The sequence below is a fragment of the Halovibrio salipaludis genome (assembly GCF_002286965.1).
GTDB lineage: Bacteria > Pseudomonadota > Gammaproteobacteria > Pseudomonadales > Oleiphilaceae > Halospina > Halospina salipaludis.
The window spans coordinates 402,764-514,461 of the sequence record NZ_NSKD01000002.1 but is presented as its reverse complement, the minus strand read 5'-3'; the positions used below and the strand labels follow the sequence as shown (position 1 = coordinate 514,461).

107 protein-coding genes and 5 tRNA genes (2 of these 112 running past the window's edge) are annotated in these 111,698 nt (G+C 63.0%); 65 read left to right on the top strand and 47 right to left on the bottom strand.

The genetic code is table 11. The annotated features are described in order from the left end of the window. Both CK501_RS07135 and CK501_RS07130 read right to left on the bottom strand, forming a co-directional pair. Window positions 1-432 carry the 5' portion of a TIGR04211 family SH3 domain-containing protein gene (locus CK501_RS07135; RefSeq protein ID WP_198949424.1) on the bottom strand. The gene continues 258 nt to the left of window position 1, outside the view, so 432 of the gene's 690 nt are visible here — the first part of the coding sequence; it begins with the start codon at window positions 430-432; the stop codon falls past the left edge of the window. A gap of 65 nt (window positions 433-497) precedes the next feature. After that, window positions 498-797 carry a YciI family protein gene (locus CK501_RS07130; protein WP_095617035.1) on the bottom strand — a complete coding sequence of 100 codons (300 nt, stop codon included), beginning with the start codon at window positions 795-797 and terminating at the stop codon, window positions 498-500. Window positions 798-916: 119 nt separating this feature from the next. Here CK501_RS07130 and CK501_RS07125 point away from each other — a divergent pair, with 119 nt between their 5' ends. Further along, on the top strand, window positions 917-1,795 hold the full coding sequence (locus CK501_RS07125; RefSeq protein ID WP_095617034.1) for a PHP domain-containing protein: 879 nt from the start codon (window positions 917-919) through the stop codon (window positions 1,793-1,795). On the opposite strand, the gene CK501_RS07120 is transcribed toward CK501_RS07125, so the two are convergent. Both CK501_RS07120 and rne read right to left on the bottom strand, forming a co-directional pair. After that, on the bottom strand, window positions 1,783-2,322 hold the full coding sequence (locus tag CK501_RS07120; RefSeq protein WP_095617033.1) for a YecA/YgfB family protein: 540 nt from the start codon (window positions 2,320-2,322) through the stop codon (window positions 1,783-1,785). The genes CK501_RS07125 and CK501_RS07120 overlap by 13 nt on opposite strands. 9 nt (window positions 2,323-2,331) lie before the next feature. After that, window positions 2,332-5,409, bottom strand: a complete 3,078-nt coding sequence (gene rne / locus CK501_RS07115) for a ribonuclease E (RefSeq protein ID WP_095617032.1) — start codon at window positions 5,407-5,409, stop codon at window positions 2,332-2,334. Between the two features lie 649 nt (window positions 5,410-6,058). Between rne and CK501_RS07110 the strand changes: the two genes are divergently transcribed. The 15 genes from CK501_RS07110 to miaE all read left to right on the top strand — a co-directional run bounded on the left by CK501_RS07110 (window position 6,059) and on the right by miaE (window position 20,776). Further along, window positions 6,059-7,036 (top strand): RluA family pseudouridine synthase, encoded by a 978-nt coding sequence (locus CK501_RS07110; RefSeq protein WP_095617031.1) that lies wholly within the window; start codon window positions 6,059-6,061, stop codon window positions 7,034-7,036. Continuing rightward, window positions 7,033-7,692, top strand: coding sequence for an HAD family hydrolase (locus CK501_RS07105; RefSeq protein ID WP_095617030.1), 660 nt, complete (start codon window positions 7,033-7,035; stop codon window positions 7,690-7,692). Before CK501_RS07110 ends, CK501_RS07105 begins: the two co-directional genes overlap by 4 nt. Before the next feature lie 15 nt (window positions 7,693-7,707). Continuing rightward, a complete protein-coding gene (locus CK501_RS07100) occupies window positions 7,708-8,742 on the top strand; it encodes a S49 family peptidase (protein WP_095617029.1) in 1,035 nt (344 codons plus the stop codon). Between the two features lie 41 nt (window positions 8,743-8,783). Continuing rightward, window positions 8,784-9,350 carry a YceD family protein gene (locus CK501_RS07095; protein WP_095617028.1) on the top strand — a complete coding sequence of 189 codons (567 nt, stop codon included), beginning with the start codon at window positions 8,784-8,786 and terminating at the stop codon, window positions 9,348-9,350. A 35-nt stretch (window positions 9,351-9,385) separates the two neighbouring features. Then, window positions 9,386-9,565 carry a 50S ribosomal protein L32 gene (gene rpmF, locus CK501_RS07090; RefSeq protein ID WP_095617027.1) on the top strand — a complete coding sequence of 60 codons (180 nt, stop codon included), beginning with the start codon at window positions 9,386-9,388 and terminating at the stop codon, window positions 9,563-9,565. A gap of 7 nt (window positions 9,566-9,572) precedes the next feature. Continuing rightward, window positions 9,573-10,577, top strand: coding sequence for a phosphate acyltransferase PlsX (gene plsX / locus CK501_RS07085; RefSeq protein ID WP_233128857.1), 1,005 nt, complete (start codon window positions 9,573-9,575; stop codon window positions 10,575-10,577). A gap of 19 nt (window positions 10,578-10,596) precedes the next feature. Then, the gene (gene fabD / locus CK501_RS07080; protein ID WP_095617026.1) at window positions 10,597-11,538 is read left to right on the top strand and encodes an ACP S-malonyltransferase; all 942 of its coding nucleotides are present in this window, start codon (window positions 10,597-10,599) and stop codon (window positions 11,536-11,538) included. 22 nt (window positions 11,539-11,560) lie between these two features. Continuing rightward, window positions 11,561-12,304: a 3-oxoacyl-ACP reductase FabG gene (fabG, locus tag CK501_RS07075; RefSeq protein WP_095617025.1), complete on the top strand. Its 744-nt coding sequence runs from the start codon at window positions 11,561-11,563 to the stop codon at window positions 12,302-12,304. A gap of 128 nt (window positions 12,305-12,432) precedes the next feature. Continuing rightward, window positions 12,433-12,669: an acyl carrier protein gene (gene acpP, locus CK501_RS07070; RefSeq protein WP_077531530.1), complete on the top strand. Its 237-nt coding sequence runs from the start codon at window positions 12,433-12,435 to the stop codon at window positions 12,667-12,669. 92 nt (window positions 12,670-12,761) lie between these two features. After that, a complete protein-coding gene (locus CK501_RS07065) occupies window positions 12,762-13,580 on the top strand; it encodes an aminotransferase class IV (protein ID WP_095617024.1) in 819 nt (272 codons plus the stop codon). After that, window positions 13,580-14,635 (top strand): endolytic transglycosylase MltG, encoded by a 1,056-nt coding sequence (mltG, locus tag CK501_RS07060; protein WP_095617023.1) that lies wholly within the window; start codon window positions 13,580-13,582, stop codon window positions 14,633-14,635. The genes CK501_RS07065 and mltG overlap by 1 nt, the downstream gene beginning before the upstream one ends. Further along, window positions 14,635-15,282, top strand: coding sequence for a dTMP kinase (tmk, locus tag CK501_RS07055; protein ID WP_095617022.1), 648 nt, complete (start codon window positions 14,635-14,637; stop codon window positions 15,280-15,282). The genes mltG and tmk overlap by 1 nt, the downstream gene beginning before the upstream one ends. Before the next feature lie 93 nt (window positions 15,283-15,375). Continuing rightward, window positions 15,376-18,561, top strand: a complete 3,186-nt coding sequence (gene putA, locus CK501_RS07050) for a bifunctional proline dehydrogenase/L-glutamate gamma-semialdehyde dehydrogenase PutA (protein ID WP_095617021.1) — start codon at window positions 15,376-15,378, stop codon at window positions 18,559-18,561. A gap of 37 nt (window positions 18,562-18,598) precedes the next feature. Beyond that, window positions 18,599-20,080, top strand: coding sequence for a sodium/proline symporter PutP (gene putP / locus CK501_RS07045; protein WP_198949423.1), 1,482 nt, complete (start codon window positions 18,599-18,601; stop codon window positions 20,078-20,080). 81 nt (window positions 20,081-20,161) lie between these two features. Then, window positions 20,162-20,776: a tRNA-(ms[2]io[6]A)-hydroxylase gene (miaE, locus tag CK501_RS07040; protein ID WP_095617019.1), complete on the top strand. Its 615-nt coding sequence runs from the start codon at window positions 20,162-20,164 to the stop codon at window positions 20,774-20,776. Here miaE and CK501_RS07035 read toward each other — a convergent pair whose 3' ends face one another. Together CK501_RS07035 and CK501_RS07030 are read right to left on the bottom strand one after the other, a co-directional pair. Then, window positions 20,777-21,517 carry a UDP-2,3-diacylglucosamine diphosphatase gene (locus CK501_RS07035; protein ID WP_095617018.1) on the bottom strand — a complete coding sequence of 247 codons (741 nt, stop codon included), beginning with the start codon at window positions 21,515-21,517 and terminating at the stop codon, window positions 20,777-20,779. Continuing rightward, window positions 21,514-22,023, bottom strand: coding sequence for a peptidylprolyl isomerase (locus CK501_RS07030; protein WP_095617017.1), 510 nt, complete (start codon window positions 22,021-22,023; stop codon window positions 21,514-21,516). Before CK501_RS07030 ends, CK501_RS07035 begins: the two co-directional genes overlap by 4 nt. A gap of 127 nt (window positions 22,024-22,150) precedes the next feature. Between CK501_RS07030 and CK501_RS07025 the strand changes: the two genes are divergently transcribed. The 3 genes from CK501_RS07025 to CK501_RS07015 all read left to right on the top strand — a co-directional run bounded on the left by CK501_RS07025 (window position 22,151) and on the right by CK501_RS07015 (window position 27,549). After that, window positions 22,151-23,830, top strand: a complete 1,680-nt coding sequence (locus tag CK501_RS07025) for a glutamine--tRNA ligase/YqeY domain fusion protein (RefSeq protein WP_095617016.1) — start codon at window positions 22,151-22,153, stop codon at window positions 23,828-23,830. Between the two features lie 30 nt (window positions 23,831-23,860). Continuing rightward, window positions 23,861-25,237, top strand: coding sequence for a cysteine--tRNA ligase (cysS, locus tag CK501_RS07020; RefSeq protein ID WP_198949432.1), 1,377 nt, complete (start codon window positions 23,861-23,863; stop codon window positions 25,235-25,237). Window positions 25,238-25,368: 131 nt separating this feature from the next. Then, a complete protein-coding gene (locus CK501_RS07015) occupies window positions 25,369-27,549 on the top strand; it encodes a malate synthase G (protein WP_095617014.1) in 2,181 nt (726 codons plus the stop codon). Window positions 27,550-27,636: 87 nt separating this feature from the next. Here CK501_RS07015 and folD read toward each other — a convergent pair whose 3' ends face one another. Then, on the bottom strand, window positions 27,637-28,488 hold the full coding sequence (gene folD / locus CK501_RS07010; protein ID WP_095617013.1) for a bifunctional methylenetetrahydrofolate dehydrogenase/methenyltetrahydrofolate cyclohydrolase FolD: 852 nt from the start codon (window positions 28,486-28,488) through the stop codon (window positions 27,637-27,639). A 139-nt stretch (window positions 28,489-28,627) separates the two neighbouring features. Between folD and CK501_RS07005 the strand changes: the two genes are divergently transcribed. The 15 genes from CK501_RS07005 (at window position 28,628) to CK501_RS06935 (ending at window position 42,487) form a co-directional block, all read left to right on the top strand. Then, a tRNA-Pro gene (locus tag CK501_RS07005) sits at window positions 28,628-28,704 on the top strand. Between the two features lie 44 nt (window positions 28,705-28,748). Further along, window positions 28,749-28,825, top strand: a tRNA-Arg gene (locus CK501_RS07000). 61 nt (window positions 28,826-28,886) lie between these two features. Further along, window positions 28,887-28,962, top strand: a tRNA-His gene (locus CK501_RS06995). Between the two features lie 43 nt (window positions 28,963-29,005). Continuing rightward, window positions 29,006-29,090: transfer RNA gene (locus CK501_RS06990), tRNA-Leu, on the top strand. A 156-nt stretch (window positions 29,091-29,246) separates the two neighbouring features. Continuing rightward, window positions 29,247-30,551 (top strand): trigger factor, encoded by a 1,305-nt coding sequence (gene tig / locus CK501_RS06985; RefSeq protein WP_095617012.1) that lies wholly within the window; start codon window positions 29,247-29,249, stop codon window positions 30,549-30,551. Window positions 30,552-30,640: 89 nt separating this feature from the next. Beyond that, window positions 30,641-31,276 (top strand): ATP-dependent Clp endopeptidase proteolytic subunit ClpP, encoded by a 636-nt coding sequence (clpP, locus tag CK501_RS06980; RefSeq protein WP_095617011.1) that lies wholly within the window; start codon window positions 30,641-30,643, stop codon window positions 31,274-31,276. Window positions 31,277-31,360: 84 nt separating this feature from the next. Continuing rightward, window positions 31,361-32,644, top strand: a complete 1,284-nt coding sequence (clpX, locus tag CK501_RS06975; protein WP_077531515.1) for an ATP-dependent Clp protease ATP-binding subunit ClpX — start codon at window positions 31,361-31,363, stop codon at window positions 32,642-32,644. A gap of 160 nt (window positions 32,645-32,804) precedes the next feature. Next, window positions 32,805-35,222: an endopeptidase La gene (gene lon / locus CK501_RS06970; protein ID WP_095617010.1), complete on the top strand. Its 2,418-nt coding sequence runs from the start codon at window positions 32,805-32,807 to the stop codon at window positions 35,220-35,222. 208 nt (window positions 35,223-35,430) lie between these two features. After that, window positions 35,431-35,703, top strand: coding sequence for a nucleoid-associated protein HU-beta (gene hupB, locus CK501_RS06965; protein ID WP_095617009.1), 273 nt, complete (start codon window positions 35,431-35,433; stop codon window positions 35,701-35,703). Between the two features lie 27 nt (window positions 35,704-35,730). Next, a tRNA-Asp gene (locus CK501_RS06960) sits at window positions 35,731-35,807 on the top strand. 87 nt (window positions 35,808-35,894) lie between these two features. After that, on the top strand, window positions 35,895-37,763 hold the full coding sequence (locus CK501_RS06955; RefSeq protein ID WP_158223073.1) for a SurA N-terminal domain-containing protein: 1,869 nt from the start codon (window positions 35,895-35,897) through the stop codon (window positions 37,761-37,763). A gap of 206 nt (window positions 37,764-37,969) precedes the next feature. Next, window positions 37,970-38,770 carry a C39 family peptidase gene (locus CK501_RS06950; RefSeq protein ID WP_095617007.1) on the top strand — a complete coding sequence of 267 codons (801 nt, stop codon included), beginning with the start codon at window positions 37,970-37,972 and terminating at the stop codon, window positions 38,768-38,770. Between the two features lie 61 nt (window positions 38,771-38,831). Beyond that, on the top strand, window positions 38,832-39,863 hold the full coding sequence (locus tag CK501_RS06945) for a flagellar protein FilC (protein WP_095617006.1): 1,032 nt from the start codon (window positions 38,832-38,834) through the stop codon (window positions 39,861-39,863). A 34-nt stretch (window positions 39,864-39,897) separates the two neighbouring features. Next, the gene (locus CK501_RS06940) at window positions 39,898-41,502 is read left to right on the top strand and encodes an OmpP1/FadL family transporter (protein WP_095617005.1); all 1,605 of its coding nucleotides are present in this window, start codon (window positions 39,898-39,900) and stop codon (window positions 41,500-41,502) included. 7 nt (window positions 41,503-41,509) lie between these two features. Beyond that, the gene (locus CK501_RS06935) at window positions 41,510-42,487 is read left to right on the top strand and encodes a MalM family protein (RefSeq protein WP_158223072.1); all 978 of its coding nucleotides are present in this window, start codon (window positions 41,510-41,512) and stop codon (window positions 42,485-42,487) included. Between the two features lie 2 nt (window positions 42,488-42,489). Here CK501_RS06935 and CK501_RS06930 read toward each other — a convergent pair whose 3' ends face one another. Together CK501_RS06930 and CK501_RS06925 are read right to left on the bottom strand one after the other, a co-directional pair. Then, window positions 42,490-43,545: a polysaccharide deacetylase family protein gene (locus CK501_RS06930; protein WP_095617003.1), complete on the bottom strand. Its 1,056-nt coding sequence runs from the start codon at window positions 43,543-43,545 to the stop codon at window positions 42,490-42,492. Continuing rightward, the gene (locus CK501_RS06925) at window positions 43,542-44,192 is read right to left on the bottom strand and encodes a DNA-J related domain-containing protein (protein WP_095617002.1); all 651 of its coding nucleotides are present in this window, start codon (window positions 44,190-44,192) and stop codon (window positions 43,542-43,544) included. The genes CK501_RS06930 and CK501_RS06925 overlap by 4 nt, the downstream gene beginning before the upstream one ends. A 105-nt stretch (window positions 44,193-44,297) precedes the next feature. On the opposite strand from CK501_RS06925, the gene ttcA reads away from it, so the two are divergent. Continuing rightward, window positions 44,298-45,170, top strand: a complete 873-nt coding sequence (ttcA, locus tag CK501_RS06920; protein WP_095617001.1) for a tRNA 2-thiocytidine(32) synthetase TtcA — start codon at window positions 44,298-44,300, stop codon at window positions 45,168-45,170. A gap of 8 nt (window positions 45,171-45,178) precedes the next feature. Here ttcA and hemN read toward each other — a convergent pair whose 3' ends face one another. The 10 genes from hemN to ccoN form a co-directional block, all read right to left on the bottom strand. After that, window positions 45,179-46,573 (bottom strand): oxygen-independent coproporphyrinogen III oxidase, encoded by a 1,395-nt coding sequence (gene hemN / locus CK501_RS06915; RefSeq protein ID WP_095617000.1) that lies wholly within the window; start codon window positions 46,571-46,573, stop codon window positions 45,179-45,181. Between the two features lie 84 nt (window positions 46,574-46,657). Beyond that, window positions 46,658-47,353: a sulfite exporter TauE/SafE family protein gene (locus CK501_RS06910; RefSeq protein ID WP_095616999.1), complete on the bottom strand. Its 696-nt coding sequence runs from the start codon at window positions 47,351-47,353 to the stop codon at window positions 46,658-46,660. Then, window positions 47,350-47,565 (bottom strand): cbb3-type cytochrome oxidase assembly protein CcoS, encoded by a 216-nt coding sequence (gene ccoS / locus CK501_RS06905; RefSeq protein ID WP_095617170.1) that lies wholly within the window; start codon window positions 47,563-47,565, stop codon window positions 47,350-47,352. The genes CK501_RS06910 and ccoS overlap by 4 nt, the downstream gene beginning before the upstream one ends. Beyond that, window positions 47,468-49,978, bottom strand: coding sequence for a heavy metal translocating P-type ATPase (locus CK501_RS06900; RefSeq protein ID WP_095616998.1), 2,511 nt, complete (start codon window positions 49,976-49,978; stop codon window positions 47,468-47,470). Before CK501_RS06900 ends, ccoS begins: the two co-directional genes overlap by 98 nt. Further along, entirely contained in the window at window positions 49,975-50,493 is a 519-nt protein-coding gene (locus tag CK501_RS06895; protein ID WP_095616997.1) for a FixH family protein, read from the bottom strand. Before CK501_RS06895 ends, CK501_RS06900 begins: the two co-directional genes overlap by 4 nt. Window positions 50,494-50,507: 14 nt before the next feature. Continuing rightward, complete coding sequence (gene ccoG / locus CK501_RS06890) at window positions 50,508-51,887, bottom strand: cytochrome c oxidase accessory protein CcoG (protein ID WP_095616996.1); 1,380 nt, start codon at window positions 51,885-51,887, stop codon at window positions 50,508-50,510. After that, window positions 51,884-52,801 (bottom strand): cytochrome-c oxidase, cbb3-type subunit III, encoded by a 918-nt coding sequence (ccoP, locus tag CK501_RS06885; RefSeq protein WP_095616995.1) that lies wholly within the window; start codon window positions 52,799-52,801, stop codon window positions 51,884-51,886. The genes ccoG and ccoP overlap by 4 nt, the downstream gene beginning before the upstream one ends. Continuing rightward, complete coding sequence (locus CK501_RS06880) at window positions 52,794-52,994, bottom strand: cbb3-type cytochrome oxidase subunit 3 (protein WP_095616994.1); 201 nt, start codon at window positions 52,992-52,994, stop codon at window positions 52,794-52,796. Before CK501_RS06880 ends, ccoP begins: the two co-directional genes overlap by 8 nt. A gap of 4 nt (window positions 52,995-52,998) precedes the next feature. Next, entirely contained in the window at window positions 52,999-53,607 is a 609-nt protein-coding gene (gene ccoO / locus CK501_RS06875; protein WP_095616993.1) for a cytochrome-c oxidase, cbb3-type subunit II, read from the bottom strand. Continuing rightward, entirely contained in the window at window positions 53,604-55,046 is a 1,443-nt protein-coding gene (gene ccoN, locus CK501_RS06870; RefSeq protein ID WP_095617169.1) for a cytochrome-c oxidase, cbb3-type subunit I, read from the bottom strand. Before ccoN ends, ccoO begins: the two co-directional genes overlap by 4 nt. A 99-nt stretch (window positions 55,047-55,145) precedes the next feature. Here ccoN and CK501_RS06865 point away from each other — a divergent pair, with 99 nt between their 5' ends. Beyond that, a complete protein-coding gene (locus tag CK501_RS06865) occupies window positions 55,146-55,793 on the top strand; it encodes an alpha/beta family hydrolase (RefSeq protein ID WP_143421401.1) in 648 nt (215 codons plus the stop codon). Further along, complete coding sequence (rlmM, locus tag CK501_RS06860) at window positions 55,793-56,884, top strand: 23S rRNA (cytidine(2498)-2'-O)-methyltransferase RlmM (protein WP_095616991.1); 1,092 nt, start codon at window positions 55,793-55,795, stop codon at window positions 56,882-56,884. The genes CK501_RS06865 and rlmM overlap by 1 nt, the downstream gene beginning before the upstream one ends. On the opposite strand, the gene CK501_RS06855 is transcribed toward rlmM, so the two are convergent. Then, entirely contained in the window at window positions 56,868-57,170 is a 303-nt protein-coding gene (locus CK501_RS06855; protein ID WP_095616990.1) for an antibiotic biosynthesis monooxygenase family protein, read from the bottom strand. The two genes, rlmM and CK501_RS06855, sit on opposite strands and share 17 nt — an antisense overlap. A gap of 113 nt (window positions 57,171-57,283) precedes the next feature. Here CK501_RS06855 and tusA point away from each other — a divergent pair, with 113 nt between their 5' ends. After that, window positions 57,284-57,520 (top strand): sulfurtransferase TusA, encoded by a 237-nt coding sequence (tusA, locus tag CK501_RS06850; RefSeq protein WP_095616989.1) that lies wholly within the window; start codon window positions 57,284-57,286, stop codon window positions 57,518-57,520. A 6-nt stretch (window positions 57,521-57,526) separates the two neighbouring features. Here tusA and CK501_RS06845 read toward each other — a convergent pair whose 3' ends face one another. Then, window positions 57,527-58,390, bottom strand: coding sequence for a DMT family transporter (locus CK501_RS06845; protein WP_198949422.1), 864 nt, complete (start codon window positions 58,388-58,390; stop codon window positions 57,527-57,529). A 2-nt stretch (window positions 58,391-58,392) separates the two neighbouring features. Then, complete coding sequence (gene dsbD / locus CK501_RS06840) at window positions 58,393-60,225, bottom strand: protein-disulfide reductase DsbD (RefSeq protein WP_269844186.1); 1,833 nt, start codon at window positions 60,223-60,225, stop codon at window positions 58,393-58,395. Between the two features lie 107 nt (window positions 60,226-60,332). Between dsbD and CK501_RS06835 the strand changes: the two genes are divergently transcribed. From CK501_RS06835 to CK501_RS06825, 3 genes are read left to right on the top strand one after another with little or no spacing between them, the layout of a single operon-like run. Further along, complete coding sequence (locus tag CK501_RS06835) at window positions 60,333-60,911, top strand: elongation factor P hydroxylase (protein WP_233128856.1); 579 nt, start codon at window positions 60,333-60,335, stop codon at window positions 60,909-60,911. Then, the gene (locus CK501_RS06830; protein ID WP_095616987.1) at window positions 60,908-62,281 is read left to right on the top strand and encodes a DEAD/DEAH box helicase; all 1,374 of its coding nucleotides are present in this window, start codon (window positions 60,908-60,910) and stop codon (window positions 62,279-62,281) included. Before CK501_RS06835 ends, CK501_RS06830 begins: the two co-directional genes overlap by 4 nt. Further along, window positions 62,278-63,408, top strand: coding sequence for a 4-phosphoerythronate dehydrogenase (locus CK501_RS06825; protein ID WP_198949421.1), 1,131 nt, complete (start codon window positions 62,278-62,280; stop codon window positions 63,406-63,408). The genes CK501_RS06830 and CK501_RS06825 overlap by 4 nt, the downstream gene beginning before the upstream one ends. Here CK501_RS06825 and htpX read toward each other — a convergent pair. The 3 genes from htpX to CK501_RS06810 all read right to left on the bottom strand — a co-directional run bounded on the left by htpX (window position 63,402) and on the right by CK501_RS06810 (window position 66,048). Continuing rightward, a complete protein-coding gene (htpX, locus tag CK501_RS06820; protein ID WP_095616986.1) occupies window positions 63,402-64,286 on the bottom strand; it encodes a protease HtpX in 885 nt (294 codons plus the stop codon). The two genes, CK501_RS06825 and htpX, sit on opposite strands and share 7 nt — an antisense overlap. 97 nt (window positions 64,287-64,383) lie before the next feature. Beyond that, window positions 64,384-64,818, bottom strand: a complete 435-nt coding sequence (locus CK501_RS06815) for a hypothetical protein (protein WP_095616985.1) — start codon at window positions 64,816-64,818, stop codon at window positions 64,384-64,386. A 12-nt stretch (window positions 64,819-64,830) separates the two neighbouring features. Continuing rightward, window positions 64,831-66,048 carry a pyridoxal phosphate-dependent aminotransferase gene (locus CK501_RS06810; protein ID WP_095616984.1) on the bottom strand — a complete coding sequence of 406 codons (1,218 nt, stop codon included), beginning with the start codon at window positions 66,046-66,048 and terminating at the stop codon, window positions 64,831-64,833. A 54-nt stretch (window positions 66,049-66,102) separates the two neighbouring features. Between CK501_RS06810 and msrB the strand changes: the two genes are divergently transcribed. Next, window positions 66,103-66,501, top strand: coding sequence for a peptide-methionine (R)-S-oxide reductase MsrB (gene msrB, locus CK501_RS06805; protein WP_095616983.1), 399 nt, complete (start codon window positions 66,103-66,105; stop codon window positions 66,499-66,501). Here msrB and CK501_RS06800 read toward each other — a convergent pair. Further along, on the bottom strand, window positions 66,483-68,855 hold the full coding sequence (locus tag CK501_RS06800) for an ATP-binding protein (RefSeq protein ID WP_198949420.1): 2,373 nt from the start codon (window positions 68,853-68,855) through the stop codon (window positions 66,483-66,485). The two genes, msrB and CK501_RS06800, sit on opposite strands and share 19 nt — an antisense overlap. A gap of 37 nt (window positions 68,856-68,892) precedes the next feature. Then, a complete protein-coding gene (locus tag CK501_RS06795; RefSeq protein ID WP_095616982.1) occupies window positions 68,893-69,681 on the bottom strand; it encodes a hypothetical protein in 789 nt (262 codons plus the stop codon). 146 nt (window positions 69,682-69,827) lie between these two features. Here CK501_RS06795 and CK501_RS06790 point away from each other — a divergent pair, with 146 nt between their 5' ends. After that, on the top strand, window positions 69,828-70,838 hold the full coding sequence (locus CK501_RS06790) for a LysR family transcriptional regulator (protein WP_095616981.1): 1,011 nt from the start codon (window positions 69,828-69,830) through the stop codon (window positions 70,836-70,838). A gap of 3 nt (window positions 70,839-70,841) precedes the next feature. Here the strand turns inward: CK501_RS06790 and CK501_RS06785 are convergent, their stop codons facing one another. From CK501_RS06785 to CK501_RS17070, 7 genes are all read right to left on the bottom strand, one after another. Next, complete coding sequence (locus CK501_RS06785; protein ID WP_095616980.1) at window positions 70,842-71,801, bottom strand: GNAT family N-acetyltransferase; 960 nt, start codon at window positions 71,799-71,801, stop codon at window positions 70,842-70,844. Beyond that, window positions 71,798-72,985 carry a cupin domain-containing protein gene (locus tag CK501_RS06780; protein ID WP_095616979.1) on the bottom strand — a complete coding sequence of 396 codons (1,188 nt, stop codon included), beginning with the start codon at window positions 72,983-72,985 and terminating at the stop codon, window positions 71,798-71,800. The genes CK501_RS06785 and CK501_RS06780 overlap by 4 nt, the downstream gene beginning before the upstream one ends. Before the next feature lie 28 nt (window positions 72,986-73,013). Continuing rightward, window positions 73,014-74,411, bottom strand: a complete 1,398-nt coding sequence (gene purB / locus CK501_RS06775) for an adenylosuccinate lyase (protein ID WP_095616978.1) — start codon at window positions 74,409-74,411, stop codon at window positions 73,014-73,016. A gap of 69 nt (window positions 74,412-74,480) precedes the next feature. Further along, entirely contained in the window at window positions 74,481-75,107 is a 627-nt protein-coding gene (gene hflD / locus CK501_RS06770; RefSeq protein WP_095616977.1) for a high frequency lysogenization protein HflD, read from the bottom strand. After that, entirely contained in the window at window positions 75,104-76,270 is a 1,167-nt protein-coding gene (gene mnmA / locus CK501_RS06765) for a tRNA 2-thiouridine(34) synthase MnmA (RefSeq protein WP_143421400.1), read from the bottom strand. Before mnmA ends, hflD begins: the two co-directional genes overlap by 4 nt. A gap of 34 nt (window positions 76,271-76,304) precedes the next feature. Then, window positions 76,305-76,754, bottom strand: a complete 450-nt coding sequence (locus CK501_RS06760) for an NUDIX hydrolase (protein WP_095616976.1) — start codon at window positions 76,752-76,754, stop codon at window positions 76,305-76,307. Between the two features lie 124 nt (window positions 76,755-76,878). Beyond that, the gene (locus CK501_RS17070; RefSeq protein WP_095616975.1) at window positions 76,879-77,196 is read right to left on the bottom strand and encodes a cold shock domain-containing protein; all 318 of its coding nucleotides are present in this window, start codon (window positions 77,194-77,196) and stop codon (window positions 76,879-76,881) included. 309 nt (window positions 77,197-77,505) lie between these two features. On the opposite strand from CK501_RS17070, the gene clpS reads away from it, so the two are divergent. Both clpS and clpA read left to right on the top strand, forming a co-directional pair. Then, window positions 77,506-77,859 (top strand): ATP-dependent Clp protease adapter ClpS, encoded by a 354-nt coding sequence (gene clpS, locus CK501_RS06750; protein WP_077531808.1) that lies wholly within the window; start codon window positions 77,506-77,508, stop codon window positions 77,857-77,859. 14 nt (window positions 77,860-77,873) lie between these two features. Continuing rightward, window positions 77,874-80,159, top strand: a complete 2,286-nt coding sequence (gene clpA, locus CK501_RS06745; protein ID WP_095616974.1) for an ATP-dependent Clp protease ATP-binding subunit ClpA — start codon at window positions 77,874-77,876, stop codon at window positions 80,157-80,159. Window positions 80,160-80,226: 67 nt separating this feature from the next. On the opposite strand, the gene infA is transcribed toward clpA, so the two are convergent. The 9 genes from infA to CK501_RS06700 form a co-directional block, all read right to left on the bottom strand. Beyond that, window positions 80,227-80,445 carry a translation initiation factor IF-1 gene (gene infA, locus CK501_RS06740; RefSeq protein ID WP_077531475.1) on the bottom strand — a complete coding sequence of 73 codons (219 nt, stop codon included), beginning with the start codon at window positions 80,443-80,445 and terminating at the stop codon, window positions 80,227-80,229. Between the two features lie 120 nt (window positions 80,446-80,565). After that, window positions 80,566-81,306, bottom strand: a complete 741-nt coding sequence (locus CK501_RS06735; protein WP_095616973.1) for an arginyltransferase — start codon at window positions 81,304-81,306, stop codon at window positions 80,566-80,568. Further along, window positions 81,303-82,016: a leucyl/phenylalanyl-tRNA--protein transferase gene (gene aat / locus CK501_RS06730; protein ID WP_095616972.1), complete on the bottom strand. Its 714-nt coding sequence runs from the start codon at window positions 82,014-82,016 to the stop codon at window positions 81,303-81,305. The genes CK501_RS06735 and aat overlap by 4 nt, the downstream gene beginning before the upstream one ends. Window positions 82,017-82,025: 9 nt before the next feature. Beyond that, window positions 82,026-82,970, bottom strand: a complete 945-nt coding sequence (gene trxB / locus CK501_RS06725) for a thioredoxin-disulfide reductase (RefSeq protein ID WP_095616971.1) — start codon at window positions 82,968-82,970, stop codon at window positions 82,026-82,028. Window positions 82,971-83,039: 69 nt separating this feature from the next. Beyond that, a complete protein-coding gene (locus tag CK501_RS06720; RefSeq protein ID WP_095616970.1) occupies window positions 83,040-83,957 on the bottom strand; it encodes an AAA family ATPase in 918 nt (305 codons plus the stop codon). Beyond that, entirely contained in the window at window positions 83,957-84,859 is a 903-nt protein-coding gene (locus CK501_RS06715; RefSeq protein WP_095616969.1) for a carbon-nitrogen hydrolase, read from the bottom strand. Before CK501_RS06715 ends, CK501_RS06720 begins: the two co-directional genes overlap by 1 nt. Further along, complete coding sequence (locus tag CK501_RS06710) at window positions 84,852-85,895, bottom strand: agmatine deiminase family protein (protein WP_095616968.1); 1,044 nt, start codon at window positions 85,893-85,895, stop codon at window positions 84,852-84,854. Before CK501_RS06710 ends, CK501_RS06715 begins: the two co-directional genes overlap by 8 nt. A 49-nt stretch (window positions 85,896-85,944) precedes the next feature. Beyond that, the gene (locus CK501_RS16930; protein ID WP_095616967.1) at window positions 85,945-86,322 is read right to left on the bottom strand and encodes a hypothetical protein; all 378 of its coding nucleotides are present in this window, start codon (window positions 86,320-86,322) and stop codon (window positions 85,945-85,947) included. Window positions 86,323-86,396: 74 nt separating this feature from the next. After that, a complete protein-coding gene (locus tag CK501_RS06700; protein WP_095617163.1) occupies window positions 86,397-86,993 on the bottom strand; it encodes a PilZ domain-containing protein in 597 nt (198 codons plus the stop codon). A gap of 92 nt (window positions 86,994-87,085) precedes the next feature. On the opposite strand from CK501_RS06700, the gene CK501_RS06695 reads away from it, so the two are divergent. Together CK501_RS06695 and CK501_RS06690 are read left to right on the top strand one after the other, a co-directional pair. Beyond that, window positions 87,086-88,327 carry a lipoprotein-releasing ABC transporter permease subunit gene (locus CK501_RS06695; RefSeq protein WP_095616966.1) on the top strand — a complete coding sequence of 414 codons (1,242 nt, stop codon included), beginning with the start codon at window positions 87,086-87,088 and terminating at the stop codon, window positions 88,325-88,327. Further along, window positions 88,320-89,009, top strand: a complete 690-nt coding sequence (locus CK501_RS06690; RefSeq protein ID WP_095616965.1) for an ABC transporter ATP-binding protein — start codon at window positions 88,320-88,322, stop codon at window positions 89,007-89,009. The genes CK501_RS06695 and CK501_RS06690 overlap by 8 nt, the downstream gene beginning before the upstream one ends. Here the strand turns inward: CK501_RS06690 and CK501_RS06685 are convergent. Further along, a complete protein-coding gene (locus tag CK501_RS06685; RefSeq protein ID WP_095616964.1) occupies window positions 88,990-89,523 on the bottom strand; it encodes a DUF2062 domain-containing protein in 534 nt (177 codons plus the stop codon). The two genes, CK501_RS06690 and CK501_RS06685, sit on opposite strands and share 20 nt — an antisense overlap. 53 nt (window positions 89,524-89,576) lie before the next feature. On the opposite strand from CK501_RS06685, the gene CK501_RS06680 reads away from it, so the two are divergent. The 12 genes from CK501_RS06680 to prpD all read left to right on the top strand — a co-directional run bounded on the left by CK501_RS06680 (window position 89,577) and on the right by prpD (window position 101,842). Further along, the gene (locus CK501_RS06680; RefSeq protein WP_158223071.1) at window positions 89,577-91,646 is read left to right on the top strand and encodes a ComEC/Rec2 family competence protein; all 2,070 of its coding nucleotides are present in this window, start codon (window positions 89,577-89,579) and stop codon (window positions 91,644-91,646) included. 36 nt (window positions 91,647-91,682) lie between these two features. After that, window positions 91,683-92,318 carry a MotA/TolQ/ExbB proton channel family protein gene (locus CK501_RS06675; protein WP_077531465.1) on the top strand — a complete coding sequence of 212 codons (636 nt, stop codon included), beginning with the start codon at window positions 91,683-91,685 and terminating at the stop codon, window positions 92,316-92,318. Then, window positions 92,315-92,743: an ExbD/TolR family protein gene (locus tag CK501_RS06670; RefSeq protein ID WP_095616962.1), complete on the top strand. Its 429-nt coding sequence runs from the start codon at window positions 92,315-92,317 to the stop codon at window positions 92,741-92,743. Before CK501_RS06675 ends, CK501_RS06670 begins: the two co-directional genes overlap by 4 nt. Beyond that, window positions 92,733-94,493, top strand: coding sequence for a lipid A export permease/ATP-binding protein MsbA (gene msbA / locus CK501_RS06665; RefSeq protein ID WP_095616961.1), 1,761 nt, complete (start codon window positions 92,733-92,735; stop codon window positions 94,491-94,493). Before CK501_RS06670 ends, msbA begins: the two co-directional genes overlap by 11 nt. 17 nt (window positions 94,494-94,510) lie before the next feature. Then, complete coding sequence (gene lpxK / locus CK501_RS06660; protein ID WP_095616960.1) at window positions 94,511-95,536, top strand: tetraacyldisaccharide 4'-kinase; 1,026 nt, start codon at window positions 94,511-94,513, stop codon at window positions 95,534-95,536. Next, the gene (locus tag CK501_RS06655) at window positions 95,529-95,720 is read left to right on the top strand and encodes a Trm112 family protein (RefSeq protein ID WP_077531461.1); all 192 of its coding nucleotides are present in this window, start codon (window positions 95,529-95,531) and stop codon (window positions 95,718-95,720) included. Before lpxK ends, CK501_RS06655 begins: the two co-directional genes overlap by 8 nt. A gap of 11 nt (window positions 95,721-95,731) precedes the next feature. After that, window positions 95,732-96,514, top strand: coding sequence for a 3-deoxy-manno-octulosonate cytidylyltransferase (kdsB, locus tag CK501_RS06650; RefSeq protein WP_095616959.1), 783 nt, complete (start codon window positions 95,732-95,734; stop codon window positions 96,512-96,514). 6 nt (window positions 96,515-96,520) lie between these two features. Beyond that, complete coding sequence (locus tag CK501_RS06645) at window positions 96,521-97,006, top strand: low molecular weight protein-tyrosine-phosphatase (protein WP_095616958.1); 486 nt, start codon at window positions 96,521-96,523, stop codon at window positions 97,004-97,006. Next, entirely contained in the window at window positions 97,003-98,040 is a 1,038-nt protein-coding gene (murB, locus tag CK501_RS06640) for a UDP-N-acetylmuramate dehydrogenase (protein WP_095616957.1), read from the top strand. Before CK501_RS06645 ends, murB begins: the two co-directional genes overlap by 4 nt. A gap of 78 nt (window positions 98,041-98,118) precedes the next feature. After that, window positions 98,119-99,000 (top strand): methylisocitrate lyase, encoded by an 882-nt coding sequence (gene prpB, locus CK501_RS06635; protein ID WP_095616956.1) that lies wholly within the window; start codon window positions 98,119-98,121, stop codon window positions 98,998-99,000. Between the two features lie 37 nt (window positions 99,001-99,037). Next, a complete protein-coding gene (gene prpC, locus CK501_RS06630; RefSeq protein ID WP_095616955.1) occupies window positions 99,038-100,162 on the top strand; it encodes a bifunctional 2-methylcitrate synthase/citrate synthase in 1,125 nt (374 codons plus the stop codon). Between the two features lie 192 nt (window positions 100,163-100,354). Further along, complete coding sequence (gene prpD / locus CK501_RS06625; protein WP_095616954.1) at window positions 100,355-101,842, top strand: 2-methylcitrate dehydratase; 1,488 nt, start codon at window positions 100,355-100,357, stop codon at window positions 101,840-101,842. A gap of 81 nt (window positions 101,843-101,923) precedes the next feature. On the opposite strand, the gene CK501_RS06620 is transcribed toward prpD, so the two are convergent. From CK501_RS06620 to tviB, 3 genes are all read right to left on the bottom strand, one after another. After that, complete coding sequence (locus CK501_RS06620; protein WP_198949418.1) at window positions 101,924-102,616, bottom strand: PEP-CTERM sorting domain-containing protein; 693 nt, start codon at window positions 102,614-102,616, stop codon at window positions 101,924-101,926. A gap of 232 nt (window positions 102,617-102,848) precedes the next feature. Next, window positions 102,849-103,502: a PEP-CTERM sorting domain-containing protein gene (locus tag CK501_RS16870; protein WP_095616952.1), complete on the bottom strand. Its 654-nt coding sequence runs from the start codon at window positions 103,500-103,502 to the stop codon at window positions 102,849-102,851. 162 nt (window positions 103,503-103,664) lie between these two features. Next, complete coding sequence (tviB, locus tag CK501_RS06610) at window positions 103,665-104,945, bottom strand: Vi polysaccharide biosynthesis UDP-N-acetylglucosamine C-6 dehydrogenase TviB (protein ID WP_095616951.1); 1,281 nt, start codon at window positions 104,943-104,945, stop codon at window positions 103,665-103,667. A gap of 216 nt (window positions 104,946-105,161) precedes the next feature. Here tviB and CK501_RS06605 point away from each other — a divergent pair, with 216 nt between their 5' ends. From CK501_RS06605 to CK501_RS06580, 6 genes are all read left to right on the top strand, one after another. After that, window positions 105,162-106,583: a TIGR03013 family XrtA/PEP-CTERM system glycosyltransferase gene (locus CK501_RS06605; RefSeq protein WP_095616950.1), complete on the top strand. Its 1,422-nt coding sequence runs from the start codon at window positions 105,162-105,164 to the stop codon at window positions 106,581-106,583. Between the two features lie 104 nt (window positions 106,584-106,687). Then, window positions 106,688-107,317 (top strand): XrtA/PEP-CTERM system exopolysaccharide export protein, encoded by a 630-nt coding sequence (locus CK501_RS06600; protein ID WP_233128855.1) that lies wholly within the window; start codon window positions 106,688-106,690, stop codon window positions 107,315-107,317. 23 nt (window positions 107,318-107,340) lie between these two features. Further along, on the top strand, window positions 107,341-108,876 hold the full coding sequence (locus CK501_RS06595; protein WP_095616949.1) for an XrtA system polysaccharide chain length determinant: 1,536 nt from the start codon (window positions 107,341-107,343) through the stop codon (window positions 108,874-108,876). Then, window positions 108,873-109,769, top strand: coding sequence for a P-loop NTPase family protein (locus CK501_RS06590; protein WP_198949417.1), 897 nt, complete (start codon window positions 108,873-108,875; stop codon window positions 109,767-109,769). Before CK501_RS06595 ends, CK501_RS06590 begins: the two co-directional genes overlap by 4 nt. A gap of 79 nt (window positions 109,770-109,848) precedes the next feature. Further along, window positions 109,849-111,075, top strand: coding sequence for an outer membrane beta-barrel protein (locus CK501_RS06585; protein WP_158223070.1), 1,227 nt, complete (start codon window positions 109,849-109,851; stop codon window positions 111,073-111,075). 3 nt (window positions 111,076-111,078) lie between these two features. Then, window positions 111,079-111,698: the 5' portion of an XrtA system polysaccharide deacetylase gene (locus CK501_RS06580; RefSeq protein ID WP_095616947.1), read on the top strand. 262 nt of this gene lie beyond the right edge of the window; only the first 620 of its 882 coding nucleotides appear in the window; its start codon is at window positions 111,079-111,081; its stop codon lies beyond the right edge, outside the window.

Sequence of the window (111,698 nt, the reverse complement as noted above, 5' to 3'; positions counted from 1 at the left end):
TTTGCTGAGTTCCGACTCCAGTGACTGTTTCTCCTGCCGCACCTGTTCGAGTTCGGAGCGGGTCTCCTCCAGCTGCGAGCGGGCTCCGGAGAGCTCCTCTTCAGTGCTGGCGAGTTGCTGCTTTACGTCCTCGAGCCGTTCTTCCGCAATGCGCTCGGAACTCAGGAACCGGCTTGCGATGAAACCTTCCTCGCCGTCACCAAAGCGGACACGCGAATAACCGGTCTCCTCGTCCTGCTCCAGCACCTCCACGGGGGTACCGCTGCGCAGGGCGGACTCAATGATCCGGTACTCGTTGCCCGGGCCCGACCGGACGGGGACGTAGATTACATCGTCCACATACTGGGTTTGAGCCTGTGCCGCGGAGGCCAGCACAAGCAGCAGCGGCACGATGCAACGTAATGCTCTGTTCATGCCTTTCTGTGGGGTCATGATGTCATTCCCTGTTAAACGGAGTCCGGATTCTGCCACAGCGTATTCGCCTTGCCCAGTGAGGCTCAGGGGAGTACCGGTTTGAATGGTCTGACTGTAACCTTTTCGTAAACTCCGGCTTCCACATAGGGGTCCGCATCGGCCCATGCCTGTGCCGCCGCCAGGGACTCAAACTCCGCTACCACCAGACTGCCGGTGAATCCAGCCTCTCCCGGCTCGCTGGTATCCTCGGCGGGAAAGGGGCCGGCCATGAGCAGGCGCCCTTCGCTCTTGAGGGCTTCAAGGCGTTCAAGGTGCGCAGCGCGGGCCTGTCTGCGGTGCTCAAGACTGTCTGCGACATCCTCGGCGATGATGGCGTAGTACATACGGATCTCCTGCCCGGATCAACGGGTGCGTATGAGTGGCAACAGCTGCTTATGATAAGCTGCCCCCGCCTTTACGCCAATCCCGGCACGGCGTGTTATTCGTTATTTCCCGGAGCATTATGCACACTGACGGACCCACTCCGCTGCTTGCGGACCTGCACTGCCACAGCACCGCATCCGACGGCGGCCTTTCGCCGGCCTCCGTGGTGGCCCGTGCCGCCGGGAATGGCGTGGGCGTTCTGGCGCTGACCGATCATGACACCATTGCCGGTATGGGCGAGGCCCGGGAGGCGGCGGTGGCTGAAGGTATGCACCTGGTGAGTGGCGTGGAGTTGTCCTGTCTCTGGCGTGACCAGACCATCCATGTGGTGGCCCTGGATTTCGATCCGGAGGCGGCGGGATTTCTGGCGGTGCTGGAAGGGCAGGAAAGTGTCCGGCATGAGCGCGCGGGCACCATTGACGAGCGCCTCCGGAAACAGGGCCTGCCGTCGGTGCTGGAGCGGGCACGGGCCCTGGCGGCCGGTGTTCCGGGGCGCCCCCACTTTGCCCGGGCGCTGGTTGATGCGGGCGTGATCCCCGGGGAACGGCAGGCGTTCCAGCGTTATCTGGGAACCGGGAAGGTGGGGGACGTGGCGACCTGCTGGCCGGAACTGGCGCTGGTTGTTGGCTGGATCCGTGAGGCGGGCGGTATTCCGGTACTGGCGCACCCCCGCCGTTATGGGCTGACCAACAACAAGCTCAGGAAGCTGGTGCACGCGTTCCAGAATGCCGGCGGTCAGGCTCTGGAGGTGCTCAGTGCCGGCCATTCGCCCCAGGACAGCGGCTATCTCACGCGCCTGTGCCTGGATGGCGGCCTCTGGGCCTCCGGGGGCAGTGACTTCCACTGGCCGGAACGGCCCTGGTCGGAACTGGGCCGACTCCCGGAACTGCCCGCCGGGCCGGAGCCGGTCTGGTGGCACTTCCGGAGGGAAACCCGGGCCCGCCTTCAGGGCGAATGATAGTGCAGGTAGAGATCCGTCAGGAGCTCCGGTATGGCGTCGGCATAGTCCGCCAGGCGCTTGGGGTCCTTGCGGGCCTGCTGGAAGGCTTCATCATCGAACAGGTTTGAAAGGGTCAGGATAGGGGGCATCAGCTGTCCCACGGTTTCTTCATCCTCGCCCAGCCACTGATCCTCATCCAGCAGGAAAGTGTCTGTGAAACCGGCACACCAGTTCTCAAGCGCCTCCTCGGCGGTCTCGTCATCCTCAGGTTCGGGCAGTTCCAGCGTCTGACCCTGTTCCAGTTCCTGCTGGATGGTCCGGGCAAGCCGCGACACCAGTGTCCCGAACTCTTCGGGCATGGCATTGCCGCCGGCCTCGGGCTGGCCGGTGGCAATCGCGTGGATGCGCTCCACCGACACGGGGATCGGCCCCACGACTGAGGCCGTGACCACGCCGTGCAGACCAAACACATCCAGTGCCTCGTCGCTCTGTCCCGGGGCGAACAGGATTGATTCCAGGGTTTCCACGTCCTGATCGGTCAGCATAACCTGGTGTCACTCCTGTTCGTTGGCTTGTGCCTGGTTGCGGGCCCTGCGGAATTCCTCCTGACGCCGGCGGATCTCCCGCGGGTCGTTGTAGGCCCGGCCCTTGATCGGGTCCAGGTGAACCTCATCCTCGGCCGGGCTGTTCTCCGCCTCAGTGGTTCCGGTTTCCGTTGCGGCTGCCTGCGCAGGCGCGGCGGATGCCGGTTCAGCCTGGGGCGCGGTCTCTGCCTGGGGCTCCGCTTGAGACGGGGCGCCGGACTCCTTCGTGGAGGGCGTTGTTTCATCCGCCTGGGCGCTCGCTGGTTCATCAGCGCCACTGGCGGGCTCGTCACTGCCCTTGGCCTCCGGCTGTTTCCGGGGTTCGGTCCCGGCAGAAGGCGCCTCATCGGTTGAGGATTCCTGTTGTGCGCTTTCAGCGGTGCTTTCCTTTCCGGAACCGGCATCCTTTTCGGCAGCCGGGGTTTCCTTGGCTTTTGCGGCGCTTTGCTTCGCCTTGGGGGCTTCGGCTTGCCCTTCAGCGCTGGATTCCGCTTCCGCCTTGGCGTTCCCGGTTTCCGTTTTCATGCCCTCGGCGGATTCCTGATCAGCAGGCTTGCCGTTTTTCTGCCGGGGCCGGCGAGGACGCTGGAATTCCGGGTTCGGTGTTTCGTCCTCGGCGCTTTCCTGCTGGTTCCGGTTGCTGCCACCGGAGCCGCCACGACCCTGGTTCTTTCTGCGGTTGTCCGAGCGGCCCTGGTCGTCGCCACTGCTTTCAGGGGCTTTATTGCCGCCGCCCTGGGGCTGTTTGTCAGAGGATTCCTCCTTCTGCGGCTCGTCACGGTCCGAATCACGATTGCGACGGTTACCTCCCCCCTTGGATTTCTGGGGGCTGCCGTCGTTACTGCCGCCTTTGTTTCCGCCACCGGCATTCGGGTCGGTATCGGATTTGCGGTCGGAACCGGATTTCTGCTCGCCCTTCGGCTTCTGGTCGGCCTTGGGTTTCTGGTCGGCATTGGACTTCTGGTCGCCACCGGATTTCTGTCCGCCGCCGCCTTTACCGGGCTGGCGGGACTGATTGCCGCCGCCTTTGCCGCCCTGGCCGGAACCTTCCTGCTTGCCGCCGTCCTGCTTGCCACCGGACTTCTGCTGGTTATCCGACTCCTGCTGGCCCTGACCCCGGTTGCGGTTCTGACCGCCACGGCGGCGCCTGTTCTGGCCGCCGCGCTGGTTGTTGCCATCCTGGCCCTGGCGCCCACTCTGCTGCTGGCCGCCACCCTGCTGACGCTGCTGGCTGTCACCGCTCTGACCCTGTTTCCGGTCGGAGGAACCGGAACCACTGCCCTGGCGCTGGGTGCCTGAACCGGTATCCGGCTGGGTGCTGCCGGATTCTGCCGGTGGCGCGAACATGGTCTGGAGCTTGCGCCCGACCCGCTGCCAGAATCCAAGGGTTTCACCGGCCGCCGGGGTTTCGGCTTTGGCTTCCGGGGCAGGGGTGCGATTGGCGGGGGTAACCGCCTTCACCGCAGCTTCTTCCCGCTCGCCGGTGCTCTGACCAATGGACCAAGCGTCTTCGGGTTCGTCTTCGTGCCTTGCAGCGATCTCGAAGCTTGCTTCGCCCACCGTGACTTCGGTGTCATCGCTGCGCAGCCGCTGCACCTCAAAATGCGGCGTCTCCAGATTCTGGGAGGGGATGACCCGTACCCGTACATTCTCGCGCCGCTCAATGGCGTTGATCTCGTCGCGCTTCTCGTTGAGAAGGAAGGCCGCGACCGTGACCGGCACCAGAGCCCGTACTTCCGCGGTCTTGTCCTTGGAGGATTCCTCGTACATCAGGCGCATGATGCTCAGCGCCTGGGATTCCATGCTGCGGATGGATCCCTGGCCGTTACAGCGGGGGCAGACCTCGCTGCGTGTCTCGCCCAGCGAGGGCCGCAGCCGCTGACGCGACATTTCCAGCAGGCCGAAGCGGGAGATGCGGCCAAGCTGGACCCGCGCGCGATCCAGCTCCAGTGCCTCCCGGATGCGCTGCTCGACTTCACGCTGGTGGCGATTGGGGGACATGTCGATGAAATCGATGACAATGAGGCCGCCGATGTCACGCAGACGCAGCTGGCGTGCGATCTCGTCCGCGGCCTCCAGGTTGGTCTGGAAGGCGGTTTCCTCGATGTCACCGCCGCGCGTGGCGCGCGAGGAGTTGATGTCGATGGACACCAGTGCCTCGGTGGGGTCGATCACCAGCGAGCCGCCGGAAGGCAGGGATACCTCCCGCTGGAAGGCGGTCTCGATCTGCGCCTCGATCTGGTACCGGCTGAGCAGCGGAATGTCATCCGTGTAGAGCTTGATCCGGTTCTCGAAAGAGGGCATGACCGCGCGTACGAAATTGAGGACATCCTCGTACACACTGGGGGAGTCGATCATCACCTCGGTGATGTCCTGGCGCAGGTAATCGCGCACGGCACGGATGATCACGTTGCTTTCCTGATAGATCAGGAAGGGGGCCTTGCGCGCTTCCGCGGCCTGGGTGATGGCGTCCCAGAACTGCAGCAGGTAATCCAGGTCCCACTGGAGTTCCTCGGTTTCACGGCCTATCCCGGCTGTGCGGACGATCACGCCCATGGCCTTGGGCACCTTCAGCCCGGACATGGCGTCCTTGAGCTGGCTGCGCTCATCCCCCTGGATGCGGCGTGAAATGCCGCCGGCACGGGGGTTGTTGGGCATCAGTACCAGGTAGCGCCCGGCGAGGGTGATGAAGGTGGTCAGCGCCGCGCCCTTGTTGCCGCGCTCTTCCTTGTCGACCTGGACGATCAGTTCCTGGCCCTCGTTGAGCACGTCCTTGATGTTGATCTTGCCATCAATATCGGACGGGGCCTTGCTGAAGTACTCGCGGGCGATTTCCTTCAGGGGCAGGAAGCCATGGCGTTCGGAACCGTAATCAATGAAGGCTGCTTCAAGGCTGGGCTCGATGCGGGTGATGCGGCCCTTGTAGATGTTGGACTTCTTCTGTTCACGGGTGCTGGATTCGATATCAAGATCGACCAGACGCTGGCCATCGACCAGAGCGACACGCAACTCCTCTTCGTGAGTTGCATTGATCAGCATTCTTTTCATGTGGAACAAACTTCCATCGTTCTGCGACGGAAGCGGTGCGGGGCGCAATGACGAGACAGCGGGCGTACATCGGCCCGCTTCAGCAAAGCCGGAGGGGCCTCCTGTGGCCAGCCCCGTGCTTGAGGTATGCGGCTCTGTGCCCGCACACCACCGAATTCTGTCCCGTACCGGCTACGAGGTCTTATGTCATATTCATGAGCAGGACAGCCCGAACCGGTGCTTCTGTGTTTTCAAACCGTTGCGATGACCCTGCCGCGCGCTTCCGCCCGGATTGACATCAGTTCCTCCGGCCTTGACTCCAGCCGGGCGGAACACCCATCACGACGCGCGTTGTTCTCAGTTTCCGTGACCGTCCACCGGGGGAGCCTTCTGGGCTCCGGCCAGCGGGTGAAAGGACTCAGCCGCACGCCTGTGTGATTCTGTTGGCTCTCGCTGTTTTCCTGCCAGGTGGAACCGGTGCGTCCGCTGCTCGTTTCATACCGAGCCCGAAGGCTCTATAATTGCGGCTTCAATCGCTGACCGTGTTCCGCCAGTCCTGCCGGCCAAGATCGTCGGCCGAGCGGAGTGGGAAAACAGCGTCAATATAGCAGTAATCCCCTGCCTCATCAACGAGCTGCGGAATGGCTCCGCATCCCAGGAGAAACGCATAATGCCAGGGCACCCGGGCAGCCACGACAGCGCCGAATCCAGACCCAGTGTCCAGTGGCTGGAAGTGGCGCCGGAGTGGGCCGGACAGCGTCTCGACAACTTCCTCATGGGGCGTTTCCGGGGCGTTCCTAAAAGCGTCATCTATCGCGTGATCCGTAAGGGAGCCGTGCGGGCCAACCGCAAGCGGGTCAAGCCTGACTATCGTATCGCTGCCGGTGACTCGATCCGTGTGCCGCCACTGCATGAACCCGAGCAGAAGCCGGATCGTGCCCAGCCGGGCCGTCGGGTGCAGCGGCGCATGCAGGCGGCGGTTCTGCATGAGGCGCCGGATTTCCTGGTGGTGAACAAGCCCGCGGGCATCGCGGTGCACGGTGGCAGTGGTGTGGATTTCGGGCTGATCGAGACGCTGCGTGCCGGGCGCGATGATCGTTACCTCGAGCTGGTGCACCGGCTGGACCGTGATACGTCCGGGCTGATCCTGGTAGCCCGGCGCCGTTCAGCCCTCAAGGCGCTGCAGGATCAGTTCCGGCAGAAGAGTACGCACAAGGTCTACCGGGTGCTGGTGGTCGGGGAGTGGCCGCAGGCGGTGAATCGCGTGGAGGCGCCCCTGCAGCGGGTCACCGGTGGGACCGGCGAGCGGCTGGTGCGTGTCAGCGCCGAGCAGGGCAAGGCGGCGCGGACGGATTTCCGGGTTCTGGAACGTTTTCCAGGCTACACCCTCCTGGAGGCCAGGCCGCTGACCGGGCGCACGCACCAGATCCGGGTGCACGCGGCCTGCCAGGGATGCCCGGTGGCGGGGGATGCCAAGTATCTCGACGGGGCTTCCCAGGCGGCCTGGCAGCGTGGCGGTGGCGACCGGCTGATGCTGCACGCCCAGCAACTGACGTTCGAGACGCCCGCGGGCGAAAGAGTGACTTTCGAAGCGCCGGTTCCGGATGATTTCGAAGCGCAGATTCAGCGACTGGGAAAGCACCAATGAGCTTTGACGTAGTGATCTTTGACTGGGATGGCACCCTGATTGATTCCGTGGACCATATCGCGGACAGTCTTGAGCTGGCCGCCCGGGAGCTGGGGTATCCGGTGCGCGAGCGCCAGGCGCTGCGCCATATTGTGGGGCTGGGCATGGAGGAGGCGCTGAGCCAGCTCTGGCCGGGCATCACCCGTGAAGAGATGACGCAGCTGCGAGAGGTCTATGCCCGTTATTTCTTTCAGCGTGATACCACGCCTGCGGATCTGTTCAAGGGGGTGGATGAGCTGCTCGAAACGCTGCATGGTGGCCCCATGCTGGCGGTGGCTACTGGCAAGAGCCGGCCGGGGCTGGACCGGGCGCTGGGCTCGAGCGGGTTGGGCCGGTTTTTCCCTCTGACACGCTGTGCCAATGAGACCGCCTCCAAGCCCGACCCCCTGATGCTGCGCCAGATTGTGTCCGAAACCGGCGCCTCCGTGGAGCGCATGGTGATGGTCGGTGATACCATCTACGACATGGAAATGGCGAGCCGCATCGGAATGCCGGCGATTGGCGTGACCTGGGGCGTGCATTCAGAGGAGCAGCTTGCGGCGCACAACCCGATGGCCATTGCCTCTGATATCTCAATGCTGCGGGAGCTGATGGCTTCCGGCGGCACCCGTGACTGACTGCAAGGAGACACCATGTCCGAGTGGGATTCGGAAAATGCGGAATGGGGCGTGACGCGGGAAGAATCCGCGCAGCGACCGGAAGGGCGCACCCAGGAGGCCCGGGAGGACTCCAAGGAGTGGCGTCTGATCCAGAAGACCATGATGTCGATGCAGGCGGAGCAGCGCCGCAGCCGGCGCTGGGGCATACTGTTCAAGACGCTGGGGCTGCTCTACCTGTTCGCGCTTCTGTTCACGTTCGGGTCACCCTTCGGCTCCGGTGATCTCACACCTGGCGCAGGCGGGCCCCATACCGCGCTGGTGGATGTGGAAGGGGCGATCGTCCAGGGCCAGGATGCCAGCGCCGACAATCTGGTGACCGCGCTGGAAAACGCCTTCTCGGCGGAGCAGTCCAAAGGGGTGATCCTGCGCATCAACAGCCCGGGTGGCAGCCCTGTGCAGGCGGATTACGTCTATCAGGCCATCAACCGGCTGCGTGACGAGTACCCCGACAAGAAGGTGCACGCGGTGATCTCGGACATCGGAGCGTCCGGCGCCTATTACATTGCCGCCGCCGCCGACCGGATCCATGCCAATCCCTCCAGCCTGGTTGGGTCCATTGGCGTGCGTGGCGGTGGCTTTGGATTCACCGGCGTGATGGAGAAGCTGGGCATCGAGCGCCGGCTGTATACGGCGGGCGAGAACAAGGCCTTCCTGGACCCCTTCCTTCCGGAGGATCCGGAACAGGTTGCGTTCTGGGAGAGTGTGCTGGACCGCACCCATGACCAGTTCATTGAGCGTGTGCGCGAAGGACGGGGTGATAAGCTGAAGGAGTCCGAGGCGGAGCTGTTCTCGGGGCTCATCTGGACTGGCCAGAGGGCACGTGAGCTGGGGCTGGTCGACAGTTTCAACTCGCCGGGGCAGGTGGCCCGGAATGTGGTCGGTGCCGAGGAAATCGTGGACTACAGCTATGAGCCCTCGCCGTTCCAGCGGATCATGCGGGACCTGGGCAGCTCGGTCGGGCAGGGTGTTACGGAAACGCTCATCAACCGCGGTCCTGTGCTGCGCTGAGCTTTGACAATCACCGGCGGGAACCCTAGAATCGCGGCCTTATGTCGAACCCGGAGATACCCCTGTCGGTCGATGCGCTGAAGCCGTTCGAACAGGGGACCGTAAAAGAGGGCAGTCTGGCCCTTGCCGGTATGAACCGGCTGGAGCCGCTGATTCTGGAAACAGAAGGCGAGGCGGCGGTCAGGCTGGCGTTCTTTTTTGATGACGAGCGGCGTCGCGTCATTGAAGGCTGGGTCCGGGCGGAGCTGGAAGTACTGTGCCAGCGATGCCTTGAGGCCATGCGCCTGCCGGTGGAGTCAACCTTCCGGGTGGGTGTGGTGGATACAGAGGTGATGGCGGAGCAGCTGCCAGCCACTCTTGAGCCCATGGTGTCGGGGCAGCGGGATCTGCCGATCCATGAGCTTCTGGAGGATGAGCTCATCATGAGTCTGCCGGATTATCCGGTGCATGAGGAAGCAGGCTGTAAAGCATCCGCCACGCTGGAGCGCATCAACCGGGATGCCGACGACGCTGTTGCTCAGGCGCGCGAGCATGATACAGACAACCCGTTCCGTGTACTGGCCGGCCTTGGCACTGGGGGGCAGGACCAGGGCGGAACGGATTCGTAATTCAAGAAAAGGCAAGACTCCAGGAGTAATCTGCTATGGCCGTTCAGAAGAATCGCAAGACCCGTTCAAAGCGCGGCATGCGTCGCTCCCACGACGGGCTCAGCAAGCCCGCGCTTTCCATGGACCCGACTACCGGGGAAGTGCATCGTCGGCATCACATCTCCCCCGATGGCTTCTATCGGGGCAAGAAGGTGATCGAAACACCGGAAGACTGAGTGACCGGTGGCGGCTGAGACCACCATCGCCGTTGACGCCATGAGTGGCGACCGCGGCTGTGAGCCGGTGGTCCGCGCCGCGGAAATCGCTGTTTCGAACAACAGGGCCTTGAGGGTCGTGCTGCTGGGCAGGCGTACGGCACTCGAGGCCTTTCTGTCTGCGGGCCACGACCGCATCGAGATCCAGGATGCCCCCGACGTGGTCACCATGGAGGAACGTCCCTCCCATGCCCTGCGCCACGGCCAGCAGTCCTCGATGGCACGTGCGCTTTCGCTGGTCCGCAGCGGCGGCGCCGATGCCTGCGTCAGTGCCGGCAACACCGGTGCCCTCATGGCCCTGGGCCGCAACACCCTCCAGACCTGGCCGGGCATTGAACGGCCCGCCATCATCAAACGCATCCCCTTCCATGACGGCCACTGTTATGTGCTGGATCTGGGCGCCAATGTGGACGCCAGCGCCGAGCATCTCGTGCAGTTCGCCCTGATGGGGCGCCTCATGGCGCAGGCCGTGGATGGTATTCAGGAGCCCCGCGTGGCCCTGCTCAACGTGGGGCAGGAGGCCGTCAAGGGCAATGAACAGGTGCGGCTGGCCGGCCACATGCTGCAGACGCGGGAGCAATCCGGGTACATTGGCTATATTGAAGGCAGCGACCTTTTCCGGGGCGTGGCCGATGTGGTGGTCTGTGACGGTTTTGTCGGCAACGTGGCACTGAAAACCGGAGAGGGCGTGGCGGAACTGATCGGTGATCTGATCCGGCGTGCTTTCGCGGACAGCTGGTATTCCCGCTTTGTCGCGGCACTGGCCGCACCGGTGTTACGCAGGATCAAGCGGCGCCTGGATCCCGCGCGGCATAATGGCGCGAGTTTCATCGGCCTGCGTGGCGTGGTGATCAAAAGCCACGGCAATGCGGACGTGACCGGACTGGTGGCGGCTATTGAACAGGCGGCCCGTGAGGTCGAGCATGAACTGCCGCGCAGGCTCGGAGACTTGCTGGAACAGGTTGAATTCTAGAGACGAACAGGAAGGACAGATGACGACAGCACTGGTGTTTCCCGGTCAGGGCTCCCAGTCCGTTGGAATGCTGGACGAAGCAGCTGCTGAGTGGCCGCTGGTCGGGCAGACCTTTGAGCAGGCCTCCGGCGTGCTGGGTTACGACCTGGCCGAACTCTGCCGGAAGGGCCCGGCGGAAGAGCTCAACCGTACCGATGTAACCCAGCCCGCCCTTCTTACCGCCAGTGTTGCGCTCTGGCGTGTGTGGCAGGATCTGGGCGGTCCGAAGCCGGATTATCTGGCGGGCCACAGTCTCGGGGAATATTCCGCGCTGGTGGCATCGGGCTGCCTGGATTTTGCCGAAGCCGTTGAGCTGGTGCGTATCCGCGGCGACGCCATGCGGCATGCCGTGCCGGAAGGCGCGGGGCGCATGGCCGCGATCCTGGGGCTGGATGACGAGGCTGTGATCAGTCTCTGCCAGGAGCATGTCGCCGAGGGCGTGGTTGAGGCGGTCAATTTCAATGCCCCGGGGCAGGTGGTCATCGCCGGCTCCACCGCAGCGGTGGACCGGGTGGTGGAACGCGCCCGGGAAGAGGGCGCGAAGAAGGTCATGCCCCTGGATGTGAGCGTGCCGTCCCACTGTGCCCTGATGCAGCCTGCGGCGGACCGCATGGCGGGAGCGCTGGCAGGGGTCAGTGTTCAGGACGCGGCCATTCCCGTGGTCCAGAACGTGACCGCGGGGGCGGTGACCGACGCGGCCGCCATCCGTGAGAATCTCTACTGGCAGCTGATTTCGCCGGTGCGGTGGACCGAATCCATACGCTACCTGGGTGAACAGGGTGTCAGTGTCATGGCCGAATGCGGGCCCGGCAAGGTACTTTCCGGGCTGGCACGGCGCATTGACCGCAGCATGGGGTGCCATCCCACGGAAACCCCCGAACAGATGACAAAGGCGCTGGAAGCGGTTCGCGAAGGCGCCTGACAGCGACGCTCAACGGGAGAAAATGATGCTGGAAGGACAGGTGGTTCTGGTAACCGGCGCGAGCCGTGGCATCGGCAGCGCGATTCTGGAACGCTTTGCCCGCGCCGGTGCCACGGTGATCGGAACAGCAACATCGGAATCCGGCGCTGCCGCCATCGCCGGCCGGATCAGTGAGCAGGGCTGGCAGGGTGACGGTGTGGTCATGAACGTGGGTGATGCGGCGAGTGTCACCGAGGGCATCAAGGCGATTGGCCAGAATTTCGGTGCACCAACAGTGCTGGTCAATAATGCCGGTGTGACCCGGGATGGTCTGGCCATGCGCATGAAGCCCGAGGACTGGGATGAGGTGATCAATACCAATCTCTCGGCGGTGTACCGCACCAGTCAGGCCGTGCTCAAGGGCATGATGAAAGCGCGTACCGGGCGCATCATCAACCTGAGTTCGGTGGTCGCCCGCATGGGGAACGCCGGGCAGATGAACTATGCCGCCAGCAAGGCGGGCATCGAGGGCATGACCCGTTCCCTGGCACGGGAAGTGGCAAGCCGTGGTATCACGGTCAATGCCATTGCGCCGGGGTTCATTGAAACGGACATGACGCGGGAGCTTGACGAAAGCCAGCGTGATGCCATGCTGTCAGCCATTCCGGCGGGTCGCCTCGGCGAGGCCGGGGAAGTGGCCGACCTGGCTGTGTTCCTCGCCTCCGAAGGGGCGGCCTATATCAATGGCGAAACGATTCATGTCAACGGTGGCATGTATATGAACTGAAGGAGGTCGTTCCCGCTGTTACAGGGCGGGGAGGGCTTCCAGTCAGCCCCTTCCGGGTTGGTTGTCCGGCCCGGGGGATTCAACTAAACTGGCACGCCAGCACTGCTGGACGCACAAATGAGGACATTATGAGTACAGTTGAAGAGCGCGTTAAGAAGATTGTCTGTGAACAGCTGGGGGTAAAGGAGTCCGAAGTACAGAGCACTTCCTCCTTTGTTGAGGATCTGGGTGCCGATTCCCTGGACACGGTTGAGCTGGTCATGGCGCTTGAGGAAGAGTTCGAGACCGAGATCCCGGACGAGGAAGCCGAAAAGCTGACCACGGTCAAGGACGCGGTGGACTACATCGAATCCCACAGCAGCTGAACGGACCAACGCGGTTCGATCGGTACCAAAGCCGCCCTGGTAAGGGGCGGCTTTTTTGATCGTGACTGGTTCAGGCAGCGGGAGCGGAGCTGATGCCCGAATGGATCTGGCCGGGGAGTGACCCGGTGGTTCCGTCTGATGATCGGGGGCTGGCCTATGGGCAGGGGGTTTTCGAGACCCTCAGGGTGACCCCGGCCGGTCCGGTCCTGCTGGAGGCGCACCGGGAGCGGCTTCTGGCCGGTTGCCGCGCGCTCGGGATCCCGTTTGATGCGGGCGCGCTGGATGCCTGGCAGCAGCAGGCCGCTGAACGCGGGCTGCTCGCGCCGCAGGCGCCGGCCGTGCTCAAGATCACGGTCACGGCGGGCTCGGGTGGCAGGGGGTATCGGCCACCCGAGCCCGTAACCCCCAGGGTGATCTCGGTGCTGGTGCCGGCTCCGCCGGTGCCGCGTGACGGCGCGCGGGTCCGTTTCTGCCAGCAGCCGCTGTCTGCCGTGGCAGCGGGCCGTGGTCACAAGAGCCTGGCACGACTGGAACAGGTGCTTGCCAGTGCGGAACTCTCGGACGATGAGTTCGAGGGGCTGATGGCGGTGGACGGTGGCTCCGGCTGGGTCGAGGGAACCCGTACCTGCCTGTTTTCCGTGGTCGATGGAACGCTGGTAACGCCGCCCCGGGACCAGCTTGCTGTCCTCGGAACTCTGCGGGAGTGGCTCGTGCGCAACGCGGATCACTTTGGGCTGGCGGTGCAGGAGCGGGCGCTGACGGAGGCCGACCTCCGGACCCACGGGCTGCTGCTGGGTAACAGTGTAATGGGCCTGGTTCCGGTCAGCGAGTGCGGTGACAGTCCCGTGCCGGTAAACGCCGGGGCCACGCGGTTGGTTGAGGATGTGAACAGGGAGCTTGGATTCGGGTGATGCGGTCAGTTAAGCGGATTCTTGGTTTCACGGTCCTTCTGGCCGCCGTAACGGCGATTGCAGGCTGGCTGTTCATCGAGCAGCATTTCCAGCGCATGGAAGAGCCGCTGGCTCTTGAGCAACCCGTGACCATGGAGATTGAACGCGGGACCACCCTGCAGGGGCTGGCGCGTGAGCTTGAGGCGCAGGGGCATCTCCCCAGTGCTTTCTGGCTGCTGGTGCGGGCACGCCTGGAGCCAGAACTGGCGCAGCTGCAGTCCGGTGTGTATCAGCTGGAAGACGGTATGTCTCCCCTGGGCTTTGTGCGCCGTGTGGTGGCAGGTGATGCCCAGACCTGGACCGTGCGCATACCGGAAGGCTGGACGTTTGAGCGGGTCCGCGCACGTCTGGCTGAGGCGGATCCTTTGCGTAATGAGCTGGAGGGAATGAGCGGCGAAGCGGTGATGGAGCATCTCGGGCAGCCAGGCATGCACCCGGAGGGCTGGTTCTTCCCTGCGGTGTATGAATACGGGCACGGCGCTTCGGACCTGGATGTGCTGGAAAGGGCGCATGACCGCATGCAGCGGACCCTCTCCCGGCTCTGGCGGGATCGCCGGGAAAACCTGCCTCTGGAACGCCCCTATGAAGCCCTGATCCTGGCCTCGATTGTCGAGCTTGAGACGCCGCTCAGCGAGGAGAAACCCCGGGTCGCCGGCGTCTTCACGCGGCGGCTGGAGCGGGGAATGCGCCTGCAGACCGATCCCACCGTGATCTATGGCATGGGCGATGGTTACCAGGGCCGTATCGGCCACGCCGATCTGAGGGAATACACGCCCTACAACACCTACCGGATCGATGGCCTGCCGCCCACCCCCATTGGGATGCCGGGAGAGGCGTCGCTGCGGGCGGTGGTGAATCCGGCGGAAGGCGAGGCCCTCTATTTTGTCGCCAAGGGCAATGGGTCCCATCATTTTTCCGCGACGCTTGAAGAGCATAATGAGGCCGTACGCCGGTATCAGCTCAATCGCGGGGAGGATTACCGGTCCTTTCCGGCACCGGAAGGCGGGACAGACTGATGACACGCGGGCTTTTCATTACGTTTGAGGGGACCGAGGGCGTGGGGAAATCCACCGCCATCCGCGGTGCCAGTGACTGGCTTACGCAACAGGGGGTGGCGCACCGTGTGACCCGTGAACCGGGCGGGACCCCCATGGCGGAGGAAATCCGTGAAGTGCTCCTGCGGTCCCGGGAGGAACCGGTCGATCCCACCTGCGAGCTGCTGCTGATGTTCTCGGCTCGGGCGCAGCACCTGGCACGGGTCATACGGCCGGCACTGGAGGCCGGGGAATGGGTGCTCTGTGACCGCTTTACGGATGCCACCTACGCCTACCAGGGGGGTGGGCGAGAGCTGGATTCAGCACCGGTGGCGCAGCTTGAATCCCTGGTCCAGGGGGAAACGCTGCGCCCTGATGCCGTACTCTGGCTCGATGCGCCAGTGGAAACGGGTATGGCCCGGGTTGCCGGGCGTGGTGGGGAGCCGGACCGTTTTGAGCACGAACGGGTCCGGTTCTTCGAGCGCGTGCGCCAGGTTTACGAGGCGCGCGCCGGCAATCCCGCCAACCGTTACCGGCGTATTGATGCAGAAGTGACTGCGGATGAGGTCGCGGACGCTGTTCGAAAGACGATGGAGGAACTCCACAGGGAGTGGACGTCCCTGCAATGATTGTTGTGCAGGGTTTCACAACCTCTGCTTTAATGAATGGATAGACCATGCGGGCAGAGGTATCACGCCCAGAGCTGCTGGAGGCCGAACGCTATGTTTGATGCCAGTCGGGTGCTTGACCCGTCGTTCCCCCACGATGATACCGATTTTCTCTGGCAGGGTATCGTTGACAACCATTACACCGATGAAACGGCCTACCTTGAGTCACTGCTGGCGCTGGCGGAGCCCGACGCGCGCGAGCGCCAGGCCATTGCGGACCGCGCCACGGGGCTGATCCGCAAGGTCCGGGAGCAGGATGATTCGGTCCATATGGTGGACGCGCTTCTGCAGGAATACAGCCTGGATACGGAAGAGGGCATCCTGCTGATGTGCCTGGCTGAGGCACTGATCCGGATTCCGGATGCGCATACCGCTGATGAGCTGATCCGCGACAAGATGGGTGATGCGGACTGGCGCAAGCACCTGGGGCGGAGCGAATCCGTCATGGTCAACGCCTCCACCTGGGGCATGCTGCTTACGGGCCGTGTGGTCAAGATGGACCCGGGGCTGGACGGCCATCCCAAATCCATCTGGCACAAGCTGGTGAACCGTGCCGGTGAGCCGGTGATCCGCAAGGCCATGTACCAGGCCATGGCAATCATGGGCCGCCAGTTTGTACTTGGCCGCGATATTGATGAAGCCCTGCAGGAAGGTCGCCAGTACAGGGATCAGGGCTACAGCTACTCCTTCGACATGCTGGGGGAAGCGGCCCTCAATGAATCCGATTCCTCGCGCTATTTCAATGATTACTGGACGGCGATTGAAGCGGTGGGCAATGACCGTTATCCCCGTGGTGAACGCCCGGTACCATCGGTCTCCATCAAGCTTTCCGCGCTTTACCCGCGCTATGAGCGTGCCCAGGAGGACAGGGCAAAGGCGGAACTGGTCCGGCGTCTGACCCGGCTGGTGACCTTTGCCCGGGAGAAACAGGTGCCCCTGACGGTCGACGCGGAGGAGATGGATCGCCTCGAGCTCTCACTGGAGATCTTCCGCAGCGTTTACGAGTCCGAAGCCGCGAAGGGCTGGGGGGAGCTGGGTCTCGCGGTGCAGGCCTACTCCAAGCCGGCACTGCCGGTGCTGTGCTGGATTGCCGCTCTGGCGCGCCGCCAGGGGGATCGTATCCCCGTTCGGCTGGTCAAGGGCGCCTACTGGGATACCGAGATCAAGCACGCCCAGATGATGGGTGTAGAGACCTATCCGGTCTACACGCGCAAGGAAGGCACGGATGTGTGCTACCTGGCCTGTGCCCGGTTCCTGCTCAGTGACTACGCCCAGGGCTATATCTTCCCGCAGTTCGCCAGCCACAACGCGCACACTGTGGCCTCGGTGCTGAACATGGCCGATGAGAACGGCGCGGAATACGAATTCCAGCGGCTTCACGGCATGGGCGATGCCCTCTATTCCGTGGTGATGGGTGAGGTTCCCAGGGTGCCGGTTCGGATCTACGCGCCGGTGGGTGCCCACAAGGACCTGCTGCCGTACCTGGTGCGGCGGCTGCTGGAGAATGGCGCCAATTCCTCCTTTGTTCACCGTCTGGTGGACGCCGAGACGCCGATTGAGGACCTCATCGGTCACCCCGCGGATGCACTGCGGGCACACAACAGCCTGCCGGATCTGCGGATTCCAAGGCCCCCGGAGATCTACGGCAGTGAACGGCGCAATTCCCGTGGCCACAACCTGGCGGTGCTGTCCCATCTCAGGCCCTTCCAGCAGGGTCTGGAGCGGTGGGCGGAACACCAGTGGAAGGCCACCCCGATTGTGAACGGTGAGCGTTGCGACTCGAACAGCAGGACCCGGGTGACCAACCCCCACAACCGTGACCGGGTGGCCGGCGAAATTGCCTGGAGCCGGCAGGACATTGTCGAGAATGCCCTGAGTACGGCTCACCAGGCCTTCGAGTCCTGGAACCGGACGCCGGCAGAGGAGCGGGCGAAGTACCTTGAGGCCTATGCGGATCTGCTGGAGGCCAATGAGCACGAGCTGATTGCCCTGTGCAGCCGTGAGGCGGGCAAATCCCTGCCGGACGGTATTGCCGAGGTACGCGAGGCCGTGGATTTCTGCCGCTACTACGCCATGCAGGCGCGCCGGCAGTTCGCCGAGCCCATGGAGATGCCAGGGCCGACCGGGGAATCCAACGAGTACTATCTGGAAGGCCGCGGGGTATTCCTGTGCATCAGTCCCTGGAACTTCCCGGTCGCCATCTTCACTGGCCAGATCATGGCAGCGCTGGCGGCGGGCAATACGGTGCTGGCCAAGCCGGCGGAACAGACCAGCCTGATCGGTGGCCGCTGCGCGGAACTGATGCTGCAGGCCGGCTTCCCGCCGGGCGTGATCCAGTACCTGCCCGGTGACGGTGCCGGCATCGGCGGCCAGGTGCTTTCCGATCAGCGCCTTGCGGGTGTCACCTTCACCGGCTCCACCGGCGTTGCCCATCACATCAGCCGGACACTGGCCGCCCGGGAAGGGCCGATCATTCCGCTGATTGCGGAAACCGGCGGCCAGAACGCCATGATCGTGGACAGCAGTGCGCTGCCGGAACAGGTGGTCAAGGATGTGATCATGTCCGCCTTCGGCAGTGCCGGCCAGCGCTGCTCGGCGCTCCGTGTACTGTACGTACAGGAGGATGTGGCCGACATCATCGAGGAAACGCTTGCCGGTGCCATGCGGGACCTGCGCCTGGGGGATCCCATCCGGGTTGAAACGGATGTCGGGCCGGTGATCGACCAGGAGGCCTATGATGATCTCATGAAGCATGTGGCCGAACTGCGTGAGCGTAACCGCCTGGTCGGTGAGGCTCCGCTGCCCGACAATGCGGAGAAGGGCTACTTCGTGCCCCCAGTGGCCTATGAGATCAACGGCATGAAGGACCTGGACCGTGAATTCTTCGGGCCCATCCTGCACGTGGTCCGCTACGAGGCGCGCGAGCTGGATTCCGTGATCGACGAGATCAACGGGGCGGGCTATGGCCTGACTCTGGGCATTCACAGCCGCAGTGAGTCCTCTGCCGCCTATATTGAGCGGCGGGTCAAAGTCGGCAATACCTATATCAACCGCAACCAGGTTGGTGCTGTGGTCGGCGTCCAGCCCTTTGGTGGACGTGGACTCTCCGGGACCGGCCCCAAGGCCGGTGGCCCCAACTACCTGCCACGTTTCGCCACGGAGCGCGTCAGGACCAACAACACCACGGCGGCGGGTGGCAATGCGACCCTCCTGTCTCTGGGTGTAGAGGAAATCGGATGAAAAACAACAAACGGGCACTTCCCTATGGAGCCGGATCATGATTGAAAACACAGTTGCGGTCACCTGGACCTTTATTCTCTACCTTGCGGTCATGCTGGCGCTGGGCGTCATTGCGTACATGAGGACCCAGAACCTGTCGGACTACATCCTGGGCGGACGGAACCTGGGGCCGATTCCCTCGGCCCTGAGTGCCGGTGCCTCGGACATGAGCGGCTGGCTGCTGCTGGGGCTGCCAGGGGCGGCCTTTGCCAATGGTGTCGGCGCGAGCTGGATCGCCATCGGGCTGCTGGTGGGCACCTATCTTAACTGGCTGTTTGTGGCCAGGCGGCTGCGGAACTATTCGCAGGCGGCCAAGGACTCACTCACGATCCCGTCCTTCCTGGAGAACCGTTTCCGGGATGACACACGGGCGCTGCGTGTTATCGCCGCCTTCTTCATTCTGCTGTTCTTCCTGTTCTATACCAGTTCAGGGCTGGTTGCCGGCGGCAAGCTCTTCGAGACCGTCTTCGGTCTGGAATACCAGTGGGCGGTGATTGTGGGCACACTCGCGGTGGTGTCCTACACGCTGTTCGGTGGTTTCCTGGCGGTGTCCTGGACGGATGTGGTCCAGGGGCTGCTCATGCTGGCGGCTCTTATGCTGGTGCCGGTTCTGGCGATCAACAGTGGTGAGGTTGGCGGCTGGTCCGGTATGGAAGCGTCTCTGCTTGAGAAAGGGCAGGGCACCCTGTCGCTGTTCTCGGACGCCAATGGTGAATCCCTGGGAGTGATCGCGATCATCTCGTCGCTGGCCTGGGGTCTGGGCTATTTCGGGCAGCCCCATGTGCTTGCCCGTTTCAAGGCCATCAGCGATGAGTCGCTCGTACCCTATGCCCGGCGTGTCGCCGTCTCCTGGACGGCCATCACGCTGATCGGCTCCGTGTTCGTGGGGCTGGCAGCCGTGGGTTATTTCGGGCCCGAGGGCCTGGAAGACCGCGAGACAGCCTTCATGATGCTGGTGGACGCACTCTTCCATCCGGTGATCGCGGGCATTCTGCTGGCTGCCATCCTTGCGGCCATCATGAGCACGGCCGACTCGCAGCTGCTGGTGTCATCGTCCGCGCTGGCCGAGGACTTCTACAAGGGGTTCTTCCGCCCCAATGCGGATGCCGCGGAGCTGGTCCGCATCGGCCGGGTTGCCGTGATTGTGATCGCGGTGATCGCCGGTGTGGTCGCGCTGGATGACGACAGCATGGTGCTGGATCTGGTCTCCTATGCATGGGCCGGCTTCGGTGCCGCTTTCGGCCCGGTGATCCTGCTGTCACTGTACTGGTCCAGGATGAACAAGGTTGGCGCACTCGCGGGTGTGGTTGTCGGCGGCCTGACCGTGGTGGTCTGGAAGCAGCTCTCCGGCGGTCTGTTCGACATGTACGAGATCGTTCCCGGGTTCCTGTTCGCCGCCATTGCCGTCGTTATCGGTTCCATGGCCACCGGCGAGCCGGAGAAGGAGATAGCTGACGAGTTCGCCAAGGTCAACGGCTGACTCCATGGGCTGCCCTCAGGGGCGGCCTTGCACCCCGGATCAGCCCGGGTCTATGCTTGCGCTTTTTGACGGAGCGCTGGCATGGCCCGGGTTGATCTTTCCCCCATTCATGACTTTCTTCCCTGCGCAACACCACAGGCCTGGATCGACGCCGCACTGGCGAACCAGGAGCTGCTGCTCATTGATCATGCCCACTGCGAGAAAAAGGCTGCCTCAACGGCATTGGGCCTGATGTATCGCTATATGGAGGATCCGGATCTGCTGCATCGGATGTCCCGGCTCGCGCGCGAGGAGCTGCGGCACTTCGAGCAGGTGCTGTCGATCCTGCAGAAACGCGGCATCCAGTATCGGCACCTCACTCCGGCCCGCTACGCCCAGGGGCTGCACCAGCATGCCCGCAAGGAGGAGCCGGGGCGGCTCGTGGATACCCTGATCATCGGCGGCATCATCGAGGCCCGTTCCTGTGAGCGGTTTGCGGTGGTGGCACCGCTTCTCGACGCGGAACTGGCGGAGTTCTACGACTCTCTGCTGAAGTCCGAGGCCCGCCACTATCAGGATTACCTCAGGCTGGCGGAGAAAGCGGCGGGTGACGAAGTGAAAGAACGGGTGGAGACGCTGCTGGCGGTGGAGGCGGAGCTGATCCAGTCACCGGACGACAGCTTCCGCTTCCACAGTGGTGTGCCGGACTGGCTGTGATCAGCCAGTCAGCTCCGCGAAGGGCACGCTGAGCAGTTCGGGCGTGGCCCCTTCCCGGGCTTCGATGTACCAGGCCTTTTCGTGCCAGTCGCCGGTCACATAACGCCTGGCGGTAGCGCCATTGGCTTCCAGCTCATGCACTGCCGGCCTGTGGGTATGGCCGTGAATGAGCTGCTGCACCCCGTGGCGTTCCATGTCCGCCACCACCTCTTCCGGGGTGACATCCATGATGGTCTGTTCCTTGCCCTGGTTCTTCGCCTGGCTGATTTCGCGCATCTGGCGGGCCACGGTCTGGCGGTCCGCCAGGGGGCGCTGGAGGAATGCCTTCTGCCACTGCGGGTTGCGCATGGTTGCCCGGAACTTCTGGTATTCCTCGTCCGCGGTACAGAGGCTGTCGCCATGCATCAGCAGGGTGGGTTCACCATGGAGGTCGATGACTGTGGGATCATCCAGCAGTGTGGCGCCCACCCGATCACAGAAGTCCTGACCGATGAGGAAATCCCGGTTGCCGTGCATCAGGTACAGGGCGGTGCCGGTGGCCGTCACCGCCTGCAGTGCCTCGGCAACCGTTTCCTGCAGGGGCGTGTGTTCGTCATCCCCGATCCAGGCCTCGAAGAAGTCCCCGAGAATGTAGAGCGCGTCAATGTTGTGGGCGTAGGCCGGGAGGAATCCCAGGAAAGCGTCGGTAATGTCCGGGCGGCTTTCCTCCAGGTGCAGGTCGGCAATGAAACGCGTGGTCATGCGTCCGCTCCCTCATTGGTGCGATAGGCCCGGTGGATGATGACATCCTCCACCGGCACATCGCGGTGCCCGGCGCGGCCTGTGGTGGGTTTCTCACGGATCCGGTCGACCACGTCCATGCCTTCCACCACCTTACCGAAGACGCAGTAGCCCCAGCCGTCCTGGGTCTTGGCGGTGTGATCCAGGAAGCCGTTATCGTTGACATTGATGAAGAACTGGGAAGAGGCGGTATGCGGACTCATGGTGCGCGCCATGGCGATGGTGCCGCGCCGGTTGCTGAGGCCATTGTCCGCCTCGTTGGGAATCGGCTCACCGGGTTTGCGGGGCTCCATGTCCGGGCCGAAGCCGCCGGTCTGGATCATGAAGTTGCTGATGACCCTGTGGAAAATAAGGCCGTCGTAGAAACCGGAATCGATGTAGGCGAGAAAATTCCTGGTGGTAACGGGGGCGTTCTCCGCGTCGGTGGCCAGCAGGATGCGGCCTTCGCTGGTTTCCAGAACGACCATGAGATTATATCCTTTCGCGTCCAAATGGGCCGTATTGTAAGGCATCGTCTTCCGCCATGCATGAGATCGTGGCGGTGAGCAGGTACAATGGCGGCTTTCAAATCAACCCGGTGGTGTCACAGCATCCATGAGTTCCGAATCAGCTCCGGCCAGCAACTTCATCCGAACCCTCATCCAGGACGACCTTGCCGAAGGCCGTCATGACCACGTCGTCACCCGGTTCCCACCGGAGCCCAATGGCTACCTGCATATCGGCCACGCCAAGTCGATCGTAGTCAACTTCGGCATGGCCGAGCAGTTCGGCGGCGACTGTACCCTGCGTTTTGACGACACCAACCCGGAGAAGGAGAGCCAGGAGTACATCGAGGCGATCAAACGGGACGTGACATGGCTGGGTTATGAGTGGAAAGGGCCGGTGCGCTACGCCTCGGACTATTTCGAGCGCCTCTATGAATACGCCGAGGAGCTGATCCGCGGCGGCCATGCCTATGTCTGCAGCCTGGATCCGGAAACCGCCGCGCAGTACCGGGGGACATTGACCCAGGCCGGCACGGACAGCCCCTATCGGGACCGCTCCGTCGAGGAGAACCTGGACCTCTTCCGGAGCATGCGGGCCGGGGAATTCGCCGAAGGTGAGCATGTGCTGCGGGCGAAGATCGACATGGCGTCCCCGAACATGAACATGCGCGATCCGATCCTGTATCGCATCCGGTACCTGACGCACCACCAGACCGGGGACAAGTGGTGCATCTACCCGATGTATGACTTCACGCATCCGCTTTCCGATGCGGAAGAGGGTGTGACCCATTCGCTGTGCACCCTGGAATTCGAGGACCACAGGCCGCTGTATGACTGGGTTCTGGAACACGTGACCCCGCCGTGCCGCCCGCGCCAGACCGAGTTCGCACGCCTGAACGTCAACTATACCATCACCAGCAAGCGCAAGCTGATGCGGCTGGTGGACGAGGGCCATGTGGATGCCTGGAATGACCCGCGCATGCCGACCCTCTCGGGTATGCGCCGGCGCGGCTTCACCCCGACCTCCATCCGCCAGTTCTGCGATATGGTGGGCGTGAACAAGACCGGCGGCACCGTGGACCTGGGCATGCTCGAGCACGCTATCCGGGATGACCTGAACCGCAACGCGCCCCGCGCCATGTGTGTCCTGCGGCCCGTCAAACTGATCCTGACCAATTATCCGGAAGGGCAGTCCGAGACCCTGACCACGGCGGTACATCCCCAGGACGAATCCATGGGAACCCGCGAGGTGACCTGGACGCGCGAGATGTACATCGACGCGGAGGACTTCGTGGAGGTGCCGCCCAACAAGAAGTGGAAGCGGCTCTCAAAGGGCAACGCCGTCCGCCTGCGTGGCGGCTATGTGATCACCTGCAATGATTTTGTGGCCGATGACGAAGGCAATGTGACCGAGATCCATGCCGAGTACGATCCGGCCACCCTGGGTGTGAACCCGGAGGGCTACAAGCCCAAGGGAGTCATTCATTGGGTTTCGGCGGAAACAGCCGTGGACCTGGAACTGCGCCTGTACGATCGTCTTTTTGGCGTGGAGAATCCGGGCACCGACAAGGAGCGGGATTTTGTCGAGGATCTCAACCCGGACAACCTGGTGGTTCTGACCGGCTGCAAGGGCGAGGCGAACCTCGCCTCGCCGCGCACGGACATTCCCTACCAGTTCGAGCGCGAGGGTTATTTCTTCTACGATCCCGAGGCCAGCAGCGAGGACCGAATCGTGATGAACCGCACCGTCACACTGCGTGACTCCTGGGCCAAGATCAGCGGCCAGTAAATCGAGACCGGAAAGGATGGAGACCACGTGATCCAGCTCTACAGTACGCTCAGCCGTCGCAAGGAAACCTTCCAGCCCATCGCGGAGGGAAAGGTCGGCATCTACGTCTGCGGAATGACGGTGTACGATTACTGTCATCTTGGCCACGCGCGGGTGCTGGTGGCGTTCGACGTGGTAACGCGCTACCTGCGCCACCGCGGTTACGACGTGCACTACGTGCGCAACATCACCGACATTGACGACAAGATCCTGGATCGCGCGCGGGAGAACGGTGAGGACTTCCGGGCACTGACCGACCGTATGATTGCCGCCATGCACGAGGACGAGGGAGCCCTCGGCGTGCTGCGCCCTACCGAGGAGCCCAGGGCCACCGAGACCATTGATGAGATGGTGGCCATGATCGAGACCCTGGTTGAGAAGGGCCACGCCTACCAGGGCGACAACGGCGATGTGTATTTCGCCGTGTCCAGTTTCGACGGCTACGGCAAGCTCAGCCGCAAGAAGCTTGAGGACCTGGTGGCCGGCGCCCGGGTGGACGTGGTCGAGGCCAAGGCCAGCCCGGCGGATTTCGTCCTGTGGAAGGCCGCCAAACCCGGTGAGGTCAGCTGGCCCTCGCCCTGGGGTGAGGGGCGCCCTGGCTGGCACATCGAGTGCTCGGCCATGTCCCGCTCACACCTGGGGCGGACCTTCGACATCCACGGCGGCGGCCCGGACCTCATGTTCCCGCACCACGAGAACGAGATCGCCCAGTCCGAGTGCGCCCATGAGCAGCCATTCGTGAACTACTGGATGCACGCCGGGGCCGTGCGGGTGAACCACGAAAAGATGTCAAAATCCCTGGGTAACTTCTTCACCATCCGGGATATTCTCCAGGAACACGATCCGGAAGTGGTGCGCTACTTCCTGATCGCCAGCCACTACCGCAGCCAGATCGACTACACCCCGGACAGCCTGGCGGAAGCCAAGGGCGCACTGATGAAGTTCTACCAGGCTCTGGATGGCATCGAGCCCGAGACGGATCCGGCGGAGACGGAGTACGACAGCCGCTTCATGGAAGCCATGGACGATGACTTCAATACCGTTGAGGCCACAGCCGAGCTGCATGCCCTGACGGGCGAACTGAACCGGGCGCGGCGCAACGGGGATGAAGCGGAAGCGGCCCGGCTGGCCGGGGTTCTGAAACGGCTTGGCGCCGTGCTTGGCGTGCTGGAGCGGGCGCCCTCCGACTTTCTCCAGGGCGGCACCGGGGATCTCACACCAGAGCGCATCGAGGAACTGATTGAAGCGCGTTCCCGGGCCAAGAAAGCGAAGGACTTTGCCGAGGCCGACCGCATCCGGGATGAGCTTCTCGAACAGGGGATCGTCCTTGAGGACAGCCGCGAAGGCACGACCTGGCGCCGGGAGTAGGGCGCCTGTCCTTTTGCGGTGGGTTTGGCTTAGAATACGCACACCCAGAATACGTGGTCGCCGGGCCTGCGCTTTCCGGTCCGGTTGTTCCGCATAAAAACGTCTTAAAAACAGCAATCTGAGGCACAAAGATGACAGAACGCGTGAATGCAGGCGGCCTGCAGGTCGCCCGAATCCTGTACGACTTTGTCAACAACGAAGCCCTGCCGGGAACCGGTGTGGACGCCGACCAGTTCTGGAACGAGTTCGGCCGCATCGTGGCGGACATGGCGCCGCGCAACCGTGAACTGCTCAAGGTCCGCGATGAACTGCAGGAGAAGCTGGACGACTGGTACCGCGAGCACCAGGGCCAGTCCATCGACCTGAACGAGTACAAGACCTTCCTCAAGGACATCGGCTACCTCAAGCCGGAAGGCGAAGACTTCACCGCAACCACGGAGAATGTGGATAAAGAGATCGCCCAGGTGGCTGGTCCTCAGCTGGTGGTACCGATCTCCAACGCACGCTTCGCGCTGAACGCCGCCAATGCGCGCTGGGGCAGTCTCTACGACGCCCTCTACGGTTCCGACATCATCTCCGAGGAAGGTGGCGCCACCAAGGGCCCGGGTTACAACCCGGTGCGTGGCGAGAAGGTTATCGCCTACGCCCGCGCCATGCTTGATGAGTCCGCACCGCTGGCCAGCGGCAGCCATGCGGACGCCACAGGCTACCGGATTGATGGTGGGCAGCTGAAAGTGAGCCTGAACAGTGGCAGCGAGGCCGGCCTGAAGGATCCGGCCCAGTTCGTGGGCTACAAGGGCTCTGAAGGCGAGCCGGAAGGCATCCTGCTGGTGCGCAACGGCGTGCACTTCGAGATCCAGGTTGACGCCAGCCACCCGATTGGCAAGGACGACGCGGCGCACGTCAAGGACGTGCTCATGGAATCCGCGCTGACCACGATCATGGACTGCGAGGACTCCGTAGCAGCCGTGGACGCTGAGGACAAGACCGGCGTCTACCGCAACTGGCTTGGCCTGATGCAGGGCAACCTGGAGGAGAGCTTCGAGAAGGGCGGCAAGACCGTCACCCGGAGCATGGCCGGCGACCGTGAGTACCTGGATGCCAGTGGCAAGCCCATGAGCCTGCACGGCCGCAGCCTGATGCTGGTGCGTAATGTCGGCCACCTGATGACCAACGATGCCATCCTGGATGTGGACGGCAACGAGGTGCCGGAAGGCATCATGGACGGCGTGATCACCTCCCTGATCGCCATCCATGACATCAAGGGCAACACCCGTCTGGGCAACAGCCGGACCGGCAGTGTCTACATCGTGAAGCCCAAGATGCACGGCCCGGATGAGGTCGCCTTCACCAACGAGCTCTTCGGCCGGGTCGAGGATGCGCTGGGCATGAAGCGTAATACCCTCAAGGTGGGCGTGATGGACGAGGAGCGCCGCACCACGGTCAATCTCAAGGAGTGCATCCGCCAGGCGAAGGACCGGATCATCTTCATCAATACCGGCTTCCTGGACCGCACCGGCGACGAGATCCACACCAGCATGGAAGCCGGGCCGGTGCTCCGTAAGGGCGAGATGAAGCAGGCGCCCTGGATGACCAGCTACGAGGACTGGAACGTGGACATCGGCCTCGAAACCGGCCTCAAGGGCCGCGCCCAGATCGGCAAGGGCATGTGGCCCATGCCGGACAAGCTGGCCGCGATGATGGACGCCAAGATCAGCCACCCGAAGGCGGGCGCCAACACGGCCTGGGTACCGTCACCGACGGCAGCGACCCTGCACGCCATTCACTACCACCAGGTGAACGTGATGGATGTTCAGGGAGAGCTGAGCAAGCGTGAGCGCGCCAGGCTGGACAACATCCTGACCGTGCCGCTGATGAAGGATCCGTCCTCGCTGAGCCAGGAAGAGATCAAGCAGGAGCTGGACAATAACGCCCAGGGTATCCTCGGCTATGTGGTGCGCTGGATCGAGGAAGGTGTGGGTTGCTCCAAGGTGCCGGACATCAATGATGTCGGCCTGATGGAGGACCGCGCCACGCTGCGGATCGCGTCCCAGCTGCTGTGCAACTGGCTGTATCACGGCATCTGCACGGAAGAGCAGGTGATGGAGACGCTCAAGCGCATGGCGAAGGTTGTGGACCGCCAGAACGAAGGCGACCCGAACTACATCCCGATGGCGGATGATTTCGAGGGCAACGTGGCTTTCCAGGCGGCCTGTGACCTGATCTTCAAGGGCCGTGAGCAGCCCAGCGGTTACACCGAGCCTCTGCTGCACGCATATCGCCGCAAGGCAAAAGCCAAATACGGTCAGTGATACAAGCGTTGAACTGACTGGCATAAGACCCCGCTTCGGCGGGGTTTTTTGTGGGCGGCAGGAAGGCGGCGGGCGCTGTCTGGGGGATCAGCCGTGGCGCTCCGCGGCCTCCAGGGTGTTCTGCAGCAGCATGGCGATGGTCATGGGGCCCACGCCGCCGGGCACCGGGGTGATCCAGGCAGCGCGCTCGGCAGCCGGGGCAAATTCCACGTCACCGATCAGCTTGCCTACCTCGTTGCGGTTGATGCCCACGTCGATGACCGTCGCACCTTTCTTGACCCACTCGCCGTGAACCAGGCCCGGTTTACCGGCGGCGGCAATGAGCAGGTCCGCATCGGCCACGAAGCGGGGCAGGTCACCGGTGAATCGGTGCGCTACGGTAACGGTGGCGCCCTTGAGCAGCAGTTCCATGGAAAGAGGGCGGCCGACGATGTTGGAGGCACCCACGATGACCGCGTGCTGGCCCTTGTAGGGCGTGCCGATATGGTCAAGCAGGTGGATGATGCCGGCCGGTGTGCAGGGGCGCAGTTCCGGATGGCGCTGGGTCAGGCGGCCCAGGTTGTAGGGATGGAAGCCATCCACATCCTTGTCCGGGCGGATCCGCAGCAGGATCTCGTCCGGGTTCATGTGTTCGGGCAGCGGCAGCTGGACGAGGATGCCGTCGATGTTCGGATCCTCGTTCATCCGGTCCACCAGCTGGTTCAGTTCGTCCTGGGTGGTTTCCGCCGGCAGATGGTGATCTTCGGTATGCAGGCCGGCGGCGTCACAGGCTTCGCGTTTGCGCTTCACATAGAGGTTGGACGCGGGATCGCTGCCCACCAGCACAACACCCAGACCCGGCGGCCGGAGGCCCTGGCTGATCCGCTGGCTTACTTTTTCCGCAACGGAGTGGCGGAGATCCAGGGCGATGGCCTTGCCGTCAATGATCTGCGCTGTCATGTAAGGGCCTTGTGACGGTGGTTCGGGAAAAGCGGCATTGTCGCAGTTTTACGCTCAGCCGCCAATCATGTTGACGCTGTTCACAGCCCCCGGTATGATTCGCTCCAACTTCGCTGAGAGCCGGCGTGGGTGAGTTTTTCGGGGTATAGCGCAGTCTGGTAGCGCGCCTGCTTTGGGAGCAGGATGTCGGGAGTTCAAATCTCTCTACCCCGACCAAACATTGCACTCACTGGTGCAGGCCGTTTTGGGCGGATGAATGTGCGCCCGTAGCTCAGCTGGATAGAGCAACGGCCTTCTAAGCCGTAGGTCGCAGGTTCAAGTCCTGCCGGGCGCGCCAACCTCTGGTAGACGGCGTTTGGTGAAGTCTTTCAGGTACGGTAGAATGCCGGCCTTCTGTGGTGGACGTAGCTCAGTTGGTAGAGCTCAGGATTGTGACTCCTGCGGTCGAGGGTTCGATCCCCTTCGTCCACCCCATTTTTCTATTTCCGGCCATCAGGGCTGACCTCTTTTTTTATGGGCGAAAGTGGCGGAACTGGTAGACGCGCTGGATTTAGGTTCCAGTGGGGCAACCCGTGAGAGTTCGAGTCTCTCCTTTCGCACCACTTCTATCCCTTTCCCGGATCTTTCCCTATCGGAGTGCGCGGTCAGAACGTGATAGAATCAGCGCCCCGAAAGCTGCGGCCTTGCCAAGTCGCGTTCACATTTCTATGATCCCCGGCTTTACATTGAATCGGAACGGCAATAACTGAGGATATTCCATGCAAGTCTCCCTTGAATCGACGTCCAACATTGAGCGTCGCATGACGATTGGCGTGCCCGCGGAGGAAGTTGAGCAGCAGGTCGATGAACGCCTGCGCGAAGCCGCGAAACAGGTTCGTCTCAACGGTTTCCGTCCGGGCAAGGTCCCCATGAAGGTCGTGCGCAAGCGCTTTGGCCAGGGCGTACGCCAGGAAGTTCTCGGCGAAGTGATGCGTAATGCCTGGATGGAGGCGATCCAGGAGCAGGACGTACAGCCGGCGAGCCAGCCGCGGTTTGAGCCCCAGACCGTGGAGGAAGGCAAGGACTTTGAATTTGTTGCCGTTTTCGAGGTCATGCCCGAGATCCAGGTGGGCGACCTGAGCCAGATCAGTGTTGAGAAGCCCTGGTCCGAAGTACAGGACAAGGACATCAACAAGATGATCGACAACCTGCGCCGCCAGCAGGCGACCTATAAAGAGGTCAAGCGCAAGGCCAAGAAGAAGGACGTCATGACCATCGACTTCACCGGCACCATCGACGGTGAGGAATTCGAGGGCGGCAGCGGCGAAGACCAGCAGCTGACTCTCGGGGACGGCCAGATGATCGCCGGTTTTGAGGACCAGCTGGTGGGCGCCAAGACCGGTGAGGAGCATACCCTTGATGTGACCTTCCCGGAGGATTACCAGAACGAGGAACTGGCGGGTAAGCAGGCGCAGTTCCAGGTGACGGTCAAGAAGGTTGAGGAACCGCAGCTGCCGGCCCTCGAGAAGGAATTCTTCGAGCAGTTCGGCGTTGAAGCCGAGACCGAGGAGGAGTTCCGCGAGGAAGTGCGCAAGAACATGGAGCGCGAGCTCAAGAACGGCATCCAGAACCGCATCAAGCAGCAGGTCATTGACGGCCTTCTCGAGGTTACAGAGCTGGAAGTACCCCAGGGCATGGTCGATCAGGAGATCGAGCGCATGAAGCAGGAGGCGGTACAGCAGTTCGGTGGCCAGATGGATCCGTCACAGCTGCCTTCCGATCTGTTCCAGGATCAGGCCCAGCGCCGTATCAAGACCGGCCTGCTGTTCCAGCAGCTGGTGCAGGACGCGAATCTTGAGGTGGACAGCGAGCGGGTTGATGAGAAGATCCGCGAGATCGCCTCCACCTATCAGGATCCGGATGAAGTGGTCGAGTACTACAACAACAATCCGGAAGAAAAGCAGCAGATTGAATCCTCGGTGCTTGAGGATCAGGTTGTGGATCACGTCCTTGAAAATGCCAAGGTCAAGCAGAAGAAATACAAGTATGAGGATGCTGTGAAGCCGCCCCAGCAGGGTGCGTGAGGCTCCGGGGGTGAAAACCCGGCCAGCTCGTCTACAATTGGGGTTCTGAAACCCGCCATACAGGCAACAACCGGGAGACGACAATACCCATGACACAGCAGATATCCGACGGCGCGAGCGACGTCACCAACTCCGGTCTGATCCCGATGGTGATCGAGCAGACCGCCCGGGGTGAACGGTCCTTCGACATCTTCTCCCGGCTGCTCAAGGAGCGCGTGATCTTTCTGGTAGGGCCGGTGGATGACCATACGGCCAACCTGATTGTTGCGCAGCTGCTGTTCCTGGAGTCCGAGAATCCGGACAAGGACATCCATTTCTACATCAACTCGCCGGGTGGGGCAGTGACTGCCGGCATGGCGATCTATGACACCATGCAGTTCATCAAGTCCGATGTCTCCACGCTCTGCGTGGGCCAGGCGGCGTCCATGGGCGCTCTGCTGCTGGCAGCGGGCGCGCAGGGCAAGCGCTACTGCCTGCCCAATTCGAAGGTCATGATCCACCAGCCGCTGGGCGGTTTCCAGGGTCAGGCCTCGGACATTGAGATCCACACCCGCGAGATCCTGAAGACCAAGGAGCGTCTGAACAGCATCCTGGCGGAGCACACCGGCCAGAGCTATGAACAGATCGCCCAGGACACGGACCGGGACAACTTCATGGACGCTGCGGAGTCAGCGGAGTATGGCCTCGTTGATGCCGTACTTGATAAACGCTCGGGGAATACCTAATACTGGTATCAATCCCGATTTCTGTCGCTCGACCGTGGCACACGGTCAACGCAAGGCGGCCGGAACCAGAACAGAGGTAATCCAATGGCAGAGAAAGGTAGCGGCAGAGGCGACGATAACGGCAAGCTGCTGTACTGTTCCTTCTGCGGCAAGAGCCAGCATGAGGTCCGCAAACTGATCGCGGGCCCGTCGGTGTTCATCTGCGATGAATGCGTGGATCTTTGCAACGACATCATCCGCGAGGAAATCCAGGAGACCACCGAGGAAGAGCCGAGCGACCGTCTGCCCTCTCCCCACGAGATCAAGGAAACGCTGGACGAGTACGTGATCGGTCAGGATCGCGCCAAGGTGGTGCTGTCCGTGGCCGTGTATAACCACTACAAGCGTCTGCGTTTCGGTGAGAAGCGCCCGGAAGTGGAACTCGGCAAGAGCAACATCCTGCTGATCGGCCCCACGGGCAGCGGCAAGACGCTGCTGGCGGAGACACTGGCACGCATGCTGAACGTTCCGTTCACCATTGCCGACGCCACCACGCTGACCGAGGCCGGCTATGTGGGTGAGGACGTTGAGAACATCATCCAGAAGCTGCTCCAGAAGTGCGACTACGATGTGGACAAGGCCCAGCGCGGCATTGTCTACATTGACGAGATTGACAAGGTCTCGCGCAAGTCGGACAACCCCTCCATTACCCGTGACGTCTCGGGTGAGGGCGTGCAGCAGGCCCTGCTCAAGCTGATTGAGGGCACGGTCGCATCCGTGCCGCCCCAGGGTGGCCGCAAGCATCCGCAGCAGGAGTTTTTGCAGGTGGACACCGCGGGCATGCTGTTCATCTGTGGTGGTGCCTTCTCGGGGCTGGACAAGGTGATCCGGGAGCGTTCCGAGAAGACCAGCATCGGTTTCGCGGCCCAGGTGGTCGGTCAGTCTGATAGCAAGAGCACCTCCGAGATCCTGAAGCACATTGAGACCCAGGATCTGGTGAGCTACGGCCTGATTCCCGAGTTCGTGGGCCGTCTGCCCGTTGTGGCGACCCTCACGGAGCTGGACGAGGACGCCCTCATCGAGATCCTGACCCAGCCCAAGAACGCGCTGACCAAGCAGTATCAGCAGCTGTTCGAGATCGAGGACGTAGAGCTGGATTTCCGCGAGGACGCGCTGCGTGCGGTGGCCCGCAAGGCCATGGAACGCAACACCGGTGCCCGGGGGCTGCGCTCCATCATGGAAGGCATCCTTCTGGATACCATGTATGAGATCCCCTCCGAGCCGGACGTGTGCAAGGTTGTGATTGATGAAGGTGTGGTCAACGGGGAATCCGACCCGATCAAGATCTACGCCAACAATGAAACCGCCCGCGCGGTTCCGGAGGACTGATTCCGGTATCCCTGTTTTCAGCCCGTCTGTCAGTTTCCGGCTGGCAGGCGGGTTGAAGCCGCCCCTCTTAACCCCCATTCTCTAGAGAGTCAGCGAAACGGGACTGTGCCCACTCTCAGTATCCCGACGTCGCCCACTTCCCCAGTTCAGAGGTCAGACCATGACAGAGCAGCCCCAGGGCCATACCCCTTTTGAACTCCCCATGTTGCCCCTGCGTGATGTGGTGGTGTTTCCGCACATGGTGGTTCCGCTCTTCGTCGGGCGGGAGAAGTCCATCAATGCCCTTGAAGCCGCCATGGAGAACGACAAGCAGATCCTGCTGGTCGCCCAGAGGGATGCGGAGACGGATGATCCCGGCCGCAATGACCTCTATGGCATCGGCACCATCGCCACGGTGCTGCAGATGCTCAGGCTGCCCGACGGGACCGTCAAGGTCCTGGTTGAGGGCCATGCGCGGGCGTCCGTGGACGAGCTGGGTGGCGATGACCAGTATGTGACCACCAGCTGCCGCCAGCTCCCGGAGACCGGGGTTGAGGCGCGCGAGGAAGAGGTGTTCGTCCGGACCCTGATGGAGGAGTTCGAGAAATTCGCGCGCATGTCCAAGAAAGTGCCCAACGAGGTCAGCAACTCCCTGCAGGGCATTGAGGAACTGGACCGCCTGGCGGACACCATGGCCTCCCATCTGGAGCTCAAGGTGGCCGAGAAGCAGGAGCTGCTTGAAACCCTTGACCTGCGCCATCGCATTGAGCAGCTGCTGGGCAAGCTCGACAGCGAGATTGACCTGATCGAGGTGGAAAAGCGCATCCGTGGCCGCGTCAAGAAGCAGATGGAGCGCAGCCAGCGCGAGTACTACCTGAACGAGCAGATGAAAGCCATCCAGAAGGAGATGGGTCAGCTCGGCGACGGCAGCGGCCAGGATTTTGAGGAGCTCGAGCAGAAGATCGAGTCTTCCGGCATGCCCAAGGAGGCCCGGGAGAAAGCCGAGCAGGAGCTCAACAAGCTCAAGATGATGTCGCCCATGTCCGCGGAAGCGACCGTCGTCAGGGGCTTCATTGACTGGATGCTGGCCATTCCGTGGAAAAAGCGCAGCCGTGTGCGCCACGATATCGACCGTGCGCGTCGCATTCTGGATGAAGATCACTACGGTCTGGATGAGGTCAAGGAGCGCATTCTCGAGTACCTCGCGGTGCAGAGCCGTGTCCGCAAGGTGAAAGGGCCGGTCCTGTGCCTCGTGGGCCCGCCCGGTGTGGGCAAGACGTCACTGGGGCAGTCCATCGCGCGCGCGACCAATCGCAAGTACACCCGGATGGCGCTGGGTGGCGTGCGGGATGAGGCCGAGATCCGTGGCCACCGCCGCACCTACATCGGGGCGCTGCCCGGCAAGATCATCCAGCGTCTGTCCAAGGTGGGTGTGAAGAACCCGCTCTTCCTGCTGGACGAGGTGGACAAGATGGGCATGGACCATCGCGGTGATCCGTCCTCGGCGCTGCTGGAAGTCCTGGACCCGGAACAGAACCACACCTTCAGTGACCACTACCTGGAGCTCGAATACGATCTGTCGGATACGATGTTCGTATGCACGTCGAACTCCATGAACATCCCGGATGCCCTGCTGGACCGGATGGAGATCATCCGCATTCCCGGTTATACCGAGGATGAGAAGGTCAATATCGCCCGCCGCTACCTGCTGCCGAAGCAGCTCAAGGCCAACGGGCTGAAGGAAGAAGAGTTGAGTCTGCCCGAGGAGACACTGCAGGCCATCATCCGGTATTACACCCGTGAGGCGGGTGTGCGGAACCTGGAACGCGAAGTCGCCAAGATCTGCCGCAAGGTGGTGCGTGAGCACGTGGAAGCCGGCGAGCGCCATGCCGTGGAGGTGACCCCCGAGACACTGGAGCACTATGCCGGTGTCCGGCGTCACAAGTACGGTCTGGCCGAGGAAGAGAACCAGATCGGGCAGGTCACGGGCCTGGCGTGGACCCAGGTGGGTGGCGAGCTGCTGACCCTGGAGTGCGCTGTGACGCCCGGCAAGGGCAAGGTGGTCAAGACCGGCTCACTGGGCGACGTCATGCAGGAATCCATACAGGCGGCCCTGACGGTGGTCCGGAGCCGTGCTCCTGGGCTGGGGCTGTCCTCGGATTTCCAGGATAAGCAGGACCTGCACATCCACGTGCCGGAAGGCGCGACCCCCAAGGATGGTCCGAGTGCGGGCATTGGCATGTGCACCGCGCTGATTTCCGCGCTTACCCGCATTCCGGTGCGCGCGGACGTGGCGATGACCGGTGAGATCACGCTCCGTGGCCGCGTTCTGATGATCGGCGGTCTCAAGGAGAAGCTGCTTGCGGCACACCGGGGCGGCATCAAGACAGTGGTGATTCCGGAAGAGAACGTGCGCGATCTGAAGGAAATTCCGGACAACATCAAGGAATCGCTCGAAATCCGGCCGGTGGAATGGATCGACCAGGTGCTCGATATCGCGCTGACCCGGCAGCCGGAGCCGCTGTCCGCGGATGCGCCGGCCCATCCGGGCAGCCGTGATGAGGATGCCGACGGTAACGAACGGGTGAATACCCACTGACGGGTGGAGTCATTGACACTGTTTAAAGGCCGTTGGTATAACGTAATCCGCCTCTCAGCGGAGCCATGGGCCACCCTGTCAGGGCTCGCAGGGTGAGGGATGTCCCGGCCTGCGGCCATGGAATTCTCCGATGGCGTGTGCCATAGTCAGTGGCGCCGAAAAGAAACACAACGTCCAACATGGAACCAGATAGAAAAAGGGGTTTAGTGTGAATAAGTCCGAACTGATCGACGCTATCGCAGATTCTGCCGATATTTCCAAGGCCGCAGCAGGTCGTGCACTGGACGCGATGGTTGATTCCATCACCGGTTCCCTCAAGCAGGGTGATCCGGTCACGCTGGTAGGTTTCGGGACCTTCTCCGTCAAGGAGCGGGCAGCACGCACCGGCCGCAACCCGCAGACCGGTGAGGAGATCAAGATCGCCGCTTCCAAGGTACCCAGCTTCAAGGCCGGCAAAGCCCTGAAGGACGCCGTCCAGTAACGGCGGATCCCGCCATTCTGTATCGACGGAGCGGTAGTTCAGCTGGTTAGAATGCCGGCCTGTCACGCCGGAGGTCGCGGGTTCGAGTCCCGTCCGCTCCGCCAGACTGTGGGCGCATGCCGTAAGGGATGCGCCCTTTTACGTTAAACACAGGTCACCCGTGGAAGTGCGGGCACACAGGGGAGCGCGGAATGCTTCAGAACATCCGGGAGAACGCCCAGGGAATGATCGCCAAGACCATCATCGTGGTCCTGATCCTGTCCCTGTCCATCTGGGGGCTGGACTCCATCGTGGGCGGCAGCGGCGAAAACGAGATCGCCACGGTCAACGGCGAACCCATCACCGAGCGGGAATTTGAGCGTGCGGTCCAGATGCGGCGGCAACAGCGGCTGCAGGAAATGGACAACCCGGACTCATCCCGGATCGATATGGACGCACTCAATGAAGAGGTCATGGATTCCCTCATACGGGACGAGCTGATCGGTCAGGACATCCGCGCTCGCGGGCTCGAGGTTTCGGAAGCCGACCTGGACCGCATGATCACCGGTGCCGAGCAGTTCCGGGTCAACGGTGAGTTCAGCCAGGAGCGCTTCATACAGGCGGTCCGCAACCAGGGGATGACCGTGGACCAGTTCCGGAACATGCTGGAACAGGATCACCTGAGCCGTGTCATCCAGGCCGTGATCCAGGGCAGTGCCTTCAGTGCGCCCTCGGAAACGGAGCGGGTGGCCTCGCTGCTGACCCAGACCCGTGATTTCTCCGTCCTCCAGGTGCCTGTTGGCGAGCGCGCGGAGTCCATGGAGGTGTCCGAGGAGGAACTCAGGAGCTTCTATGAGGACAACCAGAAGCGCTTTGTCCAGAGCGAATCCGTGGATGCGGCCTGGATCACGCTGGATCGTTCCGAGCTGGTGGCTCCCTCGGACATTGAGGAAGAGGCGGTGCGGGATCGCTACCGTGAACGCGTTGAGTCCATGCAGGCTGATGAGCAGCGCAATGCGGCCCATATCCTGATCCGTGAGGGGCGGGAGGACGCTGAGGCCGCTGTCGAGGCGGTGCAGGAAGGTCTTGATGAAGGCCGTCCCTTCGCCGAACTGGCAGCCGAATACTCCGATGACGGGGCCACCGCGGAAGACGGCGGCAAGCTTGGCTTCTCTTCACGGAATGACTTTGACGAATCCTTCTCCGAGGCGCTCTTCGGTATCGAGGAAACCGGTGAGGTGGTCGGGCCTGTCAGTACCTCCTTCGGTCAGCATTTCATCAAGCTGCTTGATACCCGCTCTGAGGAGCCCCCAGCCTTTGAGAGCATGGAGGCGTCCCTGCGCGAGACCATCGCCCGGGAGAGGGCAGAGCGCCGCTATGTGGAGCTGAGCGAGGAACTGGCGGACATGGCCTATTCCGAGTATGACCTCGAGGCGCCGGCTGAGCTCATTGATGCCTCCATCCAGACCCGCGATGGCGTGCGCCCTGGCCAGGGGCAGGCCCCGTTTGACCATGAAGGGCTGCGCGAGCAGCTGTTCACGGAAGAGGTGCGCGAGGAGGGCTTCAACACCGAGGTGGTTGAAACCGGCGATGGTGTCTCCGTAGTGGCCCGCGTGCGTGAGTACTACCCACGCGAACAGGAGTCCTTTGAAGACGTCCGTGATGAGGTCGCGCAGCTGGTGCGCCAGAAGAAGGCCCGCGAGGCGCTGAGGGAATCCCTGGAAGGCATGGCCGCGGATATGTCGGCGGATGCCGGGCTGCCGGAGCCGACGATCGGAAACGGCGCGGAATGGGAGACCTTCGAGGGCGTCAACCGGCGTTCCCTGCAGGCGCGGGCCGTGGTGCGGGATGCCGCCTTCGAGATGCCGGCGCCACAGAACGGCAGTGCCAGCACCCGGATTGTGGATCTGCCCAGTGCCGTCGCCCTGGTCCGTCTTGATGCGGTCAATCCGCCGGATTCCGCCACCGTCAGCATGATGACCTCCAACCTCGGACCCTCTCTGGGGCGGCGTCATGGCCAGATGGCCTACCAGGCCTACATCGAGTCACTCAGAGCTGACGCGGACATCAACCGCAACTGACCCACCCCCTATGGAGCCGGGTCGTCAAACCCGGTTCCATCGCCTTTCCACCTGTGTCACAAAATTGATTCCCGCCCGGGAATGGTCCGAATTCCAACGGTTTAAGACCCTGAGAATTGAGGACCAGTTATCTTTCAGCTTCCCCTAAATTCGCTATGGTCCCTTCCGACACCGTCTTCCGTCGGGTTTAAAAGGGACAGGCGTTCATGCTTTTCGTTCTGGCCGGATCACTGCTGACTTTCTCCATGACGCAGGAAGTCGTCGAGGTGGAGCCCCATCCAAGGGGGGCCTTCATCTATGAGCAGCATTACAACGAGAGTCCGGACTCCCTAATCCACCGCTATCAGGTGGAACCGCTCAAGGCCCAGAAGTACCGCAACGTGGTGCGCCAGCAGTATGACTACAGCTGCGGCGCAGCCTCGCTCACAACCATTCTGCGCCATTACGTGGGCCAGAACCTCAACGAGCGTCAGGTCATGGAAGGGCTGCTCCAGTACGGGGAGAGTGAGCGCATTGTCGAGCGTCGTGCCTTTTCGCTTCTGGACATGAAGCGGCTGGTCACCGAGCTCGGGTTCCCATCCGGCGGGTTCCGAGCGGAGATGTCGGACCTGGCTGAGCTCGACCATCCGGCCATCGTCCCCATCAACCATGCCGGTTTCGAGCATTTCGTGGTGGTGCGTGACATCCGTGAGGGTCGTGTTTTCGTCGCGGACCCGGCCGCGGGGAATCTGTCATTCACGTTGCATGAATTCCAGGAGAAATGGGCGAAGAACGTCCTGTTCATCGTTTTTCCGGGCGAGGAACCGCCCCTGAACAACCTGGCCCTGAAGGAAGAGGACATGCGCTTTGTGGACGACCAGACATTGACCCTGCAGGCACGCCGGGAGTTCCCGGCATTCCACGAAGCGCTCATGTGGGACATCCAGAATGAACTCGAGCGGCTCAAGAACAACCCGGACGGCAGCGTGGAGAACACGCGCAAACAGCTCTATTTCCGTGACCGGTGAGGCTCACGGACGACAGGTGATTGGTGGTTTTATGCATCGAACTGGAAACAGGGAACCCGCTATGACGCGCTCTGTGCTTTGGCTTCCGGCCGGTCTCGTGGTGCTCTCGGCACTGGCGGTGCCCGCCGTTGCCCAGCAGCAGGAAGATGATGGTGCCACTGTGGATGAGGCCCGGGAGGCGCTTGCCCAGCAGGAAGGGGATGAGGATTCCACCGAACAGCTGGAGGAGGTCTTCCAGGCGGCGGAGAAGAACTATTCGCTGCTGCAGGCGGGGCGTCAGTCATTGAACTACTCCTTTGACTACTCCTATTCAGGAACACAGAACCTGGACCTGGAGGTCATCAACAGCCAGGTCCGCAACCTGGATGTGACGCCGGAAGCCACCCACAACTTCACCAATGCCTTCTCCTATGATTACGGGTTCTACGACAACCTGACGCTGGGCACCCGGATTCCCCTGACCACAAAGTTTGATACCCAGGAGGATCTGAACGTCAACGACGTGGGGGATATCTCCTTTACCGCGCGCTGGCAGCCCAACCCCCATGTGCCGGGCACCATGTCCACCACGCTGTTCGGGACGCTGAGCTCCAAGACCGGCGTGAGTCCCTACGAGATCGACGTCAACCGTCAGCTGTCCACCGGCAGTGGCTACTACTCGATTGGCGGGGGTGCCAGTGTCTCCAAGGTGCTGGATCCGGTCGTTCTGTTCGGCTCCGGCAGCCTCCGCTACAACCACAAAGTGAAGGATCTCAAGCAGGTGCGTGGTGCCCGGCTTTTGCGGGAGCTGGACCCCGGCTTCACGCTGTCCGGTTCCGGTGGCTTCTCCTATTCGCTGTCCTACGACATATCGCTGAGTCTGTCGGTCCAGCTCACCTACAACGATGAAACCGTTCTGAGCTTCAGCGATGGCACCGAGGCAACGGCCAGTTCCCAGATGGCGGGCATCATCAATATGTCACTGGGTACGCGGATCAGCGATCAGACCATCGTCAATACCAGTGTTGGTTTCGGTATGACGAGGGGAGCACCGGATTTCACCATCGGCTTCTCCATGCCCATCAATATTTCCGGGCTGTCTGAATCATCCTGATGCGTGGATCAAGGGCGATAAGGAGCAGGACGTAATGCGAGCGAATGGCGTCGGCACACGTGTATTCGGCGCACTGGCGCTGGTGGCCGTGTCCCTGGGGGCACAGGCCCAGTTCAGCCATCAGCTGCTGGTGCACCCGAAGGCCGCCGCGCTCGGCAACGCGGTTACCGCGGATCCGCCCGGGATCATGGCCATCCGCCGCAACCCAGCCGGGCTGAGCCGTCTTGAGGGGCGCCAGTGGGAACTGGGTGGCGCCATGCCGATGACGCAGTTCGATGCGGAGTTCACGGTGCCGGACGAGGGCTGTGATGTCTTTGGCATCGAATGCGCGGAGAATGACCCGGTGGCCAACAGCAAGAGCAGTACCGACGTCGGTGCCAACTACATCCCCGGTATCGGGTTGATGGAAAGCGCCGCGCCCGCGGCGCCATTCAATGCCGGGTTTAGTGTCCAGCCCCCGGGCTCGAAGCTTACGTTCGGCAATGCCGCCTTCATCGAGAACTCCGGTGGCTTCTCCCGTGAGGACGATGACCCGGGCCGCTATCAGCCGACCCAGGCCGCCATCCAGCGGATCACCTACCTTTCACCAACGGTCTCCTATCAGATCAATGATGAGTGGACCGTTGGCGGCGGTATCCATTTCTCGCACCAGGGGATCGAGGTGAACCAGCTGACCCGGGCCCCGAACATGCTGGTGGGCGTGGGGGCCACGCTTCAGGATGCCTTTGGCTGTGACGAGGAGGCCCAGGAACCCCTGGCTCCGTGGCTGGCTCTTTGTGGCGGCAAGATCGGCCCCTTCCAGGACATCGGCAATGTCAACTTCCGGGCGGAGGAGAGCCTTTCCACCAGCTACAAGGTGGGCGTTCTCTGGGAGCCCACTGACTGGTTCACCTGGGGCGCCCAGTACAGTTCGGGCGATGATATGAAGCTCAAGGGCGATTTCCAGATCGACTACACCGAGGACTGGGCCTCGTTCTGGCAGAGTGTGAACAGCTCCGTGCTCGGTGCCATCGGCGCCGCGATTCTGAGCCTGCCTTCCGGCGTTCCCAAGGAGGAGGGCCATGTCTCCATCAAGGAGAGCTACCCGCAGCATTTCTCCACCGGGGTCAGTATGCGGGTGCTGCCGTTTCTGACCCTGAATGCGGATATGGATTATGTTGATCTCGCGTCCCAGAAGTACCTTGAGCTCAAGTTTGATCGTGAGCTTGAGTTCCTGAACGCGGCGCGCATCCTGTCGCCGGAGAAAGCAACGCCGACAAGCCTCAAAATCGCCCGTGAGTTTACGGACGTGTGGAACCTCGGCTATGGCGCGACTCTGCACGTGAATGACCGTCTTGATCTGAGGGCGGGGGCCCAGCATCGGAGCACCGTGATCCCCAAAGGGGCGGAAAGTCTTTTCTCGCCCATCGGGGATGGCACAATGTATGGCGTTGGGCTGGGGTACAAGTGGTCGAAGCACACCCAGATCGATATGAGTCTGAGCCAGATGAAGAGTACCCAGGACATCCCGGCGGACTCGAGCTGCAATATCAACTGCACGAACATCACCAACATTGTGTACAACCCCTACGCAGGCCTGGATGTCAAAACCGAAACCACCATCACCTTTGCCAACCTCACCATCCGCAGCCGTTTCTGACCGGCTGGTGTCGGCGCTGCTGGTTCTGGTGGTGCTGGTGACCGCCGGCTGTGCCAGTGGCTCTGGAGATGAGAGCACAGGGGGGATGCGCGCCTGGGTGGATGAGCGGGGACAGGTCCGCTACACGCCGGCCTCCGGGGAAGCCCCTGAGACCTCTGGCGAGAGCACAGGAAAGACGGGCTCCGGTGAGGCGGACGTAACGCGGACAGTGGAATCGTCCCATCCGGAATTCAACCTGGAACAGTATCCGGATGCCGGCGATCAGGATAACAGCAGGGAGACCGAGGAACTTTTCTACAGCTGGCGGGACGCCCAGGGCCGCGTTCACAATACGCCCTATCTCTACGGCGAGGAGGCGCTGGGGCGGGTGATGCATGAACCGGAACCGGTCCGGGCTTCCGAGGCCCGGGTGACGACCTCCGGCGCCACAGCCGCGCCCGGCTTCCGGAAGGATTCAGAAGCCGCCGCCATTCTGGGTGTGGGCGAGGGATCGGAGACCCGGCTGGATGCGTTTGCGCAGCAGTGCTGCGGGGCGCTGCCGCGCCTGGACTACCTGCAGCTGGAGCCCGAGCGGACCCTGCCCGTTGATCTCGGTGAAGCGGCCGACGTGTACCGTTTTGCCACGGGCACCAGCCGTTTCGCCCTGGTGCGCCTGCCGCCCGAGCCTGAACAGTCGCTGCTGCGTATCCGCAGTTTCATCCGTGACGGCGGCTTCTTCCTGCCGAATGCCGTTTTTCTTGATGGTGGCTTCCGTCCTGTACGGATGGTGACCGACATCGTGATGGAATACAGTCCCGAAACCTGGCGACGCTATGGGCATATGGAGGCAAGGCTGGCGCTGAAGCCGGATTCCGGTGAACGCTGGCTGGTGGTGTTCACCCGCCCGGAGGACCTTGAGTCCGGCACCATGGTCGGCGAGGAAGGCAGGCGCCGCAGGCTGACCCACGAGCCCGTGGGCAGCCTGTCACTGCGGCTGGTGGACTGACCTCAGCCTTCCGGTGCCTCCGGATTGAACCAGGGTTGGGAAAGCCAGTAGAAACGCCCATTCCCGGCCGGGTAAGTGCAGTTGTAGCGTGAACGGCGCGCTTCAATGGGGTTCTGGGCGCGGGTTCGGATGCGCACGCCATTGGCCACGGTCTCCGATTCCAGTTCCATCATGCCCTCGCCGGAGGCAAAGCAGCTCAGCCGGCCGCTGTCCCAGCCCTCGGGAACCGTCATGTCCAGCAGGGGCGGGTTGTCGCCACTGATGACCGGGTCCGGAAGCTCGGCCCTGGCAACCGGGAAGTTACGGGCCTTGAGCTTGTCCTTCAGGGTGTCGATGCCGCCGTAGGCATCCGCCACGGCAAAACGCGGCATGGCGCCGGGATGGGAGTGTTCCCCGATGACCCCGGAATGCTGCGCGAATCCATACCAGCCGCGTTCTTCCAGTGCCTGCAGAACCGGCTGGGAGAACTCACCGTAGGGGTGGGCATAGAGATCGGTTTCGACGCCGATCTTCTCCTCGATGCGTTCAGCGCCCCGGTCCAGTTCCCGGGCGATGCGTTTGGCATGTTCTTCCGCACTCTCATCCGGGCGCTGGAGCATGGTGCCGTGATCCCGGCTGTGGTTGCCGATGGTTACCAGCTCGTGCTCGGCCATCTCCCGGAGCTGCTCCCAGGTCATGTAGCCATTGTCGCCGACGGAGCCGCTGAGCACGAAGACCGTCAGTGGAATCCCCTTTTCCCTGAGAAGCGGCCAGGCTTCGGTGTAGACGCTCTCGTAGGCATCATCAAAGGTCAGGGCGACGTGCTGGTTTTCCGCATCCGCGCCGTCCAGGGTCTTCTGGATGCGCTCGGGCGTAAGTGACAGCGGCTCCACGCCGAGCTCCTCGATCAGCGACAGCTGGTCCCGGAACAGCGACGGGGAGGTCGTGGTGGAGGGAGGCGTCTCCGTGGAGACATGGTGATAGGCCAGAGTGGCAACGCCGGCCTGGGCACCGGAGGCCATGCCCAGGCCCAGGGCTGTGGTGACGGCAATACGGGTCAGGGGGGTCACTCGACTCATGGGTGTCCTCTGAAGTGGTGTCGAACGGTGGCCATGGCCCGGTTCAGGGCCTGGAGCTGCTCATTGGAGCCACCCCGGTCCGGGTGATGACGCATGGCAAGGCGCCGGAACGCCTGCCGTGCCGTCGCCAGATCCGCAGGTGGCGTGTCGATCGCCAGGGTGTGACAGGCCTGGGCGAGCTCATCATCCGCCGGGCGCGTGATGCCCTGCCAGAAGTCATCCAGCATGCGGTTGATGGTGCTCTCGCCCAGGTCATGGTTGGACAGGTCCCGGTAGAAGGCGTGCAGCGCATCGTGCTGCCCCGCCTCCTGCTGCCCGGCGTTGTACGCCGGGCGGATGCGGATGTTCAGGGCGTTGATGTCGATGGTTTCCCCGCTCTCGGCCGCCAGTCGTTCGCGCTGGCGGTAGAGGCTGTGGAACAGGAGAAAGTGCACCGGGTAGAGGGCCGCCGGGCTGCTGAAGTCGATGGTCCCGAAAAGATACCAGGGCTCTCCCTGGAGCGTGCGCAGCATCACCAGTTCGCTCATGCCTTCCGGATGGGTGCGCAGCAACGCCTCGCAGGCGTCCATGATGCGCCCGACCAGCGCTTCCAGGGCGCTGTCGTTGGTCTCGCCGGTCCGGTTCAGTGAGGCGGTGGAATCCATCATGTCCAGACTATGCGTTGCCAGAGCGGGCAATGCAAATCCCGGTTGGTGGCAGCCCGTGACTCTCCGGTATAATCCGCAGCCACACAGTCTGACCAGGGCCAATCAATGCTGGACAAAACCTCCACCGATCCGCGCGACGAAAGCAAACGCCTGCAGAAGAAACTGCAGCGCGAGACCGGGCGTGCCATCGCGGATTTCGACATGATCGAGGAAGGCGACCGCATCCTGGTCTGTCTCAGTGGTGGCAAGGATTCCTACACCATGCTGGACATGCTGATGGTCCTGCGCCACCGGGCGCCGGTGAACTTTGAGCTCATGGCGGTGAATCTGGACCAGAAGCAGCCGGGTTTTCCCGAGCATGTGCTGCCGGATTACATGGCGCAGCTTGAAGTGCCGTTCCAGGTTCTGGAGAAGGATACCTACAGCATCGTGAAGGAGAAGATTCCCGAGGGGAAAACGGCCTGCGGGCTGTGCTCACGCCTGCGCCGGGGGATTCTCTACAATTTCGCGGAAGAGCAGGGCTGTACCAAGATCGCCCTGGGCCACCACCGGGATGACATCCTTGAGACCATGATGCTCAACATGTTCCACGGGGGCACGCTCAAGGCCATGCCGCCCAAGCTGTTCAGCGATGATGGCCGCAATACCGTGATCCGGCCGCTGGCCTATTGCCGTGAGAAGGACATTGCCCGCTTCGCCGAGCTGAGGGAGTATCCCATCATCCCCTGCAACCTCTGCGGTTCCCAGGAGAACCTGCAGCGGGAGATGGTCAAGGACATGCTCAACGACTGGGACCATCGCTTCCCGGGGCGGATCGAGAACATGTTCCGGGCCCTGCAGAACGTGGCGCCCTCCCATCTGGCGGATCCACAGCTGTTTGATTTCTCCGGGAAGGGGGAGGGGCAGGCTCCGGTTCCCGAGCCCCAGCGCGCGGAGCCCGGAACCGAATACGGCCAGGTTCAGGTGCTCAATATCTGAGCACCGGTTCAGATGATCCGTGAGTAGCGCCCGGTCTGCGCCTGCTGGGCGCCGGCATCGAACAGCTGGCAGATGGCCCGGATCAGAAGGCGGCCGGGTGTGCGTACCGTCAGCCGCTGCCCATCCTCTTCAATCAGGCCGTCTTCCACCATGGTCTGGCGTGCCGGCAGGGTATCGGCAAACACCTGATCAAAAGCCTCCCCCCACGCGGCCGCGAAGGCCTGCTTGTCCAGCGAGAAGTGACAGATCAGCTCCATGATGACGGCGCGGCGCATGCGGTCGTCGTCACTGAGCTCATAGCCCTTTTTCAGGGGCGTGCGGTTGAAATCCAGCTGCAGGTTCCAGGCGGCTTCATCGTGATGGTTCTGGAAGTAGCTGTCGGCGGCCTGGCTGATGGCGGAAACGCCCATGCCGATCAGGTCGCATTCGCCGTGGGTGGTGTAGCCCTGGAAATTCCGGTGCAGTTCCCCGTTGCGCTGGGCGATGGCCAGTGTGTCATCGGGTTTGGCGAAATGATCCATGCCGATGTACACGTAGCCGGCCTCAAGCAGCCGGTTGATGGTGTCCTCAAGGATGCGGAGTTTTTCCGCCGGGGAGGGCAGATCCTCTTCGCGGATGCGCTGCTGGGGCATGAAGCGGTCGGGCAGGTGGGCGTAGTTGAACACCGACAGCCGATCCGGCGACAGCTCCAGCACCTGTTCCAGGGTTTCATGGAATGTCTCCCGGGTCTGGTGGGGAAGCCCGTAGATGAGATCCATGTTGATGGAACGGAAGCCCAGATTCCGGGCAGTGACAATGCGGTTGGCCACCATCTCTCGGGGCTGGATCCGGTTCACCGCCTTCTGGACGGTCGGGTTGAAGTCCTGGACACCCAGGCTGATGCGGTTGAACCCGATGGAGCGCAGGACTTCCAGGGTTTCAGGGCCGCACTCGCGGGGATCAATCTCAATGGAATGGTCGCCGCTGTCGTCGTCCGCCAACTGGAAGTGCTGGCGCAGCACGCCCATCAGTTCGCGCATTTCATCGTGGCTGATGAAAGTGGGCGTGCCGCCGCCCCAGTGGAGCTGGGTCGCCGGTCGTTCCTGGCCGCCGAACTGCCGGGAGCGCATGGCGATCTCCTGGTGCAGCCGTTCCAGGTAAGGAGTCGCCCGGTCCCGTTTGCGGGTCACGATCTTGTTGCAGGCGCAGTAGTAGCACAGGTGCGCGCAGAACGGGATGTGCAGATAGAGTGAGAGCGGCGCGCCCGAGGCACGGCTCCGTTCAAGGGTCCGCTCGTAGGCCTCGCCGTTGAAGTCTTCGCTGAAGGCCAGCGCCGTCGGGTAGGACGTGTAACGGGGGCCTGACAGATCGTAGCGTGCGATCAGATCCGGATCCCATAGGAGGTTGATGCGTTCCGAAGCCATGGTGTCCTCCGACGGCAGGTTCTGTGCTGCACACAGCCTAACGCAGCCGGGGGCTGGACCTGTTGATATCGGTCAAACCCCGCCTCAGTGGGAAAGAATCAGATGCTGGATCCAGGGGATGGTCCAGAGACCGAAAACGATCAGTGCCAGGCCTGTAACCCGGCGGAAGGCCGTGGACTGGCGCAGCCGGGTAATGCGGCTGGCCAGCAGGCCGGTGGCCACCATTGCCGGCACAGTGCCCAGACCGAAGCTGAACATCAGCAGACCGGAGAGAACCGCATCTCCCTGGGTCAGGGCCCAGGCCAGGGTGCTGTAGACCAGGCCACAGGGCAGCCAGCCCCAGAGCAGCCCGAGTGGCAGGGCACGGCTCAGGCGGTCAACGGGCATGAAGCGCTGGGTCAGGGGAGAGAGCCGCTGCCACAGTGGCGCGCCGATGCGCTCCAGGCTCATGATGCCCTGCCACCACTGACCCACGGCCAGGCCCAGAAGGATCAGTACAACACCGGCCAGGGTGCGCAGGACCATGCCGGCGCCGGGCACGCCTTCGGTCAACAGTGCACCGGGCAGGCCCGCGATCAGCCCGATCAGGCTGTAACTCAGGATCCGCCCGAGATTGTATCCCGCCAGCAGTGACAGCTGACGGCGCCGGTAACCCGGGCCCACAGGCAGGGCCAGGCTGAGTGAGCTGGCGATGCCGCCGCACATGCCCAGGCAGTGGGTGCTGCCCAGGAACCCGATGAGGAACGCTGAACCCAGGGTGGTGATGAGAGCATCAGTCATTCCGGATCGTTCCTGTCACGCTGGCAACTGGTCTGTTCGGTATGCTGTCGGGCTTCCGGGGGAATCCGGTCCTCGTCGTCATCGAAAAGGATCTGATGGGCCGGCCCTTCCAGGTCATCGAACTGGTCGTTGCGCACTGCCCAGATGAGTACCCGGACGGCGATCGCCAGCAGGATCAGTGACAGCGGAATCAGTATGTAGAGTATTGCCATCGGGCTTCATTCCTCCCAGACGCAGCGCATTCATCACCACAGCCACCGAGCTGGCGGACATGCCCGCGGCCGCGATCCATGGGATCACCAGACCCACCATTGCCAGAGGCAGGATCGCCGCATTGTACAACAGCGACAGGGTCAGGTTCTGGCGGATGACCCGGCGTGCCATGGGAGCGACCTTCAGCGCTTCCATCAGCGGCCAGAGCCGCTCACCCAGAACCACGGCATCCGCCTGCAGGCGGGCGATATCACTGCTGCCGGCCATGGCCACGGACAGTCGGGCTCCCGCCAGGCCGGGCAGGTCGTTGAGTCCGTCACCCACCATCATCACCCGGTTACCCTCCGCCTCCAGGGCGCGGATGCGCTCCAGTTTGGCCTCCGGTGACAGCCGCCCTTCATACCGGTCGATGCCGAGCGCCCCGGCGACCCTTGCCACCTGGCCGGAATGATCACCACTGAGGAGCACACAGTGCCAGCCCCGGGCGCGCAGTGCTGCCAGCACCGGCTGGGCGTCCTCGCGCAGCGTATCATCCAGGGTGATGCGCCCCAGCCAGCCTGCCTCGCTGGCCAGGTGAACAGCCAGGGCGGCATCGTCATCGGTTTCCGGCGCAGGGGGCAGGTCGAGTTCCGCAGCCACGAAATCCTCGCGGCCCAGGGCCAGTTTGCGGCCCTCGTGGAAGCCGGTGACGCCGCCGCCGGGATGGTTCTCCCGCTCGCTGATGGCTGCTGCCGGTTCCTCCCGGAAGGCCCGTGCGATGGGATGCTCTGAGCCGCGTTCCAGACCGGCTGCCAGCGCCCGGCAGTGCGACTCGGAAATGCCGGACGACGGTGTAACAGAGGCAATACTGAGCTGGCCCCGGGTAAGGGTGCCGGTCTTGTCGAACACCAGGGTGTCCACCGTGTTGAGCGTCTCCAGGGTGGAACCTCTCGTGGGAACGAAGCCGGCCCGGCGCAGCCGGTTGGTTGCCACGGTCAGCGCCGTCGGCGTGGCCAGCGACAGGGCGCAGGGGCAGGTGGCGACCAGAACCGCCAGTGTGATCGGAAAGGCCCGCGCGGGGTCCAGGAACCACCAGACCAGAAAGGTGGCCGTGGCAGCTGCCAGAACCGCGGTGACAAAAATACCGGCAACGCGGTCCGCCAGCTGCTGGGTCCGGGGTTTCTCGGCCTGGGCCCGGTCCAGAAGCCGGGTGATGGCGGAAAGCCGGGTGTTGTCCCCGGCCTGGTCCACGATCACCTCCAGGGGGTGTTCGGTGTTCACCGTGCCCGCCGAGACCGGCTCGCCCGGTCCCCGGGAGACTGGCAACGATTCCCCGGTCAGCATGGATTCATCCAGTGCGGATTGGCCGCTGGCCACACGGCCATCCGCGGCCAGGGTATCGCCCGGCCGTATGCGGATACGGTCACCGGGGTTCAGGTCGCGGGCGCGCACCACGGTCTCGCTGTCCCCATCGATGCGCAGTGCCGTGCCGGGCATGGCATTGATCAGTGACAGGTTTTCCAGGCCCGCCCGGTAGCGGGCGCGGCCCTCGAGAAATCGCCCTAGGCCGAGGAAGAAGGTGAACATCGAGATGGATTCGAAATAGACATGTTCGCCGCCAAAGAGGGTTACGTGGACGCTCGCCAGGTAGCCGGCCAGGATGGCGATGGACACGGGCACATCCATGCCCGGATGACGGTGCCGGAGGTCCCGGACTGCTGCCTGGAAAAAGGGAACGGCGCTGTAGAGCACCACCGGTGTGGCGATGACCAGACTGGCCCAGCGGAACAGCTGGACCATGGCCGGGTCGGATTCGGTGCTGAGCCCGAACTGGAGCGGATAGGCCAACATCATGGTCTGGAGGGCTGCAATGCCCGCGATTCCGATCCGGATCATGGCCTGTTTCTGCTGGGTCCGTATCCGTTCCTCCCACTCGCCGGGGCGGAAAGGAGACGCCTGGAACCCCAGTTCGCGGATCCCCAGCAGGAGGTTGCCCAACCCGGTGACCTGAGGGTGCCAGACCAGGTGGGCGCGCTGGGTGCTGTGGTTGATGCGGATGGACTCAAGCCCCTCAAAGCCGGCCAGGTGATGCTCGATCAGCCAGATGCAGGCGGCACAGCTGAGACCGTCGATCATCAGCCAGGTCTCGTGGAGCCCGTCATCCCGGGCATGCACAACCTCGTCGAGGAGCTGGCGGTCGTTGTAGTGCAGGCACTCGGCACGGACCCGGTCGTCAACCGGGTCCGGCGTGGTGATGGGGCCGTCAATCTGCTGGTAGAAGCGGTCGAGCCCCTCGTTGCGGATGATGCGCGAGACCGCGAGACAGCCCTCACAGCAGAACGCCTCGGTCCGGCCGGCGATGTCGCCGGTGACGGGGGGTGTTTCCGGCAGGGGTTCCTGGCAGTGGAAGCAGGCGCCGGCGGACGCCGTCATTGCTGACGGGCCTCCCGGATGGGCTGCAGGGTAAGTGGTTCTTCCAGTGGGGTTTTGAGCGCGCCACGCAGCCGCCAGTCATTGCCGGTGTTGCGGATATCGATGTACCAGCGCCCGTCACTGAGGGGCTGAATGCGGGCACGGTAGCGGCCTTCCCCGACACGCTGGGCGATGGTGGTCTGGTCACGGTCGCCGAGCGTGGCATGGGTGAGCTCGACCTCCAGGCGCTCCCAGTTCCGCCGTTCCGGGGACTCCAGCAGGATATCCAGCCGTTCCCCGTCGGTGAAGCTGACACGCCCGCTCAGGCCGAGGTTGGCGGCCTCGATATCCCGGGAAAGCTCGCGGTTGATTCCCATGCCCTCATCGTAATAGTCGTCCTCCACCATCGAGACATGCTGTTCCATGGAAAACAGGATCAGAAAGATGCTCCAGAGGATGGTGATCCCCGGGATCGCGATCAGGACCCAGGGCCAGGGCTCGCGGTACCAGGGGCGATTGGTGTCGTCGTCTGTCATGGTGGTTCCGGTGTTCAGGGTCTGGGGCCGATGAAGGCGGTTTCAGCGCTGTTGCGCGCTTCAGAGCCCTCGGCGATGACTTCAAAGGTGACCGGCGTGCTCATTCCCTCAAGCTCCTGGCGTGGGATTCTCACCACAGCCGGAAGGGAGCGTGAATCCAGTGGGCTCAGTTCCATCCGGATGGGCTCAAGCAGATGCGTTCCCTCCGGGCCACTGACCCGCACGCTGAGTGCGCGCGGCTCGTTGACGCGGTTGCTGAGCTTGATGCTGTAGGAGTTCTCAATGGTGGCATCCGGTCCGGTCTGATACAGCCCACCCCGGTCGCGGGTTACCTCAATGTCCAGTGTATCGCGCTGCATGAGCAGTGTCGCCATGGTGCCCAGAAGCAGTGCCATGCCCAGGCCGTACCCCAGCGTCCGGGGCTGGAAGCGGCGTCTCGGGGCGCCCTCGACTTCGCGTTCGGTGGCGTAGCGGATCAGTCCCCGTTCATAGCCCATGCGGTCCATGACCTGGTTGCAGGCATCCACGCAGAGACCGCAGTCGAGGCACTCGTACTGCATGCCATTGCGGATGTCGATGCCGGTGGGGCAGACCTGCACGCAGATGTTGCAGTCAATGCAGTCCCCCAAGCCGAGCTCGGAAGGGTCAGAATCCTTTTTTCTGGGACCACGGGGCTCGCCCCTGTTGGCGTCATAAGTGACCGTGCGAGTGTCAGGCGAGAACATGACACTTTGAAAGCGCGCGTAAGGGCAGACGTAGAGGCAGACCTTTTCCCTCATCCAACCCGCATTGAGGTAGGTCGCCACCGAGAAAAAGCCGATCCAGAATACCGCCCAGCCGGTGCTCACGCTGAATGTGAACAGGTCCGGTACGAGTTCGCGGATGGGGTAGAAGTAGCCAACGAAGGTAACCCCCGTCCAGAATCCAATGCCCAGCCAGAGGCCGTGCTTGACGATCTTGCGGGGCAGCCACTGGCCGAGAGCGCCCTTACGGTCGAGCTTCATGCGCTGGTTGCGGCTGCCCTCCACCTTTTCCTCGATCCACATGAAGATGAAGGTCCAGGCGGTCTGGGGGCAGGTGAACCCGCACCAGATGCGGCCGAAAAGGGTGGTGACGAAAAACAGTCCGAACGCAGCGATGATCAGCAGCAGCGTGAGAATGAAGAAGTCCTGGGGCCAGAAGGTGGCCCCCAGGAGATGGAACTGGCGTTCCGGCAGGTCGAAGTGGACCAGGGGCCGCCCGTTGATGTGGATCCAGCAGGCGGTGAAATAGAGACCCATGAGCGTCCAGAGAGTGACGGTCCGCAGCTTCTGGTAGAAACCGGTGGTGCTGCGGACGTAGATCCGGTCCGGGTTGGGACCGGCGTCAACCTGGCGGACGGGTATCTCGTTCATTCCGCTCCTTCATTATTCCGGTGCTGGCCCGACAGCCGATAGACATAGGCGGTCAGAAGGTGGATCTGGTCCTCGGACAGCTGGTTCTGGGCCGGCATGTGCCCATTACGGCCGTACTGCAGGGTCTCCATGATGGTGTCGCGGTCCCCGCCGTAGAGCCAGGTGTCATTGGTCAGGTTGGGGGCGCCCATGCTCTGGTTACCCGTGCCATCTTTGCCGTGACAGGTGGAGCAGGCCTGGGCGAACAGTGGCTCGCCCCTTTCGGCGGCCGCCTCATCCACGCCGCTGCGGTCGTTGAGCGACAGCACGTACTCGGTAATGTCGCCGAGCTGGTCATTGCTCAGGTTCGGGTTGACGCCACGTGCCGGCATGTTCGCCTGGCGACCGTTGGTCAGTGTGTGCTTGATGGCATCGACACTGCCGCCCCAGATCCAGTCGTCGTCAGTGAGGTTGGGGAAGCCATAGCCGCCGCGCCCGGCAGAGCCGTGGCAGGTAGCACAGTTGTTGGAGAACAGGCGCTGGGCGGCCTGCATGGCCTCGCCATCGCGTGCCAGTTCGGGGACATCCGTCTCGGCGTACTGTGCGAAAAGCGGACCGTACTCCTCACGGGCACGTTCCATCTCCTGTTCCCAGGCCTTGGTCTGGCTCCAGCCCAACAGCCCCTGGTAGTTGCCCAGTCCGGGATAGAGTGCCAGATAGAGCAGCGAGAACAGGATCAGCCCGATGAACATCCAGTACCACCACTTGGGCAGTGGGTTGTCCAGCTCTTCAATGCCGTCGACCTCATGACCAACACTCCGGTTTTCAACCTTGTCCGTTGGTTGGTTGCGGCGCACGATCCAGAGGAGCCACCAGCACCCAAAGACCACAAGCAGGATCAGTGCGCTGATCCAGATGCTCCAGAAACTACTCATTGTGGTTGTCTCTCCGTTGCTGTTCGATGGTGCGCGCTTCCATGTCTTCGTCCTCGAATACCAGATGCGCGGCCTTTTCGTTTTCCCGCTGCCGGGATGGGCTGAATGCCCAGATGCAGATGCCGATAAAAAGGGCGATCATCAATAAAGTGTGAAGCCCCTTGAACTGACTGAGCAGTGTCTCCCAAGCCATACCGTTACCTCTGTTCCGGAATCGCTGTACCAAGCTGCTGCAGATAGGCGATCAGCGCCTGGATCTCGAAGGTTCCCCGCACATTCTCCTCGGCGTTCTTGATCTGCTCGTCGGTGTAGGGGACACCCAGTGTGCGCAGCGCACGCATTTTGCGGGCGGTCTGGGTCGGGTCCACCTTCTGGTCGAACAGCCAGGGATAGGCCGGCATGTTGGATTCCGGAACCACCATCCGCGGATCGTAAAGGTGCAGGCGGTGCCAGGAATCCGAGTAGCGTCCGCCTACCCGAGCCAGGTCGGGGCCGGTGCGCTTTGAACCCCAGAGGAAGGGGTGTTCATAGACCTGTTCGCCGGCAACGGAGTAATGGCCATAGCGTTCGGTTTCGGCCCGGAAGGGGCGGACCTTCTGCGTGTGACACACATGGCAGCCCTCGCGGATATAGATATCACGGCCTTCCAGTTCCACGGCGCTCAGAGGCTCCAGGCCTTCCACGGGTTCGTTGACCTGTTTGTCGAAGAACAGGGGCACAATTTCCGCCAGTCCCCCGAGGCTGACCACAACAATGATCAGCCCGATCAACAGACCCAGGTGCTTTTCAACTTTCTCGTGACTCATGCGTTGGCCCCCTGCACTGCGTCAGTGGAATCATCAAGTGCGCCAGTCTCGCTCTGACCAACAGTGCGCCATACGTTGTAGGCCATCACCAGAACGCCGCCCAGGAAAAAGGCGCCGCCAATGAAGCGCACCACATAGCCCGGGTAACTGGCCTCAACGGCCTCAACGAAGCTGTAGGTGAGCGTGCCGTCGTCATTCACGGCGCGCCACATCAGACCCTGGAGTAGACCGTTGATCCACATGGAAACGGTATAGAGCACCACGCCAATGGTCGCGAGCCAGAAGTGGAGGTTGATCAGCGGGATGCTGAACATTGACTTGAGACCGTAGAGACGCGGGAACAGGTGATAGAGCGCGCCAAAGCTGATCATGGCAACCCAACCCAGGGCCCCCGAGTGTACGTGCCCTACGGTCCAGTCCGTGCTGTGTGACAGCGCGTTCACGGTGCGGATGGACATCAGCGGCCCTTCGAAGGTGGCCATACCATAGAAGGAAACAGCGACAATCAGGAAGCGGAGGATCGGATCCGTGCGCAGCTTATACCAGGCGCCGGACAGGGTCATGATGCCGTTGATCATACCGCCCCAGCTCGGTGCCAGCAGGATCAGGGACATGATCATGGAAGCGGTCTGGGCCCACTCCGGCAGCGGGGTGTAGTGAAGATGGTGGCCGCCGGCCCAGACATAGGTCGCGATCAGTGCCCAGAAATGCACGATTGAGAGTCGATAGGAGTAGATCGGCCGGTTGGCCTGCTTGGGCACGAAGTAGTACATCATGCCCAGGAACCCCGCGGTCAGATAGAAGCCCACGGCATTGTGCCCGTACCACCACTGAACCATGGCGTCGATCGTACCGGGGAAAATGGAGTAGGACTCAAACCAGCCCACCGGAATCGCCAGGTTGTTCACCACGTGCAGGATGGCAATCGTGATGATGAAGGCGCCGTAGAACCAGTTGGCCACATAGATGTGCTTGACCCGGCGCCGTGCGATGGTGCCGAAGAACACGTAGGCGTAGGTCAGCCAGACCACCGCGATCAGGATATTGATGGGCCACTCGGGCTCAGCGTATTCCTTGGTAGTGGTGTAGCCCAGCGGCAGCGTGATGGCGACCAGAACGATCACGGCCTGCCATCCCCAGAACGTAAAGGCGGCAGCCTCGTCCGAGATCAGCCTCGACTGGGAGGTACGCTGCACCACGTAGTACGAGGTGGCGAACAGGGCACTACCAGCAAAGGCAAAGATGACCGCATTGGTGTGCAGCGGGCGCAGGCGCCCGAAGCTTGTCCAGGGCAGGTCAAAGTTCAGCTGGGGAAGGAACATCTGGGCCGCGATGAACACGCCCAGTCCCATTCCGACGATACCCCATACCAGCGAGGCTATGGCAAACTGCCTGACCACCCGGTAGTTGTAGGTTTCCGCGGATGTCTGTGTTTCCATGTTCGGCTCTTCCGGGACTGTTTGGAGGGTACGCGCAGCGTAGGCAACGCAGCGCCGGTGCTCAATGATATATGTCAAAACCTTAATGCGGTAGTGCCTTTGGATATACTCTGTAATGGCGAACAGGGCCCGGTTCTGGTTCTCGCCCACGGATCCGGCGCGCCTGCTGATTCCGTGCCCATGGATCGGCTCGCCGCCGCGTTGGCGTCGGCGGGCTTCCGTGTCCGGCGGTTCGAGTTTCCGTTCATGGCGCAGCGTCGTACCACAGGCAAGCGGCGTCCACCGGATCGTCCTCCTGTTCTGCTCCAGTACTGGCGAGAAGCCATCGAAGAAATTGGGTGCCGGGAGCCGGATGCGGACCACCTCTGGATCGGCGGGCGATCCCTCGGGGGCCGTACGGCCTCCATGCTGCTGACGCCGGAGCAGCGCCCGGACCCCGTGTCCGGTGCCCTGGTGTTCGGCTACCCCTTCCATCCACCACGCAGGCCCGAACAGTGGCGGACGGATCACTTTGCGGAACTTGAGCGGCCCCTGTGGATCGCACAGGGTGAGCGGGATCCTTTCGGAAAGCGGAGCGAGCTGGAGTCACGTCTGCCATTTCCGGGACCAGTGCATCTGGAGTGGGTGGACGATGGCGACCATGAACTGATGCCCACGCGTCGCAGCGGCCTGGATCCGGACCGGGTCCTTGCGGCCGCTGCGGAGAGTGCGCGGGCTTTCGTGACGGCAACGGAGACGGACAGGTAATGACTGGAACGGGTGTGATCCGGGCGCTGTGCCGCCCCGGCTTTGAGGCGGATGCGGGGCAGGAGCTGGTCAGCCGCGCTGCGGAGGTTGGCGGCTATGGGTTTTTCGTTCCGGAAGCCGCCGGCTGGATACGCTTTGAGCTGCCCGGCCAGGTCGCGGAACCGGTCATGCGGGCGGTGTCGTTGAGCAACCTGGTGTTCGTGCGGGACTGGTATTCCGGCATCGGTTTGGTGGACCCGCTCCCGGGCGAGGATCGTGTTGGTGCCGTTCTCGAGGGGCTGCGTGATGCCGGGGAAACCGGGCCCTTTGGGCGCGTGGATGTGCATGTGCCCCTGGGGGAGACCGAAGAGGCGCTGCCGCGCTTTGCCCGCAAGTGGACCAGCCCTCTGGCGAAAGCGCTGCGCGGCGCGGGTATCCTTCAGGGCAACCCCGAGGAGGATGCTGGCGCACCGGGTCTGGAGATCCTGCTTCCGGATTTCAGTCGGGCCCTGCTTGCGCGCCGTGATCCAGCCCTGTCATCGGCCTTTCACGAAGGTGTCCCGCGGCTTCGGATGCCGGGTACGGCCCCCAGCCGCTCAACGCTGAAACTGGAGGAGGCCCTGCACCGGTTCTTCACCACGGATGAGCGCGAGCGTGTGCTGCGGCATGGCATGACGGCGGTGGACCTGGGCGCCGCGCCGGGTGGCTGGACGTGGCAGCTGGTGCAGCGTGGGCTGGCCGTGACCGCGGTGGACAATGGGCCCATGGACGAGGCGTTGATGGCCTCCGGGCTGGTGACCCACAGGACGGAGGATGCCTTCAGCTGGCGGCCGGCGCACCCGGTGGACTGGCTGGTCTGCGATATTGTGGATCGGCCTGCCCGGGTCGTGGAGCTGATGGCGGAGTGGCTTGAGAACCGGCTGTGCCGGCTGGCGGTGTTCAACCTGAAGCTGCCCATGAAGCAGCGCTGGGCGTGCTGGCAGGAGTACAGGGCGCGCCTGGAGGAAAGCATCGCCGCCAGCGGCGCGGACCTGACGGTCAGGGCCGCTCACCTGTATCACGACCGGGAAGAGATCACCTGCTGCGTGGCGCCGCTCACACGTTCCCGGTAGGCACCGCGTATTCCAGCACCGTGATGCGCTCATCGGATTCCAGCAACGGCCGGATACGATTGATCTTCTCCCGCCGTTCCGTGGAATCGTACCAGCGGTACCAGTCCGCGGTGGAGCGCCAGGTTGAGAGGATCACCCGGTGACGGGAGTTGTACTCATCCTTGAGGGATTCGCCGGAAATGAACCCGGGAATCTCAACAGCATTGCGCAGGGCCTGGCGGGCCTGGGCGTCATAGGTGCTCTCCATGGCTTCAGCGATGTAGCGCTCGATGATGACACGGATCATGATTGTTCTCTCCCCGAAAGCTCCCTGTTACTCATGCGGTTACCTCTGAATATGGTATCCTTACCCTAATTCTGGCAGAAAATTCGGCAAACGCGTGTACGGAGGTTCCGCCATTGACCCGGGAGTACGATGCAACCCTTGATGCCACCGGTCTGGTCTGCCCGGAGCCGGTCATGATGCTGCATAACCGCATTGCGGATGTGCCGGTTAACGGGGTGCTGCGGGTGATCGCCACGGATCCGTCCACGCAGCGTGACATTCCGCGTTTCTGCCAGTTCCTCGGCCATCGTCTGGTCGAGGAGGAAGCGGGCGAGGAGCAGTACACCTACTGGATCGAGCGCACCGTCTGAACGGTATCAGCGGCGCATGTTCAGCAACCCCGCCCCGACGATGAACACGCAGCCGATGGCCTGGTTGAGGGTGAACGGCTCGGACCAGATCAGCCAGCCAAGCAGGGCCGCGAAAACCACCGACGAATAGGTGAACTGGCCGATACGGCCAGCCGGTGCTATGCGGTAGGCGGTGGTGATCAGCATCTGGGCCGCCGTGGCGCAGGCGGCGATGGAAACCAGCCCGAGCCACTGCCACAGGGTCGGCCACTCCCAGTTCAGAAGGGCAGCCGGTGCCGAGACCGTGGTTGCCACGATGCCGAAGTAGACCACGATGCGCGCACTGGGCTCGCGCGTGCCCATGCGGCGGATCGCGACCTTGGCCGTGCCACCCAGCACCGCCCCCGAAACCCCAGCCGTCACGAAGAGTACGTCCTGCATGCCGGCATGACCGGGCTGCAGCAGGACCACCACCCCGCAGAATCCCAGCACAATGGTCATCAGGGCCCAGAGTGACGTGCGCTCTCCCAGCCAGAGGAAGGCGATCAGAGGGATGAAGAAGGGGGATGTGAGCTTGAGCAGTACCGCCTCGGTCAGCGCCAGTCCGCCCAGGCTGAAGAAATAGCAGTACATGGCGGACACACCCACCACACCCCGGACCACATGGAAACGCAGGTTGGTCGTGCGCAGACAGTCCGGCCCCTGACGCCAGAGCATGATGGGCAGAATGATGCTGAGCCCCAGCGCGTTGCGCGCAAACACCAGCATGGTGTTGTCGAGCTCCGGGGCCAGTGCCTTGACCTGCGCCCCCATCAGGGCGAGCAGGAGCTCACCGGCAAGAACACAGGCGGCGCCCCGGTGCAGGGGTGAGCGCAGGCTGAAACCGGCCACGCTCAGACGCCTGTCCGCTCGCGGACACGCTCAAGGTGCTCGAGGAACTCGTCCTGGTCCATTTCGCCAAGGATGCGCGCCTGCTTGAGCTCCTCTCCCTGGGCGTTGAAGAACAGCAGGGTGGGCGGGCCGAAAAGGTTGAAACGGTCGAGCAGGGCCTGGTCGGCGGCCGTGTTGTCCGTTACATCCACCTGGAGGCGCTCGAAGCCCTTCATGGCTTCCAGGACCGGCTCGGTATCGAATACCTGGCGTTCCATCACCTTGCAGCTGATGCACCAGTCCGCGTAGAAATCCAGGATTACCGGCTTGCCGGCCTCGGCCGCCTGTTCAAGGCGGGCTTCGATGCGCCCGGCCTCGGAAACCCGTTCAAACGGCTCTTCCGGCAGACCGGCCCCGCCACTCCCGGACCCGGCATGGAAGGGCTCCAGAGGCCGCAGTGGGTCACTCGCCCCGGCCATGGCCCCGGCCAGCAGCATGGCCGCCACCAGGACCAGCACCACGCCAATGCCCTTGCGGGTGCGCGGCCAGCCTTCTCCCAGGGGCTCAAAGGCGCCCAGCTGGACCCCGGTTACCGCCAGCAGCAGGGCCCAGAGCACCAGTGCGGCCGGGCCGGGGATCACCCGTTCCAGCAGCCAGATGGCGACAGCCAGCATGAGGATGCCGAAAGCCGCCTTGATGCGGTTCATCCAGGGGCCGGGCTGCGGCATGAAGCGCCGTCCCCCGGTACCCACCAGGATCAGCGGCGTACCCATGCCAAGGGCCAGGGCGAAGAGTGCCAGCCCGCCCATGGTCGCGTTCTGGGTGGCACTCAGATAGACCAGGGCGGCGGCGAGCGGTGCCGTGACGCAGGGGGAGACGATCAGGGCGGAGAGGGCGCCTATGCCCGCCACGCCAGCCACATTGCCGCCACTTAGGCGCTCGCTCTGGCGCGTGAGGCGGTTCATGACGCGCTGTGGAAGGCGGATCTCGAAAACGCCGAACATGGCCAGTGCCAGCAGCGTGAACAGCCCGGCAAAGAGCGCCAGCACCCAGGGGGCCTGGAGGTGGGCCTGGATGTTGAAGGAGGCGCCGAGCAGGCCCACCAGCACGCCGGCCGCGGCATAGGTCAATGCCATACCCAGCACATAGGCCAGGGAGAGGTAGAAGGCCTGCAGAGTGTTGAGCTGGCGCTGGCCGGCGACAACCGCCGAGACGATCGGGATCATGGGCAGCACGCAGGGTGTGAAGGTCAGCCCCAGCCCCAGGCCGTAGAACACCAGCATGGCCCAAAGCAGGGAGTCGCTGCTCAGCAGTGTCTCCAGGCTGCCGCCGCGCCACCGGCCGTCATCGCCGCCGGAGGGGGAAGAACTGTCGCTGCCCCCTGAGGCACTGGAGGCGGTGTCCTGCTCCGGTGCCGGATACATCACGCTGCCGTCGGCGGGGTTATAGCGCAGCGTCTCTGTCTGCGGCGTGTAGCACAGGCCGGCCTCGGCACACCCCTGCCATTCCACGGTGACACGGATGGGGCCGTCTCCATCACCCTCGGTGGGGCTCAGGCTGGCACTGACTGGCTCGTAGAAGACGGGGGTCTTGCCGAAATAGGGATCGTCCTTGATCTCGCTGTCAATGCTGAACCGCGGGGGCAGCGCCAGGGCATCCGCCGGTTCGGTCTCGATGCTGATGCGGTCCTCGTAGAGGTAGTACTCCGGTGTCACATCCCAGTTCAGGACGAGCTCACCGTCTTCCGCCCAGGCAGTGAACGGAAAAGCTTCCTCGACCGGAGGAAAGTCACCGCCGCTGCCGTTGGAAAAGGGTGACTGGGCAGCGGCCGGGCCGACGAGAGCGAGCAGCAGGATCAGCAGACGCGTCAGGATGATGGTGACTCCTATGGCTCGGAAGTGGGCTGAGCGCGCCTATTATAACGAATGCTTGAAGGTTGCGGCACAATCCCTAGACTGGCGCCATGATGTCAGGTGACCCTCTTCCGGATTCCTACGCGGATCTAGTACGGCTGTTCAACGGCCTTTTCCAGCCCAGCCACGCCACCATTCTGGTACCCGGTGGGGAGGAACCCGAGTACCTGCCGGCCGATGGCGAGTGCCGGTGGAATCGGATAGTATTTGCCCATGGTTTCTACGCCAGTGCCCTGCATGAGGTCAGCCACTGGTGCATAGCCGGCCATCGTCGCCGTCAGCTCTACGACTATGGTTACTGGTATGAACCCGATGGTCGTGACGGGGATAGCCAGGCCATGTTTGAGCAGGTCGAGGCCAGGCCCCAGGCCCTGGAGTGGCTGTTCACGGTGGCCGCGGGCCGCCGTTTCCATCTGAGCATGGACAACCTGGCCGGTGAGGTGCCCGGGCAGAGGGACCGCTTTGCCGAAAGGGTGCATGCCGAGGTGCGGCGCTGCCTGGATGAGGCCATGCCCCCCAGGGCCGCCCGGTTTCTGGACGCATTGCAGGCCTTTTACGGCACCCGGCACTATTTCCAGGGCTACACCTTCACCCGGGCCCAACTGATTGGATCAGAGGAGGTTCAATGAACAACCAGGCCGAAACCCCTGCGGAAACAGAGCCAGAGAAGGCGGAAAAAGGCCAGGAGGATAACCAGGGCCAGGAAAATCAGGAGGCGCCGCCGCAGCCCCGATTCCGGGATTTCAAGCTGGATGAGCGGTTGCAGCGCGCTATTGATGAGCTTGGTTTTGAGCATTGCACCGGCATCCAGGGCGAGGCGCTGCCGAAGACCCTGAAAGGGCTGGACCTCATCGGCCAGGCCCAGACCGGCACCGGCAAGACCGCCGCCTTCCTGATCAGTGCCATCCAGCGTCTGCTGGAGAACCCCATTCCCTTTGAGCAGCGCTATGCCAGTGAGCCCCGGGTTCTGGCACTGGCACCGACCCGTGAGCTGGCGATGCAGATCGCCCGGGACGCGGAAGCGCTGACCCGTCACAGCGGCCATAACGTGGTCACCACTGTGGGCGGTATGAACTACGACCGCCAGCGCAGGCAGATCCGCAATGAAGCCATTGATATCCTGGTGGCGACCCCGGGGAGACTGCTGGATTTCCTGGGCAGCAAGGACGTCTTCCTGGATCAGCTTGACCTCCTGATCCTGGACGAGGCGGACCGGATGCTCGACATGGGCTTCATCCCGGACGTGAAGAAGATCATCCGGCACTGCACCCCGAAGTCCGCACGCCAGACCGTGCTGTTCAGTGCCACCTTCAACCAGGATGTTCTCAACCTGGCCGCCATGTGGAGTGAGAACGCGGAATTCATCGAGATCGAGCCGGAAAGCAAGGCGGCTGAACGGGTCGAACAGATTTTCTTCACGGTCAGCGATTCCGACAAGGAAATGGTGCTGATCAATTTCCTCCAGCGGGACGAGGTCAGCCGCGCCATCGTGTTCGCCAACCGGCGGGACCAGACCCGGGATCTGGAGGCGAAGCTGCGCGCTCACGGGGTGCATTCGGCGCTGCTGTCCGGGGAGATTCCGCAGAACAAGCGCATCAGTACCCTCAACCGCTTCAAGGAAGGGGATGTCCGGGTGCTGGTGGCCACGGATGTGGCGGCCCGCGGCATCCATGTGGAAGACGTCTCCCACGTGTTCAACTTCAACCTGCCCGACAATCCCGAGGATTACGTGCACCGGATCGGGCGCACCGGCAGGGCTGGTGCCTCCGGAACCTCGGTCACCCTGGCCGGTGAGGATGACAGCTTTGTGCTCCCGGATCTGGAGAACTACCTGAACCAGTCACTGAGTTTTGTACGCCCACCGGACCCGCTGATGGTGCCGCTGCCGGAACCGGCAAAAAAGGCTGAGCCTGAGCATTCGGAGGGCGGAGACGGCAAGCCCGGGCGCCAGCGTAATCGCAATCGCAGCCAGCGCCGGGAAGAAGACGCCTCCGGATGAGCGGCCTGCGCATCCTGGCGGACGAGAATATTCCCGCGCTGCCGGCCTGCTTCGGTGGTTCCGGTGAGATCCGGACCCTGCCGGGGCGCTCCATCCGCCAGGCCGATCTTCAGGATGTGGACGTTCTCCTGGTGCGTTCCGTTACCCGTGTCGACGGGGCGCTTCTGGCGGGAACGCCCGTGCGCTGGGTGGGCACGGCCACCATCGGCACGGATCATCTGGACACCCACTGGCTTGAGCAGCAGGGCATTGCCTGGGCCTCGGCGCCGGGCTGCAATGCCGAGGCGGTTGCCGATTACGTGCTGGCCGTGCTGGCACTGGCCGCCGTTGAACGGGGGCAGGCTCTGACGGATGGCACCGTCGGGATTGTGGGTTTCGGCAATGTCGGCAGCCGTGTTCACAGGCGACTGCAGGCACTCGGCATTGAAACCCGGGTAACCGATCCACCATTGGCCCAGGACGGCGTCACGGGGCTGGTCGGACTGGATGAGGTGCTTGCCTGTGACCGGATTGCACTGCATGCGCCACTGGTCCGGGGCGGCGGCTGGCCCACGGAACACCTGCTGGATGCCGGGCGCATCCAGGCCCTGAGGCCGGATCAGGTGCTGATCAGCGCGGGGCGTGGCGCGGTTGTGGACAACGCCGCCCTGCGTGAACGCCTGGAGGCTGCTGACGGCGGCCCGTGGACGGCACTGGATGTCTGGGAAGGGGAGCCGCTGGTTGATCCGCGACTCGCACGGATGGTCCGCATCGCCACGCCCCACATTGCCGGCTACAGCCTGGAAGGCAAGCTGCGGGGAACCGTGATGCTGGCCCTGGCCCTGAATCGCTGGCTGGCTGTAGGGTCGGAGCCCTCCCTGGAAGCCCTGGTGCCCGAGCCGGCCACACTGGATGCGCTTGCCGCCACCCTGGAGGAGACGTTGCTGGCCTCCTATGATCCGCGCCGCGACACCCACCAGCTCCGTGCGACCCTCGACTGTTCCCGGGCCGACAGAGCCAGTGCGTTTGACCGTCTGCGCAGGGACTATCCGGTGCGCCGGGAGTTGGGGTTCCACCATCTGCCAGCGGGTGGTGATCCGGTCCTGAACCGGCAGCTGGAGGCCGCCGGCTTCACGCTCATCTACTGATGGGTGCGGTTGCGCAGCGCCTCGATGCGTTCGTCCAGCGGCGGGTGGCTGGCGAAGAGCTTCTGCAGCCCGGAACGCACGCCACTGGTGATGCCGAAGGCCTGCATGCTGTCCGGCATTTCATCGGGCAGGCCCGCTTCGCTCTTGAGCCGCTGGAGCGCCGAGATCATGCCTTCGTTGCTGCCCCAGCGGGCACCGGCGGCATCCGCCCGGAACTCACGGCGGCGTGAGAACCAGAACACGATGGTGCTGGCGAGGATGCCCAGCACGATCTCGGCAACGATCGTCACCATGATGAAGCCGATACCGTGGCCGCCGTCATTCTTGAACACGGCGCGGTCAACGAATGAGCCCACCACGCGCGCCAGAAAGATCACGAAGGTGTTCACAACACCCTGAATCAGGGCCAGGGTCACCATATCGCCGCTGGCGACATGCCCCATTTCATGGGCCAGGACAGCCCGGATCTCTTCCTTGTTGAACCGCTGCAGCATGCCTTCGCTGACCGCCACGAGCGCGTCGTTCCGGTTCCAGCCCGTGGCGAACGCGTTCGACTGCTGGGCCGGGAAGATGGCGATTTCGGGCGTCTTCACGCCCGCTTCCCGGGCGATCTGCTGCACGGTCTCAACCAGCCACTGCTCCGCCGGGTTTGAGGGATTCTCGATAATCCGGGCCCGCGTGGATTTCTTCGCAATCCACTTGGACATCAGAAGCGAGACGAAAGAGCCACCGAAGCCGATCACCGCGGCAAAGATCAGCAGGGCGGTGAAGTTCAGCCCCTGCTGCTCGAAATAGCTGTCGAAGCCCAGCAGGCGCAGCGTGACACTGGCGAGAATGATCACCGCCAGGTTGGTGGCGAGCAGAAGCAGTATTCTCATGGGTCGTTCTCTCCGGGATCAGGGCCTGTTATCCAGCGCTTTATATTGGGGGTTTCAGGCCGGGATTCAAGCGCGGAATCCGTGTATTACAGAAGGTTCAGAGACGCGCTGGCGGATCGAAGAGGAATCGGTGGACCGTTTCCGACAGTTCCGTGGAGGTTCCGTTCGCCATGCACTCGCGGATGCGGTTCACGGCCAGCCCTGCTTCGCGGATCAGCCCGCTGCCGCTGGCCGCTTCGCCCTCCGGGTACTGGGTGGAGAGCCGGTTGAAACACTCCGCGGTGAGCACGGCCTGGTCCACGGCATCCTGGCCGATAACGGACTCGTACCGCAGCAGCCCTTCGTCGGCCAGCCAGAGCATGGTGCCGAAGCAGGCCATGTGGCGGTTGCTGTGCAGACCGAATTCGTCGGGCTCGTCGTCGCCCGCGATGTCCTCCACAAAGACCGCGCCCTTGCGCGGAAAGCGATTGTAGAGGTGGATCAGGATCGCGGCCGTGTCCCGGTAGAAATCCTCAATGTGGAGATCGGCCATGGGCGCTCTCCCTCAGTCCTGCCGGTAATGCTCCAGGAAACGGCCGAGACGGCCGATGGCGTCCTCCAGCATGTCCACCCTGGGCAGGAAGACCACCCGGAAGTGCTGGGTGTCCGGCAGGTTGAAAGCCGAGCCGTGCACCAGCAGCATCTGTTCCTGGCGCAGCAGGTCGTAGACCATCTGTTCGTCACTGCGGATGGGGTAGACCTCCGGGTCCAGGTGCGGAAATAGGTACAGCGCACCCGAGGGTTTCACGCAGCTGACGCCGGGGATGTCGTTCAGCATCTTCCAGGCCAGGTCCCGTTGCTCACAGAGGCGGCCACCGGAAACCACCAGGTCGTTGATGGACTGGTAGCCACCCAGCGAGGTCTGGATCGCGGTCTGGGCCGGCACATTGGCGCACAGGCGCATCGAGGCCAGCATGTTGATGCCCTCGATCAGGCCCTCGGCGCGATGCTTGGCGCCGCTGATGATCATCCAGCCGGCGCGGTAGCCGGCGGCACGGTAGTTCTTGGAGAGGCCGCCGAACGTCATGAACAGGATGTCATCCGCCAGGGAGGCGGCCGGTATGTGCCTGTTGCCGTCGTACAGGATCTTGTCGTAGATCTCGTCGGCCAGCACCACCAGGTCGTGCTCGCGCGCCAGACGGATCACCTGCTCCAGCAGGTCGGCGGAGTAGACCGCGCCCGTGGGATTGTTGGGGTTGATCAGGACGATGGCCCGGGTGCGCGTGGTGATCTTGGCGCGGATGTCGTCAATGTCCGGGTACCAGTCCTGCTTCTCGTCGCAGCGGTAGTGCACGGGCCGGCCGCTGGAGAGGGTGGTGGCGGCCGTCCACAACGGGTAGTCGGGTGCCGGAATGAGGACTTCATCGCCGGTGTTCAGCAGCGCCTGGGTGGCCATGACGATCAGTTCGCTGACGCCGTTGCCGATGAAGACATCGTCAATGTCCACATCCGGGATACCGAGCTGCTGGCTGTACTGCATCACCGCCTTGCGCGCGGAGAACAGCCCCTTGGAGTCACAGTAGCCCTGGGCCGTGGGCAGGTTGTGCACCACGTCCTGCTGGATCTCCTCCGGGATATCCAGCCCGAATGCGCCGGGGTTGCCGATGTTGAGCTTGAGGATCCGGTGACCTTCCTCCTCGAGCCGGTGGGCTTCCTGCTGGACGGGACCGCGGATGTCGTAGCAGACGTTCTCAAGCTTGGCGGATTTCTCAAATTGCTGCATTCTGTTGTAAACCCCTGAGTTGGCGCACTCGGTATTGTAGCGGAGGCTCACGAGATGACAAAAGTAAACCAGTCCGATCAGGAATGGCTTGAGCGGCTGTCCCCGGAAAGTTACCGGGTCACCCGGGAGGGTGGCACGGAGCGGCCGTTCAGCGGTGAATACAATGACTGCAAGCAGGACGGGGTCTATTGCTGCGTCTGCTGTGGTGAGCCGCTTTTTGATGCCCGGCACAAGTTCGATTCCGGATCCGGGTGGCCGAGCTACTGGCAGCCGGCCAGTAACGGGGCCGTCACCGAGCGGGTCGACCGCAGCCACGGCATGGTCCGTACCGAGGCGCTCTGTGCCCGGTGCGATGCCCATCTGGGGCATGTGTTCCCGGACGGGCCCGAGCCCACAGGGATGCGGTACTGCATCAATTCGGCGGCGCTGGAGCTTCAGCCCCGGGAGGACTGAGCGCCCGCCGCACCCCAGCGTTCCAGAACCTCACGCATGGCCTCGATGCTGTAGGGCTTGGTGAGGTAATCGTTCATACCGGCACTGAGGCACTGCTCGCGGTCGCCTTCCATGGCGTTGGCGGTGACCGCGATTACCGGCATATGCTCCAGGCCTTCCGTGGCGCGCATGGTGCGTGTGGTCTCAAAACCGTCCATGACCGGCATCTGGCAGTCCATCAGAACCAGGTCACAGCTGTTGCGTTGCAGGTATTCCAGGGCCAGCTCACCGTTTTCCCGGACCACGACCCGGTGACCGAGCTTGCGCAGCATGCCGCTGGCCACCATCTGGTTGACCTGGTTGTCCTCCACCAGAAGCACATCCAGAGCCACGGATGAGCGCGGCGCCCCCTGGTGTGAGTGGGAGCCCACGGCAGTGAGCCCGATGGCGATGCGCAGGGTATTGACCAGCTGGCGGCGCACCAGGGGCAGCTGGATGGTCTCGGAACGGTCGGCACCGTCACCATCCGCGCCCAGGTGGACCACCGGTGGGCAGCGCTGGGCCAGGTCCAGCAGTGCACGCCATCCCGTATCATGGCTGTCGATGATGATCAGATCCTGGCTCTCCACGCCCAGGTCGGCATCCGTCTCCGGCAGCGTGGTGTGATGGCGGACGTGCGCGCCCCAGTAGCGCAGATGATCCTGCAGGGGCGGGGCATGGGGGTTGTCCGGTCCTGTGAGCAGCAGGGTGCGCATGCCACCGAAGTCGCTCTCGCCGCTGCGTGGCGTTGCTTCCGGGTCGGTGTCCAGCGGCAGGTGCACTCTGACGCGGGTGCCTTCGTTCTCCTGTGACGTGACCTCGATGGTGCCGCCCATGCGATCCACCAGCTGCCGGCACAGGGTCAGGCCGAGCCCGGTCCCCCCGAAGCGTCGCGCGGTATCCGCCTGCCCCTGTGAGAACGGCGAGAAAACCATCTTCTGGGCCTCCCTGGACATGCCGATGCCGGTGTCGGCCACGATCAGCTCAAGGCCGTCATGGTGGGGGTTGAGGCTGAGGGTGATCTGGCCACGGGAGGTGAACTTGATGGCATTGCCCATGAGGTTGTTGATGATCTGGCGCAGACGGGTGGGATCCCCCAGGTAGGCCGGTTCAATGTCCGGCGCAATGCGCGTGACGATGGCGACATCCGCGGTGCGCACGCTCTGCTGGGCAAACAGGGTCGCGCACTCCTCGGCGAGAGCCCCGGGGTCCAGGCCGATGTGTTCAAGGGTGAGCTTGCCGGCCTCGACCTTGGAAATGTCCAGGATGTCGTTGACCAGGGCCACCAGGTTCTCGCCGGCGCTCAGTGCCAGTTCCATGCGCTCCCTCTGGGGGGCGCTGAGCCGGTTCTCGAGCGCCAGGCGCAGCATGCCAAGGAGCCCGTTCAGAGGCGTCCGTATCTCGTGGCTCATGCTGGCGAGGAAATCCGCCCGCGCGCGCGCCGTTTCCAGGGCTTCCTCGCGGGCATCGATCAGCGCGCGGTTGGAGCGCTGGAGGGCTTCATTCTTGTCCCGGATCTCGGAGGTCCGGGCCTCGACGATCTGGGCGAGTTTCTCGTTGTATTCCTTGAGCCGGCCTTCCGCCTCGCGCAGTTTCTGGAGGCTGTTGTCGATGGTATCCAGGTGTTCATTGGTGATGTGCACCAGCAGCCCGATCTCATCATGCTCGTGGCGCCGCGGGGTTGGCAGGCGCGCCTTCTCGGCGTTGTCCGAGTCCACGTCCTGGAGCCCGCTGACCACCCGGAGCAACGGTTTGGTGATCATCATGTAGAAGATCACCAGCAGCAGACCCGCCAGGGCCAGGCTCATGATGAAACCGCTGAGCAGGGTGTAGCCGGCGCGCTGGAGAAAGGTGCTGCCGAAAGGGTAGGTGTCGATGGTCACATGGAGATGACCCAGCCCCATCTCCTGCAGCTGGGAGACGTGGAGCTCCTCACTGTAGTCCCGGCGTGGCTGGAACAGGGAATCGCTCAGCCAGCGGTAGGGGCCATCGGAGGTGGGACGTTGGCGTTGGGCGAGAATGCGCCCCTGGGGATCCTCAATGCGTGCGTTCACGATGGCGGGATGGCGCAGCAGGCCGTCCAGCAGTTCCTCGGCAAGCCGGGTATCGATGTTGTAGGCGATCTGGGAGGCCGGGCTGTGGCTGATCTCCATCAGTGCCCGGATCTCGCTGTTCATGTTGGAGCGGGCGTTGAAGTAGTCCAGCGTGACCACGCCCAGGTTCAGCAGGACCCCGAGGGTCAGTGCTGCCAGTACCACATTGCGGGTCAGGCGGAACGATAAACGCTGTGAAAGCCTTGAATCCACGCCGGTCTGTCCCTTTTCAGTGGAGGCCATGCCTCCGGCGATCGTTCCAGAACCTCCTCAGGAGGCCTCAGCTGTCATAATCCGCTTTCTTCTTCCAGGCCTCTTCCTCGTGGATGAACTCTTCCCATTCCCGGTTCACGCTGCTGGGCATGACCGCTTCAGTGCGCTCAGCATTGGGATCCTGGCCCTCGGCCAGACGGTTGAGTTCCTTGATCCGCTCGCGGTAACGCGTTACCAGCTCAGCCGCATCCGGGTGATCCTTGGATTTCTCCAGCTCACTTGCCGCCAGGTGATAGCAGTGGATGGCCTTGCGGTAGCGTTTGGCCTGTTCATGGTCCTGCGCCTGGAAGACCATCAGTTCGGAATAGACACGGTGTACCAGGAAAAGGATGTTGACGAGGTGCTGGCGCGCGGCTTCGGCCGAGACCCGGCCCGCTTTCTTCTGGCGTTCCACGAAGCGGAAAAGCATCTGCAGCAGGCTGCGGACCTCCTTGACCCGCTGCTGGTCGTTCATGGGGAACTCGCCGGGGCCCTCGACCTGCCCGGATTCCAGCGCTGAAAGGGCGGCCTGGTCGGCTTCCTCCAGCGCTTTCGGGTTACCGGGCGCATTGAGCTCCCGAAGCTGGCCCGCCAGCTCCAGCGCCCGCTGCAGGATGAGGCGGCGCAGCGCCTTGTCCAGAAAGGAGTTGGGCAGTTCGTCTACGAACCGGCGCAGCAGGCTGTGCCCGTCCTCCAGGGCCTTGATGCGGCGCATGCGTTCCACGCGCGCCTTCTCACGCATCTGGCTGACGACAATCAGCACAATGCCGATGATCAGCAACAGCGCCAGAACACCGATGATGGCGATAGTGGTCATAGTCAGTACACGCTGTGGTATCCGGAATGGTTCCAGTATAGACGAGATGCCTGATAACTGCATGAATGGACGAGCAAAGCGGCCCAGACTGGTCTGGCACGCCGCTGTAACGGCATAATGGCCGCTCCTGTGCCCCTGGAGATGCCATGGACCTGTCCCGGATCGATCTCAACCTGCTGGTGTACCTGGATGTGCTGCTGCGCGAGAAAAGCGTCACGCGCGCGGCCAGTTATCTCGGTCTGACACAGCCGGCCATGAGCAACGGGCTGCGCCGGCTGCGGGAACTGTTCGATGACCCACTGCTGGTTCGCACGAGCGAGGGCATGAGCCCCACGGAGCGGGCGCTGGGACTCCAGCCCCGGGTGCGCGAGATCCTGGCCCAGGTGGAGCAGACGGTGCAGAAGACCGGCTCCTTCGATGCCGGTGCCAGTGAGCGGGTGTTCCGCATCATGGCCAGCGACTACGCGGAATCCACGCTCATGCCCCGGGTCCTGCGCCTGATCCGAAAGCTGGCGCCGCACGTGACTCTGGACGTGCTGACGCCCTCGGACGTGAGCTTTCTTGACGTGGAGCAGGGGCGGGTGGATATGGCCATCAACCGCTTTGACACCATCCCGCAGTCGTTCCACCAGCGCACCCTCTGGACCGACTGGTTCGCCTGCCTGATGAGCAACGAGAACCCGGTGCTGCGCGAGCCGTTCACCCTGGACACCTACCTTCAGGCGAATCACATCTGGGTCAGCAAGACCGGTTTCGGTGTCGGCGTGGGCGTGAACCCGCGCGATGTGCAGCGCCTGGGGTGGGTGGATGAGGCGCTGGGCAGGCTGGGCCGCAAGCGCCGGATCTCGGTGTTCACCCGCCATTACCAGGTGGCGACCCTGCTGGCGGAGCAGCACGATGTGATGGCGACCCTGCCATGCCGTGCGGCCTGGCTGCAGAAGGACAATCCGGGGTTGGTGGTCAAGGCGCCGCCGTTCCCGATTCCGCCGATTGACCTCAAGATGGCCTGGAGTCCCCTGCTGCAGCACAATCCGGATCATCAGTGGCTGCGCCAGCGGATCGTGGAGGGGGCGGAGGAGCTGAATCAGGCCTTTGAGCCCTTTGCGGCGGATTTCATCCCGGCCGGTCCGGAACCGGCCCATCCCTCGGAACGCTGAGCCTCAGAGGGGCAGGTCGCGCAGTTCCACGGAGCTGCGTCCGTATTCCCAGGCGCGTTCGAATTCCTCGGCGAAGGGCCGCACCCGGCGGGGTGCCGAGGCATTGGCGAAGCCTTCCGCTGTATCGAAGTCATGCCGGCTGATGACGCCACTGTCATCCACCAGGATGAGGGGGCGCTTGGGGCAGGGGTAACTGGTGTTCACCAGCCTGAGGGCCATGCGGCTGGGCAGGCGGCGCATCAGTTCCACCAGGCTGTGGCGGCGTTTCACCAAGGGGCTGTCATCATGGATGAGAAAGCGGATGTCGCTGTGGCGGCTGCGCCGGGCCAGCTGTGACACCGCCTGTTCCAGCCCGCTGTCGTCATAGAGGGCATGGCTGAGGGTGCTGTCATGAATCCAGAGCCGCCGGGTTGCCTGTTCCGCCATGGCGAGGAGCGCTTCCAGCTGATCGCCGTTGGCGCCGAGTTGCCAGCTGGTGGTGTCCGAGGCCAGCAGGAAGGGGCAACGGGTTTCCGCCTCCTGCTGGGTGACCAGCGAGGGCGCGGTGCAGTTCATGCGCCTGTGGGGGATGCCAGCATCCATGTACCTGTCCGAGACCACATAGAACCCCAGCCGCCGGTAGAAATCGACGGCGGTCTCCTGGGCGCCGAGTGTGAAGCGGTTCCAGGTCGCAAGCTCATCCTGGAGCATCCGGGTCAGAAGGCGTGTTCCCACGTCCTGGCCGCGTGCGCTGGCGGCGACCGCCATACGGCCTATGGCGCCCCATCCGGTCTGTGCCTCGTAGAGACGCGCCGTCGCAATGGGCTCCCCGGCGTCGTCATGGACGAGATAATGCACCGCGCTGGCGTCGGTATCATCCCACTCCAGTTCCTCGGGCACCTGCTGTTCAGCCGTGAACACCTGACGGCGCAGGGCTATGGCGGCTTCCGGCAGCTGGCCGGCGGGGTGCGCCTCGATTCTCATGCTCCGTCGTCCTCCTCCCCCTCATCATCCTCGGGGTAGAGGCTGCCCTGGTTGACCAGGGAGACCACCAGGTCCGCGAGCGCTGGTTCCCGCATATAGTCGGTGAGGGCGCCCATGTCCGGATGCCGGCCGGCGCAGAGGACGGCGGCAATGCCGGTGGCGTTGCCGGTCAGGCGGAAGCGCTGGCCGTCCACGAACAGCAGGCGGCCGCCGTCGTCAGGGAGGTCGTAAAAGCTGAAGCGGCTGCCCTCGTTCCAGACCAGGGGATTGCCTTCGGCGACCAGTTCCTGGAGTGTCGTGGCATCCATCGGGTCTTCCGGTGGTTCCACAATGCCTTCGTGACCCGGTTCGGTCATGGCCTGGCCGAACCAGCTGGCGATGGCGTCCGGATTCTGAAGTGCTTTCTCAAGAATCGACTGCAGTTCCTTGATCTGACTGTCACTGATGCGCCCCGGATTATCCTGGAGTGCGGGCGCCGGATCCTCCAGCTGACGATCCAGGGCGGGGCTGTCGGCTACTGAGTCCGCGACACCAGTCACCACATCCGCGTGGCTGGGCGTGCGGAATCCAATGGACAGGGTCATGCAGTCGTCCTCGGCAATACCCCAGTGGGCCACGCCGGGTGGCAGATACAGCATGTCACCGGGATTGAGGACGGCTTCTTCCTGTGTCTCAAAGTCCGCGAGAATGTGCAGTGGCGTACCCTCAACCCGGGGTGAGGTGTTGTCGTGAACGCCCCCGATCTTCCAGCGCCGCTGGCCGATGGTCTGGAGCAGGAACACATCGTAGCGGTCGAAGTGGGGACCGACGCTGCCGCCGACAGGCGCGAAGCTGGCCATGATGTCGTCCAGGCGCCAGTTGGGCACGAACCGGAAGTGCTCCAGCAGCTCCGCCGCCTCCGGTACCCAGTGATCCAGGCCCTGTACCAGCAGGGTCCAGTCCCGGTCCGGAAGCGACCGCAGGTAGCTCTCCTCGAAGGGACCGTTGTGGAGCTGCCAGGGCTGGTCGTTCTCCGTTTCGAACACAAGACGGGATTCCACGGCCTCCTCACAGGCCAGCCCGGCGAGTTCGTCCACCGAAACCGGTGATTCAATACCCGGAAAGGCGTTGCGGATGATCAGTGGCTTCTTCTGCCAGTAGTCGCTGAGGAAGCGCTCGATGCTGGTTTCGCCGAGTACGGACATGGGGGGTTCGGGCCTTCGGTCTCAGGGGTCACTTCGGGGAACGGGCGCGGATTGAACGCGCCTGTTCAGAGGCATTACCGGTATAGCGGGCCGGTGTCAGGCTGCGCAGCTGCTCGCGCGCCGCTTCGGGGATATCCAGGCCGTCGATGAACGTGTGGATGGCCTCCGGGGTCATATCCCTGCCGCGGGTGAGCTCCTTGAGCTTCTCATAGGGCTTTTCCACCCGGTAGCGGCGCATCAGAGTCTGTATCGGCTCGGCCAGGATCTCCCACGCCTGCTGCAGATCCTCGTCCAGGCGCTGCGGGTTGATCTCCAGCTTGGAGAGTCCCTTCAGGGTGGCCTGCCAGGCGATCAGGCTGTGCGCCAGGCCCACGCCCAGGTTGCGCAGCACCGTGGAATCGGTCAGGTCGCGCTGCCAGCGGGATATGGGCAGCTTGGACGCGAGGTGGTCGAGTATGGCGTTGGCCAGCCCCAGGTTGCCCTCGGAGTTCTCGAAGTCGATGGGATTGACCTTGTGGGGCATGGTGGACGAGCCCACCTCGCCGGCAACGGTACGCTGCTTGAAGTACCCCAGGGAGATGTAGCCCCACAGGTCCCGATCCAGGTCGGTCAGCGCTGTATTGAAACGGCTCAGGGCATTGAAGAGCTCCGCCACGCAGTCATGGGGTTCGATCTGGGTGGTGTAGGGGTTCCAGCTCAGGCCCAGCCCCTCCACGAAGTCGCGGCTGAGCGTCTCCCAGTCCACTTCCGGGTAGGCGCAGAGGTGCGCGTTGTAGTTCCCCACGGCGCCATTCATCTTGCCCATGAGCGCCGTGCCGCGCAGCTGCTCGCGCTGGCGGGCCAGGCGGTAGGCGCTGTTGGCCAGTTCCTTGCCGACCGTGGTGGGCGAGGCGGTCTGGCCGTGGGTGCGCGCCAGCATCGGCTGCTCGGCAAGCTCTTCCGCCATGCCCTGGAGGCGCTCCAGAAGCTCATCCATGGTTGGCAGGACCTGGGTGTCCATGGCTTCGCGCAGCATGAGTGCGTGGGAGAGGTTATTGATGTCCTCGGAGGTGCAGGCGAAGTGGACGAATTCGGAGACCTCGGTGAGTTCCGGCAGTGACTCACTGACCGAGGCGATGCGCTCCTTGATGAAGTACTCCACCGCTTTCACGTCATGGTTGGTGGTACGCTCGGTGGCCTTGATGGTCTCGGCGTCCTCCAGGCCGAAACCGGTCACCATGTCGTCCAGAAAGCGGTTTGCGGCCTCGGAGAAAGCTGGGACTTCGGGGATGTCCTGCTGGGCGGCCAGGTGCTGGAGCCAGCGAACCTCGACGGTGACCCGGGCGCGGATGAGCCCGTATTCACTGACGATTTCACGCAGCGGCGCCACTTTGCTGCCATAACGACCGTCGACGGGCGAGATCGCCGTGAGGGCGTTCAGATCCATGGAGACAAGCCTCTCGTGCAATGGGTAAAGGCCCTATTATACACGAGCGGACGGGCTGCAGGCAGGCGCTCAGTCGAGGTCGTGGAGAATGCCGTCGGCGATGGCGACGTGGCGCTTGCGGCGGAAGAGCAGCTGCCAGCGCCGGCCACCGAGCTGGCGCCAGAGGACGGCCGAGCGGATACCGGCCAGAAGGCAGGCACGGATCCGGGCTGCGTTTTCTTCAATTTCAAGGTACTGGCGGTGACCGTTGACGTTGATTTTGATCCGGAAGGTGCTGAGCGTGTCCTGGTAGATGCTGGCCAGGTTGCGCTGCACGTTCGGGTGGGTCGGGCCGAAATGCTCAACGGTGCGCCGTGCCTGTTCGATGCGCTCACCGATGGTGTCCATCATGTCCGGCTGTTTGCGCAGGCGTGCCTCCAGCTGGACCAGGCTCAGACCGTAGCGCAGGATCTGGGTGTCCTGGCTGGCCGGCTGCTGGCCCATGGCCCGGCTCAGTGTTTTCAGGCCCTCACGCAGTCCGTAAAGGTCGCCGTAGACATCCAGGGTGTTGCTGGGATCCGTTTGGAACAGGGAACGGATGGTGGTTTCCAGCGGGTCCTGCGGACACTGGCCCTTGGTGGCTGTATGGTGCACCAGGCTGGCGGCCTGGAAGATGCCGGCCAGCGCCAGGGTCTGGTCGCGCAGACTGGCGCTCACGCGGACTGCCCCTGCATGGGAATGGATTCGCCGGGCGAGCCCGCCTCGTCCATGAAGGTGCGTTCGATGACGCCGCCACCCAGGCAGACCTCGCCCTGATAGAAAACCACCGACTGGCCGGGGGTAACCGCGCGCTGGGGCTCATCGAAAAGGACACGATAGCCGTCACCGGCGGCCTCCAGGGTGCAGCTCTGGTCCGGCTGGCGATAACGGTTCTTGGCAACGCAGCGCAGCGGCAGTTCCGGCGCCCCGGTCACCCAGTCGATGTGCCAGGTGTACAGACCCTGCCGGTACAGCAGGGGATGCTGGCCGCCCTGGACGGCGACCAGGACGTTGCGGTCGAGGTCCTTGTCCGCCACGTACCAGGGCTCGGTGCTGTAACCGGAAAGCCCTCCGATTCCAAGACCCTGGCGCTGACCGATGGTGTGGTACATCAGGCCCTGGTGGCGCCCGATCACATCACCGTCCGGGGTTTCGATGTTCCCGGGCTGGGCCGGCAGATAGGTCTTGAGAAAATCGCTGAAGCGGCGTTCGCCGATAAAGCAGATCCCCGTGCTGTCCTTCTTATCGTGGGTGACCAGGCCGGCGTCCTCCGCGATCCGGCGGACCTCGGCCTTGTCCATGTCCCCGAGCGGAAAGAGGGTGCGGGCCAGCCGTTCACCGGCTACGGCGTGCAGGAAATAGCTCTGGTCCTTGTTGCCGTCCAGCCCCCGCAGAAGCTGGGCCTGGCTGCCGTCGCCAATCACGCGCCGGCGGGCGTAATGGCCGGTCGCGATGTAATCAGCGCCGAGCGTGACCGCATGATCGAGAAAGGCCCGGAACTTGATCTCCTTGTTGCACAGGATGTCCGGGTTGGGGGTGCGGCCGGCGCTGTATTCGGCCAGGAAGTGCTCGAAAACACGGTCCCAGTATTCGCCGGAGAAGCTGGCGGTGTACAGCGGAATCCCGATTCGCCCGGCCACAGCCTGGGCATCCGCCAGATCCTCCATGATGGTGCAGTGCTCGGTGCCATCCGCCTCGTCCCAGTTCTTCATGAACAGACCCTCCACGCGGTAGCCCTGCTGTTTGAGCAGCAGGGCGGCCACGGAGGAGTCAACACCGCCGGACATACCGACGATGACGTGGGGGGCGTTTGCGTTGCCGGGATTCTGGACTTCGGTCATAGGGCGCCTATTGTAGGGGATTGGCGCGGGTGCGTCACTGCGGGGCGGTCTCCCGGATCAGATCCAGCGGGAAACGCCGGCCGCTGCGGTAGTCGCTGATGCAGTTGGCGACCAGGGGGCTGCGCAGCTGATCACTGCGGGTATCCAGCTCATCAGGGGTAAGCCAGTGTGCCGCGATGATGCCCTCATCAAGCGTGTCGGTTTCCCGCGGGCCCGCTTCCCCGATAAAGGCATAGCGGTGATAGGTGCGTCCGTTATGGGGAGAACGGAACACATAGATGCCGAGAAAGGCTGTGAGGGTCACCGGATAGCCGGTTTCCTCCAGGGTCTCGCGCCGTGCAGCTTCCAGTATGGACTCGCCTTCCTCGATGTGGCCCGCAGGCTGGTTGAGGACCACCGCGCCCTCGCTGTGCTCCTCAACCATCAGGAACCGATCCCCATCGGGGACAACAACGGCCACGGTGGCATTGGGCTTCCACTGCATCGGACAAACTCCGGTCTGACATGATGGGTGCAGACTCTAGAACGCTCGGCGGCGGAAGGGAAGAGCGGACGCAGTGCTGCGCCCTCCGGGGCACCATGGATGCCCCGGCACCGGGGTGGGGTTTTCAGGCTGTCTGTTGCTGGGACTCCGGCTGTCGGGCACGCGACTTGCTGCCGGTACCAGTGCTGCTATCTTCCCGGGGCGCGGACTCACCGCTTTCCCGGTGCCGCGATGGCGCCTCATGGGGGATGATGTTGACCGCGTGGATGCCCTTGGCACTGGGCTGCTTCTCGAATTCAACACGCTGGCCCGCCTTGAGCGTCTTGTAGCCTTCCATCTGGATGGACGAGAAATGGACGAACAGATCCTCGCTTTCTCCCTCCTCGATAATGAAGCCGTACCCCTTGGCGTTGTTGAACCACTTGACCTTGCCCTGATGCATCACTTCCTCCTTGCTCTCAGAGAATCCCTGCCTGCCGACTGCCTGGTTGGCGTCCGGAGCCGGTTCCCCCGGAAACAGCTCCTGGTCACAGCGGGTGAATGAATGTAACGCTTTGTAAAATCATTACGGAAACTGTTGACTAAAAATCCACCAGAGTCAAGTGGCGTATAACCGATTTGAGGACTGGTCGCGGGTGACCGGGACGGGTGTCGCGCGGGATGAACGTGATAAAATCCACCCAGGCGATGGTGAGCATGGCCTGGAATCCGTACATGGCGACACATTATGACTGAAGACAGGTTCGTAAAGATGGATCAGGCTCTACTAGTATGGAATCAGGATGGTGGAGAAGAGGACCCGGGCCAGGACGACGGCACTGCCGTTGAAACGGAGAAACCCGAGGTCAAGCACCCCTCACTGTATCGGGTGGTGCTGATGAACGATGACTACACGCCGATGGATTTCGTCGTGGAGGTTCTGATGACCTTCTTCGCCATGCCGGAGGAAAAGGCGACACAGATCATGCTGGCGGTACACACTCAGGGCAAAGCGGTCTGTGGCGTCTATACTCGGGATATAGCGGAAACGAAAGCGGCCCAGGTGAATCAATATGCTTCCGAGCACGATCATCCGCTGCTGTGTGAGATTGAACGAGCTGACTGAAACCGGGGTGGCCCATGCTCAGTAAAGACCTCGAACTGACCCTCAACGAGGCATTCCGTAACGCGCGGGACAAGCGTCATGAGTTCATGACGGTGGAGCATCTGCTGCTGGCATTGCTCGACAACGAATCCGCCGTACGCGTGCTTAAAGCCTGCGGGGCCGACCTGCCGCGACTGCGCGAGGAGCTCAACGACTTTGTGGATTCCACGACGCCGCTGATTCCCTCCAATGACAGTGAACGCGAAACCCAGCCGACGCTCGGGTTCCAGCGTGTGCTGCAGCGGGCCGTTTTCCATGTGCAGTCCTCCGGCAAGAAGGAGGTGACCGGTGCCAACGTGCTGGTGGCCATCTTCAGCGAGCAGGAGAGCCAGGCGGTGTTCGTTCTCAAGAAGCAGAACATCGCACGCATCGACGTGGTGAACTTCATCTCCCACGGCATCTCCAAGGTGTCAGGGCCGGATGAGAAAGAAGGCGGCTCGGAGTCGGAATCGATGCAGCAGGAAGAAAGCGCGGAGGAAGGTACCAGCTCGAATCCCCTGGAAGCCTATGCCCAGAACCTCAATGAGCGTGCCACCCAGGGTCACATCGATCCGCTGATCGGGCGCGAGCATGAGGTGGAACGCACCATCCAGATCCTGGTCCGCCGGCGCAAGAACAACCCGCTGCTGGTGGGCGAGGCCGGCGTGGGCAAGACCGCCATTGCCGAGGGCCTGGCCAAGAAGATCGTGGACGGGGATGTGCCGGATGTCATCAAGAACGCTGAGGTGTTCTCGCTGGATCTGGGCGCACTGCTGGCCGGTACCAAGTACCGGGGTGACTTCGAAAAGCGGCTCAAGGCACTGCTGGCGGAGCTCAAGAAGCGCGAGCACGCCATCCTGTTCATTGACGAGATCCACACCATCATCGGTGCCGGCTCGGCTTCGGGTGGTGTCATGGACGCTTCGAACCTGCTCAAGCCCATGCTGGGCTCCGGCGAGATACGCTGCATCGGCTCAACCACCTTCTCCGAGTTCCGCGGGATCTTCGAGAAGGACAGTGCCCTGGCGCGGCGTTTCCAGAAGATTGATGTGAACGAGCCGAGCGTTGAGGACACCTACCGGATCCTCAAGGGGCTCAAGAGCCACTTCGAGAAGCATCATGAACTCAAGTACACCGATAAGGCGCTGCGCAGCGCCGCAGAGCTGGCGGGCCGGTACATTACCGATCGTCACCTGCCGGACAAGGCCATTGATGTGATTGATGAGGCGGGCGCGCGCCAGCAGCTGCTGCCGGTGTCCAAGCGTCGCAAGGTGATCAATGAAGGGGCGATCGAGGACATTGTGGCGGCGATCGCGCGGATCCCCCCAAAGAATGTGTCCTCCTCGGACAAGGACGTGCTGCGCAACATCGAGCGCGACCTGAAGATGACCGTGTTCGGCCAGGACGAGGCCATCGAGTCCCTGTCCACCGCCATCAAGCTGGCCCGGGCCGGGCTCAAGGCGCCGGAGAAGCCCGAGGGCGCCTTCATGTTCGCCGGCCCCACGGGTGTGGGCAAGACCGAGGTCACGCGCCAGCTGGCCAGCCTTCTGGGCATCGAGCTGGTGCGCTTCGACATGTCCGAGTACATGGAGCGCCACACCGTGTCACGCCTGATCGGGGCGCCTCCGGGCTACGTAGGCTACGACCAGGGCGGGCTGCTGACCGAGAACGTGAACAAGCATCCGCACTGTGTGCTGCTGCTTGATGAGATCGAGAAGGCGCACCCGGAAGTGTTCAACCTGCTGCTGCAGGTCATGGACCACGGGACGCTCACGGACAACAACGGGCGCAAGGCGGACTTCCGCCATGTGATCCTGGTGATGACCACCAACGCGGGCGCGGAGGTGCTGACCAAGCGCTCCATCGGCTTTGCCAACCAGGATCACAGCACCGACGGCATGGAGATCATCAACAAGACCTTCACGCCGGAGTTCCGGAACCGCCTGGATGGCATCATCCAGTTCCGTTCGCTCAGTCCGGAAATCATCTCGCACGTGGTCGACAAGTTCCTTACGGAGCTCCAGGCCCAGCTGGACGAGAAACAGGTGGTGCTGCACGTGGACGACGAGGCCAAGCTCTGGCTGGCCCAGCACGGCTACGACGAGAACATGGGCGCACGTCCCATGGGCCGCCTGATCCAGGAGAAGATCAAGAAGGGCCTGGCGGAGGAGATCCTGTTCGGGCGGCTGTCGAAGAACGGTGGCGACGTCTCCATTCATGTGAAGGACGACGACCTGGCGTTCGAGTTCGAAACGGAAGAGCCCGCCGAACCCGTCGAGTAGAGTTGACCCGTAACAGAAAAACCCCGGCATCCATTCGGATCCCGGGGTTTTTTAATGGAAGGAGCCGTTAACGGTAGCGGTAGGTGATCCGGCCCTTGCTCAGGTCATAGGGCGTGAGCTCCACCTTGACCTTGTCGCCGGTCAGGATGCGGATGTAGTTCTTGCGCATCTTGCCCGAGATGTGAGCGGTAACGGTGTGCCCGTTCTCCAGCTCCACACGGAACATGGTGTTGGGAAGGGTATCGACGATCACGCCTTCCATTTCAACGGCATCGGACTTTGCCATTCAGTTGCTACTCCGTACTTTGATGAAACGCTGGTATGCGCCCGGCAGGGATTGAACAGAACACGGCGTATGCCGGGGCAGAGTGGCGCAATTCTGCCTTAATTTGCGTTCATTGCCAAATCAGGCGGGCGAATTGTGCAGCATACCGTCGCTGGTGACCAGCTCGGTCCAGTGTCCATTCATCAGCTGCTCCAGCGGGCGGAAGCGGGTCTTGTAGTTCATCTTGCGGCACTGGCGGATCCAGTACCCCAGATACAGGTGCGGCAGGCCGCGCCTGTGGGCCTCCTGGACCTGCCACAGAATGGCGAAGGTGCCCAGGCTGCGCTTTTCCTCGCCGGGCTCAAAGAAGGTGTAGATGGCCGACAGGCCGGTATCGAGCACGTCCACCACCGCGACCGCGATCAGCCGCCCCTCGCGCCGCATCTCCAGGAAGAAGCCGTCGATGCTGCCTTCGATGAGGAAGGAGGTGAACTGTTCCCGACTGGGCGGGTACATGTCGCCGTCGTGATGGCGCTCCACCACGTAGCGTTCATAGAGGTCGTAGATTTCCTCGTCGAAGCGCACCGGCGTCTGGATCAGGGTCAGGTCCCGGTTGTCGCGCCGCACACGGCGCTGGGAGCGATCCGGCTGGAAGCGTTCAACCGGAATCCGCACGGGGATGCAGGCGTTACAGCCACGGCAGTGCGGGCGGTAATAATGCGAGCCGCTGCGCCGGAAGCCCAGCTCCGTGAGCTGGGTATAGAGGTTGCGGTCCACCTGGGCCCGGGGATCGACGAACATGGTCGTTGCCTGACGGTCGGTCAGGTAGCTGCACGGATGCTCAGGGGTAGCGAAGAAGATCAGCGTCTTGAGACTGCTCATGTATCGGACTCCCGGCCCCAGAACCAGTCCATCCGCCAGTCGTGTCCGGCGGGACGATCCACATTCTCTCTGAGTATAGTCAAAAAGCGCCGGCGTGAAATCCGTTCGGCACCCAGACTCAACAGGTGGCTGTTTTCCACCTGACAGTCCAGCAGAGCATAGCCCCAGCGTTCAAGCTGGCGGGCCACGTGCACGAACACGATCTTGGAGGCATCACGCTGCCGGCTGAACATGGATTCCCCGAAGAAGCAGCGGCCGACGGCGACACCGTAGAGGCCGCCCACAAGCTGCCCGTCGGCGTTCCAGGCCTCAAAGGAATGGGCATGGCCGAGTTCATGGAGGTGGCAGTAGGCCTCTTCCATGTCGCCGGTGATCCAGGTGCCTTCCTCGCGCAGTCGGCCGCAGTCACGGATCACGTCCTCGAAGGCGCAGTCCACCGTGATGCGCAGTTCATCCCGGTTGAGCCGGCGGCGCAGGCTGCGGGCGATGTGCACTTTCGGCGGAAAGAGGACACAGCGCGGGTTGGGAGACCACCAGAGAATAGGCTGGTCGTCGGAGAACCAGGGGAAAATCCCCTGGCTGTAGGCGTTCAGCAGGCGATCGGGGTGCAGGTCGCCCCCGATGGCCAGAAGCCCGTCCGGTTCATCCAGAGCGCTTTCCGGATCCGGGAACCAGTGGGAGCGTGTGTCCAGCCAGGGGAGCGCGGACATGAGCAGGGATCAGGCGAGGCCGTCGAGGTACTTTTCGGCGTCCAGCGCCGCCATGCACCCGAAGCCGGCCGAGGTCACCGCCTGGCGGTAGACGTGGTCAGCCACGTCACCCGCCGCGAAGACGCCGGGCACGCTGGTTTCCGTCGCCATGCCTTCAAGGCCGCTGCGGATCCGGATATAGCCGCCGCTCATGTCCAATTGGCCCTGGAAAAGGTCGGTGTTGGGCTTGTGGCCGATGGCGATGAAGACGCCGGCGACGTTCAGGTCCCGGGTCTCGCCTGAATGCTTGTTCTTCAGGCGGGCGCCGGTGACGCCGGTGGCATCGCCCAGTACCTCATCCAGCGTGTGGTCCCAGATGATGCTGACGTTGTCCTTCGCGAACAGCTTGTCCTGCAGGATCTTCTCCGCACGCAGCTGGTCCCGGCGGTGGACCAGGGTGACGTTGTTGGCGATGTTGGAGAGGTAGAGCGCCTCTTCCACGGCGGTGTTGCCGCCGCCGATCACGGCCACGTCCTGGTTGCGGTAGAAAAAGCCGTCGCAGGTGGCGCAGGCGCTGACCCCCTGGCCCATGAACGTTTCCTCGGATTCCAGGCCCAGGTACATGGCACTGGCTCCGGTGGCGATGATCAGCGCATCACAGGTGTAGGTGCCGGAGTCACCGGTGAGGGTGAAGGGGCGCTGGCTGAGGTCAGCGCCGTTGATGTGGTCGTACACCAGCTCCGTGTTGAAGCGCTGGGCGTGATCCTTCATGCGCTCCATCAGGTCCGGGCCCTGGAGCCCCTCGATATCCCCGGGCCAGTTTTCGACATCGGTAGTGGTGGTGAGCTGGCCGCCCACCTCGATGCCGGTGATCAGGGTGGGGTTGAGGTTGGCGCGAGAGGCGTAGACGGCGGCGGTGTAGCCCGCGGGGCCGGAGCCGAGAATGATCAGGCGATGGTGGTTGCTGTCGCTCATGCTGTTCCTCTATCGGGAAAACGGTGTCAATCAATGGTGCCCATGGTAACGCCGGCGCAGGGGCGGGCGCTACACGATCACGGGCACGTCACGCAGGATCCGCTGGGAGAGCATCTCCTGGCGGTTGTGGTGGTCATCCACCAGGCGGTGTTCAACCACGCTGGGCAGGACCGCCTGGACGTCGTCCGGAAGTACGTGACCACGGCCCTCCAGAAGCGCCCAGGCGCGGGCCGCCCGCAGGAGCCCCAGACCCGCCCTGGGGGAGAGTCCGTACAGAACCCCGGAGATGTCCCGGCTGTAGGCGAGGATGCGCTGGATGTAGTCCAGCAGCGCATCGGAGGCTGTAATCTCTGAGAGCAGCCCCTGCATTCGCCGGAGGGCTTCCGGTGAGAGCAAGGGGTGGAGTTCGGCCGTCATGCTGCGCCGGTCCTGACCCATCAACAGCTCACGTTCCGCGCGTTCGTCCGGGTAGCCGAGGGTGAGCCGCATCAGGAAGCGATCCAGCTGGCTTTCCGGCAGGGGAAAGGTGCCACGCTGATCCAGTGGGTTCTGGGTGGCGATGACAAAGAAGGGCTCTTCCAGGGGCCGGGTTTCCCCTTCAATGGAGACCTGGCGTTCCTCCATGGCTTCGAGCAGGGCGCTCTGGGTGCGGGGCGAGGCGCGGTTGATCTCGTCCGCCAGGATCACCTGGGCGAAGATCGGGCCGGGGTGGAAGATCAGGTCTCCCGCCTCCTTGTCGTACATGGAAAACCCGAGGAGGTCGGCGGGCATCAGGTCGCTGGTGAACTGGATCCGGTTGTAGCTGAGCCCCAGGGTACCGGAGAGCGCGTGGGACAGGGTGGTCTTGCCCATGCCCGGAATGTCCTCGATCAGCAGGTGCCCCCCGGCGAGCACACAGCACAGCGCCAGGCGGACCTGCTCGCGCTTGCCCAACAGGACCCGGTTGAGCTGATCAGTGGTCTGCTGGAGCAGGTCGGCATTCTTCATCAGTCCCTCACGCGTCGGGTCAGGTGATCGTAGGCGTCCACGCGGCGATCCCGCAGGTAGGGCCAGATACGCCGCAGGGCATCGGTCCGATCAGGGTCGATGGTGGCCAGCAGGATGTCATCACCCTCGACACTGCTGCGGGCCAGGAGTTCCCCCTGGCCGCCGCAGATGAAGCTGTTGCCCCAGAACTGGATGCCGTGGCCGGAGCCGTCCGGCGCCTCCTCGAAACCGTGCCGATTGGGCGCGATGACAGGGAGGTTGTTGGCAATGGCGTGACCGCGCTGGACGGTGATCCAGGCATCCAGCTGGCGCGCCTGTTCGTCGGTGTCGTCCTCCGGGTCCCATCCGATGGCAGTGGGGTAGATGAGCACCTCGGCGCCGGCCAGGGCCATGAGCCGGGCGGCCTCGGGGTACCACTGATCCCAGCACACCAGAACGCCGAGCCGCCCCAGTGAGGTCTGGATGGGCCGGAAAGCATCCGCGGAAGCGTCACCCGGGGTGAAATAGAATTTCTCGTAGAATCCGGGGTCGTCCGGGATGTGCATCTTGCGGTAGCAGCCGGCCAGGCTGCCGTCGCTGTCCAGCACCACCGCCGTATTGTGGTGAACCCCCGCCATGCGCTTCTCGAAGACGGAGCCGACGATGACCACACCCAGCTCCGCGGCCAGTTCGCCCAGAAAACGGGTGGTGGGGCCGGGAATGGATTCGGCCCGGTCGAAGACGTCGGTGGCCTCTTCCTGGCAGAAGTAGGGGCCGGTGTGGAGTTCCTGCAGCACCACCAGCTGGGCGCCCTGGTCGGCGGCGCTTTCGATCAGGCCTGCGGAATGGGCCAGGTTGGCTTCGCGGTCCGCGCCGCAGCTCTGCTGTATGGCGGCGGCGATGAAGGCGTGTTGATCAGCCATCGGGCACGGCTCCTGGTGGCAGCTGCATGGTCAGGCAGTGAAGGCTTCCGCCCTGGTGGATGAGAGGCCGGCACTGGATGCCCTGGACCCGGCGCTGCGGGAAACAGCCTGCAATCACTCGGCAGGCCTCGTCATCCTGGGCGACGTCGTAGCATGGCACGAGCACGGAATGGCTGGTAATCAGGAAGTTCGCGTAGGTCGCCGGCAGCCGGTTGCCCTCGTCGTCGTGGACGGGATCCGGCCAGGGCAGGGCCGTCAGGCGGTAAGGCTGGCCGTTGCCATCGGTATGCGCCGCCAGTTCCCGCGCCATTGCCTGGAGTTCCGCGTAGTGGCTGTCCCGGGGGTTATCGCAGGCCTGGTAGACAATATGTTCCGGCCCGGCGAAGCGGGCCAGTGTGTCAATGTGGCCATCGGTATCGTCGCCGTCCAGGTGGCCGTTATCCAGCCACAGGATGCGTTCCGCGCCCAGCCGTTCATGGAGCCATTGGGTCATCCGCTCAGCGGCCGGTTCAGGGTTGCCACGGTTGGGATTGAGAACGCAGGGGCGGTTGACGAGCAGCGTGCCCTCGCCGTCGGTCTCAAGGGCGCCGCCTTCCACCACCAGGGGGTCGCTTTCCAGGGGCAGGCTGCCGAGTGCGCCCTGGGCGTGCAGGGCGTGGTTGGCCGCGTTATCCCGATCAGCGGGGAACTTGTTGCCCCAGCCATTGAAGGTGGCGTCCAGCAGCCGCCACTCAGCGCCATCGCTGAGCGCCAGGGGGCCGAAGTCGCGGGCCCAGGTGTCGTTGGTGGCGACGACCACTGTATGCAGCCGGCCCTGGTCCGTTGCGCAAACAAGACGTTGTTGAAGATCAACGGCCTGGCGCTCACTGCTGACGCAAAGGGTCAGGTCCTGTTCGGCCAGTATCGCCCGGGCTATGGCGGTGAAGGTGGGCTCGGCGTGATTGGCCAGCGCGGCCCAGTCGGAATCGGGCTGGGGCCATGCCATCAGGACAGAGCCCTGCGGCGCCCATTCAGCGGCAAGACGGAAACGGCTCACGGCTCCGGGGACCTCCGGTGTCGATTCTGGGCGCGTAACAATACCGGGTTCAGTCCGAGCTGTCAGGCTCCACGACGGTATCGATGACCCACTCGCCCTCGAAGACCACAACAAAGCGCGGGTACTGCCAGCGCGTGATGGGCGGCTCACCCACGGGGCCCTGGCGCGCCTCGGGATCGCCGAAGCGGTCCTGGACGGAGCCCATGCTTTCACCCCGGCGCGGGGTCCGGACATTGCCTTCCTGCTGGATCTTAAGGCTGAGGGGCCGTGTCGTGCGTTCCGCCTGCTGTTGCTGCTGGGCGCGGGCACTGGCCGCGTCGGATTCGGGGTTGGCCATCTGCTGGGCGGAAGCCATGGAGGCCGCCAGCGGCAGCAGTGTGAGCGTGGCGATCCGGCAACAGAGTGTCCGGGGAGTCAGTGTTCGCATGATTGTGGTTCCGGTCAGACTCGGTGATCCATGAGTGTTTCCCTAACTATAGCGCACGAGCTGGCTGCGTCGAGTCAGGGGGTGTCGCCGCGCTGCTCCCGGCGCTGTCGCGCCTGCTGGCGCTCCCGGGCCTGCAGCCGGAGCACATGCCGGGCGATCTGTTGGCGCTCGGCATCCTCCATGTTGTGGAACTGCAGGTGCAGGCGGTTGCCATTGTCCGTTGCATCCACGGACACCACGCGGGCATAGGCGGCAACCTGGCTGAGTTCGGGCATCAGGGTCAGGCGCACGGCCATCAGTGAATCGAGTTCGGGAGTGGAGTCCGCGGTTATGAAGGAGAGGCCTCCCTCGCTGAGGGTGACATGAACCCACTCACTGTCTTGCAAGGGATTCTGCTGAAAGGTCATAATCCGCGCCACCGTGTCGAGCTTCTCGTTGAGAGCACGGGCCAGCTGGGAGAGGACCCGGTCGCTTTCCGAAAGCAGCCCGAGCTGATGCCGGATCTCTGCATCATGCCGGCGCAGCTCCTCCGCCAGCGGGAGCGTTTCACCGCCCTCGAAGAGGGTTTCCGGGGGACCGGTTGGCTCCCCCTGGAGTTGACGGCATTCGAGGCCCACGCGGTCCTCGATCCGGTAGAACTGGCGACGCTCGGGATCGTGTTCTGATGGCATGACTTCCTCCTGGACCCGATCCTTCTGAGTGTAACAGTGATTCATGACAGTGCAGGCGCGGCCGACCTGCCCAAGGATTCCGGTAACCATCTATGTTCAGACCCCTTTCCGTATTCATCGGCCTGCGCTACACCGCCGCCAAACGACGCAACCACTTCATTTCCTTCATCTCCCTGGTCTCAATGCTGGGCCTGATCCTCGGGGTCATGGTGCTGATCACCGTGCTGTCGGTGATGAACGGCTTTGACCGGGAACTGCGGGAACGCATTCTCGGCATGGTGCCGCACGCGGTGGTCGAGAGCCCTGAGGGCATGGAGGACTGGCGCGATGTGGCCCGGGTCGCCGAATCCAATCCCATGGTGACGGGCGTGGCGCCCTTTTCACGGGCTGAAGGCATGCTCACGGGCCGGGGCGAGGTGCAGGGAGCACTGATCAACGGCGTTGACCCTGAGCACGAACCCGATGTCTCGATCATCCAGAAACACATGAACAACGGCAGTCTGTCGGACCTGCAGGCGGGCGAGTTCGGCATCATCCTGGGCGAGGCGCTGGCGCGGCGCCTGGGGATCCGCATGGGGGACAGGGTGACCGTGGTGCTGCCGGAGGCGTCCGTCTCCCCGGCGGGTGTGCTGCCCCGGATGAAGCGGTTCACCCTGGTGGGCACCTTCAGCGTCGGGGCGGAGCTCGACAGCAGCTACACGCTGGTCCACTACAAGGATGCCGGCAAACTGCTCCGCCTCGGGGACAAGGCCCAGGGCGTGCGGATCCAGGTGGAGGAGCTTTTCCAGGCTCCGCGTGTGGCCAATCAGATCGCGCAGTCGCTGCCGGGCGGCTACCGGACCATGAACTGGACCCAGACGCACGGCAATCTGTTCCAGGCGATCCAGATGGAGAAGACCATGATCGGCCTGCTGCTGATGTTCATCGTGGCGGTGGCCGCCTTCAATATTGTGTCGGCGCTGGTCATGGTGGTGACGGACAAGAAGGCGGATATTGCCATTCTCCGGACCATGGGCATGACACCGGCCGGCATCATGGCGGTGTTCATCATCCAGGGGGGTGTGATCGGCGTGGGCGGCACCCTCATCGGCACCGGCCTGGGTGTGCTGCTCGCGTTGAACATCAGCAGCGTCATCGAGTGGATCGAGAGCGTTCTGAGCATGCAATTCCTCAGCGCCGATGTGTACTTCATCAGCTACCTGCCGTCTGAGCTCCAGCTCAATGATGTGCTCATTGTGGGCGGCGCGGGCCTGGCCATGAGCCTGCTTGCAACCATCTACCCGGCGTGGCGCGCTTCCCGGGTCCAGCCAGCGGAGGCCCTGCGATATGAGTGAGACACCGATCATCCAGTGCCGTGACCTGGCCAAGACCTACCGCGAAGGGCGCGACACCCTGCGCGTGTTCTCGGACGTGAACCTGAGCGTTGCTCCCGGCGAGACCCTGGCCATTGTGGGCAGTTCCGGCTCCGGCAAGACCACGCTACTCAACATGCTGGGTGGGCTCGATCGGCCCAGCGAGGGGGCGGTCTGGATCGACGGCGAGGACATCCATGGCATGCGCGAGCGTGAACGCTGCCGCTTCCGCAACCGCACCCTGGGGTTCGTCTACCAGTTCCATCACCTGCTGGCGGAGTTCAGTGCGCTGGACAACGTGGCGCTTCCGGCGGCGCTGGGGCGTTACAGTCCCCGCCAGGCGAGGGCGAAGGCCCGGGATCTGCTGGAGGGGGTCGGCCTGGGTGAACGCCTGAAGCACAAGCCCTCGGAACTTTCCGGTGGCGAGCGCCAGCGGGTTGCGATCGCCAGGGCGCTGGTCAACGACCCGCGCTGTGTCCTGATGGACGAGCCCACGGGCAATCTGGATGACGATACCGGCGAACGGATCCAGGGGCTGATGCGTGAGCTCAACGAGCAGCTTGATTCCGCCTTCGTGGTGGTCACCCATGACCTGGAGTTGGCGCAGGGGATGGGGCGCGTTTTACGCCTGGATCATGGCGGGCTCAGTGAGGCCCATTCCTGAGGCGGCGTTCGTGCTGGCGCTGATGCCAGCGCTGGCGCACGCGCCGCCGCCATAACTGCTGGATGGCAAAATAGGCGCTCAGGGAAAAGACCACGCCCAGGATCAGGGACCCGATGTACAGCGGCACACCCACCTCGATCAGGCGGCTGCTGATCCACTCCCAGCTGAGCTGGAACTGCTCGGCCTCCCCGGGTCGCCCGAGCACCAGCACACCGACGGCGTAACCGGCGTAGAGCAGTGGCCCCATGGTCAGTGGGTTGCTGATCCAGAGGGTAATCAGGGTCAGTGGCAGGTTGGCATTGAACCAGATGGCCGTCATGGCGGCCGGCAGACTCTGGAACGGCATGGGCACCATGCACCAGAACACGCCGAGCAGGATGGCCCTGGACACCGAGTGGCGGTTGATGTGCCACAGGTTGGGTTCGTGCAGGACGTTGCCGAGCAGCTTCAGGGCACGGAACCGGCGGAGCTGATCCGGGTGAGGGATGAGGCGCTTGAAGAAACGTCTGTCCATGAGTGAAGCTCACCTCATCCGAACGAAAACACGGTATGACAGGGAAGGGTGTTATGCGCGCAGGGATGCTGGCGCTGACAGTGGTGCTTATCCTACTGGAATGGCCGGGGGTACAGCCACCCGCCGAGCTAAAGGCATGGACGGAGCCGGTTACCGTTAAGGGCTATGTCTGTGAACCGGCCCGCCCTACCAGCGGCGGTAACCTGGCTTTTGTGGTCTGTACCGACGGTGGAGATAGACAGCTGCCTGCCCGGATCAGAGCCACGCTGGACGGTGAGGATTCCCGCCATCGGATCAGTGGCGGCGTGGTGCTTGAGGCTCGCCTGGATCCGCCGCGCGCCCCGCTCAACGCCGGTGGTGGCGGATTTGAACAGTGGCTCTGGCGCGAGCGCATTGGCGCCGTTGCCAGGGTCCGCAGCATGGAACCGGCCCCGGAATTCTGTGACCTCGCCTGCCACTACCATTCAGCCCGCATTGCGCTGATCCACCGCCTCAATCGTCACGGGGAGCGCCTGCGTAACCCGGAGTTGGTGGAGGCACTGCTCTTCGGCAGCCGCGCGGGCCTCAGGGAAGAGCACTGGGCCCGCCTCGATGCCACGGGGACCCAACACCTGGTGGCCATTTCCGGCCTGCACGTGGGGCTGGTGGCCGCCATTGCTGGCGCGGGTCTGGGGGTGCCCATCACCCGGATGAATCATCGACGACCTGCCGCAGGGCGGTTCGCTGCGTTTGCGCTCGTGGGGTTGGTGACGACCGGCTACGCGCTGCTCGCCGGACTGACGGTGCCGACCCAGCGCGCGTTGGTGATGGTGGCAGTGGCGGGCTGGATGCTGGCTTCCGGGCGCCAGTGGCGGCTCTGGGACGGCTGGCTGATGGCGCTGATGGTGGTGGTGATGCTGGAGCCGCGGGCCCTGTGGGGACCGGGTTTCTGGCTGTCCTTCGGCGCCGTGGCCTGCCTCATACTGGGCCTGGGCGCCCGCTTCCGGTCACCTGGCGCCATGAGGGGACTGGTGCTTGCCCAGTTCGCCGTGGTGGCCGGGCTCGCACCGCTCCTGCTGTGGCACGGAATGGCGCCGTCCGGCATTGCCTTTGCCGTGAACCTGGCTGCCATTCCCTGGCTTTCCGTGGTGGTGATGCCGGTGATTCTGGTCGCCGCCCCCTTGTTGCTGCTCCATCCGGCGTCTGCCAGCTGGGTCGTTCCGGGGGTGGATATGGCGGTCACCGTGCTGTGGTCATTCCTGGGCTGGGCCCAGCAGTGGGCCTTCGAACTGCCCGTGCCCGCTTCCGGCACCGCATTGGTAGGTGCCGGTATTGTCCTGTGTTCGATGTTGCCGGTGGGCTGGCCCTACCGCCTGCTGGCGGTCGCTGTTCTGGGCCTGGTTCCCCTAGCTGAGCATTCGGAGCCGGCAGCCTCCGGGTACGCTCATCATGAGCTTAGGGTTGCGGATGGCGTGGGCGGTCCGGTGGTCCTGATCCGGGATGGGTCGCGCACGGTGCTGTTTGATGGGCGTGAGCCCGGTTCGCGGACCCGGGCGATGACCCGTGACCGCATTGGCGCCTGGCTGGATACTCTGGGAGTCAGCGTGATCGATCAACTGGTTCTGGGGGATCCGGGCATGGATCCGCAGCGCCACTGGGCCTCCCCGAGGCTCCCGGATGTCCGGCGTGTTATTGAGGCGCCCGAATGCACGCTGGAGCAACACACGGGCAGGGGGCGTGTCACCCTGAGTGGGTTGGCTGCGGGTGGACAGTGCAGCCTGCTGCTGCGCAGCGGAGAACGCACGGCGTTGCTTGCCGGGCCGGTGGACCGTCGTGGGGAAAGGCGTATTCTTGGGGGACTCAGCAGGGCCCAAGAGGTTGACCTGCTGGTGGCACCCAGGGGTGGCACGGGGCGGTCCTCACAGCTTGGCTTCATCGAGGCGCTGTCGCCGTCGGTTTCGGTGCTGGCACCGCCCGATTGGTATCAGGGAGAGGCCGGGGCGCCGGCCCTTGAGCGATATGGGAAGGCGGCGACGCGGGTGCTGTTCACACCGCGCACCGGGGAACTGGGATTGCTGCCGGAAGAGGGCGGGTGGCGCGTGGAACCCGCGCGGGATTGTGGCCAGAAGGTGCGCCTGTGCTAAAGTGTCGGCGCTTGTTCAACAGCATGGAGAAGGCGTGTGCTCGAGCTTCTGAGGCCCGGCGGATTCATCATGATTCCGCTGCTGATCTGTTCCATCCTGGCGCTGGCCATCATCATTGAGCGGTTCTATGCGCTTCGGATCAGCCGTGTGGCGCCGGCGGCGACCACCAATGAGCTCTGGCGGCTGATCAAGAAAAAGGAACTGAACTCGCGCCGGCTCAAGGCGATCCAGGAATCCTCGCCCATCGGCCGGATCATGGCGGCCGGGCTGAGCAACGCCAAGCATGGCCGCGACATCATGAAGGAGAGCATCGAGCACGAGGCCTCCCAGGTGGTGCACGAGCTTGAGCGCTTCCTCAACCCGCTGGGGACGATCGCGGTCATCACGCCCCTGCTGGGTCTACTGGGTACGGTCATCGGTATGATCAAGGTGTTCTCCCAGATCCAGCTGGCCGGCGTGGGCGACCCCGGCGTTCTGGCCGGCGGCATTTCCGAGGCCCTGATCACCACGGCGGCGGGTCTGACCGTGGCCATCCCGGCGCTGATCTTCCACCGTTTCTTCATCCGCCGCGTGGACGAGATGGTCGTCAACATGGAACAGGAGGCGATCAAGCTGGTGGAGGTGGTGCACGGTGACCGTGACATCATTGTCGACGAGGGCGGTGAGCAGTGAAGTTCCGGCGTCAGTCGCAACAGGAGGTTTCGGTTAACCTCACGCCACTGATCGACGTGGTGTTCCTGCTGCTGATCTTCTTCATGGTCTCAACCACCTTCACGCGTGAGACTGAGCTCCAGATCGACCTGCCCGAGGCCGAGGGAACCGAGGCGGAGCAGGAAAACAAGCGCATTGAAGTGGAGATCAGTGCCGATGGTGTCTACTCCATCAACGGCGAACGCCTTGAGGGCGTTGAACGCCAGGCTCTGAATGAACGCATCCAGAGTGTGGCCGACGGTAATACCGAGCTTCCGTTCATCATCACCGCCGATGCCGATGCCCGCCACGAGCTGGTCGTACGCGCCATGGACGTGGCCGGCAGTCTCGGGTTCACCGGCCTGAGCATCAGCACCCAGAACAGCCCCGACGCCAATGGCGAATGACTCCGAAATCTCAGACCTGACCAACTGGCAGGTCTATAAACGACTCCTGCGGTACGCGATTCCGTTCTGGGTGGCGTTTGCCGTCGCGACCCTGGGGAATGCCATTTACGCCGGCGCCTCCACGGCCATGGCCTGGTCCATGGAGTTCGTGATCGAGGCGCTGCAGAACCCGACGCCGGAGAACCGGCGCTTCCTGCCGCTGCTGATCATCGGTGTGTTCACGATCCGGGGCGTTGGTTTCTTCCTCAGCAAGTACTACATGAACTATGTCGGGCGGAACATCGTCAATGTGATGCGCGTGCAGGTGTTCGACCACCTTATGCGGGTCCCCTCACGGTTCTATGACCAGACATCCTCCGGGCACCTGGTCTCCAAGATCACCTTCAACATTGAGCAGGTGACGGACGCCGCCACCGAGGCCGTGACCATCATCCTGCGCGAGGGGCTGACCGTCGTGGGCCTGCTCGGGTTCATGTTCTACACCAACTGGAAACTGACGCTGCTGTTCCTGGCGGTGGGGCCGTTGATCGGTTGGATCATCAGCTATGTGAGCCGGCGTTTCCGGACCATCAGCCGCCGGATCCAGTATTCCATGGGGGACGTGACCCATGTTTCTTCGGAAGCGATCACCGGTTACCGGGTGGTGCGCACCTTCGGCGGCGCGGAGAGGGAGTCCAGCCGCTTCCGCAAGGTCAGCTGGGATAACCTGCGCCAGAGCCTGAAGATGGCCAAAACCCAGGCCATCAGTACGCCCGTGGTCCAGGTGCTGGTGTCACTGGCGATCGGTGCCCTGATCTGGGTGGCGCTGTCGCCGGAATTTCAGGACACCATGACCACCGGCCAGTTCGTTGCCTTCATTACCGCCGCCTCCACCATGGCCAAGCCGGTGCGCCAGCTGACGTCGGTCCACGCCAAGATCCAGAAGGGGATCGCGGCGTCCCAGAGTATTTTCGAAAGCATCGACTACCCCGAGGAAGAGGACACCGGGACCCGGGATCCGGGCCGCGTGGATGGCCGCATCGATTTCCAGGATCTGTGGTTCCATTACCAGGAGCAGTACGAATACGTGCTCAAGGGGATCAACCTGAACGTGGCGGCGGGGGAGACCCTGGCGCTGGTGGGCCGCTCGGGCAGCGGCAAGTCCACCCTGGTGAGCCTGATCCCGCGGTTCTACGAGCTGACGGATGGGGATATCCGGATCGACGATGTCTCCGTAAGGGACTTCAAACTCGAAGCACTGCGGCGCCAGATCGCGCTGGTGACCCAGAGCGTGGTCCTGTTCAACGATACCGTGGCCAATAACATTGCCTATGGTGAGATGAGCGGCGCCAGCCGGGATGTCGTGCGGGAGGCGGCACGCAAGGCCCATGCGCTGTCGTTCATCGAGGATCTGCCCCAGGGTTTTGACACCATGGTCGGGGATAATGGTGTCCTGCTGTCCGGTGGTCAGCGCCAGCGCCTGGCGATCGCCCGGGCCCTGATCAAGGATGCCCCGATCCTGATCCTGGACGAGGCCACCTCCGCGCTGGATACCGAGTCCGAGCGTCATATCCAGGAGGCGCTGGAAGAGGTCATGGCCGGGCGGACCACGCTGGTGATTGCCCATCGTCTTTCGACCATCGAATCCGCGGATCGGATCGCGGTCATGGACGGTGGGCGTCTAGTGGAGATCGGCAGCCACCGCGAGCTGATTGAGCATGACGGGGCCTACGCGGCGCTGCACCGCCTCCAGTTCTCAGACGACGCCTGAGCACAGGGCCGCGGACTATGGGGGATACGCTGGAACGCCTCTGGTATACGGATAGACGCCCCCTGGGATGGCTTGCACCGCTGGCGTGGCTTTACGGCTGGCTGGTGAACCGGCGCCGCAGGGCTTACCGGAATGGGCGGCGCCCTGTCCATCATTCCCCGTTACCGGTACTGGTTGTCGGCAACATCACGGTTGGCGGTACCGGCAAATCCCCCTTCACGGCCTGGCTGGTAAGCCATCTGAAAGCGCAGGGGTGGCGCCCGGTCATCCTCAGCCGGGGCTATGGCGCCAGGCCGGATCACTATCCCTGTGCCGTGGGCCCCGACTCGGACCCCGCGGCCTGTGGTGATGAGCCGGTGATGCTGGCACAGCAGACCGGTGTCCTGGTTCTCGTGGATCCCAGACGCGCCCGCTCCGCAGCGTATGCGGAACATGAAAAGCTGGGGGATGTGCTGGTCTGTGATGACGGCCTGCAGCACTACGCCCTGGCGAGGACCCTGGAGTTCTGCATTTTCGATGGCGCCCGGGGTATCGGCAACGGGGCACTGATGCCGGTGGGCCCGCTGCGTGAACCGCTGGAACGGGTACGGTCGGTGGATTTCTGCCTGACCACGGGCCAACCGGAGCACGCTACGTTCCGGGGCGGGTTGCCGGGCGCTAAGCAGTGCTACGCAGTGACCCTGGTGCCAACAGTGCTGCGCAACCTGAACAGCGGTGAGACCCGGGACCTGGAATGGCTCAGCGGGCGCGTCGTGAACGCGGTCGCCGGGATAGGGAACCCCGCGCGTTTCTTTGATACGCTTAACGGCCTCGGTGCCCGGGTCATTCCCCATCCGTTCGACGACCACCATCGTTTCCGCGCGGATGACCTGGACTTTCCACATGGACCGGTCGTGATGACCGCCAAGGATGGCGTAAAATGCCGCGCAATCGCCGGTGACGATGTCTGGGTCCTGGACGTGATCGCCAGGCCGGACGCCGCACTGGTGGCCGAACTGGATCAACAGCTTGAACAGCCGGGGAAGGACAGAACCCATGGATAAACGCCAGATCGCACTTCTTGCCTGCCCTGTGTGCCACGGCAAGCTCATCTACGACGCCGAGGCGCAGGAACTCATCTGCCGCAATGATGCCATGGCGTTCCCCATCCGTGAGGGCATCCCCGTAATGCTGCCCGAGGAAGCCCGCACCCTGACCACTGACGAACGGCTTACGCCGGTACGCTGAGCGGATCCCCCATGGCCTTCACTGTCGTCATCCCCGCCCGTTACGCCTCCAGCCGCCTGCCGGGCAAGCCCCTGGCGGACATCGGTGGCCGGCCCATGATCCAGCACGTCTGGGACCGGGCCGCGGAAAGCGGAGCGGGCAGGGTGATCATTGCTACCGACTCCGAGCGCATTGGTGAGGCGGTCCGGGGCTTTGGTGGCGAGGCCGTCATGACCCGGAATGATCATCCCTCGGGCACGGATCGCCTGCAGGAGGTGGCCACCACACTGGGACTGGAGGACGATGCGATCGTCGTCAATGTCCAGGGGGATGAGCCGCTGCTGCCCGCCGGGCTGATCAACCAGGTGGCCGGGCTGCTCGAGGGCGCCCCGGATGCCGCTATCGCCACCCTCTGTGAGCCCATCAGGGACCCGAAGGAACTCTTCAATCCCAATGCCGTGAAAGTGGTCATGGATGAAGCCGGGCGGGCGCTCTATTTCTCCCGAGCGCCCATTCCCTGGGACCGGGAGACCTTCGAGGACCAGCGCCGCATGGAACGGGTGCCGGAGACAGCCGGCTGGTACCGCCACATCGGCCTCTATGCCTACCGGGTCAGCCTGCTGCACCAGTTCGTGGGCTGGCAGCCGGCGCCGCTGGAACGCGCGGAATCCCTGGAGCAGCTGCGGGCGCTCTGGCACGGCGCGCGGATCCAGGTGGGCATTGCTGAACAGACCCCGCCGGCAGGGGTGGATACCGAAGCGGACCTGGAACGGGTCCGTGCACGCCTTGCCGGCCCATCACCCCATCAGGAGTGACGCACTATGACACAACCGGTTTCCATTCTGTTTGTGTGCCTCGGCAATATCTGCCGCTCACCCACGGCCCAGGGCGTGTTTGCAAAGCAGCTGCAGGAGGCCGGGCTGCAGGACCGTATCCGGATCGATTCCGCAGGCACAGGACACTGGCATGTGGGTAAATCCCCGGATCCCCGGGCCACCGACGCCGCCCGCCAGCGCGGCATTGACCTGACGGACCAGCGGGCACGCCAGGTCTCGCTGGAGGATTTCTACACCTTTGACCACATCCTGGCGATGGACCTTGCCAACCACGGGGATCTGCGTGCCATGGCGCCGCCCAATGCGGATGCGTCGGTGGAGCTGTTTCTCAGCTACGCCCGCCATGCGGACACCCAGGAGGTCCCCGATCCTTACTATGGTGGGGAATCCGGCTTTGCGCGGGTTCTGGACCTGATCACGGATGCGGGCGAGGGTCTGCTTGCCGAGTTGCGTACGCGGCATGGCCTATGAACCAGGGGGTTCTTGAACAGGGGGTCGACCTTCAGCCATGCAATACCCTGCGGCTGCCGGGTCACGCCCAGTGGTTCGCCCACATCGTGGACCCGGAGGTTCTTCCGGAGCTGCTGGAGTGGGCGGACGCCCAGAGGCTGCCGGTTCAGGTCCTGGGCGGCGGCAGCAACGTGGTGCTGCGCTCGGATATCAATGGCGTGGTGCTCGGCATGGCCATCCATGAACGCCAGTGGCAGGTTCTTGATGATGACCAGGCCATCCTGAGTCTGGGGGCCGGTGAGAACTGGGATTCGGTGGTCCGTTACGCCGCCGCCATAGGGTATCGTGGGCTTGAGAACCTGGCCCTGATACCGGGAACCGTGGGAGCGGCGCCCATCCAGAACATCGGGGCCTATGGCCGGGAACTGAGCGATGTGTTCGAAAGCCTCGACGCCTGGGACCGGCGGGAAGGGCGCTTCCGGACCCTGGGACCGGAAGCGTGCGAGTTCGGCTACCGGGACAGCCTGTTCAAGCGGGACCCCGAGCGCTTCATCATTGTGCGCGTACGGGTGCGCCTGTCGCGCTCGGCGGCGTTCCGGTTGGATTACGGCGAGCTTGCGCGGGAAGTTGCGGATTATGACGACCCGCAGCAGGAGCTGACGCCGGAGGCCATCGCCGACCTTGTCAGTCGCATCCGCCTGGCGAAACTACCGGATCCTGCTGTACTGCCCAATGCCGGCAGTTTCTTCAAGAACCCGGTGGTGGATCAGGCCACAGGTGATGCGTTGAAGCAGCGGTTTCCGGAACTGGTGGCCCATCCGGATCCCGCCGGGGTCAAACTGGCGGCCGGATGGCTGATTGAGCAGTGCGGCTGGAAAGGGCACCGGGAGGCGCACGTCGGGGTGCATTCGAAACAGGCTCTGGTCCTGATCCATCATGGCAATGGGTCCGGGGCGGAACTGCTGGCGCTGGCCGAGCGCATCCGGGAGGACGTGCGGGCGCGTTTTGGCGTGGCGCTGGAAATTGAGCCAAGGCTGATCGGCAACGCAGGGTGATTGACAGTTGTGCGCTGAGTCACGAGTATTCCGTGCTGACAGCCCCATTTACAGAGATCCGACACGACAGGTGCTCTCATGACAGATTCCCGTTCCCCCGGTAAGCGTTTCCGCGATGCGCTGACCGACCAGCCGCTGCAGATCGTCGGCACCATCAATGCCTACACCGCCATCATGGCCGAGAAGAGCGGCCACAGGGCCATCTATCTTTCCGGCGGTGGCGTCGCCAACGCCTCCTTCGGCCTGCCGGATCTGGGCATGACCACCATGAACGACGTGGTCGAGGATGCACGCCGCATCACGGCCGCATCGAACATCCCGCTGCTTGTGGATATCGACACGGGCTGGGGCGGGGCACTCAACATCGCCCGCACCATCCGCGAGATGGAGCGCGCCGGGGTGGCCGCTGTGCACATTGAGGATCAGGTGGCCCAGAAGCGCTGCGGTCACCGGCCGAACAAGGAGATCGTCTCAAAGGACGAGATGGTTGACCGGGTAAAGGCTGCGGCCGATGCCCGGCAGGATCCGGATTTCTTCATCATCGCCCGTACTGACGCGTTCGCCCAGGAAGGTCGCGATGCCGCGATTGACCGCGCCCAGGCCTGCGTGGAGGCCGGAGCGGATGCCATCTTCGCGGAAGCGGTGGCGGATCTTGAGGACTACCGGGCCTTTGTCGAGGAGCTGGATGTGCCTGTTCTGGCCAACATCACCGAGTTCGGCAAGACGCCGCTGTTCAATCGGCAGGAACTGGCGGATGTGGGCGTAGGCATGGTGCTGTACCCGCTCAGCGCCTTCCGGGCCATGAACCAGGCCGCGCTCAACGTGTACCAGCACATTCTCAACGACGGCGACCAGAAGGCCGTTGTGGACCAGATGCAGACCCGTGACGAGCTCTATGACTTCCTCGACTATCACGAATTCGAGGCCAAGCTCGACGAACTTTTTGCGCAGAAAAACTAGCAGCAACAAAAAGCATGACAGGTGAGAGGAAAGAACCATGAGCGATAAACCACAAGGTGGCGCTGGCCTGCGTGGCCAGGTAGCAGGGGAGACCGCACTCTGCACCGTCGGCAAGACCGGTACTGGCCTTACGTACCGCGGCTACGACATCACTGATCTGGCCAACAATGCCCAGTTCGAGGAAGTGGCGCACCTGCTGATCCACGGTCATCTGCCCAACCAGCGGGAACTTGAAGCCTACAGAAAGCGCCTGGCGGGCAAGCGTCACCTGCCGGATGCCCTTAAAGAGGTGCTGGAGCGGATTCCGGCGGACGCTCACCCCATGGATGTGATGCGCACCGGCTGCTCCATGCTGGGCAACCTCGAGACCGAACAGAGCTTTGACGAGCAGGATGACCACATCGACCGCATGCTCGCGGCACTCCCCGCCGTCATCTGTTACTGGTACCGCTACAGCCACGACGGCGTGCGCATCGACACCGACCTGGACGACGACACCATCGGCTCCCACTTCCTGCACATGCTACACGGGCGTAAGCCCAGCCAGCTGCACGCCGATGTGATGAACGTCTCGCTCATCCTCTACGCCGAGCACGAGTTCAACGCATCCACCTTCACCGCCAGGGTATGCGCCTCCACGCTTTCGGACATTCACTCCTGCGTCACCGGCGCCATCGGCAGCCTGCGCGGCCCGCTCCACGGCGGTGCCAATGAAGCTGCTATGGAAATGATCGAAGGCTTCAACGACCCGGATGACGCCGAGGAGAAACTCCTCGGGATGCTGGAGCGCAAGGACAAGATCATGGGCTTTGGTCATGCCGTGTACCGCGATGCCGACCCGCGTAACGCCATCATCAAGAAATGGTCCCACGCACTGGCCGAGGATTACGGCGACACCAGCCTCTACGACATCTCCGAGCGGTGCGAAGAGGTCATGTGGCGCGAGAAGAAGCTGTTCCCGAATGCGGACTTCTTCCACGCCTCCGCGTACTTCTTCATGAACATCCCGACCAAGCTGTTCACGCCCATCTTCCTGATGTCGCGTGTTTCAGGCTGGACGGCCCACGTGAAGGAGCAGCGCGCCAACAACCGCATCATCCGCCCGAGCGCCGACTACACCGGCCCTGAGCACCAGGAGTGGCTGCCGATCGACGAGCGGTAAAAACGCTGGACCTTACGTCCACTTCCGAGGGAAGTGGTCGGGGACCTCTCACCGGGAAACTCGGTCGCCATGGATGGCGACCGCGTAGCGTCCAGGGATGGATTCATAGCGGTTCCCGGGGAGAGGTCCCCGAGCGCTTCCTGCAATGAATCAGCAATCTGGTTTTATCAGGACCTCCATAAAGGAATCACTATGAGCGCCAACGTAGAATCCAACGTCCGCCCGGACTACGACGAGATCATCCAGAAAATCGCGGACTACGTCCTCGACTACAACATCAAGAGCAAGGAAGCCCTGGACACCGCCCGTAACTGCCTGATGGACACCCTCGGCTGCGGTCTGCTGGCCCTGCGTTTCCCCGAGTGCACCAAGCACCTCGGCCCCATCGTTGAAGGCACCCAGGTCCCCAACGGCGCGCGCGTGCCCGGAACCCCCTTCCGCCTGGACCCGGTCAAGGCCGCCTGGGACATCGGCTGCATCATCCGCTGGCTCGACTACAACGACACCTGGCTCGCCGCCGAATGGGGTCACCCGTCCGACAACCTTGGCGGCATCCTGGCCATCGCCGATCACCTCTCACAGAAGCGTGTTGCTGAAGGCAAGGACCCGCTGACCATGCGCGACGTGATCGAGGGCATGATCATGGCCCACGAGATCCAGGGCGTGCTGGCACTGGAGAACTCGTTCAACCGCGTTGGCCTTGACCACGTGGTTCTGGTGAAGGTCGCCTCCACAGCGGTGACCGCCAAGCTCATGGGCTGCAATCGCGAAGAAATCATGGCCGCGCTCTCCCACGCCTGGGTTGATGGCCAGTCCCTGCGCACCTACCGCCACGCCCCCAACGCGGGCTCCCGCAAGTCCTGGGCGGCCGGTGATGCCACCTCCCGCGCCGTACGGCTGGCCGATATCGCCAAGCGTGGTGAAATGGGCATTCCGGGCGCCCTGAGCGCGCCGCAGTGGGGCTTCTACGACGTGCTGTTCAGCAAGACCAACCGCGACCAGCAGGTCAAACCGGAAGGGGAGCGCCAGTTCAAGCTGCCGCAGGATTTCGGCAGCTACGTGATGGAGAACGTCCTGTTCAAGATCTCCTTCCCGGCCGAATTCCACGCCCAGACCGCTGCCGAAGCGGCCGTCACACTGCATCCGCAGGTTAAGGACCGGCTGGATGAGATCGACCGGATCGTAATCACCACCCACGAATCCGCGATCCGCATCATCTCCAAGCAAGGCAACCTGGCCAATGCCGCGGACCGGGACCACTGCCTGCAGTACATGACCGCCGTGCCGCTGATCTTCGGCAACCTGACGGCCGAGCACTACGAGGACGACTTCCACGCCAACAACCCCATCATCGACGAGATCCGGGGCAAGATGGAAGTGCAGGAAGACGAGCGTTATACCCGCGAGTACCTGGAAGAGGATAAGCGCTCCATCGCCAACGCGATCCAGGTCTTCTTCAAGGACGGGTCCAGCACCGAGAACGTGGCCGTGGAATACCCGATCGGGCACCGCCGCCGCCGGAAAGACGGTATTCCGCTGCTGGAGCAGAAGTTCCGCAACAACCTGGCGACCCGCTTTACCCAGAAGCGCTCCGAACAGATCTTCAGCCTGTGCAAGGACCAGAAGACGCTGGAGAAGACGCCGGTGAACGAGTTCATGGACCTGTTTGAAGGGTGTTAAATGAACTGACGGTAATCCGGTATTCATAAAAAACGGCGCCCCTCGGGGCGCCGTTTTTATTTCTTGTCACCGGAAAAGGTATCAAGAGCGGCGACGATAGCTCAGGCCAAGACCCGCCAAGCCAAGCCCGAACAGGGCCAGGGTGCCGGGCTCCGGGACCTTGGAAGCGGTTACCTTGATGATCATGTCATCGTGGTTGTCGTCGTCAGAGTGGCCGACGTCCGTACCCCCGTCCTCGCTGCCACCTCCATCATCCAAGCCCAGAAGGATGGCACCATTGCCGTCCTGGTAGCTGAAGAAGTTATAGGGCTTGCCGTGGGAATTAAGAGTCGGCCCCGAATCGTTCTGCTCGTTCGTGATTGACCCGATATTGCTCCCGGTATAGGCGTGAATGGATTGGAAAAAGAGGTCCAATGTGCCGGTACCGCCTGAATAGATCGTTGAGAACTGATCACCAACAGAGCTCGAAGCGGTATTGAAGATCTCATTGCCTTCGAACCAGAACGAATTGTTGTAACCCGCATCTTTAAACAGGTAGGTGAACGTCAGCACGAAGTCATCGTTGGACGTGGATACCACCTTCCGCCCCTGATCCACGACGGAACCATCCTGCAGCTCTGCGGTTGGTGAAACGTAATCATTGTCGGAATCGCTTAAAGCAAACGACCCCGTGGAATTGAGATCGTCGTCTGCTGTGCCAATAAAGGAAGCCTGGGCGCCTCCGGCGAGTGCCAGGCCACATGCCAGTGCCAGTGATTTCTTGGTAAACGTCATTGTCATTACTCCTCCTATTGAGTAATTCGTTCTAATGCACACGAGGGTGGTAGCAATAGATGTGCCATCCATGTACATACCTGTTTTTAAGCGATTAAAGTGCAATCACAAAAAGGCATCTGGCCCAATCTGTAAAAGTTACCGACACTTAATTTTGTGGGAAGCATCACAGGGCAGGTTGAGGCAGGAAAGAACGGTGCCCTTGAGGGCACCGTTGACCAAACAGGTCAGTCTATGAGCGGCGGCGGTAGCCAAGCCCAAGGCCAGCCAGGCCGAGTCCGAGCAGCGCGAGGGTGCCGGGTTCCGGGACCTTGGTAGCAGTCACCTTGATGATCATATCATCGTGGTTGTCGTCCGGGCCCGCACCTGTGTCATCCAGACCGAGCAGAATGAAACCATCTCCCTGATAGGTGAAGAAGTCATAGGCTACCAGACTGTCGTTATCCGCGTTGTTCAGGCTGTTAACCAGCGTGTTGCTGTAGTTGCGGGTCTGGAACGCGAAATCAAGGGCATTGAGGCCACCGTCATAGATGAAGGACTGTGAATCTCCGTAGCTGTTGGTGCCAGTCTCGAAAAGCTTGGATCCCTGGTACCAGAAGGAGTTCGTCCAGCCGGCTTCCTTGAACAGGTAGGTGAAGGTCAGACGGAACTTGTCAGCTGAGGTGGAGACCACCTTGCGGCCCTGCTCGACAACGTCGCCGGCATCAATCAGGGAACCACTCTGGTTCACGTAATCATTCTTACCTTTGTCATAGGTGTTGCTTCCGTCATCAACCTGAAATGTATCCGGGTTGTTGGCGTCTTCAAGGCCGATATAGCTGCCATGGGCTGCTACTGAAAGAGCAAGACCACAGGCGATTGCGAGAGCTGATTGGGTGAATTTCATTGTCGTACTCCTCCAGTTGAGTATCAGACATTACGTCCACCCGGAGTTATGCAGTATTTGGCCCCAAATCATTAATTAGTTGTGCTATCAAAGCGTTCCGGTTCCGGAGCGGAACCGGAAAATGCCGAAGTGTAAAGAATTCTGACAACCCGGTGATGCGCTTCAGAGTCGACCGTCGACGGATTCCTTGGGCAGTGCGTACTTAACATCAAACAGTATGGAGCCGGCAGGCTTACCCAGGGCTCGCAGCTTCTCCGCACCGAGCGCTACAAAGTCCCGATGACCCACCGCGAGGATCATGGCGTCGTAATGCCCCTCGGCAGGGTTCTTAACCAGTTCGATGCCGTATTCCTCCCGGACTTCGTCCGCGTCCGCCCAGGGGTCCCACACGTCAACGTTGGCATGGTAGTCTTGGAATTCGTGGACCAGGTCGATGGCGCGGGTATTACGGATGTCGGGGCAGTTCTCCTTGAACGTCAGCCCCATGATCAGGACATTGGAATCCACCACCTGGATGCGGCTACGGGTCATCATCTTGATCACGCGTTCGGCCACCTCGGCCCCCATACGGTCATTGAGACGCCGGCCGGAGAGGATCATCTCCGGGTGGTATCCGACAGCCTGGGCCTTGTGGGTCAGGTAATAGGGGTCCACACCGATGCAGTGGCCACCCACCAGCCCGGGGCGGAAGGGCAGGAAGTTCCACTTGGTCCCGGCGGCCTGGAGAACCTCCTCGGTATCGATTCCCAGGCGCTCAAAAATCAGGGACAGTTCATTGACCAGGGCAATGTTCACATCACGCTGGGTATTCTCAATGACCTTGGCGGCTTCGGCCACGCGGATGGAACTGGCCAGATGGGTGCCCGCCGTAATAACCGAGGCGTACAGGTCATCAACAAAGCGCGCTGTCTCGGGCGTGGAGCCGGATGTGACCTTGAGAATGCTGGTGACCCGGTGTTCCTTGTCGCCCGGGTTGATCCGTTCGGGGCTGTAGCCGGCGAAGAAATCCTGGTTGAAGGTCAGGCCGGATTCGGCTTCCAGGATGGGAATGCAGATTTCCTCGGTGGCGCCGGGGTAGACCGTGGACTCGTAGATCACGGTGTCCCCCTTGCTGAGAACCTTTGCGACAGATCGGGAAGCAGCCCTCAGAGGCCCGAAATCGGGGGTTTTGAAGGCGTCGATCGGTGTGGGGACGGTTACGATGTAGACATTGCAGTCACGGATGCTTTCCAGTTCAGAGGAGAACCGGAGCTGCTCCGAGGCCGCCAGCTCCTCGGGTTCCACCTCACGTGTGTCATCGAACCCATCCTGGAGCTGGCCAATTCGCTGGCTGTCGATGTCAAAACCGGCGGTCGGATACTGCCTGCCGAATTCCACTGCCAGAGGCAGTCCCACGTAACCAAGCCCGATGATCCCGATCCGAACGTCCTGAACGGTTGCCATGTTGCTGCTGTCCCTCGTTGATGAAGAGCGGATATTGTGCCTCATGGTGACTGGGTTGACGAGACAGTGAGAAAAACCTCAAAACCAGAAGCGTTACAAATTGAAATTGATTTAATCCAGTGTAGACTGAGATCAGTTGAGCAGGGCTTCAGGCCCGGTGGCACAGGGTGTGCTGCCAGCTGTCCCGCTCTGTGACGGCGCAAGGAAGGAGATGCTGTGGCGCACGTCCGTCTGTTTCGACATTACCTTCATGTCCCATTCCTGATTCTGGGGCTGCTTGATTTTCTGGCTCTGGTGCTCGCCCTTTACCTGGCGGTGTTCTTCCGCTATTTCGGCGATCCCGCCATGCTGGCCGAGTACTGGACCTATGTCCTGCCTTCGGCCGTTGCCTTCGGGCTTGTGAACCTGGTTGTCATGGTCGCGCTTGCGGTTCACCAGGCAAAGCTTGAGGAAGGCCTTACCGGCATGATGCTCCGGACCATCATGACCCTGATCCTCAGCCTGCCACTTTCCTACGTCCTGGCGTTCCTGCTGCCGGACTACTTCTGGTATCTCGGGGGCGAAGGGGTCGTGACGTCCGCCTCCGTTTTCGGCTTCCTGATGCTGGGTATCGTCCGCAGCCTGTTCTTCCGCCTGATCGGAGCGAACCGTTTCCGTCGCCGGGTCCTGATGCTGGGGGCAGGGCAGCGGGCTTACCAGATGGAGCAGGAGCTGCAGTCTCCCATGAACCGCAAGGGCTTCGTGTTGGTTGGATTCCTGCCTGCGAATGAGGACTCAGTGCAGGTGGATGAGGATCGGCTGTGTCGTCAACAGAAAGGCGAGGATCTGCCTGCCCTGGTTGACCGCCTGCGGATTGACGAGATCGTGATTGCGGTGGATGACCGGCGTCACGGTGGGCTCCCGATGGAGGGGCTCCTGGAGTGCCGCATGCGTGGGGTACGGATCATTGAGGGGGCCAGCTTCTATGAACGGGAGACCCGCAAGGTGGCGCTGGAGATGATCACCTCCGGCTGGCTGGTGTTCTCGGAAGGGTTCTCACTATCCGCCATTTCGCGATGGAGTAAACGCCTGATCGATCTCTCTGCCTCTCTGGTCCTGCTGGCGCTTACATGGCCGCTCATGCTTCTGACGGTGATTGCGATCAAGCTGGAGGACGGCCTGAAAGCGCCGGTGCTCTACAGCCAGGAGCGTGTTGGGCTGAACGGTCGGATCTTCCGGGTCCACAAGTTTCGCTCCATGGGCACTGATGCGGAGAAGGGCGGCGCCGTCTGGGCCCAGAAGGACGATGACCGGATCACGCGGGTTGGCCGTGTCATCCGTAAAGTCCGTATCGACGAGCTGCCACAGATCTTCAACGTCCTCAAGGGCGAGATGGCCTTTGTGGGGCCCCGGCCGGAGCGCCCGTTCTTTGTTGACCAGCTTTCGGCAAGTATCCCGTTCTACAGTGAACGTCACCGGGTCAAACCCGGTCTGACAGGCTGGGCGCAGCTTTGCTTCGCCTATGCGGACAGCGAGGAGGACACCCGGGAGAAACTCCGGTATGACCTCTATTACATCAAGAATCAGAGCCTGCTTCTCGACATCCTGACAATGGTGCAGACAGTGGAAGTGGTGCTTTTCAAGAAAGGAGCGCAATAATGCGGACTGCGCAATCTGTAATGCATTTCACCGAAAAGGCCAGGGTCCATCTGCCAGAATCACGCTCCGGTCAGAATGGACAATCACGGTTACGGAGGTGCAGCGTGCGACGTCTTGGTGTTGGCCTGCTGGCGCTGGTACTTCTGCTTATGGCGGGGTGCTCGGGGACACCCTATTCTTCCCAGAACCGCATTCAGAAAGCCCTTGAGCGCGAATCCGAGCCGGTCGAGCAGTACCGGATCGGACCTTCCGATACCCTCAGGATCGTTGTCTGGCGTAATGAGGACCTCAGCGTCCAGGTCCCGGTGCGCCCGGACGGCCGGATCTCCGTTCCGCTGGTGGGCGATGTATCCGCCAGTGGCGAAACCCCGGAAGATCTGGCGGGCAAGATTGAGCAGGGTCTGGATCCTTACATCCGCCAGCCTGAAGTCAGTGTCATCGTTACCCAGATGGGCAGCCACGAATTCAGCCACCGGGTCCGGGTGACCGGCGCTGTGCGCCAGCCCACGTCCCAGCCATACCGAGAGGGTATGACGATCATGGATGTGGTGCTGGGCGCCGGCGGACTGAACGAGTTCGCCAACGCGGATTCCGCCACGCTGTACCGGCAGCTTGAAGACGAGGTTGTGGCAATTCCAGTGGATCTGGACGCCATCCTGAATGACGGGGATATCCGCACCAACCATCGGCTGATCCCCGGCGATATCATCACGATTCCGGAACGCCGCTTCTGATGCGCCACTGGAGGTAATCATAAATGGCATTGCCACTGTCACGTCTGCCCTTTGAAGTGCTGCGCGAGCTCCGTAACTATCGCTGGGCGGCGGTGGGGCTTTTCGCACTGGTGAGCTTTGCGGTTCTCGCTGTTGGGTTTGTCTACCCATACCAGTACCGCTCGGAAGTGGTCATCTTCGTGGACAACAGCAACATCATCCGACCACTTATGGAAGGGTCAGCGGAAATTACCGGTATTTCCGACCAGGCGTCCTCGGCGAGGGAGCTGCTGTATTCACGTCGTGTGCTCGAGCGCCTGCTGAAGTCCGAGCGCATCTTCAAGGAGAATATCAGCCAGATGTCCACTGAGCGCCTCGAAGGGCTGTATTCAAGGCTCAGAAGCAACATCAGCGTGGTGGCCCAGGGAGACAGCTACCTGTCCATCCGGTATCAGGACACAGATCCCAGGGAGGTGTATCTGATTGCGCAGCGGCTGGGCCAGCTGTTCCTTGAGGAAACCAACCGGCGCAAGCGTGAGGAAAGCCGCAGTGCCTATGAGTTCATCGACAAACAGGTGAAGTCCTACGAGCAGCAGATCAGCGACACCGAACAGAAGCTCAAGGAGTTCCTCTCGCGTAATGTTGAAGGTACCGAGCAGGAAGCCAACTCCCGGATGGCCAGCATCCGCAATGATATCGAATCGGCTGAGCTGGAGCTTGAGGAGCTGGAAGCCCAGGAACGCTCTCTGAAACAGCAGATCGAATCACTTACCAGCAATAATGGTTCGGGCAGCCAGGGGAACGCAGCCGCGGGTCCTCTCACGGAGCGTATCAGCCGTATGGAGGACCGCCTGGATGAGCTGAAGCTGCGGTATGAGGACTCCTACCCGGACGTGGTCAGCCTGGAACGTCAGATCGAGGAGCTCAAGGAACGCCGTTCCAACAGTCAGCTGGGACAGGTTGAGCCGGTCGGCGAAGGCGGGCTCATGTTCAACCCCGTTTATCAGGAGCTCAAGACCGACCTTTCGCGCACGCAGACCCGTCAGGAATCGTTGCGGACGCGCATCAGCGCGCTCCAGCGGCGTCTGAGTGCCCAGGAAGACCGAATGGAAAAGATCCAGGAGAACAAAGCCGAACGGTCCGAACTGACACGTGACCTTCAGGTAAACCGTGAGATCTTCAACGATCTGCTGAAACGGCGTGAACGGGCGCGGGTTTCCATGCACCTGGATGTTGAGGGACAGGGCCTGTCTTTTCAGGTCCACGAACAGGCACGGTACCCACTCAATCCCTCAGGGCTCCAGTTTGAGACCTTTGCCTCCGTTGGCTGGCTCCTGGGGCTGATGGCACCCCTGGGGCTTCTGGTGGGCGTCCTTCAGATCGATCCGCGGGTGCGGAGTACGGAGCAGCTCCGGGATGCCCTGGAGATTCCTCTTCTTGGAAGCATCCCACAGGTCCGTACGCCCTATGAGCGGCGACGGGAGAAGCGAGGCTACTTTGTCATGGTCGTCTGTGTGATTCTGGTCGGCAGTGCATATGGAGCCGTCGTGTTCCTGAAGATGACAGGAGTGCTTGAATGAGCGAATCAGGGCAGGGGTCCGGCGATCAGGACCGGGATCTGGCACCGAGGACGGAAGGCGAACCGGGGAAGGATGCCCATTTTGACCGGGTACCGCCGGATGCCACCGCAAAGGGCGATGGCGGCCCCCACGCGAGGCGCCAGAGCCATGGCACCACCAGTGACGGCCATGAACTGGTCAGTCGGCGGGGTGACCTCACGGAGAAGATCCAGGCCAGCAAGCAGATCACCAACATGCAGGAACCCCGGCGCCTGAACCGGGATGATCTGGATGAGCGGCGCATCATCTATCCCGAATCGCCGGACAGAAACCTGGTGAACCGCTTCCGTCAGCTGCGGACCCAGCTTCTGGAAGTCAGCAACAACGCCAACTTCTCGCTTGTGGTGACTGGAGCAGAGGAGGGTGCCGGCGCCTCGTTTGTGGCGATCAACCTGGCGGCGGCCTTTGCCTTCGACCAGTCCAAGACCGCGCTGCTGGTGGACTGCAACCTGCGCTACCCGAGCCTGCATTCGCTGCTGGACATCATGCCGGACGCTGGTCTGACGGATTTCATCGAGGACCCGGAATACGACATTGGCCGAATCATCTATCCGACGGGGATTCCCCGCCTGCGCCTGATTCCCGCAGGCAGTCGGCGTGAATCGCCCTCGGAATTCTTCACCAGCTGGCGGATGGAGGAATTCATCCACGCCATCCGTGAGCGTTACCCGGACCGGTTCATCATCCTGGATACGGCCAGCATCGCGGATTCTCCGGATGCCCGGATCCTTACCGAACTCTGTGATTACACCATGCTCGTGGTTCCCCACGGCAAGGTCACCACCACCCAGGTGGAAAACGCCGTTGGGGGCATCGACCCCAACAAATTCGTCGGAGCCATACTGAATGCCTGATCGGACCCTAAACGGTCCCGGTTCAAGGAGGAACGGAACAATCAGAACGCTTTTCGGTGCAGTCCTCACACTGTGGCCCATGGCGGTAGCGTGGGCGGATCCCGCCACCGTGGACGTGTTCGCGAACACCCGGTACTCGGACAACATTGATAAGCGCGCCTCGGGTAGCGAAGAGGAAGACTTCGAGCACCGGGTTGGGATCGGGATCAACAAGCAGACCGGGCCGGGAACCTGTGAAGCCGCGATTGGAGGCGACATGGCGTTTGTCACCTACCAGCGGGGGACTAACAGCGATGAGGTAAGCGCGGACCTGGACGCCTCCGGCAACTGCCAGCCCAACCGCAACGTGCGCTGGAGCGCGCGTGGCAGCATCCGTGACGTTCGCACCACTACCCAGGCTCCTGATTCCCCGAACAACCGGGAACGCCGCAACTTCCTTGCAACCGGGCCGAGTTTCATTGCGTATCCCAGCCGCCGGGATACCCTCACTCTGGATATGGAATACCAGATGACCCGCTTCCAGGAATCCACCGAGGATGACAGCGACCGCGTCGTCACCACCGGCCGCTGGCAGCACCTGTTCACCCGTAACCTGAATGGTGGACTCGCCGCCAGCCAGAGCAACATTGATTATCGTCAGACCGAAGAGGAACTGGTGCGCCGCAGCGCCAATGGCTTCTTCAACTGGCAGCGTGGCAACGGCTCCTGGAGCGGCGAGCTGGGTTACTCCTGGCTGGAGAGCGAACAGGGCCCGCTCGTGAACGATACGGAAGGCGCTACCGGTCAGCTGGCGTACCGCCACCAATGGGGGCAGGGTACCAGCGCCTTCGCCGAGTTCCGGCGTTCCATAACGGACGTTTCTTCCGAGGTCGACCTGCGGATCCCAGGCCTGGATTTTAACCTGACCCAGACCTCCGCCGTTGTTGTCACAGCCTTCACGGTTGGGGCGGGGCAGCAGTGGACGGAGCGCACCCGGAGCGATCTCAGTGTTTCCGCAACCGAGTCCGACTACGAGGCATCCGGAACCACCGAGGAACGCCTCAGCAGCGAGCTCTCCGTCAGCCACCGGCTCATGCAGAACCTCACAGGGCAGGGCAGCGCGGGGTTTGCCCGTGAGACGTTCGGCCAGAACAGCGAGGATGAGCGCGACACAGTGCGGGCCCAGCTCGGGCTGGATTATCAGCGGACGCGGGACCTGACCCTTAGTGCAAGCATTGGCCACGAGACCCAGTCCGCCGAACTCCCGGGCGCTCGTGAATACGACGAAAACTGGATCCAGTTCGGCGTCCGTTACAACCTCAGGTAACCCATGACCCCAACACCCAATGCCCTGACCATCGACGTGGAAGACTACTTCCATGTAGCGGCGCTCTCCGAAGCCATCAGCCCGGACGACTGGCCGAATACGGAATACCGGTGCGAGGCCAATACGGACCGCATCCTGGAGCTGTTCGATGCCCACCACGCTCGTGGCACCTTCTTCGTGCTTGGCTGGGTGGCGGACCGGTCACCAGCGCTGATCCGGCGTATCGCGGATGCGGGCCACGAGATCGCCAGCCATGGCTACAGCCACCAGCTGGTCTATAACCAGACGCCGGAGGTCTTTCGCGAGGAGACCGTCCGCTCCAAGCACCTCCTGGAAGACATCACCGGCCAGCCAGTGACCGGCTACCGTGCCGCCAGCTATTCCATCACCAACGAATCACGCTGGGCCCTGGACATCCTGGCCGAGAGCGGCTTCACCTGGGATTCATCGATCTTCCCCGTGCGCCACGACCGCTACGGCATGCCCGGCACCTCACGCTGGCCGTACCGCCTGACCACGGACAAGGGCCATGAGCTGGTCGAGTTCCCCCTGAGCACCCTGCAGTTCGGCAGCACCACCGTGCCCATTGCCGGCGGCGGCTACTTCCGCCTGTTCCCGTACTG

What these genes read in the sequence shown, in the direction of transcription:
- CK501_RS07130 (WP_095617035.1), bottom strand. Translation starts at nt 797, where the DNA reads ATGTACTACGCCATCATCGCCGAGGATGTCGCAGACAGTCTTGAGCAC.
- CK501_RS07125 (WP_095617034.1), top strand. Translation starts at nt 917, where the DNA reads ATGCACACTGACGGACCCACTCCGCTGCTTGCGGACCTGCACTGCCAC.
- CK501_RS07120 (WP_095617033.1), bottom strand. Translation starts at nt 2,322, where the DNA reads ATGCTGACCGATCAGGACGTGGAAACCCTGGAATCAATCCTGTTCGCC.
- rne (WP_095617032.1), bottom strand. Translation starts at nt 5,409, where the DNA reads ATGAAAAGAATGCTGATCAATGCAACTCACGAAGAGGAGTTGCGTGTC.
- CK501_RS07110 (WP_095617031.1), top strand. Translation starts at nt 6,059, where the DNA reads ATGCCAGGGCACCCGGGCAGCCACGACAGCGCCGAATCCAGACCCAGT.
- CK501_RS07105 (WP_095617030.1), top strand. Translation starts at nt 7,033, where the DNA reads ATGAGCTTTGACGTAGTGATCTTTGACTGGGATGGCACCCTGATTGAT.
- CK501_RS07100 (WP_095617029.1), top strand. Translation starts at nt 7,708, where the DNA reads ATGTCCGAGTGGGATTCGGAAAATGCGGAATGGGGCGTGACGCGGGAA.
- CK501_RS07095 (WP_095617028.1), top strand. Translation starts at nt 8,784, where the DNA reads ATGTCGAACCCGGAGATACCCCTGTCGGTCGATGCGCTGAAGCCGTTC.
- rpmF (WP_095617027.1), top strand. Translation starts at nt 9,386, where the DNA reads ATGGCCGTTCAGAAGAATCGCAAGACCCGTTCAAAGCGCGGCATGCGT.
- fabD (WP_095617026.1), top strand. Translation starts at nt 10,597, where the DNA reads ATGACGACAGCACTGGTGTTTCCCGGTCAGGGCTCCCAGTCCGTTGGA.
- fabG (WP_095617025.1), top strand. Translation starts at nt 11,561, where the DNA reads ATGATGCTGGAAGGACAGGTGGTTCTGGTAACCGGCGCGAGCCGTGGC.
- acpP (WP_077531530.1), top strand. Translation starts at nt 12,433, where the DNA reads ATGAGTACAGTTGAAGAGCGCGTTAAGAAGATTGTCTGTGAACAGCTG.
- CK501_RS07065 (WP_095617024.1), top strand. Translation starts at nt 12,762, where the DNA reads ATGCCCGAATGGATCTGGCCGGGGAGTGACCCGGTGGTTCCGTCTGAT.
- mltG (WP_095617023.1), top strand. Translation starts at nt 13,580, where the DNA reads ATGCGGTCAGTTAAGCGGATTCTTGGTTTCACGGTCCTTCTGGCCGCC.
- tmk (WP_095617022.1), top strand. Translation starts at nt 14,635, where the DNA reads ATGACACGCGGGCTTTTCATTACGTTTGAGGGGACCGAGGGCGTGGGG.
- putA (WP_095617021.1), top strand. Translation starts at nt 15,376, where the DNA reads ATGTTTGATGCCAGTCGGGTGCTTGACCCGTCGTTCCCCCACGATGAT.
- putP (WP_198949423.1), top strand. Translation starts at nt 18,599, where the DNA reads ATGATTGAAAACACAGTTGCGGTCACCTGGACCTTTATTCTCTACCTT.
- miaE (WP_095617019.1), top strand. Translation starts at nt 20,162, where the DNA reads ATGGCCCGGGTTGATCTTTCCCCCATTCATGACTTTCTTCCCTGCGCA.
- CK501_RS07035 (WP_095617018.1), bottom strand. Translation starts at nt 21,517, where the DNA reads ATGACCACGCGTTTCATTGCCGACCTGCACCTGGAGGAAAGCCGCCCG.
- CK501_RS07030 (WP_095617017.1), bottom strand. Translation starts at nt 22,023, where the DNA reads ATGGTCGTTCTGGAAACCAGCGAAGGCCGCATCCTGCTGGCCACCGAC.
- CK501_RS07025 (WP_095617016.1), top strand. Translation starts at nt 22,151, where the DNA reads ATGAGTTCCGAATCAGCTCCGGCCAGCAACTTCATCCGAACCCTCATC.
- CK501_RS07015 (WP_095617014.1), top strand. Translation starts at nt 25,369, where the DNA reads ATGACAGAACGCGTGAATGCAGGCGGCCTGCAGGTCGCCCGAATCCTG.
- folD (WP_095617013.1), bottom strand. Translation starts at nt 28,488, where the DNA reads ATGACAGCGCAGATCATTGACGGCAAGGCCATCGCCCTGGATCTCCGC.
- tig (WP_095617012.1), top strand. Translation starts at nt 29,247, where the DNA reads ATGCAAGTCTCCCTTGAATCGACGTCCAACATTGAGCGTCGCATGACG.
- clpP (WP_095617011.1), top strand. Translation starts at nt 30,641, where the DNA reads ATGACACAGCAGATATCCGACGGCGCGAGCGACGTCACCAACTCCGGT.
- clpX (WP_077531515.1), top strand. Translation starts at nt 31,361, where the DNA reads ATGGCAGAGAAAGGTAGCGGCAGAGGCGACGATAACGGCAAGCTGCTG.
- lon (WP_095617010.1), top strand. Translation starts at nt 32,805, where the DNA reads ATGACAGAGCAGCCCCAGGGCCATACCCCTTTTGAACTCCCCATGTTG.
- CK501_RS06955 (WP_158223073.1), top strand. Translation starts at nt 35,895, where the DNA reads ATGCTTCAGAACATCCGGGAGAACGCCCAGGGAATGATCGCCAAGACC.
- CK501_RS06950 (WP_095617007.1), top strand. Translation starts at nt 37,970, where the DNA reads ATGCTTTTCGTTCTGGCCGGATCACTGCTGACTTTCTCCATGACGCAG.
- CK501_RS06945 (WP_095617006.1), top strand. Translation starts at nt 38,832, where the DNA reads ATGACGCGCTCTGTGCTTTGGCTTCCGGCCGGTCTCGTGGTGCTCTCG.
- CK501_RS06940 (WP_095617005.1), top strand. Translation starts at nt 39,898, where the DNA reads ATGCGAGCGAATGGCGTCGGCACACGTGTATTCGGCGCACTGGCGCTG.
- CK501_RS06930 (WP_095617003.1), bottom strand. Translation starts at nt 43,545, where the DNA reads ATGAGTCGAGTGACCCCCCTGACCCGTATTGCCGTCACCACAGCCCTG.
- CK501_RS06925 (WP_095617002.1), bottom strand. Translation starts at nt 44,192, where the DNA reads ATGATGGATTCCACCGCCTCACTGAACCGGACCGGCGAGACCAACGAC.
- ttcA (WP_095617001.1), top strand. Translation starts at nt 44,298, where the DNA reads ATGCTGGACAAAACCTCCACCGATCCGCGCGACGAAAGCAAACGCCTG.
- hemN (WP_095617000.1), bottom strand. Translation starts at nt 46,573, where the DNA reads ATGGCTTCGGAACGCATCAACCTCCTATGGGATCCGGATCTGATCGCA.
- CK501_RS06910 (WP_095616999.1), bottom strand. Translation starts at nt 47,353, where the DNA reads ATGACTGATGCTCTCATCACCACCCTGGGTTCAGCGTTCCTCATCGGG.
- ccoS (WP_095617170.1), bottom strand. Translation starts at nt 47,565, where the DNA reads ATGGCAATACTCTACATACTGATTCCGCTGTCACTGATCCTGCTGGCG.
- CK501_RS06900 (WP_095616998.1), bottom strand. Translation starts at nt 49,978, where the DNA reads ATGACGGCGTCCGCCGGCGCCTGCTTCCACTGCCAGGAACCCCTGCCG.
- CK501_RS06895 (WP_095616997.1), bottom strand. Translation starts at nt 50,493, where the DNA reads ATGACAGACGACGACACCAATCGCCCCTGGTACCGCGAGCCCTGGCCC.
- ccoG (WP_095616996.1), bottom strand. Translation starts at nt 51,887, where the DNA reads ATGAACGAGATACCCGTCCGCCAGGTTGACGCCGGTCCCAACCCGGAC.
- ccoP (WP_095616995.1), bottom strand. Translation starts at nt 52,801, where the DNA reads ATGAGTAGTTTCTGGAGCATCTGGATCAGCGCACTGATCCTGCTTGTG.
- CK501_RS06880 (WP_095616994.1), bottom strand. Translation starts at nt 52,994, where the DNA reads ATGGCTTGGGAGACACTGCTCAGTCAGTTCAAGGGGCTTCACACTTTA.
- ccoO (WP_095616993.1), bottom strand. Translation starts at nt 53,607, where the DNA reads ATGAGTCACGAGAAAGTTGAAAAGCACCTGGGTCTGTTGATCGGGCTG.
- ccoN (WP_095617169.1), bottom strand. Translation starts at nt 55,046, where the DNA reads ATGGAAACACAGACATCCGCGGAAACCTACAACTACCGGGTGGTCAGG.
- rlmM (WP_095616991.1), top strand. Translation starts at nt 55,793, where the DNA reads ATGACTGGAACGGGTGTGATCCGGGCGCTGTGCCGCCCCGGCTTTGAG.
- CK501_RS06855 (WP_095616990.1), bottom strand. Translation starts at nt 57,170, where the DNA reads ATGATCCGTGTCATCATCGAGCGCTACATCGCTGAAGCCATGGAGAGC.
- CK501_RS06835 (WP_233128856.1), top strand. Translation starts at nt 60,333, where the DNA reads ATGATGTCAGGTGACCCTCTTCCGGATTCCTACGCGGATCTAGTACGG.
- CK501_RS06830 (WP_095616987.1), top strand. Translation starts at nt 60,908, where the DNA reads ATGAACAACCAGGCCGAAACCCCTGCGGAAACAGAGCCAGAGAAGGCG.
- CK501_RS06825 (WP_198949421.1), top strand. Translation starts at nt 62,278, where the DNA reads ATGAGCGGCCTGCGCATCCTGGCGGACGAGAATATTCCCGCGCTGCCG.
- htpX (WP_095616986.1), bottom strand. Translation starts at nt 64,286, where the DNA reads ATGAGAATACTGCTTCTGCTCGCCACCAACCTGGCGGTGATCATTCTC.
- CK501_RS06815 (WP_095616985.1), bottom strand. Translation starts at nt 64,818, where the DNA reads ATGGCCGATCTCCACATTGAGGATTTCTACCGGGACACGGCCGCGATC.
- CK501_RS06810 (WP_095616984.1), bottom strand. Translation starts at nt 66,048, where the DNA reads ATGCAGCAATTTGAGAAATCCGCCAAGCTTGAGAACGTCTGCTACGAC.
- msrB (WP_095616983.1), top strand. Translation starts at nt 66,103, where the DNA reads ATGACAAAAGTAAACCAGTCCGATCAGGAATGGCTTGAGCGGCTGTCC.
- CK501_RS06800 (WP_198949420.1), bottom strand. Translation starts at nt 68,855, where the DNA reads ATGGCCTCCACTGAAAAGGGACAGACCGGCGTGGATTCAAGGCTTTCA.
- CK501_RS06795 (WP_095616982.1), bottom strand. Translation starts at nt 69,681, where the DNA reads ATGACCACTATCGCCATCATCGGTGTTCTGGCGCTGTTGCTGATCATC.
- CK501_RS06790 (WP_095616981.1), top strand. Translation starts at nt 69,828, where the DNA reads ATGGACCTGTCCCGGATCGATCTCAACCTGCTGGTGTACCTGGATGTG.
- CK501_RS06785 (WP_095616980.1), bottom strand. Translation starts at nt 71,801, where the DNA reads ATGAGAATCGAGGCGCACCCCGCCGGCCAGCTGCCGGAAGCCGCCATA.
- CK501_RS06780 (WP_095616979.1), bottom strand. Translation starts at nt 72,985, where the DNA reads ATGTCCGTACTCGGCGAAACCAGCATCGAGCGCTTCCTCAGCGACTAC.
- purB (WP_095616978.1), bottom strand. Translation starts at nt 74,411, where the DNA reads ATGGATCTGAACGCCCTCACGGCGATCTCGCCCGTCGACGGTCGTTAT.
- mnmA (WP_143421400.1), bottom strand. Translation starts at nt 76,270, where the DNA reads ATGACCGAAGTCCAGAATCCCGGCAACGCAAACGCCCCCCACGTCATC.
- CK501_RS06760 (WP_095616976.1), bottom strand. Translation starts at nt 76,754, where the DNA reads ATGCAGTGGAAGCCCAATGCCACCGTGGCCGTTGTTGTCCCCGATGGG.
- CK501_RS17070 (WP_095616975.1), bottom strand. Translation starts at nt 77,196, where the DNA reads ATGCATCAGGGCAAGGTCAAGTGGTTCAACAACGCCAAGGGGTACGGC.
- clpS (WP_077531808.1), top strand. Translation starts at nt 77,506, where the DNA reads ATGGATCAGGCTCTACTAGTATGGAATCAGGATGGTGGAGAAGAGGAC.
- clpA (WP_095616974.1), top strand. Translation starts at nt 77,874, where the DNA reads ATGCTCAGTAAAGACCTCGAACTGACCCTCAACGAGGCATTCCGTAAC.
- infA (WP_077531475.1), bottom strand. Translation starts at nt 80,445, where the DNA reads ATGGCAAAGTCCGATGCCGTTGAAATGGAAGGCGTGATCGTCGATACC.
- CK501_RS06735 (WP_095616973.1), bottom strand. Translation starts at nt 81,306, where the DNA reads ATGAGCAGTCTCAAGACGCTGATCTTCTTCGCTACCCCTGAGCATCCG.
- aat (WP_095616972.1), bottom strand. Translation starts at nt 82,016, where the DNA reads ATGTCCGCGCTCCCCTGGCTGGACACACGCTCCCACTGGTTCCCGGAT.
- trxB (WP_095616971.1), bottom strand. Translation starts at nt 82,970, where the DNA reads ATGAGCGACAGCAACCACCATCGCCTGATCATTCTCGGCTCCGGCCCC.
- CK501_RS06720 (WP_095616970.1), bottom strand. Translation starts at nt 83,957, where the DNA reads ATGAAGAATGCCGACCTGCTCCAGCAGACCACTGATCAGCTCAACCGG.
- CK501_RS06715 (WP_095616969.1), bottom strand. Translation starts at nt 84,859, where the DNA reads ATGGCTGATCAACACGCCTTCATCGCCGCCGCCATACAGCAGAGCTGC.
- CK501_RS16930 (WP_095616967.1), bottom strand. Translation starts at nt 86,322, where the DNA reads ATGCGAACACTGACTCCCCGGACACTCTGTTGCCGGATCGCCACGCTC.
- CK501_RS06700 (WP_095617163.1), bottom strand. Translation starts at nt 86,993, where the DNA reads ATGCCATCAGAACACGATCCCGAGCGTCGCCAGTTCTACCGGATCGAG.
- CK501_RS06695 (WP_095616966.1), top strand. Translation starts at nt 87,086, where the DNA reads ATGTTCAGACCCCTTTCCGTATTCATCGGCCTGCGCTACACCGCCGCC.
- CK501_RS06690 (WP_095616965.1), top strand. Translation starts at nt 88,320, where the DNA reads ATGAGTGAGACACCGATCATCCAGTGCCGTGACCTGGCCAAGACCTAC.
- CK501_RS06685 (WP_095616964.1), bottom strand. Translation starts at nt 89,523, where the DNA reads ATGGACAGACGTTTCTTCAAGCGCCTCATCCCTCACCCGGATCAGCTC.
- CK501_RS06680 (WP_158223071.1), top strand. Translation starts at nt 89,577, where the DNA reads ATGCGCGCAGGGATGCTGGCGCTGACAGTGGTGCTTATCCTACTGGAA.
- msbA (WP_095616961.1), top strand. Translation starts at nt 92,733, where the DNA reads ATGGCGAATGACTCCGAAATCTCAGACCTGACCAACTGGCAGGTCTAT.
- lpxK (WP_095616960.1), top strand. Translation starts at nt 94,511, where the DNA reads ATGGGGGATACGCTGGAACGCCTCTGGTATACGGATAGACGCCCCCTG.
- CK501_RS06655 (WP_077531461.1), top strand. Translation starts at nt 95,529, where the DNA reads ATGGATAAACGCCAGATCGCACTTCTTGCCTGCCCTGTGTGCCACGGC.
- kdsB (WP_095616959.1), top strand. Translation starts at nt 95,732, where the DNA reads ATGGCCTTCACTGTCGTCATCCCCGCCCGTTACGCCTCCAGCCGCCTG.
- CK501_RS06645 (WP_095616958.1), top strand. Translation starts at nt 96,521, where the DNA reads ATGACACAACCGGTTTCCATTCTGTTTGTGTGCCTCGGCAATATCTGC.
- murB (WP_095616957.1), top strand. Translation starts at nt 97,003, where the DNA reads ATGAACCAGGGGGTTCTTGAACAGGGGGTCGACCTTCAGCCATGCAAT.
- prpB (WP_095616956.1), top strand. Translation starts at nt 98,119, where the DNA reads ATGACAGATTCCCGTTCCCCCGGTAAGCGTTTCCGCGATGCGCTGACC.
- prpC (WP_095616955.1), top strand. Translation starts at nt 99,038, where the DNA reads ATGAGCGATAAACCACAAGGTGGCGCTGGCCTGCGTGGCCAGGTAGCA.
- prpD (WP_095616954.1), top strand. Translation starts at nt 100,355, where the DNA reads ATGAGCGCCAACGTAGAATCCAACGTCCGCCCGGACTACGACGAGATC.
- CK501_RS06620 (WP_198949418.1), bottom strand. Translation starts at nt 102,616, where the DNA reads ATGACGTTTACCAAGAAATCACTGGCACTGGCATGTGGCCTGGCACTC.
- CK501_RS16870 (WP_095616952.1), bottom strand. Translation starts at nt 103,502, where the DNA reads ATGAAATTCACCCAATCAGCTCTCGCAATCGCCTGTGGTCTTGCTCTT.
- tviB (WP_095616951.1), bottom strand. Translation starts at nt 104,945, where the DNA reads ATGGCAACCGTTCAGGACGTTCGGATCGGGATCATCGGGCTTGGTTAC.
- CK501_RS06595 (WP_095616949.1), top strand. Translation starts at nt 107,341, where the DNA reads ATGGCATTGCCACTGTCACGTCTGCCCTTTGAAGTGCTGCGCGAGCTC.
- CK501_RS06590 (WP_198949417.1), top strand. Translation starts at nt 108,873, where the DNA reads ATGAGCGAATCAGGGCAGGGGTCCGGCGATCAGGACCGGGATCTGGCA.
- CK501_RS06585 (WP_158223070.1), top strand. Translation starts at nt 109,849, where the DNA reads ATGGCGGTAGCGTGGGCGGATCCCGCCACCGTGGACGTGTTCGCGAAC.